At 70.9% G+C, this 89,335-nt stretch carries 82 protein-coding genes; 47 read left to right on the top strand and 35 right to left on the bottom strand.

What is annotated here, in order from left to right; translation table 11 throughout:
* Positions 1 to 118: 118 nt before the first annotated feature.
* The gene (locus tag M8I34_RS28535; protein WP_250054042.1) at positions 119 to 991 is read left to right on the top strand and encodes an undecaprenyl-diphosphate phosphatase; all 873 of its coding nucleotides are present in this window, start codon (positions 119 to 121) and stop codon (positions 989 to 991) included.
* Between the two features lie 106 nt (positions 992 to 1,097).
* Here M8I34_RS28535 and M8I34_RS28530 read toward each other — a convergent pair whose 3' ends face one another.
* Both M8I34_RS28530 and M8I34_RS28525 read right to left on the bottom strand, forming a co-directional pair.
* Positions 1,098 to 2,036: an SDR family oxidoreductase gene (locus M8I34_RS28530; protein ID WP_250054040.1), complete on the bottom strand. Its 939-nt coding sequence runs from the start codon at positions 2,034 to 2,036 to the stop codon at positions 1,098 to 1,100.
* A 126-nt stretch (positions 2,037 to 2,162) separates the two neighbouring features.
* Positions 2,163 to 3,002 (bottom strand): hypothetical protein, encoded by an 840-nt coding sequence (locus M8I34_RS28525; RefSeq protein WP_250054037.1) that lies wholly within the window; start codon positions 3,000 to 3,002, stop codon positions 2,163 to 2,165.
* A gap of 258 nt (positions 3,003 to 3,260) precedes the next feature.
* Between M8I34_RS28525 and M8I34_RS28520 the strand changes: the two genes are divergently transcribed.
* Positions 3,261 to 4,139: a hypothetical protein gene (locus tag M8I34_RS28520; RefSeq protein WP_250054029.1), complete on the top strand. Its 879-nt coding sequence runs from the start codon at positions 3,261 to 3,263 to the stop codon at positions 4,137 to 4,139.
* On the opposite strand, the gene M8I34_RS28515 is transcribed toward M8I34_RS28520, so the two are convergent.
* On the bottom strand, positions 4,136 to 5,017 hold the full coding sequence (locus M8I34_RS28515) for a hypothetical protein (RefSeq protein WP_250054027.1): 882 nt from the start codon (positions 5,015 to 5,017) through the stop codon (positions 4,136 to 4,138). The genes M8I34_RS28520 and M8I34_RS28515 overlap by 4 nt on opposite strands.
* A 107-nt stretch (positions 5,018 to 5,124) precedes the next feature.
* On the opposite strand from M8I34_RS28515, the gene M8I34_RS28510 reads away from it, so the two are divergent.
* Positions 5,125 to 6,015 (top strand): S41 family peptidase, encoded by an 891-nt coding sequence (locus M8I34_RS28510; protein WP_250054025.1) that lies wholly within the window; start codon positions 5,125 to 5,127, stop codon positions 6,013 to 6,015.
* 120 nt (positions 6,016 to 6,135) lie between these two features.
* Here the strand turns inward: M8I34_RS28510 and M8I34_RS28505 are convergent, their stop codons facing one another.
* From M8I34_RS28505 to M8I34_RS28490, 4 genes are all read right to left on the bottom strand, one after another.
* Positions 6,136 to 6,366: a hypothetical protein gene (locus M8I34_RS28505; RefSeq protein WP_250054023.1), complete on the bottom strand. Its 231-nt coding sequence runs from the start codon at positions 6,364 to 6,366 to the stop codon at positions 6,136 to 6,138.
* A gap of 2 nt (positions 6,367 to 6,368) precedes the next feature.
* A complete protein-coding gene (locus M8I34_RS28500; RefSeq protein ID WP_244417298.1) occupies positions 6,369 to 6,605 on the bottom strand; it encodes a DUF6400 family protein in 237 nt (78 codons plus the stop codon).
* Positions 6,606 to 6,834: 229 nt separating this feature from the next.
* Positions 6,835 to 8,166: a PP2C family protein-serine/threonine phosphatase gene (locus tag M8I34_RS28495; protein WP_250054021.1), complete on the bottom strand. Its 1,332-nt coding sequence runs from the start codon at positions 8,164 to 8,166 to the stop codon at positions 6,835 to 6,837.
* A gap of 46 nt (positions 8,167 to 8,212) precedes the next feature.
* Complete coding sequence (locus tag M8I34_RS28490) at positions 8,213 to 8,917, bottom strand: TetR/AcrR family transcriptional regulator (protein ID WP_250054019.1); 705 nt, start codon at positions 8,915 to 8,917, stop codon at positions 8,213 to 8,215.
* Between the two features lie 289 nt (positions 8,918 to 9,206).
* On the opposite strand from M8I34_RS28490, the gene M8I34_RS28485 reads away from it, so the two are divergent.
* Together M8I34_RS28485 and M8I34_RS28480 are read left to right on the top strand one after the other, a co-directional pair.
* Positions 9,207 to 10,733, top strand: coding sequence for an APC family permease (locus M8I34_RS28485; protein ID WP_250054017.1), 1,527 nt, complete (start codon positions 9,207 to 9,209; stop codon positions 10,731 to 10,733).
* Between the two features lie 116 nt (positions 10,734 to 10,849).
* On the top strand, positions 10,850 to 12,565 hold the full coding sequence (locus M8I34_RS28480) for an amidohydrolase (protein ID WP_250054015.1): 1,716 nt from the start codon (positions 10,850 to 10,852) through the stop codon (positions 12,563 to 12,565).
* A gap of 102 nt (positions 12,566 to 12,667) precedes the next feature.
* Here the strand turns inward: M8I34_RS28480 and M8I34_RS28475 are convergent, their stop codons facing one another.
* A complete protein-coding gene (locus M8I34_RS28475; protein ID WP_250054013.1) occupies positions 12,668 to 13,987 on the bottom strand; it encodes an ROK family transcriptional regulator in 1,320 nt (439 codons plus the stop codon).
* A gap of 152 nt (positions 13,988 to 14,139) precedes the next feature.
* On the opposite strand from M8I34_RS28475, the gene M8I34_RS28470 reads away from it, so the two are divergent.
* Genes M8I34_RS28470 through M8I34_RS28455 form a run of 4 tightly spaced genes read left to right on the top strand, consistent with a single transcriptional unit; the run spans position 14,140 to position 18,647 of the window.
* A complete protein-coding gene (locus M8I34_RS28470; protein ID WP_250054010.1) occupies positions 14,140 to 15,453 on the top strand; it encodes a sugar ABC transporter substrate-binding protein in 1,314 nt (437 codons plus the stop codon).
* The gene (locus tag M8I34_RS28465; protein WP_250054008.1) at positions 15,450 to 16,373 is read left to right on the top strand and encodes a carbohydrate ABC transporter permease; all 924 of its coding nucleotides are present in this window, start codon (positions 15,450 to 15,452) and stop codon (positions 16,371 to 16,373) included. Before M8I34_RS28470 ends, M8I34_RS28465 begins: the two co-directional genes overlap by 4 nt.
* Positions 16,366 to 17,259 (top strand): carbohydrate ABC transporter permease, encoded by an 894-nt coding sequence (locus M8I34_RS28460; RefSeq protein ID WP_250054006.1) that lies wholly within the window; start codon positions 16,366 to 16,368, stop codon positions 17,257 to 17,259. The genes M8I34_RS28465 and M8I34_RS28460 overlap by 8 nt, the downstream gene beginning before the upstream one ends.
* Positions 17,256 to 18,647 carry a GH1 family beta-glucosidase gene (locus tag M8I34_RS28455; RefSeq protein ID WP_250054003.1) on the top strand — a complete coding sequence of 464 codons (1,392 nt, stop codon included), beginning with the start codon at positions 17,256 to 17,258 and terminating at the stop codon, positions 18,645 to 18,647. The genes M8I34_RS28460 and M8I34_RS28455 overlap by 4 nt, the downstream gene beginning before the upstream one ends.
* A gap of 69 nt (positions 18,648 to 18,716) precedes the next feature.
* On the opposite strand, the gene M8I34_RS28450 is transcribed toward M8I34_RS28455, so the two are convergent.
* The gene (locus M8I34_RS28450; protein ID WP_030083791.1) at positions 18,717 to 19,127 is read right to left on the bottom strand and encodes an organic hydroperoxide resistance protein; all 411 of its coding nucleotides are present in this window, start codon (positions 19,125 to 19,127) and stop codon (positions 18,717 to 18,719) included.
* A 129-nt stretch (positions 19,128 to 19,256) separates the two neighbouring features.
* On the opposite strand from M8I34_RS28450, the gene M8I34_RS28445 reads away from it, so the two are divergent.
* The 7 genes from M8I34_RS28445 to M8I34_RS28415 all read left to right on the top strand — a co-directional run bounded on the left by M8I34_RS28445 (position 19,257) and on the right by M8I34_RS28415 (position 24,780).
* A complete protein-coding gene (locus tag M8I34_RS28445) occupies positions 19,257 to 19,718 on the top strand; it encodes a MarR family winged helix-turn-helix transcriptional regulator (RefSeq protein WP_030083789.1) in 462 nt (153 codons plus the stop codon).
* 271 nt (positions 19,719 to 19,989) lie between these two features.
* Positions 19,990 to 20,223 carry an acyl carrier protein gene (locus M8I34_RS28440; protein WP_030083787.1) on the top strand — a complete coding sequence of 78 codons (234 nt, stop codon included), beginning with the start codon at positions 19,990 to 19,992 and terminating at the stop codon, positions 20,221 to 20,223.
* The gene (locus M8I34_RS28435) at positions 20,220 to 21,458 is read left to right on the top strand and encodes a beta-ketoacyl synthase (protein WP_244417310.1); all 1,239 of its coding nucleotides are present in this window, start codon (positions 20,220 to 20,222) and stop codon (positions 21,456 to 21,458) included. The genes M8I34_RS28440 and M8I34_RS28435 overlap by 4 nt, the downstream gene beginning before the upstream one ends.
* Before the next feature lie 54 nt (positions 21,459 to 21,512).
* Positions 21,513 to 22,412, top strand: coding sequence for an alpha/beta fold hydrolase (locus M8I34_RS28430; RefSeq protein ID WP_250054001.1), 900 nt, complete (start codon positions 21,513 to 21,515; stop codon positions 22,410 to 22,412).
* Positions 22,413 to 22,471: 59 nt separating this feature from the next.
* Complete coding sequence (locus M8I34_RS28425; protein WP_244417312.1) at positions 22,472 to 22,789, top strand: helix-turn-helix transcriptional regulator; 318 nt, start codon at positions 22,472 to 22,474, stop codon at positions 22,787 to 22,789.
* Positions 22,786 to 23,634, top strand: a complete 849-nt coding sequence (locus M8I34_RS28420; protein WP_250053999.1) for an SRPBCC family protein — start codon at positions 22,786 to 22,788, stop codon at positions 23,632 to 23,634. The genes M8I34_RS28425 and M8I34_RS28420 overlap by 4 nt, the downstream gene beginning before the upstream one ends.
* 462 nt (positions 23,635 to 24,096) lie before the next feature.
* Positions 24,097 to 24,780, top strand: coding sequence for a transglycosylase SLT domain-containing protein (locus tag M8I34_RS28415; protein ID WP_250053997.1), 684 nt, complete (start codon positions 24,097 to 24,099; stop codon positions 24,778 to 24,780).
* 210 nt (positions 24,781 to 24,990) lie between these two features.
* Here M8I34_RS28415 and M8I34_RS28410 read toward each other — a convergent pair whose 3' ends face one another.
* Positions 24,991 to 25,206, bottom strand: a complete 216-nt coding sequence (locus M8I34_RS28410) for a hypothetical protein (protein WP_244417316.1) — start codon at positions 25,204 to 25,206, stop codon at positions 24,991 to 24,993.
* A 714-nt stretch (positions 25,207 to 25,920) separates the two neighbouring features.
* On the opposite strand from M8I34_RS28410, the gene M8I34_RS28405 reads away from it, so the two are divergent.
* The 3 genes from M8I34_RS28405 to M8I34_RS28395 all read left to right on the top strand — a co-directional run bounded on the left by M8I34_RS28405 (position 25,921) and on the right by M8I34_RS28395 (position 28,458).
* A complete protein-coding gene (locus M8I34_RS28405) occupies positions 25,921 to 26,565 on the top strand; it encodes a transglycosylase SLT domain-containing protein (protein WP_250053995.1) in 645 nt (214 codons plus the stop codon).
* 388 nt (positions 26,566 to 26,953) lie between these two features.
* A complete protein-coding gene (locus M8I34_RS28400) occupies positions 26,954 to 27,823 on the top strand; it encodes a lysozyme (protein WP_250053986.1) in 870 nt (289 codons plus the stop codon).
* Between the two features lie 188 nt (positions 27,824 to 28,011).
* Positions 28,012 to 28,458 carry a hypothetical protein gene (locus M8I34_RS28395; RefSeq protein ID WP_030985018.1) on the top strand — a complete coding sequence of 149 codons (447 nt, stop codon included), beginning with the start codon at positions 28,012 to 28,014 and terminating at the stop codon, positions 28,456 to 28,458.
* Positions 28,459 to 28,560: 102 nt separating this feature from the next.
* On the opposite strand, the gene M8I34_RS28390 is transcribed toward M8I34_RS28395, so the two are convergent.
* On the bottom strand, positions 28,561 to 30,093 hold the full coding sequence (locus M8I34_RS28390; protein WP_250053984.1) for an SDR family oxidoreductase: 1,533 nt from the start codon (positions 30,091 to 30,093) through the stop codon (positions 28,561 to 28,563).
* 136 nt (positions 30,094 to 30,229) lie between these two features.
* Complete coding sequence (locus tag M8I34_RS28385) at positions 30,230 to 31,360, bottom strand: LacI family DNA-binding transcriptional regulator (RefSeq protein ID WP_250053982.1); 1,131 nt, start codon at positions 31,358 to 31,360, stop codon at positions 30,230 to 30,232.
* 318 nt (positions 31,361 to 31,678) lie between these two features.
* Between M8I34_RS28385 and M8I34_RS28380 the strand changes: the two genes are divergently transcribed.
* From M8I34_RS28380 to M8I34_RS28355, 6 genes are all read left to right on the top strand, one after another.
* Entirely contained in the window at positions 31,679 to 32,971 is a 1,293-nt protein-coding gene (locus M8I34_RS28380; RefSeq protein ID WP_250053980.1) for an ABC transporter substrate-binding protein, read from the top strand.
* A 50-nt stretch (positions 32,972 to 33,021) separates the two neighbouring features.
* A complete protein-coding gene (locus tag M8I34_RS28375) occupies positions 33,022 to 33,957 on the top strand; it encodes a carbohydrate ABC transporter permease (RefSeq protein WP_250053978.1) in 936 nt (311 codons plus the stop codon).
* Complete coding sequence (locus M8I34_RS28370; RefSeq protein WP_250053976.1) at positions 33,954 to 34,850, top strand: carbohydrate ABC transporter permease; 897 nt, start codon at positions 33,954 to 33,956, stop codon at positions 34,848 to 34,850. Before M8I34_RS28375 ends, M8I34_RS28370 begins: the two co-directional genes overlap by 4 nt.
* A gap of 60 nt (positions 34,851 to 34,910) precedes the next feature.
* Positions 34,911 to 36,266, top strand: coding sequence for a glycosyl hydrolase (locus M8I34_RS28365; protein ID WP_374211004.1), 1,356 nt, complete (start codon positions 34,911 to 34,913; stop codon positions 36,264 to 36,266).
* The gene (locus tag M8I34_RS28360) at positions 36,263 to 38,353 is read left to right on the top strand and encodes an endo-beta-N-acetylglucosaminidase (RefSeq protein WP_250053974.1); all 2,091 of its coding nucleotides are present in this window, start codon (positions 36,263 to 36,265) and stop codon (positions 38,351 to 38,353) included. The genes M8I34_RS28365 and M8I34_RS28360 overlap by 4 nt, the downstream gene beginning before the upstream one ends.
* A 64-nt stretch (positions 38,354 to 38,417) precedes the next feature.
* Complete coding sequence (locus M8I34_RS28355; RefSeq protein ID WP_250053972.1) at positions 38,418 to 41,498, top strand: glycoside hydrolase family 38 C-terminal domain-containing protein; 3,081 nt, start codon at positions 38,418 to 38,420, stop codon at positions 41,496 to 41,498.
* A gap of 38 nt (positions 41,499 to 41,536) precedes the next feature.
* On the opposite strand, the gene M8I34_RS28350 is transcribed toward M8I34_RS28355, so the two are convergent.
* A complete protein-coding gene (locus tag M8I34_RS28350; RefSeq protein ID WP_244417325.1) occupies positions 41,537 to 41,836 on the bottom strand; it encodes a hypothetical protein in 300 nt (99 codons plus the stop codon).
* 197 nt (positions 41,837 to 42,033) lie between these two features.
* Between M8I34_RS28350 and M8I34_RS28345 the strand changes: the two genes are divergently transcribed.
* Positions 42,034 to 43,059 carry an esterase family protein gene (locus tag M8I34_RS28345; protein WP_250053970.1) on the top strand — a complete coding sequence of 342 codons (1,026 nt, stop codon included), beginning with the start codon at positions 42,034 to 42,036 and terminating at the stop codon, positions 43,057 to 43,059.
* 116 nt (positions 43,060 to 43,175) lie between these two features.
* Positions 43,176 to 43,370: an antitoxin gene (locus M8I34_RS28340; protein WP_030984996.1), complete on the top strand. Its 195-nt coding sequence runs from the start codon at positions 43,176 to 43,178 to the stop codon at positions 43,368 to 43,370.
* Positions 43,371 to 43,524: 154 nt separating this feature from the next.
* Here the strand turns inward: M8I34_RS28340 and M8I34_RS28335 are convergent, their stop codons facing one another.
* The 3 genes from M8I34_RS28335 to M8I34_RS28325 all read right to left on the bottom strand — a co-directional run bounded on the left by M8I34_RS28335 (position 43,525) and on the right by M8I34_RS28325 (position 46,271).
* Positions 43,525 to 43,728 carry a cold-shock protein gene (locus M8I34_RS28335; protein WP_006601696.1) on the bottom strand — a complete coding sequence of 68 codons (204 nt, stop codon included), beginning with the start codon at positions 43,726 to 43,728 and terminating at the stop codon, positions 43,525 to 43,527.
* A 291-nt stretch (positions 43,729 to 44,019) separates the two neighbouring features.
* Entirely contained in the window at positions 44,020 to 45,267 is a 1,248-nt protein-coding gene (locus M8I34_RS28330; protein WP_374211003.1) for a D-alanyl-D-alanine carboxypeptidase family protein, read from the bottom strand.
* Between the two features lie 137 nt (positions 45,268 to 45,404).
* A complete protein-coding gene (locus M8I34_RS28325) occupies positions 45,405 to 46,271 on the bottom strand; it encodes an endonuclease I family protein (RefSeq protein WP_250053968.1) in 867 nt (288 codons plus the stop codon).
* 481 nt (positions 46,272 to 46,752) lie between these two features.
* Between M8I34_RS28325 and M8I34_RS28320 the strand changes: the two genes are divergently transcribed.
* A complete protein-coding gene (locus M8I34_RS28320) occupies positions 46,753 to 47,184 on the top strand; it encodes a hypothetical protein (RefSeq protein ID WP_250053966.1) in 432 nt (143 codons plus the stop codon).
* 18 nt (positions 47,185 to 47,202) lie between these two features.
* Here M8I34_RS28320 and murJ read toward each other — a convergent pair whose 3' ends face one another.
* Together murJ and ligD are read right to left on the bottom strand one after the other, a co-directional pair.
* The gene (murJ, locus tag M8I34_RS28315; protein WP_250054048.1) at positions 47,203 to 48,771 is read right to left on the bottom strand and encodes a murein biosynthesis integral membrane protein MurJ; all 1,569 of its coding nucleotides are present in this window, start codon (positions 48,769 to 48,771) and stop codon (positions 47,203 to 47,205) included.
* Positions 48,772 to 49,011: 240 nt separating this feature from the next.
* Complete coding sequence (gene ligD, locus M8I34_RS28310) at positions 49,012 to 49,959, bottom strand: non-homologous end-joining DNA ligase (protein ID WP_250053964.1); 948 nt, start codon at positions 49,957 to 49,959, stop codon at positions 49,012 to 49,014.
* A 30-nt stretch (positions 49,960 to 49,989) separates the two neighbouring features.
* Here ligD and M8I34_RS28305 point away from each other — a divergent pair, with 30 nt between their 5' ends.
* The 3 genes from M8I34_RS28305 to M8I34_RS28295 all read left to right on the top strand — a co-directional run bounded on the left by M8I34_RS28305 (position 49,990) and on the right by M8I34_RS28295 (position 52,627).
* Complete coding sequence (locus M8I34_RS28305; RefSeq protein ID WP_250053962.1) at positions 49,990 to 51,099, top strand: Ku protein; 1,110 nt, start codon at positions 49,990 to 49,992, stop codon at positions 51,097 to 51,099.
* A gap of 82 nt (positions 51,100 to 51,181) precedes the next feature.
* On the top strand, positions 51,182 to 51,580 hold the full coding sequence (locus tag M8I34_RS28300) for an RNA-binding S4 domain-containing protein (RefSeq protein ID WP_244417332.1): 399 nt from the start codon (positions 51,182 to 51,184) through the stop codon (positions 51,578 to 51,580).
* Positions 51,581 to 51,811: 231 nt separating this feature from the next.
* Positions 51,812 to 52,627 (top strand): DUF899 domain-containing protein, encoded by an 816-nt coding sequence (locus M8I34_RS28295; protein ID WP_250053960.1) that lies wholly within the window; start codon positions 51,812 to 51,814, stop codon positions 52,625 to 52,627.
* A gap of 34 nt (positions 52,628 to 52,661) precedes the next feature.
* Here M8I34_RS28295 and M8I34_RS28290 read toward each other — a convergent pair whose 3' ends face one another.
* Positions 52,662 to 53,093 carry a YchJ family protein gene (locus tag M8I34_RS28290; protein WP_250054046.1) on the bottom strand — a complete coding sequence of 144 codons (432 nt, stop codon included), beginning with the start codon at positions 53,091 to 53,093 and terminating at the stop codon, positions 52,662 to 52,664.
* A 240-nt stretch (positions 53,094 to 53,333) separates the two neighbouring features.
* Between M8I34_RS28290 and M8I34_RS28285 the strand changes: the two genes are divergently transcribed.
* A complete protein-coding gene (locus M8I34_RS28285) occupies positions 53,334 to 53,528 on the top strand; it encodes a hypothetical protein (RefSeq protein ID WP_018092434.1) in 195 nt (64 codons plus the stop codon).
* 177 nt (positions 53,529 to 53,705) lie between these two features.
* Entirely contained in the window at positions 53,706 to 55,625 is a 1,920-nt protein-coding gene (locus M8I34_RS28280; protein ID WP_250053958.1) for a hypothetical protein, read from the top strand.
* Positions 55,626 to 55,680: 55 nt separating this feature from the next.
* Here M8I34_RS28280 and M8I34_RS28275 read toward each other — a convergent pair whose 3' ends face one another.
* A complete protein-coding gene (locus M8I34_RS28275; RefSeq protein WP_250053955.1) occupies positions 55,681 to 57,186 on the bottom strand; it encodes a PLP-dependent aminotransferase family protein in 1,506 nt (501 codons plus the stop codon).
* Positions 57,187 to 57,293: 107 nt separating this feature from the next.
* Between M8I34_RS28275 and M8I34_RS28270 the strand changes: the two genes are divergently transcribed.
* The 4 genes from M8I34_RS28270 (at position 57,294) to M8I34_RS28255 (ending at position 60,890) form a co-directional block, all read left to right on the top strand.
* Positions 57,294 to 57,971, top strand: a complete 678-nt coding sequence (locus M8I34_RS28270; protein WP_250053953.1) for a YitT family protein — start codon at positions 57,294 to 57,296, stop codon at positions 57,969 to 57,971.
* The gene (locus M8I34_RS28265; protein ID WP_374211002.1) at positions 57,968 to 58,768 is read left to right on the top strand and encodes a glycerophosphodiester phosphodiesterase family protein; all 801 of its coding nucleotides are present in this window, start codon (positions 57,968 to 57,970) and stop codon (positions 58,766 to 58,768) included. The genes M8I34_RS28270 and M8I34_RS28265 overlap by 4 nt, the downstream gene beginning before the upstream one ends.
* A 61-nt stretch (positions 58,769 to 58,829) precedes the next feature.
* Positions 58,830 to 60,200, top strand: a complete 1,371-nt coding sequence (locus M8I34_RS28260) for an MFS transporter (protein WP_250053951.1) — start codon at positions 58,830 to 58,832, stop codon at positions 60,198 to 60,200.
* Between the two features lie 312 nt (positions 60,201 to 60,512).
* Positions 60,513 to 60,890: an RNA polymerase-binding protein RbpA gene (locus tag M8I34_RS28255; protein ID WP_030080286.1), complete on the top strand. Its 378-nt coding sequence runs from the start codon at positions 60,513 to 60,515 to the stop codon at positions 60,888 to 60,890.
* Between the two features lie 105 nt (positions 60,891 to 60,995).
* Here the strand turns inward: M8I34_RS28255 and fxsA are convergent, their stop codons facing one another.
* The 5 genes from fxsA to M8I34_RS28230 all read right to left on the bottom strand — a co-directional run bounded on the left by fxsA (position 60,996) and on the right by M8I34_RS28230 (position 66,892).
* A complete protein-coding gene (gene fxsA, locus M8I34_RS28250; RefSeq protein WP_250053949.1) occupies positions 60,996 to 61,649 on the bottom strand; it encodes an FxsA family membrane protein in 654 nt (217 codons plus the stop codon).
* Positions 61,650 to 61,740: 91 nt separating this feature from the next.
* Entirely contained in the window at positions 61,741 to 62,496 is a 756-nt protein-coding gene (locus M8I34_RS28245; RefSeq protein WP_250053947.1) for a polyprenol monophosphomannose synthase, read from the bottom strand.
* The gene (lnt, locus tag M8I34_RS28240) at positions 62,493 to 64,166 is read right to left on the bottom strand and encodes an apolipoprotein N-acyltransferase (protein ID WP_250053945.1); all 1,674 of its coding nucleotides are present in this window, start codon (positions 64,164 to 64,166) and stop codon (positions 62,493 to 62,495) included. Before lnt ends, M8I34_RS28245 begins: the two co-directional genes overlap by 4 nt.
* Positions 64,167 to 64,729: 563 nt before the next feature.
* The gene (locus tag M8I34_RS28235) at positions 64,730 to 66,394 is read right to left on the bottom strand and encodes an amidohydrolase (RefSeq protein ID WP_250053943.1); all 1,665 of its coding nucleotides are present in this window, start codon (positions 66,392 to 66,394) and stop codon (positions 64,730 to 64,732) included.
* A 57-nt stretch (positions 66,395 to 66,451) separates the two neighbouring features.
* Complete coding sequence (locus M8I34_RS28230; RefSeq protein WP_026170119.1) at positions 66,452 to 66,892, bottom strand: Lrp/AsnC family transcriptional regulator; 441 nt, start codon at positions 66,890 to 66,892, stop codon at positions 66,452 to 66,454.
* A gap of 209 nt (positions 66,893 to 67,101) precedes the next feature.
* Between M8I34_RS28230 and M8I34_RS28225 the strand changes: the two genes are divergently transcribed.
* A complete protein-coding gene (locus tag M8I34_RS28225) occupies positions 67,102 to 67,527 on the top strand; it encodes a hypothetical protein (protein WP_250053941.1) in 426 nt (141 codons plus the stop codon).
* 531 nt (positions 67,528 to 68,058) lie between these two features.
* On the top strand, positions 68,059 to 69,216 hold the full coding sequence (locus tag M8I34_RS28220; protein WP_250053939.1) for a pyridoxal-phosphate dependent enzyme: 1,158 nt from the start codon (positions 68,059 to 68,061) through the stop codon (positions 69,214 to 69,216).
* Between the two features lie 107 nt (positions 69,217 to 69,323).
* Here the strand turns inward: M8I34_RS28220 and M8I34_RS28215 are convergent, their stop codons facing one another.
* Positions 69,324 to 70,496, bottom strand: coding sequence for an acyl-CoA dehydrogenase family protein (locus tag M8I34_RS28215; RefSeq protein WP_250053937.1), 1,173 nt, complete (start codon positions 70,494 to 70,496; stop codon positions 69,324 to 69,326).
* A gap of 337 nt (positions 70,497 to 70,833) precedes the next feature.
* On the opposite strand from M8I34_RS28215, the gene M8I34_RS28210 reads away from it, so the two are divergent.
* The 3 genes from M8I34_RS28210 (at position 70,834) to M8I34_RS28200 (ending at position 75,344) form a co-directional block, all read left to right on the top strand.
* On the top strand, positions 70,834 to 72,108 hold the full coding sequence (locus M8I34_RS28210) for a glycoside hydrolase family 18 protein (RefSeq protein WP_250053935.1): 1,275 nt from the start codon (positions 70,834 to 70,836) through the stop codon (positions 72,106 to 72,108).
* A gap of 322 nt (positions 72,109 to 72,430) precedes the next feature.
* Positions 72,431 to 73,753 carry a helix-turn-helix domain-containing protein gene (locus M8I34_RS28205; RefSeq protein WP_250053933.1) on the top strand — a complete coding sequence of 441 codons (1,323 nt, stop codon included), beginning with the start codon at positions 72,431 to 72,433 and terminating at the stop codon, positions 73,751 to 73,753.
* A 67-nt stretch (positions 73,754 to 73,820) separates the two neighbouring features.
* Positions 73,821 to 75,344, top strand: coding sequence for an aldehyde dehydrogenase family protein (locus M8I34_RS28200; RefSeq protein WP_250053931.1), 1,524 nt, complete (start codon positions 73,821 to 73,823; stop codon positions 75,342 to 75,344).
* Between the two features lie 318 nt (positions 75,345 to 75,662).
* Here the strand turns inward: M8I34_RS28200 and M8I34_RS28195 are convergent, their stop codons facing one another.
* On the bottom strand, positions 75,663 to 76,085 hold the full coding sequence (locus tag M8I34_RS28195; RefSeq protein WP_250053929.1) for a MarR family winged helix-turn-helix transcriptional regulator: 423 nt from the start codon (positions 76,083 to 76,085) through the stop codon (positions 75,663 to 75,665).
* 163 nt (positions 76,086 to 76,248) lie between these two features.
* On the opposite strand from M8I34_RS28195, the gene eno reads away from it, so the two are divergent.
* Together eno and M8I34_RS28185 are read left to right on the top strand one after the other, a co-directional pair.
* Positions 76,249 to 77,565: a phosphopyruvate hydratase gene (eno, locus tag M8I34_RS28190; protein WP_250053927.1), complete on the top strand. Its 1,317-nt coding sequence runs from the start codon at positions 76,249 to 76,251 to the stop codon at positions 77,563 to 77,565.
* Positions 77,566 to 77,883: 318 nt separating this feature from the next.
* A complete protein-coding gene (locus tag M8I34_RS28185) occupies positions 77,884 to 78,318 on the top strand; it encodes a VOC family protein (RefSeq protein WP_250053925.1) in 435 nt (144 codons plus the stop codon).
* 108 nt (positions 78,319 to 78,426) lie between these two features.
* Here the strand turns inward: M8I34_RS28185 and M8I34_RS28180 are convergent, their stop codons facing one another.
* Positions 78,427 to 78,735, bottom strand: coding sequence for a hypothetical protein (locus M8I34_RS28180; RefSeq protein WP_250053923.1), 309 nt, complete (start codon positions 78,733 to 78,735; stop codon positions 78,427 to 78,429).
* 295 nt (positions 78,736 to 79,030) lie between these two features.
* A complete protein-coding gene (locus M8I34_RS28175) occupies positions 79,031 to 79,723 on the bottom strand; it encodes a nitroreductase (protein WP_250053921.1) in 693 nt (230 codons plus the stop codon).
* Positions 79,724 to 79,834: 111 nt separating this feature from the next.
* On the opposite strand from M8I34_RS28175, the gene M8I34_RS28170 reads away from it, so the two are divergent.
* Positions 79,835 to 80,428 (top strand): TetR/AcrR family transcriptional regulator, encoded by a 594-nt coding sequence (locus tag M8I34_RS28170; RefSeq protein WP_250053919.1) that lies wholly within the window; start codon positions 79,835 to 79,837, stop codon positions 80,426 to 80,428.
* A 189-nt stretch (positions 80,429 to 80,617) separates the two neighbouring features.
* On the opposite strand, the gene M8I34_RS28165 is transcribed toward M8I34_RS28170, so the two are convergent.
* Positions 80,618 to 82,972 carry a LuxR C-terminal-related transcriptional regulator gene (locus tag M8I34_RS28165; RefSeq protein ID WP_250053917.1) on the bottom strand — a complete coding sequence of 785 codons (2,355 nt, stop codon included), beginning with the start codon at positions 82,970 to 82,972 and terminating at the stop codon, positions 80,618 to 80,620.
* Positions 82,973 to 83,065: 93 nt separating this feature from the next.
* Complete coding sequence (locus tag M8I34_RS28160; RefSeq protein WP_250053915.1) at positions 83,066 to 83,581, bottom strand: ATP-binding protein; 516 nt, start codon at positions 83,579 to 83,581, stop codon at positions 83,066 to 83,068.
* A gap of 497 nt (positions 83,582 to 84,078) precedes the next feature.
* Between M8I34_RS28160 and M8I34_RS28155 the strand changes: the two genes are divergently transcribed.
* Together M8I34_RS28155 and M8I34_RS28150 are read left to right on the top strand one after the other, a co-directional pair.
* The gene (locus M8I34_RS28155) at positions 84,079 to 84,297 is read left to right on the top strand and encodes a hypothetical protein (RefSeq protein ID WP_250053913.1); all 219 of its coding nucleotides are present in this window, start codon (positions 84,079 to 84,081) and stop codon (positions 84,295 to 84,297) included.
* 16 nt (positions 84,298 to 84,313) lie between these two features.
* A complete protein-coding gene (locus M8I34_RS28150; RefSeq protein ID WP_250053911.1) occupies positions 84,314 to 84,742 on the top strand; it encodes a hypothetical protein in 429 nt (142 codons plus the stop codon).
* A gap of 176 nt (positions 84,743 to 84,918) precedes the next feature.
* Here the strand turns inward: M8I34_RS28150 and M8I34_RS41710 are convergent, their stop codons facing one another.
* The 4 genes from M8I34_RS41710 to M8I34_RS28130 all read right to left on the bottom strand — a co-directional run bounded on the left by M8I34_RS41710 (position 84,919) and on the right by M8I34_RS28130 (position 89,294).
* Positions 84,919 to 86,580, bottom strand: a complete 1,662-nt coding sequence (locus tag M8I34_RS41710; RefSeq protein WP_250053909.1) for a LuxR family transcriptional regulator — start codon at positions 86,578 to 86,580, stop codon at positions 84,919 to 84,921.
* A 523-nt stretch (positions 86,581 to 87,103) separates the two neighbouring features.
* Positions 87,104 to 87,898: an alpha/beta fold hydrolase gene (locus M8I34_RS28140; protein WP_250053907.1), complete on the bottom strand. Its 795-nt coding sequence runs from the start codon at positions 87,896 to 87,898 to the stop codon at positions 87,104 to 87,106.
* Between the two features lie 31 nt (positions 87,899 to 87,929).
* A complete protein-coding gene (locus tag M8I34_RS28135) occupies positions 87,930 to 88,256 on the bottom strand; it encodes a helix-turn-helix domain-containing protein (RefSeq protein WP_250053905.1) in 327 nt (108 codons plus the stop codon).
* 132 nt (positions 88,257 to 88,388) lie between these two features.
* A complete protein-coding gene (locus M8I34_RS28130; RefSeq protein WP_250053903.1) occupies positions 88,389 to 89,294 on the bottom strand; it encodes an NADP-dependent oxidoreductase in 906 nt (301 codons plus the stop codon).
* Between the last annotated feature and the right edge of the window lie 41 nt (positions 89,295 to 89,335).

Below are 89,335 nucleotides of genomic sequence, written 5' to 3'. Positions count from 1 at the left end.
TACACCTCCGGACGTTACGCTGCCCCCTGTCGGCGATGATCCGCATCCGCCGCCACCGTCCGCTTTCTCCCATCTTGCGCAGGTCAGCGCTTGATCACCCTTGGATAGCGTGTTTTCCATGTCTTGGTTTGAATCTTTCGTCCTCGGACTCGTCCAAGGGTTGACCGAGTTTCTGCCGATCTCGTCCAGTGCGCACCTTCGTCTGACCGCGGCGTTCGCCGGCTGGCAGGACCCCGGTGCGGCGTTCACCGCCATCACACAGATCGGCACCGAAGCGGCCGTCATCATCTACTTCCGCAAGGACATCGGGCGGATCATCTCGGCGTGGGCCCGCTCCCTCTTCAACCGGGAGCTGCGGCACGATCACGACGCCCAGATGGGCTGGCTGGTGATCGTCGGCTCGATCCCGATCGGTGTGCTGGGCATCACGCTCAAGGACGCCATCGAGGGCCCGTTCCGCGATCTGCGGCTGATCGCCACCACCCTCATCGTGATGGGCGTGGTCCTCGGCATCGCCGACCGGCTGGCCGCCCGCGACGAGACCGGCGGCCGGCACCGCGCCGCGAAGCAGCGCAAGAGCCTCACCGACCTCAGTGTCAAGGACGGCCTGCTGTACGGCGTCTGCCAGGCCATGGCGCTCATCCCCGGCGTCTCCCGCTCGGGCGCCACGATCAGCGGCGGCCTCCTCATGGGCTACACCCGCGAATCCGCGGCCCGCTACTCGTTCCTGCTCGCCATCCCGGCGGTCCTGGCCTCCGGCGTCTTCGAGCTCAAGGACGCCGGCCAGGGCCATGTCGCCTGGGGCCCCACCGTCTTCGCCACGGTCATCGCCTTCGTCGTCGGCTATGCCGTGATCGCATGGTTCATGAAGTTCATCTCCCACAAGAGCTTCATGCCCTTCGTCATCTACCGCATCCTGCTGGGCATAGTCCTGTTCGCCCTGGTCGCGGCAGGAACGCTGTCACCGCATGCGGGCGAGACGGCGGGCTAGAGAGCTCATCCGGGGCTCCGGCGGAAGGGTTCCCGCACCCCCTTCAGGGCCCGGAACAGGCACTCCACCCGCCAGGGCCGCGTGGCCTTCCCGTGACGAACGGCCGTCAGCGATAGCCGGTGTCGTCGGCCGGGAGGCCCCGGTCCTGGACCTCGACGACGTAGCGCCAGCAGTCCGGCCGGGTGCCGTCGGTGTCGGTGAATCCGTAGAGGGGCGCGAGTTGCCCGCTGGAGACGACCGTGCCCGTCCAGCGCGCGACGTCCGGGTCCGCGGCGAGGGCGACGACCGCCCGCGCGACATAGACCGGGGATTCGGCGATGCAGAAGTGCGGCACGTTCACCGTCGCCTCCCGCCAGTTGTCCTCGGTCACACCGAAGGCCTCGAGCATCTTCTCCGAGCGCAGCCAGCCGGGGGTCACGGCGACGGCGGAGCCGTGGTGCGGGGCGAGTTCATGGCTCTGGGCCAGGGTCATCCGCTGCACGGCGGCCTTGACCAGGTCGTAGAAGAAGCCCTCGTGGTGCCGGTAGGCGGCGTTGTACTCCGCGGTGCCGTCGGTCATCTCGATCACCAGCCCGCCGGGGCGGCGGATGAGCAGTGGCAGCGCGTGGTGGCTGGTGATCGCATGGGTGTCGATGCCCATGCGCAGCATCCGCAGGCCCCCGGTGAGATCGTGCTCCCAGAGGGTGGTGCCGAACTGGGCGTAGGCATCGCCGCCGAAGATGTCGTTGACGAGGATGTCGAGGCGGCCGTGGTCCCGGTCGATGCGCTGGACGAGAGCGCGGACCTGGTCGCTGTCGAGGTGGTCCACCCGCAGGGCCGTACCGGTGCCCCCGGCCTCGGCGATCAGTTCACCGGTCTTCTCGATCGTCTCCGGCCGGTTGATCTCCGAGCGGCCTGCGGTCCGGCTGCTGCGCCCGGTGGCGTACACCACGGTGCCCGCGCGGGCGAGTTCCACCGCGATCGCCCGCCCGGCGCCTCGCGTCGCGCCGGCGACCAGCGCGACCTTTCCGTCCAGCGCACCGGCCCGCGCTTCCTCCGTCGCCATGGCCTCGGCCTCCTCCTCTCGTCGTCCCCGCTCAGGAATCCGGGCGGGGACGTGTCGTCCGCGGCAGGGCCGGTGACGGCCTGCGGGGGCGGGGTACGTACGTATTGCCAGGGAATCGTGCCGGTGTCAGGAACTGAGGTGGTATTGGGCCCAGGGCTGATGGGCCGGTGCGGAATCCTCGTGCGAGGGCGCGAGGGTCCCCCACGGAGCAAGGGCGTTGTCCCATTCCGAGGCAAGTGCGGCCATGTCCGGGACGGAATCCGCGGACGGCATCGTGCCGGTGTGCCAGGCCGATGCCATCTGGTATCCGGAGGGCGCGGCGTTCCAGGCGGCCGTCTGCTGTGCGGGGATGGTGTATTCGGTCTCGTGCACCTCGCCGGGGCCGCGCCGGTGGCGTCCTGCATGGTTCTCGGCCGGGCCCGGATAGAACCGCCCCTGGGCGGACAGCTGTTGGGCGCGGGTGACCAGGCGGGTGAGGTCGAGCCCGAATTCGGCGGCAAGTTCACGCAAATCCACGCCGGTCTGCCAACTGCCGATGAGGACCGCGTCCATCGCCGGGGACCAGTTCTGTTCCGGGGCGCCTGTGCCGCCGGCACCTTCGCGGGGCGAGCCGGCGGGACGCGTTCCGGCAGTCGGGTTCTGGTGGGAATATTCGGCAGCGGGATCGGGCGCCGGCGAGGCCTCGTCGGGCTCCCGCACCGGCGCGGCGGGAGTGGAGGCCGCCAGCAGCTCTTCGGCCACGGCGCGGGCGTCGTCCTTGCCCACCGTGCGCCGGGCGATCCGCACTTCACGCTCGTTCAAACCGAACAGACCGGCCACCGCGCCGGTACTGCCCACCGTTACCGCAAACGCCGCCAAAACCCGTGACCGGTCGGCCTGGGCCTCGTCAAGCCTGGCCTGCGCCTCACGCACCCGCTCATCGCCCAGACAAAACGCTTCTGCCAGCACGGCGTTGCGGTCCCACAACTCTCTAGGATCCATACTCATTCAACGCCTCTTGGGCAGAGGTGTCCCGATCTGGCTCAGCAAAGCACCCCAAAGCACCCATCGAACCACCAGATGAAAATCACCCCGGTGCGCGGCCCTCGATCGCGCTTCGACGTGGTCCGGATGTCATATTCCCTGGTCACGTGGCTGCGTAAATACGCAACGCGGATTGTCAGTGTCGTGGGCTAGTGTCGTGATCGACGACATTTTTATCGTTCCATGTGCTCATGGGGGGCCATGACTCACTTTTCCCGTACCTCGTCCCGCGTCGTGGGGACGCTGCTCACCGGAGCCGTCCTGTGCGGCACGGCGGCATGCACGGCGTCCGGCGGCGCGTCCGACGACCGCGGAGCCGCGTCGGGCAACATCAACGCCGTGCCGGTCGCCGCGGTGCAGAAGGCCGTCGACAAGGGCGCCAAGCTCAACTCCGTGTCGTATCGCCTCTCCGGCAAGGTCCCGGGCCAGGGGACCGTCGAGGGCAAGGTGTCGTTCAGCCTCCGCCCGCGCGCCATCGATATGCGGATGAAGGCCTCCGGGGGCAAGGAGGAGGGCGAGTTCTCGGTGCGGCTCGTCGGGGACGCGGTGTATCTCGGCGGGGGCCGGCAGGCGGCGGCCGCGATGGACGGGAAGCACTGGCTCAAGTTCGCCATGAAGGGCAAGAAGGGCGCGGGGGCCGGCGGCCTCGGGGGGATGGAGCGGCAGGCCGACCAGGACCCGGCGGCGCAGGCGTCGTTGCTCCCCCAGTCGGACAACGTCAAGAAGGTCGGCGAGGAGACTGTCGACGGGGTGCGGACGACGCACTACGCCGGTGTGGTCGATGTGACGGATCTGCTGACCAAGCGGGCCGCCAAGAGCGCACTGGACGCGGAGCGCCGCAAGAGGGTCATCGAGCAGTACAAGCAGCTCGGCGTGACCAAGCTGAGCCTGGACATGTGGGTCGGTCCCGACGACCGCACCGTGAAGTTCCGTGAGCGTGCGCAGGCGGCCCAGGGTCCGCTGGACGTGACCATACGGTTCTTCGACGTCAACAAGCCGGTCACGGTCCAGGCGCCGCCCGCATCCGACACGGTGGATCTCCAGCAGAAGCTCAAGGAGGCTGGAAAGCGGCTGGGTTAGCGGGAGTTGGCGCCGCGCGGCGTGGGCTCGTCGAGGTGCGGCAGACCGATCGGGTTGGGGAAGGGCAGCACGTCCGCGGCCAGGATGCGCCGGACCACGGGTTCCAGCGTGTGCAGCATGCGTTCGGTCTCCGCCTCGGGCAGTGGATACAGCAGTCGGCCGGCCAGCCGGTCGGTCGCCGCCTCGATGCGCTCCCGTTCCTGCCGGCCGTGTTCGGTTGCGTCGCCCTGTGCGTCCACGAGGCCACGGGAGCGTAGCCGGTCGGCCGCCGCGGACCACTCCTCCTCGCTCCAGCCGCGGTCCTGCCGCATGGTGTCCCGGGGAACACGGCCCGATGCGGCGGCCAGGACGAGGGCCTCGCAGCCGTCGAGACCCTCGTCGGCGAGCACGGCGAGATGCGCATCGCCTCGGAACTCCCGCAGGGTGGTGACCAGTTGCCACAACCGCTCGACGGGGTCGGCGTGGTCGCACAGTACGCGGTTGGCGGCGAACAGGGGGCGGGCGGTGGCCGGTGCCGCGTCGACGATCGTCTGGAGCGGGGGCAGCATGTCGGCTGCTGCGTGCTCCAGCTCGGGGGCGATCCCGCGCAGTGCGTGGGCCGCCCGGCTGCCGCGCTCGTCGAGGATGTGCGCCGGGCTGGTGACGCTCCAGGCCGCCGGCAGCGCACGGGCCACCATCCCCGGGGCGAACACCCCGAGCACGGCCGTGGCCGCCGCGGGTTCCACTGCCCCCAAGGGCGCCGTGCGGGAGGCGAAGTACCCCATCCAGAAGCCCTTGAGGCCGAGATCCTTGCCCAGGTCACGGCACTTGTCGTCGAAGTAGCACACCGCATGCAGCGGCTCGGTCAACAGCCAAAGCGATCGCGCGCGCAGCTCCATGAACCGCACGCTACCGCCGCCGGCCGGCCGCCGCACCGCACCGAAGCGCGACGGCCGCCCGCCCCGGCGGCCTCGGCACACCCGACCCGAATCGAGGATCACTGGCAATGCCCGGCAACACAGAGATCATCCACAGCGCCCTCGACCGCATCATGGCGGGCTATGTCTTCCCCCGGCGCGCCGCGGAGGCCGACCGGGCGGTCCGCGCCCGGCTGGCAGCCGGTGAGTACGACTCACTGAGCGGTGCCGCGCTGTGCGAGGCGGTGACCGCGCATCTCCAGGAGGCCTGCCCGGACAGACACCTCAGGCTGTTGTGGGAGGACGAGCCCCGGTCCACCGGACCCGGAGACGACGATGGGGGCCGGGCAGCCTTCCTCGCGTTGATGCGGACCGAAAACCAGGGCATCCACCGCTGTGAACAGCTCGACGGCAATATCGGCTGTCTGGACATCCGATGGATAGCGGACGCCGGGGAGGGCGCCCGCGCGATCGGTGCGGCCATGGAGCTGGTGGCGCACACCCGTGCACTCCTTCTCGATCTGCGGGAGTGCCGCGGCGGCTCACCCGCGGGCGCCGCGATGTGGTGCAGCTATTTCTTCCCCGACGACGAGGTGCACCTCAACGACTTCTACGAGCGCTCCACCGACTCCACCCGGCAGTATTGGACCCTCCCGTATCTGCCCGCGCCGCGCTATCTCGGTCGTCCGGTGTACGTACTCACCAGCGCGACGACCTTCTCGGGCGGCGAGGACGTGGCGTACACCCTCCAGGCTCACGGCCGTGCCGAGGTGGTCGGCGAGACGACGAGAGGCGGTGCGCACCCGACCGCCCGGCATCCGGTGACGGAGCACATCACGGTCGCCGTGCCGACGGCCCGGACCATCAACGCCGTCACGGGCACCAACTGGGAGGGCGTCGGGGTGCAGCCGGATCGTGCCGTACCGGCCGAGAAGGCACTCGAGACCGCGCACGGGGAGGCGAGGCAGCGGCTGATGTAGGACGCGCCGACGGGCGGGGGCGGTGGCGGTAGGCGGTGCGCGGGGCGAGGGATACCCGGCGGCCGTCCCGTGCTCGTCGGCGTCCGGGGGCGCGGCCGTCGGCCTGATGGCGGTCCGGCGTCAGCCGCCGGAGCGGCCGCCCGCTCCGAAGCCCGACTGCCAGGCCCACAGGTGGGTGCAGTTGGGGCACTGGAGGTGCAGGACGCTGCCCTTGTTCGACAGGAGGTAGCGCCAGTGGTCACCGCAGGTGCGGCCGTCGCGGCAGGTGCCGCAGCCCTGGTGGTCCTGGCAGCGGGGGCACGGGACCCAGGCGCGGCGGCCGATATCGGCGGTCGGGTCGAGCGGCAGCATGCTCAGGCCTGCCCGGGGCCCGGCAGCACCTCGGCGGCGACCAGCATGTCGTAGGTGGCCTGCTGCTCCGCGTCCAGGCCCGAGTAGAGGAGCCGGTACGCGTCGTTCTCGCCCTCCATCACCGCGACGGGGTCCCAGGTGTCACCCAGCGCCGCGAGGACTTCGGCTCGTCGACGGGCTTCGTGCGCGGCGAGGTCGAGCTCGAATATCTGGTGGTCAGAGGTGTTGCGGTCGGTCATGGTGCGCGTCCTGTACCACTTGCGGATGATGCGGACGTGTCTATCAAGTGGGGCGGCACTGAGGAAGCGTCAGGCGGAGAGCAGCGGACCGGAGGGGCGGCGGAGGGGAAAGGTCGGTAGCACAGGGTGATGCCATGAAATGGGTTATGTAGCAGCAAAAGAGAATTTCCGGAGAGGATTTTGTTTGCGGCATGCCCGATATATTGCGGAATCTAGAGGGTGATGGAATTCATCCCTGCGATGCCGGATCGTCCGCCCCGGCCCTCGTCGAGGAAACGCCCGGCCCCGCGGCAGGCGGCGGGGCGGGCATGCGTCGTAGCGCGACCGCGGCGGCGTCATCGCCGAGCCGGCCGTTCGTGTGCGCCAGCAGGTCCGCGCGCAGTCGGCGCAGCACCTGCTGAGGACCGCTCTCGCTCCAGGCTCCGGCGCGCTCGGCAAGGGGGTAGAAGGTGCCCTTGCCGTCACGGGCCTCGCTCACCCCGTCCGTGTAGAGCAGCAGCAGATCTCCCGGTGCGAAGGGGAAGGTCTCGACCTCGTAGTCCGGGGCGCCGGCCAGCCCGCCGAGGCCGATGGGCAGCGCGGGCCGCTCCGCGGACAGCGGGGTGGCCCGCCCGTCGCGCAGCAGCAGTGGGGGCGGGTGGCCGCAGCTGATGAGGCGGAGGACGTGCCAGCGGTCGGGGATGTCCAGCAGCGCGACGGTCGCGAAGGTCTCATCGGTGTCGAGGACGGGGGCGGGGTCGGTGTTGGGGGCGGGGTCAGTACCGGGGGCGGAGTCGGTGTCGGGGACGGGGTCGGGAACCGGAGTGGCGGCGGGGAGGAAGCCGGCGCCCGTGCCGGGGTCGGCGCCGATCACGGCTTCCGGCCCGCTCTCGACGCCCCGCGCGTTGTCCCACTGGCTGCTGTCCCAGCGGACGGCTCCGTCGAGGTGGACGGCCAGTCTGGGCAGGGTGGCCTGGCGGTGGGCGGCGGCCCGGAAGGCACCCAGGAGGAGGGCGGCGTGACTGTAGGCGGGCAGCCCCTTGCCCCGGACGTCGCCGATGATCAGCCGGGTGCTGGTGGTGGTGCGCGCCGCCGCGAACAGATCACCGCCCATCTCCGCTTCCTCCTCGGCCGCCTGATAGAAGGAGGCGATCTCCAGGGCGCCACTGCGGGCGGGCAGCGGCCGGAGCAGGACCTGCTGCGCGACGGTGGCCACCGAGCGGCTCTGTGTGAGCCGGCGTTCGTTGCGCTCCCGTACGACGGTGAAGAGCACGACCAGCCCGGAGACGACCACCAGCGAGGCGATCTGGGCCTGGAGGTTCCCGGTGAACAGCACCTGGCGCGCGATGCCGATGGACACCTGGGCGGCCACCGCCAGCGCACCGATCGCCGCCGTCAGTCGTGGCCCGGCGAAGGCCGCGGTGATCGCGGGAGCCGCGACGAGCAGCGGCCCCAGATGGATGTCGGGCGGCGCGAGAACATCGATCACGCAGACCGCCACGATCAGCCCGATCGGGAGCAGCACCAGGACGTGGCTCAGTTCCCGTCGTCCGCGCAGAGGCATCCGCCGTGGAAGGGGCATGCCTCATGTTTGCACCCGGGGGAGCGAAATGCCCGGATGGTCCCCGTCATCCCTCCCGTTCCGCCGCCTCTCGCCGCAGGGCCCCGATGAGCAGGTCGAGCGCGGGCTCGACGGCCGAGCCCGCCATGAGCGGGAGGTGCTCCCGTACGCGGTGCAGGCTGGGGAAGTCCTCCGCGGGCAGCCCGGCGTACGCGTCCTGCCAGGCCTGCTCGTCCGCCGCGCGCTGGGCGGGCGCCAGTCGCAGGACGCCGGCGTCCAGGGCCGCATGGCCGAGGGCGGTGTCGACGAGTGCGTGGTAGTGGCGGACGGCGCCGGCCTCGTCGAACCCGGCCTGGAGCAGCAGACCGATCCCCGTGTCGACCGCGTGCTGCTCATGCGGCCGGCCCGTGACCCGGACGGTGCTGAACGCGGCGATCTGCGGGTGGCGCAGCGCGGAGCGGTAGGCCCGCAGGCCGAAGTCGCGCAGGTCGGCGGCCCAGTCGCCACTGGGCGCGAAGCCGGTCATGGACTCGCCGATGAGGCGGTCGGCCAGCGCCAGCAGCAGATCCTCGGTGTTGCGGAAGTAGCGGTAGACCGCGGACGGGTCGGCGCCGAGCGCCGCGCCGAGTTTGCGCACCGTGAAGGCCTGCGCCCCCTGGGCGTCGATGAGTTCGCATGCGGCGTCGACGATGAGGTCGGCCGACAGGACCACGCCTGAACTGGTCGGCCGGCGCCGCTTGCGCTCGACCGGGACGCGCTCGCTCTCCGCCACGCCGCAACCCTCCGCTTCACTCCGCCCCGGCCCCCGGGCCCTCGCGGAGCCAGTTAATCACCAGGTTACGTCAACACCGTTGACACAAGGGTGAAGGGGCTGTTTCATCGGCGGACATACACGGATCACCGCGGTGCCACATCCCGCACCACCCCCCTTCCGTACGACGCGACCGGACCCCGATCCAGGGCCCGGCCCGCGCCGCCCCGCCCCGCCGCCCCACCCGCACCTCCGCGTCCCCCTGGCCGGCCGAGACCGGTCCCGGCCCGCCGTCCTAGGAGTGAGTGCCATGCCTTCCGCAGTGCAGCAGGATCCCGGCCCGGCGAGAATGCGCCGCTCGCTGGGGGTGAAGGACGGGGTGGCGATCGCCGCGTCGAGCACCGCCGCGACCACCAGCATCGGCATCGGAATGGGCACCCTGGCCGCGTACACCGGCCGGCAGACGCCCGCGCTGTTGCTGCTGGCCTTTCTGCCCATCCTCGGTATCGCGCTGTCGTACGCCCGGCTCAACCGCACCGAACCGAACTGCGGCAGCGGCTACACCTGGGTGGGCCGGTCCATCGGCCCCTGGCCCGGATTCCTGACCGGGTGGGTGGTGCTGGTCGGCAACGTGATCTTCATGGCGTACACGGGCGCGGTGACCGGCTCCGTCGTGCTCCAGTTCCTCAACAAGCTGGGCCTGCACAGCATTTGGGGGCTCCCGCTGGATCCGGCGTCGACCGGTATCAGCACCGCCGTCGGTCTGGTCGCGCTGGTCATCGTCACGGTCACCGCCATTACGGGCGTGCACGCCGCGACCCGGCTTCAGATGTGGCTGCTGGTCTTCGAGTACACAGTTCTGCTGCTCTTCTGCGGCTACGCCCTGTTCACCGGCGATCAGCCGTTCTCGCTGTCCTGGCTCAACCCCTTCGAGATCTCCTCACCCCAGGCGCTGGCCCAGGGGATGGTGCTGGCGGTGTTCTTCTACTGGGGCTGGGACGCCGCGTTCAGTGTCAACGAGGAGACCCGCAGCGCCACCGACGCGGCACGCGGCGGACTGATCGCCCTGGTGGCGATGCTGGGGCTGTTCCTGATCGGTGCGCTCGCCTTCCAGCGGGTGATGAGCACCGGCGAACTCATCCACAACGGGCCGCAGGCACTCACCTTCCTCGGCAGCCAACTGGCACCGGAACCCTGGGCCTCGCTGCCCCTGGCCGCCCTGATGTGCTCGGCCTTCGCCTCGCTCCAGTCGAGCGTCATCCCCACCGCCCGCGGCGCGCTGGCGATGGCCCGCGACCGGACGCTGGGCCCGGTGTGGCAGCGGGTGCACCCGCGCTACGGCTCCCCCGCCGTGGGCACCGTGCTGATCATGGCGCTCGCCGCACTGCTCGCCGTGCTCGCGGTCGGCATACCCAAGCTCAACGACATGATCCTGACGGCCGTCAACTCCATCGGCCTGACCGTGGCCCTCTACTACGGGCTCACCGCGCTCGCCTGCGCGGTGCGCTTCCGGCACAGTGTGCGCGACGGAGCGGTGCGCGCGCTGCGGGACGTGGTCGTCCCGGCGGTGAGCGCGCTGGCGCTCTTCGGGCTCGGCGGCTATCTCGTCTGGGACTACGCCACCATGAGCGACCACTTCGAGGCGAGCCCGGACAACGGCTGGTTCATGCTGCTGCTGCCCGCGCTGTTCATCGCGCTGGGCCTGGCCACCGCCGCCTGGGCCAAGTGGGTACGCCGTGCCCCGTACTTCCGCACCGGGCAAGGGACGGACGCCGAGTCGGTCAGTCTGCCGATGGACGCGAACGCCGCTCCGCTCCCCACCCCCTCGGAGGGCTGACCGCGCGCCCGGCCCGCCGCCCGCCCCAGCCCCTGAGCCCCTGAGCCCCTGAGCCCCTGAAGACCACCCCCCTCGCCGCTCACCCAAACACCCAACACACCTGGAGCAGCACCCACATGGATCTCCGCACCACCGTGGCCCCGGAGCCGAACCCGGACACCTCCGGCCCCGGCGCCACCGGCAACGGCCCCGCCGACCTCGTCTTCCTCTCCGGCCCCGTGCACACCGTCGACCCCGCACGCACCCGGGCGAGCGCGGTGGCGGTGCGCGGGGACCGCATCATCGCCGTCGGGCACGACGCGGAGGTCCGTGACCTGATCGGGCCCGCCACGGAGGTCGTCGATCTGCACGGGAAGCTGCTCATCCCCGGTTTCCAGGACGCCCATGTCCATCCGGTCGGCGGCGGACTGGAGCTGGCGCTGTGCGATCTGAGCGCGGCCGACACCTCCGAGGCGTACCGCGAGCTGATCAGTGCCTATGCGGCAGCGCATCCGGAGGCACCGTGGATCACGGGGGGCGGCTGGTCCCTGGAGGCGTTCCCCGGCGGCATGCCGACGAGGGGGTTCCTGGACGCCCTCGTGCCCGACCGCCCGGTGTTCCTCCTCAACCGCGATCATCACGGCGGCTGGGCCAACTCCCGTGCCCTGGAGCGGGCCGGAGTCACCTCCCGTACGCCGGACCCGGCCGACGGGCGGATCGAGCGGGACGCCGAAGGCCACCCGACCGGCATGCTCCAGGAGGGCGCCATGCAGCTGGTGGCCGATCTGATCCCGGAAGCGACACTCGCCGAACAGACCGCCGGACTGCTCAGGGCGCAGCGTCTCCTCCACGGGTACGGAGTCACCGCATGGCAGGACGCGATGCTGGGCCGCGGTCCCGGCGGGGCCGACGTCACCCCCGCGTACGTGGCCGCCCGGCGCGACGGCAAGCTCACCGCGCGGGTGACGGGGGCGCTGTGGTGGGACCGGTCCCGCGGGGCGGAGCAGATCCCCGAACTCATCGCCCGCCGGGAGGAGTTGACCGGCGGACGACTCCGGGCGACCAGTGTCAAGATCATGCAGGACGGGATCGCCGAGAACCACACGGCCGCCCTGCTCAGCCCCTACCTCACCGCCTGCGGCTGCGCCTCCGACAACAGCGGCATCTCCTTCATCGACCCCGAGGACCTGCAAAAGTACGTCACCCAGCTGGACGCGGAGGGCTTCCAGGTGCACTTCCACGCCCTGGGCGACCGGGCCGTGCGCGAGGCGCTGGACGCGGTCGAGGCGGCCCGGCGGACGAACGGACTGCGTGACACCCGGCCGCACCTCGCCCATCTCCAGGTGGTCCATCCCGACGACGTCCCGCGCTTCCGCAGGCTCGGCGCGACGGCGAACATCCAGGCACTCTGGGCGGCCCACGAGCCGCAGATGGACGAGCTGACCATCCCCTTCCTGGGACCCGAACGGGCCGCCTGGCAGTACCCGTTCGGGGATCTGCTGCGCTCGGGCGCCACCCTCGCGGCGGGCAGCGACTGGCCGGTCAGCTCCCCCGACCCGATCGCCGCCCTGCATGTCGCGGTCAACCGCCGCACGCCGGACGGCCCGTCCTCGGCACCCGTCTTCCTGCCCGAGCAGCGCATCGACCTGGGCTCGGCGCTCGCCGCGTACACGGCCGGCAGCGCCTACGCCAACCACCTCGACGACACCGGCACCATCCAGCCGGGAAAGCTGGCCGACCTGGTCGTCCTCGACCGGGACCCCTTCGACGGCGCCGACGAGGAGATCGCCGCGACCCGGGTGCTCCAGACGTTCGTCGGGGGGCAGCGGGTCTACGCGGCCGAGGACGCCTGAGGACGCGGCGCAGGCGGCTCACCCGTCGGCGGAGCGGCCGGCCGCCGCACGGTCGCCGTCCGACGGGCCCGGGCCTCCCGCGCCGCGCCACTGCGGCGCTGTTCACCCGCCCCGCGGCCGCCCCGCCGGTGCGCGGCGCCCTGCCGGCACGGTCACCCGCTCCCCCGGTGTCCGGGCCGGCGCGCCGCGTCGCCCCCCGTTGGCGAAGAAGTCCGCCAGCGGCAGTGTCGCCGCGCCGACCGTGACGGCGTCCGGGCCGAGGCTGCCGAGGTCGATGGTGACGCGGCCGGCGGGGTGGGCGAGGGAGTAGGCGGTGGCGTAGGCGCGCACGGCGGGGAGGAGGTACGGGCCGAGCTGGAGGCCGGCCCAGCCGCCGATGAGGACCCGTTCGGGGCTGAAGAGGTTGACGAGGTCGGAGATCCCGGCGCCGAGGTACTCCGCGGTCTCGTCCAGGACAGAGCGTGCGACCGGGTCGGCGGCCGTACCGTCGTCCGGTGGGCAGGCGGCGGCGAGCAGGGCCGTGACCCCCGCCTCCTCGCCGGCGTCCGCCGGCAGCCGGCCGCCCGCCTCCTGCCAGCGCTGTAGCAGCGCCTCGGCCCCGGTGTACGCCTCCAGGCAGCCGCGGGCACCGCAGCGGCAGCGCCGGCCGCGGACGCTGACCGTCAGATGCCCCCACTCACCGGCACTGTCACACGCGCCGCCGTCGATGACGCCGTCGGTGACGATGCAGGCGCCGACACCGGATCCGAGGAGCACGATGGCCGCGTCCTGGGCGCCGCGGCCGCCGCCGAACCACATCTCGGCCTGGCCCAGCGCCTTGGCGCCGTTGCTGAGGAAGAAGCCCACACCGTCGGGGAGTTCGACGGCCTCGCACAGCAGCGCCTCCAGCGGTACGGCGTCCCAGCCGATGGTCTGACCGTGGACGACCGCGCCGCCGGGCCCGCCCCGGTCGAGGATGCCGGGCACGCCGACGCCGACGCCGAGCAGGCTCCCGGGGGCCACCGCGCTCTCCCGTAGCACGGTGGCGATGCCGTCGGCGATATGGCGGACGATGAGGTTCACGTCGTAGCCGTGGTGCGTCAACGGGAGTTCCGAACGGGCGAGTTCGGTCATGGCGAGGTCGAAGAGTTCGACCCTGACCCGGGTCTCGCCGACGTCCACACCGATCAGAGCGCCGCTCGCCGGGGCCACCCGGAGCAGGGTGCGCGGCCGGCCGCCGTCGGATTCGACCACACCGGCCTCCTCCAGCAGTCCGTCGTCGGCGAGTTCGGTGACCACGTTGCTGACGGAGCCTGAACTGAGGCCCGTTGCGGGACCGAGCTCCTGGCGGCTCATGGGCCCGTCGGAATACAGCCGTTGCAGGACCGCCCTGCGATTGGCCCTCCGCAGGTCACGCACGGTGCGTTGGGATCGCTCGACCATCTTGTTCCCTTCCGGCCCGCGACCTGGCGGTGTCCGCTCTCTTGACGCACCCTCCTCTCGGGCCTTAACTCACGTCCTAAGTTAAGCCATGAGGCCGTTCAGGAAGTGAACACGGTCTCCCTCCGGACTCCTCAGAGAGAGGCGTATCCGTCATGCGCATACTCCGAGCCGCGATCGTCACCGCCACCGCCACCGCGCTCGCCGCCGTGGCATCCGGATGCGGCGGCGGGACGAGCCCCGGAGGGACCGGCGACGACTCCCCCACGACGCTGACGTACTGGGCTTCCAACCAGGGGCCGAACGTCGAGGCGGACAAGAAGATCCTCGGTCCCGAGCTGAAGAAGTTCGAGCGGCAGACCGGGATCAAGGTGAAGCTGGAGGTGATCCCCTGGCCCGATCTGCTCAACCGGATCCTCACCGCCACCACGTCGGGTCAGGGGCCCGATGTCCTCAACATCGGCAACACCTGGTCCGCTTCGCTTCAGGCCACCGGCGCTCTGCTCCCCTGGGACGAGGAGAACCTGGACGCGATCGGCGGACGCGACCGCTTCCTTGCCCCCGCGCTGGACGCCACGGGCGTGGCCGGCAAGGCACCGGCCGCGATCCCGCTGTACTCGCTGGCCTACGCGCTCTACTACAACAAGCAGATGTTCAAGGACGCCGGGATCAGCAAACCCCCTGCCACCTGGGCCGAGTTGGTCGCGGACGGCAAGCGGATCGCCAAGGACGGCAAGTGGGGTCTGGGCGCCGAGGGCGGTCAGCTGACCAACAACATCCATCAGGCCTTCGCCCTCGGCAAGCAGCACGGCGCCGACTTCTTCGACCGCTCCGGCAGGCCCACCTTCACCTCGGACGGCGCGGTCGCGGCGGTCAAGCAGTACATCGACTTCATGGCCAAGGACAAGATCATCGCCCCGGGCAACGCGGAGTACGGGCAGAACCAGTCGCTGCGGGACTTCGCCACGGGCCGGACCGCGATGGTGCTGTGGCAGGCCGCGGCCACCACCTTCGCGGCAGACGGGATGAAGCCGGACGAGTGGGGCGTCGCTCCCGTGCCCGTCCCGTCCGGTACCCCGGGCACCGGCCGGCAGACCAACTCCATGCTCGCCGGCATCAATATCGCCGTCTTCAAGAACACCCACAATCTCAACGGCGCGCGGAAGTTCGTGAAGTTCATGACGAGCGACGGCGAACAGCGGCTGCTCAACAAGACCTACGGCTCCATACCGCCCGTCACGGCCGCCCAGCAGGACCCGGCGTTCAACCGCCAGGACACCAAGGTGCTGCGCGAAACGCTCGCCAGGAGTGCCACGCCGCTCCCCCAGATCGCCGAGGAGTCCCAGTTCGAGACGTCCGTCGGCACCGCCATCAAGGACCTGTTCGCCGACGCGGCGGCCGGCCACCCGGTGACGACCGCCTCCGTCAAGGCGCGGCTGGGCAAGGCCGAGCAGCAGATGACGAAATGAGGGCCGTTGCCAGGCTGCGCCGCACCGGCCTGCCCTACCTGCTGCTGCTCCCCGCGCTGCTGCTGGAACTGCTGGTCCACCTCGTCCCGATGGTCATCGGCATCGTGATGAGCTTCAAGGACCTGACCCAGCTCTTCCTCGGCAACTGGGGCGCCGCCCCGTGGAAGGGGCTGGGCAACTACCGCGTCACCGTGGATTTCGACGCCCCGGTGGGTGCCACGCTGCTGCACTCCTTCTTCGTCACCTGTGCGTTCAGCGTGCTGACGGTCGGCCTGTGCTGGCTCCTGGGGACCGCGGCCGCGCTCTTCCTCCAGGAGAACTTCCGGGGCCGCGGTCTGCTGCGGGCCGTCTTCCTCACGCCGTACGCGCTGCCCGTCTACGCCGCGGTGATCACCTGGGCCTTTATGTTCCAAAGGGACAACGGCCTGGTCAACCATGTCCTGCACGACCAACTGCACCTCACCGACGGCCGGCCCTTCTGGCTGCTCGGCGACAACAGCTTCCTCGCGCTGCTCGTGGTCGCCGTCTGGAAGACCTGGCCGTTCGCCTTCCTCGTGGTGATGGCCGCGCTCCAGAACATCCCCAAGGACCTCTACGAGGCGGCGGCGCTCGACGGAGCGGGCATGGTCCGGCAGATCCGCCGGATCACCCTGCCCTCCTTACGGCCCATCAACCAGGTGCTGGTGCTGGTGCTGTTCCTGTGGTCGTTCAACGACTTCAACACGCCGTATGTGCTGTTCGGGAAGGCCGCTCCGGAGGCCGCCGACCTCCTCTCCATCCACATCTACCAGTCCTCGTTCGTCACCTGGAACTTTGGTACCGGCTCGGCCATGTCCGTCCTGCTGCTGCTCTTCCTGCTGGTGGTGACGGCCGGCTATCTCCTGGCCACCTCGCGCGGAAGGAGGCATGCCGATGCCTAGCGACACCGCCCGCGCGCCCCGTACAGCCGGCCGCCGGCGCTCCCCCACCGCTCCGCCCCGCTCGTTCCTCTGGACCCGCCGGATCGTCCTCACCGCACTGGCCGGCTTCGTGCTGCTCCCCGTGTACGTCATGCTCAGCAGCTCGCTCAAACCGCTGGAGGATGTCTCGGGTGCCTTCCGCTGGCTGCCGAGCGAGCTGACGGTCCGCCCCTACCTCGACATCTGGCACACCGTTCCGCTCTCCCGGTACTTCACCAACTCACTGATCGTGGCGGGCTCGGCCACCGTCTGCTCGGTGACCGTCGCGGTCTTCGCCGCCTACGCGGTCAGCCGCTATCAGTTCCGCGGCAAGCGGGTCTTCACCGTCACGGTCCTGTCCACGCAGATGTTCCCGGGCATCCTCTTCCTGCTCCCGCTCTTCCTGATCTACGTCAACATCGGGAACTCCACCGGTATCGCCCTCTACGGCTCCCGCGGCGGCCTGATCCTGACCTATCTGACGTTCTCCCTCCCGTTCTCCATCTGGATGCTCACCGGGTACTTCGCGTCGGTGCCGCGCGAGCTGGACGAGGCCGCGTACGTGGACGGCTGCGGCCCGCTCGGTGCGCTCTTCCGGGTCGTGGTGCCGGCCGCGCTCCCCGGGATCATCGCGGTCGCCGTGTACGCCTTCATGACCGCCTGGGGCGAGGTGCTGTTCGCCTCGGTGATGACCAACGACACCACCCGCACCCTCTCGGTCGGGCTCCAGGGCTACGCCACCCAGAACGACGTCTACTGGAATCAGGTCATGGCCGCGTCCTTGGTCGTCAGCGTCCCGGTGGTCGCCGGGTTTCTGCTGCTCCAGCGCTATCTGGTCGCCGGGCTCACCGCCGGGGCCGTCAAATGACGCACGCCGAAAGGAACTCCGTGACCGACCGGATCGACTTCGCCGCCCTGCCGGACGACTTCGCCTGGGGCGTGGCCACCTCGGCGTACCAGATCGAGGGAGCGGTGGCCGAGGACGGCCGCGCCCCCTCCATCTGGGACACCTACGCGCACACGCCAGGAAGGACCGACAACGGCGACACCGGAGACCGGGCCTGCGAGCACTACCACCGCTGGCGCGAGGACATCGCGCTGATGCGCCAACTGGGCGTCGGCGCCTACCGGTTCTCGGTGGCCTGGCCGCGGGTCGTGCCGGACGGCGACGGCCGGGTCAACGCCGCGGGCCTGGCCTTCTACGACCGGCTCGTCGACGGCCTCCTGGAAGCGGGCATCACCCCGTACGCCACGCTCTACCACTGGGACCTGCCGCAGGCGCTCCAGGACCGCGGCGGCTGGCCCGTACGGGAGACCGCCGAGCATTTCGCGGCGTACGCCTCGGTGGTCGCCGCGAAGCTCGGCGACCGGGTCCCGCACTGGGCCACACTCAACGAGCCGCTGTGTGCGGCCTGGATCGGCCATCTCGAAGGCCGGATGGCGCCCGGTCTCACGGATCTTCCGGCTGCCGTGCGTGCCTCGTACCACCTGCTGCTCGGTCACGGCCTGGCCGTACAGGCGATCCGGGCCGCGGCCGCGGACGCCGGGATCGGCATCGTCAACAATCTGAGCACCGTCGAGCCCGCCACCGGGTCCGAGGCCGACGCCGCGGCGGCACGGCGGATGGACGGGCACACCAACCGCTGGTGGCTCGACCCGGTGCACGGCCGCGGCTTCCCCGCGGACATGCGCGAGGTGTACGGCGTCGAGCTGCCGGAGCGCGCCGGTGATCTCAAGACCATGGCGGAGCCGCTGGACTGGCTGGGGCTGAACTACTACTTCCCGGCCGTGGTCGCGGCCGAGCCGGCCGGTCCGCCGCCCTTCGCCCGTCCGGTGCGCCGGCTGCACGTGCCCCGTACGGGCATGGACTGGGAGATCGACGCGGGCGGCATCGAGACGCTGCTGCTGCGGCTGACCCGGGAGTACGCGGCACAGAGGATCTATGTCACCGAGAACGGCTCCGCCTACCCGGACGTGGTCGGCCCCGGGGGCACCGTCGAGGACCCCGAGCGCACCGCGTATCTGCACCGGCATGTGGCGGCATGCGCCCGCGCGGTCCGGCGGGGCGCACCGCTCGCCGGGTATTTCGCCTGGTCGCTGATGGACAACTTCGAGTGGGCCTACGGCTACGACAAGCGCTTCGGCCTGTTCCATGTCGACTTCGCGACCCAGGCCCGCACCCTCAAGGACAGCGGCCGGCACTACGCGGAGCTGATCCGCGGCCACCGGCGCCGCGGGACCCCGCACGCGCACTGATCCGTACATGCGGGGCGGACCGGGCACCGCGAGTTCGCCGGGGCCCGGTCCGCCCGGCACGCCGCGTGCCTACTCGATGACGAGCTCGACGTCGATGTTGCCGCGGGTGGCCTTGGAGTACGGGCAGTACGCGTGCGTCGCCTCGACCAGCTGCCGCCCGGTCTCGCCCGCCAGGGCGTCCGGCAGCTCCACCCGCATGACGACGCCCAGGCCGAAGCCGGTGTCGTCCTTGCCGATGGACACCTCGGCGGTGACCGACACGTCCTTGGTGTCGAGCTTCATCTGGCGGCCGACATTGCTCATCGCGCTGGCGAAGCAGGCCGCGTAGCCGGCGGCGAAGAGCTGCTCCGGGTTGGTGCCGGCGCCGTTGCCCCCCAGTGCCGGGGGCATGGCCAGGGCCAGGTCGATCTGGCCGTCGGAGCTGACCGCCCGGCCCTCGCGGCCGTTGGCGGTGGCGACAGCGGTGTACAGCGCGTCCATCTCAGTTCCCCTTCGGTAGCGCGGCGGCCGTTCCCCGGCCGCCCGATGACCTCACAGTGGCACACATTTAAATTGCACGCAACTAAGTTGCACACAACTAAATGGCTTACGGGGAGCTAACCTGGACCCATGACCCCGACGACCAGGCCCCCGGTCCCCGACGCCGAACTGCTCCGCCTCGACCACCAGGTCTGCTTCTCGCTGCACGCCGCCTCGCGGGCCTTCGGCGGCGTCTACCGGGATGCCCTCAAGGACCTGGGCCTGACCTACCCCCAGTACCTGGTCATGCTGGTCCTGTGGGAGCACGGCTCCCAGCCGGTCAAGGCCATCGGCGAACAGCTCCGCCTGGACTCCGGCACCCTCTCCCCGCTCCTCAAACGCCTGGAGTCGGCCGGCCTGGTACGCCGCGAACGGAGCAGCGAGGACGAGCGGTCGGTCACCATCCACCTCACCCCCGCCGGCGACGACCTGCGCGAGGCGGCCCTGCCGGTCCCCCGCAGGATGCTGGCCGCGACCGGCCTCACGATCGAGGAACTGCGCACGCTCCAGGGCCTGTTGGGGCGCGTGACAAGCGCCCTCGACGAAGCCTGACACCGGAGGATTCCGCAGTCCGCCGGCCTCCGGCCCGTGCCTCTCGCCCCTCCGCGGCGTTACGTACGTAGGTGCTTTCCACGGCGTCCGCAAGGCGAGGCACCCACGCCCTGTCCACCCCGGTGCGCTCATCACCCCATTGAGCTACCAAGGTTGGGGAGTCATCAGGACAAAGGCGTATAAAGAGGGGTCAAACCAGCCGGAGCCGCCGGTGAAATCCCGCCCACGACGCGGTTGGCAGCATCGCCTACGACAAGCGGAGGAGCGCCACGTGAAAGCGGCAGAAGTTGTCAACACCTTGCTGGTCCAACGATTCGGGGTCTCCTCGGTCGACATCGCCGACGAGACTCCGCTGCGCAGCCTGCGCCTCGACTCCCTGGCGCTGGAGGAACTCCGCGTCCTCATCGAGGAACGACTGGACATCGACCTCGACGAGGTCTCGCTGACCCCGCGGAACACCGTGGGCCAGCTGGTATCGGCCGTCGACGGCAAAGTCCCGGCATGACGGCCCGCCAGGAGCCGTTCTCCGCGGCCGTAACAGGACTGGGACTGGTGACCGCGGCGGGCGTGGGAGCGAAGGCCACCTGGCACTCCGTCACCCAGGAAACGGTGCCCGGCGGAGTGACCCATCAGGAAGAACTCGCCGATCTGCCCTGCGACTTCATGTACACCATCGCCGACCTGGACACCACCGAGCTGCTCGGGGTGGCCACCCAGCGGCTGATGGACCGCTTCGCCCAGCTCGCGGTGATCGCCGCCCGGGAGGCCGTCTCCGATGCCGGACTCGACCCGGAGTCCTGGGACAGCAGCCGCGTCGCGGTGGTCATCGGCTCCGCTCACGGCGGACTGCCGTTCTACGACCAGCAGCATGTCGCCATGGCCGGGCGCGGCGCCCGCCGGGTCTCCCCCAAGCTCGCCCCGCTGACCGTCGTCAACAGCGCCGCCAGCAGCGTCTGCATGGACGTCGGCGCACAGGGCCCCAGCCTGGGCGTGGCCACGGCCTGCTCCTCCGGCACCGTCGCCCTGGGCACCGCGCACCAGCTGCTGCGTGCCGGGGTCTGCGACATCGCCATCGCCGGCGGGGCCGAGTCGGTCCTCTCCCGGCTGCTGATCGCCAGCGCCTGCCAGATGAAGGCGGTCTCCACCCGCCGGGACGATCCGGCCACCGCCTGCCGCCCCTTCGACGCGGGCCGGGACGGCTTCGTGGTCGGCGAGGGCGCCGGGCTCCTCGTACTGGAGCGGCCCGAGCACGCCAGGGCCCGCCGGGCGCCCGTCCGCGCGCACATCCGCGGATACGGCGCCTCCAGCGATGCCTACTCGGCCGTGGCCCCGGAGCCCGAGGGCAGGGGCATCGAGCGGGCACTGCGCAGCGCGCTGGCCGACGCGGGAGTACAGGCCGGCGATATCGGCCATGTCAACGCGCACGGCACCTCGACGGTCGCCAATGACCACATCGAGGCGGCCGTGCTCCAGCGGGTCCTCGGCGATCACCCCCTGGTCACCTCGACCAAGGGGATGACCGGGCACGCACTGGGCGCCGCCGGCGGGATCGAGGCCGCGCTGACCGTGCTCGCCCTGGAGCAGCAGCTGGTGCCACCGACCGCCAACCTCGAGGTACTGGATCCGCGGATCCCGATCGACATCGTGCACAAGGAAGCCCGGCAGGCGGCGTTCGACTGCGCGGTCAAGACGTCGCTCGGCTTCGGCGGGCACAACGCCGCACTGGTCCTGACCCGCTAGCCCCCGCGCCGCGTCGTCGCGCCCGCTCCCGCCGTGCCCCGAGAAGGAATCTGAATGTCCGAGGAAACGATCCGCTCCTTGTCGGTGCACGGGGTGTCCTATTCCTACCGGCGGCTGCGACAGCCGCGGCGGATCACCGAGCCCGTGCTGGTGCTGGGCGGCGCGCTGCAAGGAATGTTCGGCTGGCCGCAGATGGAAGATCATCTGGGTCCGCTGGCGGACGTGGTCACCGCCGATCTGCCGGGCATGGGGAGCGCCGACCCGCTTCCGCCGGGGCCGAGCATCGATGTCGTGTGCGCGGCGATCGAGGGCATCATCGACGATCTGGACGTCCCGCGGATCAATCTCTTCGGCTTCTCCTACGGGGCGGGCCTGGCCTACGGATGCGCCCGGCGGTTCCCCAAGCGCATCGCGCGGCTCGCCCTGGGCGGCGTTCCGGCGCACATCAGCGAAGCGCAGATGGAGCTGTGGCGACGGGCCTCCGACCATCTCTCGCACGGCGACACCGAGGCCTTCGCGACCCTGGTCACCGAGGGTCTGATGTGCCTCGACGACCGTCGGCACGTCGCCCACCGGAAGCTGGCGTACCGCTATGTCAGGCGCTCCATGCTGCATGCGGCCCGGAGCTCCCGGCACGCCGTCGACTCGCTGCGCCGCGGGATCTCGGACCGTCCGGACTTCTCCGGCGGACTGACCGGTGTCCCCACGCTCGTCTTCAGCGGCGAGCACGACACGGTGACCTCCCCGGCCCGGCAGCGGGACTTCGCGGCCACCATCCCGGGCAGCCGCTTTCTGATGATTCCCGACGCCGATCACTGGGTGGTGCTCGAACGGCCGCAAGAGGTCGCGGACTTGGCGGCCCGGTTCTTCACCGATGGGCCGCTGAGCTCGGCGCCCTGTCTCGCGCCGGTGGTGCGCGAGGAGACGTCGGCGGCCGATCCGGCGTGTGTGTGATCCGCCGGGGGCAATTGCATTCCCTTGCAGTTATATAACCTCAGCGGCATACTAGGGATATGCCCCTACCGTTCGAGGTACTCGCGGAGCCGAGCCGGCGAAAGATTCTCGACCTGCTCCTGGAGCGCCCACGGCTGGTCGGCGAGCTCACGGAGCAGCTCGGACTGAGCCAGCCCGGCACCTCCAAGCATCTGCGGGTGCTGCGCGAGGCCGGGCTGGTCCAGGTCCGGCAGGATGGCCGGCGCCGCTGGTACGCGCTCCGGTCCGAGCCCCTGGCGGAGCTGGACGCCTGGCTCGCGCACTACCGGCATCTGTGGACCGGGAGCCTTGACGCCCTGGAACGGCATCTCGACGCCATGGAGGACGACCCCCGATGAACCCGCACTCCGACCGCCTCACCACCGGCGACGGCCGCAACGCACTCCGTATGGAGCGCAGGCTCGCCCATCCGCCCGCGAAGGTCTGGGCGGCGATCACCGACCCGGCGCAGATCGGGCGGTGGTTCCCCTCCGAGGTCACCGTGGAACTCCGGCCCGGCGGCGCGATGACCTTCTCCATGCCCGGTGTGACCGGTGTCGCCATGACCGGTGCGGTCACCGATGCCGAGGAGCCCCGGCTGTTCGCCTTCACCTGGGGCGAGGACCATCTGCGCTGGGAGATCACACCGGACGGCGACGGCTCGCTGCTGACCTTGGTGCACACCTTCGGCGACCGGTTCGGCGGCGCGAGCTTCGCCTCCGGCTGGCATCTGTGCCTCACCGCACTGTCCCAGCTGCTCGACGGCGAGCCGACGGCCGTGCCGCGCGACACCGGAGAGCTGCACGAGGCGTATGTCGAGCAGTTCGATCTCGGAGAGGGGGTGATCGAGGACACCCCGGAGGGACCGCGGGTCCGCTTCGAGCGCCAGCTCGTACGGCCCGCCGAGACCGTCTGGGCGGCGCTGACCTCGGAAAACGACCCTGCGGTAGGTGCGCCCGCGCCGGAAGGCTTCACCGCGGGGAAGGCCCCGGCCGGGCCCGTCACCGAGGCGGCGGCCCCCACGGTGCTCGCCTACCGCTGGCACCCGGAAGGCACGGTCCGCTGGGAGCTGGGCCGGGGCACCGGCCATGGCGCCCGGCTCGTCCTCACCCAGACCGGCCCGCGGGGCTTTGACGCCGACGCCGCACGGAATGCGTGGCACGAACGCATCGAGCACCTTGCGGCACGACTGCTGGAGAACTGAAAAGCCGCGGCCCCCGCTGCCGCATCCGCGCGCCCCCTATGGACTCCATAGGGGGCGCAGCGTTTCAAGGGCCTGACTTCGAAGTCCCGCCTGCGGAATTGCGCTTCCCCCGGTGTGAGCCAGGCAACTTTGCGGTGCCGCGGAGGGGCTTCGGACGGCGGTGCCGGGTGATGCCCGGCACGAGACGTACGTCACGTACGAGCATGCCTAGTCGATGCCCTTCCCCGCGCTGAGCGCAATGCACGGCATTTACAACGGACATCTCGCCCTATCTCACGAAGATAGGTAGTACAAGGCATCTTTGCCACCATCCAGGGCGCTCGCTAACCATGTTCGGCGTAACACCGGGAACGAGCCTGCGACCTCAGCCAGCACGGCGAACGCGGCCATTCCCCTCGGTCTCACGCGCCAACCGAAGGCCGCTCTCCCCCGCCACCAAGCCCTGGAAGAGGTCACATTCACATGCCCAACTTCACCCTGCCCCGCCCCGTCCGTATCAGCCGCGGCCAGAAGGTCTCCGCGGCGCTGGTGGCCACCGCGAGCTGCGCCGCCGCCCTGGCGTTCACCGCGGCGCCCAGCAACGCCCAGACCACCGCCGCGGACGCACCGGCAGCGGTGAAGCCGGTCAGCGCCAACGGCCTTCCGCTTACCGCGAAGGACCGCGCCGACGACGGCAAGAAGGCCCAGGCGGCCGCCTCGTCCGTCACCGCCGGCCACCTCAAGGTCACCGCGGTCGAGAAGCAGGGGCACGCCGCCGAGCAGGCCGCCAACCGGTCCGTCGAGCGCAAGGCCATAGCCAAGCCGAAGGCGGCCCCCAAGCGCTACGCGAACAACCTCGACGGCTGGATCCGTGAGTCGCTGGCCATCATGAAGGACAAGGGCATCCCCGGCTCCTACGAGGGCCTGCACCGCAACATCATCCGGGAGTCCGCCGGTGACCCCAACGCCGTCAACGACTGGGACATCAACGCCATCAACGGCGTGCCCTCCAAGGGCCTGCTCCAGGTGATCCAGCCCACCTTCGACACCTACCACGTCGCCGGCACCCCCAAGAAGCTCACCGACCCGATCGCCAACATCACCGCGGCCGCCAACTACGCGGCCCACCGGTACGGCTCGATCGACAACGTCAACTCGGCCTACTGAGCCGGAGGGACGCGACCGTGAGGACGGTCGGAGCAGACTGAATACGGGTGCCGCAGTGCGGCCCCAGGCATGGCAACGGCAGTGGCCCTGCCCGCATCTCGCGGGTGGGGCCATTGCCGTTGCCCTTTGCCGTTCGGCGCTCGTGCCAGGCGTCGGCAAGGGCGCAGGACGTCGGTGCCCGCACCGGACGCCGACGCCCGGCGCCGCGCGTCAGTAGCGGTCGCGCCCCGCCAGGCCGCCGCCGAAGAGGATGTCGAGAACCTGGCCCGCGAAGCGAAGTCCCTCTCGCTCCTTGAGCGTGAGGTGGTGCCGGCGGTACGAGCCGTCCTGCTGGTGGCCATCGGCCGGTGCCGCGGCGGCGACGCCCGTCGCCAGGAGGCCCGTGGCGAGAAGCCCGGTGAGAACTACGGCGATACGACGGATCATGAGCACGTCCCTACGGTGAGTGATGACTGTCTGCGTGTCACCTTCGGGGAGCGGAGGGCCCGTAGTCATGCGACAGCTCCGGGCGCTGCTGCGAACGGACCAGCAGCACCGCCGTATCGCCGTATCGGGACCGCACCTGCGGCCCGTCCGGCACGCTCCCTTCCGCGATACCGCGCACCCGCGAAACCTGCCGCTGTCCCGATCGTGAATCAGGGCACAATTGCCGCCCTATTCGGCCCCGGACTCGGTGTCCCGCAGCACATTTGGGGATTCTCGGCGCTCCACACGGGGTCGCCGGCCGCACAAATGGGCTGCCCTCCGTGCCGGAATCAGTGCCGGAGAACCGTAATTCCGGTGTGAGCCAGGCAACTTATGCACACCGGCCGAGCGGCCTTTGAAGGCGCTCTCGGGTGACTCGGGGCACGCGACGTACGTCACTTACGAGCCCGCTTAGTCGATGGCTATGCCGCCATTCCGGGCCAACGCCGCCAGGAACGCTTATCACTTCTGGAATCCGGGTTTATCTCACGAAGATGAGTAGTACCGAGCACCATTGCCTCGATTCGGGACCGGCGTTAACCATGGATTCCGACGCACCGAGAGCGAGCTTGCGACTCACGCCCCAAGGCGATCGCAGCAAAGACCTCCCGTGCGGAACGCGCCGCCAAAAAAGGCCGCCTCCCCGTCCCCAGTACCTGGAAGAGGTCAATCTGCATGCCCAGCTTTACCCTGCCCCGCGCTGCCCGCATCACCCGCACCCACAAGATCGCCGTGGCCGTTCTGGCCGCCGCGGGTGCCACCTCGGGCCTGGCCCTCACCTCGGCGCCGGACACCGCTCAGGCCGCTTCTGAGCACGCCCCGGCCGCGGTCAAGCACGTCGATGCGAAGGGCCAGCCGGCCAAGGCGGACGACGCCAAGACCGGCCGCGCGGTGACCGCCTCGGTCGCCGACCACGTCAAGGTCGACTCCGTCGCCAAGCAGCACAGCGCCAAGCAGGCCGCCAGCCGCTCCGCCGAGCGCCCGGCCGTGAAGGACTACCCGAACAACCTGGACGGCTGGATCCGTGAGTCGCTGTCCATCATGAAGGACAAGGGCATCCCCGGCTCCTACGAGGGCCTGCACCGCAACATCATGCGGGAGTCCGCCGGTGACCCGAACGCCGTCAACGGCTGGGACGTCAACGCCGTCAACGGCACGCCCTCCAAGGGCCTGCTCCAGGTGATCCAGCCCACCTTCGACAGCTACCACGTCGAGGGCACCCCCAATAAGCTCACCGACCCGATCGCCAACATCACGGCTGCCGCCAACTACGCGGCCGACCGGTACGGCTCGATCGACAACGTCGACTCGGCCTACTGAGCCGACGAGCCGAAGAACCGTCGCCGGCCCTCCGAGCCGGCCCGGCCCGACGAGGCCACGGGAATGACGGACCATAAAAGCGAGCCGGCAGGCTCGGCACAGAGCAGCTTGCGAAGCGGCGGAATGGCGCGTTCGCCGCTGCGCGGTGGAGCGGGTCCCGGCAGTGCCGGGGCCCGCTTCGCTCTGTCGTACGGCACGACGGCGCGGGCCGGCGGGGGCGCGGGTGACCGAGTCCGGCCGCCAGACGGGTGAGATGCGGGGCCGGTCGGCGGACGAACGGCCTGTTGGGTCATAGAGTCAGGCGGTTCTGCGTATAAGTCTCTTATCGGCAGGATTCTGCTCAAAAGCTGCCGAACCTGACTCAACCGAAGGCCTTCGGAGGCATGCGATGCCCTTGCGCAGATCCGGTCCGGCCCGCCGTACAGTCCCCATTGCGGCCGGAACTCTCTTCTCTCTTCTCTCCGTGCTCGCTCTGCCCCTCGCGCTGCCCGGCTCCGCCACGGCGTCGGATGCCGAGAAGAGACCCGCCCACCCCGAACAGGACTGGATGGGTTCCACCATCGCGGCCCATGAGGGCACCATCCGGGCAGGTGCAGGCGGTATCGAGCCGCAGTCCTCGTCCAGAAGGGCCGTGTCCGGCGTCGATGTCTCCAGCCACAACGGCAAGGTCCGCTGGAAGTCGCTGCGCAAGTCCGGGGTGCGTTTCGCGTACGTCAAGGCCAGCGAGGGGACCAGCTACACGAACCCGTACTTCGCGCAGCAGTACAGAGGCTCGTACGCCTCCGGCATGATCCACGGCGCGTACCACTTCGCGCTGCCCGACCACTCCAGCGGCGGTTCCCAGGCGCGGTACTTCGCCGACCACGGCGGTAGCTGGTCGCCTGACGGCAAGACCCTGCCCGGCGCGCTCGACATGGAGTACAACCCTTACGGCGCGACCTGCTACGGCAAGAGCCACAAGTCGATGGTCAGCTGGATCCACGACTTCGTGCGCACCTACCGTGAGGAGACCGGCCGCGACGCGGTCATCTACACCTCCACCAACTGGTGGAAGCGGTGCACCGGCAACTCCGGCAAGTTCGGCAGGACCAACCCGCTGTGGATTCCGCGCTACGGCTCCTCCGTGGGCAAGCTGCCGGCCGGCTGGCGGTTCCACAGCATCTGGCAGCACACCTCCTCGGGCCACCCGGTCGGCGACCGCAACCGCTTCAACGGCACATTCACCCGTCTCAAGGTCCTTGCGAACGGCGACGACTGATCCTCTTCCCCGCACCCGCACCCGGCCGGTCCCATCCACCGTCTGAGCGGCCCGAGTCGGGTGCTTTTTTCGACAACCCGGTTCGAACAACGGGGAATTCACTTCCGCGGTACAACCATCCACCGCCGACCGCTGTCCAACACTGCGAAACGACCACGCGACGCACTCCACCCGACGGGGGTATTCCGATGAAGCGTTCACGTGCCATCGCAGGATCCGCAGTGCTGGCCGTGGCGAGTATCGCCACGATGACAGCGGCCACCACCGCGACCGCGGCCACGAAGGCCGCGTACAACGGAGCCTGTGGCAGCGGCTACAGCGTAGTGAATTCCGTACCGGTCACCGGAAAGGGGACCGTGTACCTGACGTACAGCGCAAAGACCGGAAAAAACTGTGCCGTGACGGTGCGCAACAGCCCCGGTAAGCCCGTGTACATGTACACGTATCTCACGGCCACCGACGGCAGTTCCGATTGGGTTTACGACAACGGGCAGTACACCTCCTACGCCGGTCCCGTCTATCTGCCCGCGAAGGGCATTTGTGTGGACTGGGGTGGCTCGATCGAGTCGGTCAGCGTCAGCGTTTCCGGCTCCAACTGCGGCCGGATGGCTGCCGGCGTCGTGAAGCACCACTGAGTCGGCCGTGACGGCGGGTTCCCGGGCAGCGCCCGCCCGGGGACCCGCCGTTGGCGTGTCGTACGCCGAAAGCGGCGGGCGGCCGGGGTGGGGAGGGGCGGCTCACGCCGGACGGGCGTGGTGCTCGGCCGCGGCGGCGGCCGCGATGTTGCGGGCCATACCGCCGAACACCGCGGCGTGGAACGGCGAGATGGACCACCAGTACGCATGGCCGGTCAGTCCGTGCGGATGGAACAGGGCCCGCTGGCCGTAGAGCGTGCGGCCCTGGGCGTCATGGCCGACCGTCAGTTCCAGCCAGGCCAGGCCGGGGAGCCGCATCTCGGCGCGCAGCCGCAGCAGCCGGCCCGGCACGACCTCCTCGACGCGCCAGAAGTCGAGCGAGTCACCGACCCGGAGCCGCCCCGCGTCCCGTCGGCCGCGGCGCAGCCCCACCCCGCCGACCAGCCGGTCCAGCCAGCCGCGCACCGCCCAGGCGAGCGGGAGGGAGTACCAGCCGTTGTCGCCGCCGATGCCTTCGACCACCCGCCAGAGCACCTCGGGCGGGGCGTCCACGGTCCGCTCCCGCCGGTCGGTGTAGAGACTGCCGCCGGCCCAGTCGGGGTCGGTGGGGAGCGGATCGCTCGGTGCACCGGGCACCGCGGCATTGGACCAGCGGGTGGTGACCTCGGCGTCGCGTACCCGGCGCAGCGCCAGTTCCAGCGCGTCGTCGAAGGCGATGGGGTGGCCCGGCGGGTCCGGGTCGGGGACGTAGCGGGCGATGTCGTGCTCGTGGCAGACGACCTCGTGGCGCAGTGATTCGGCCAGCGGACGGGCCAGGCCCGGCGGCACGGGGGTCACCAGGCCGATCCAGAGGCTGGACAGACGGGGGGTGAGCATCGGCACGGCGAGGATCAGCCGTTCGGGCAGCCCGGCGACCTGGGCGTAGCGCTGCATCATGTCGCGGTAGGTGAGGATGTCGGGCCCGCCGATGTCGAAGGTCCGGCTGACGTCGTCGGGGAGGCGGGCGCAGCCGACGAGGTAGCGCAGCACATCGCGGACGGCGATCGGCTGGATGCGGGTGCGCACCCAGCTGGGGGTGACCATGACCGGCAGCCGCTCGGTGAGATAGCGCAGCATCTCGAACGAGGCCGAGCCGGAACCGATGATGACGGCGGCGCGCAGTACGGCGGTGGGGACACCGGATGCCAGCAGGATGCCGGCGACCTCGGCACGGGAGCGGAGGTGGGGCGACAAGTCCCGCTCGGGGATGCCCTCGGGGCTGAGTCCGCCGAGGTAGACGATCCGGCGCACTCCGGCGGCGCGGGCCTGGCGGGCGAAGATCTCCGCGGCCCGGCGGTCGGCGTCCTCGAACCCCCGCCCGCTGCCCAGGGCATGCACGAGGTAGTAGGCGACATCGACGCCGTCCATGGCGGTGCGGACGGAGTCGGCGTCGGTGACATCGCCGCGCAGCACCTCCGTCCGGTCGGCCCAGGGGTGGTCGCGCAGCTTCTCCGGTGTCCTGGCGAGCGCCCGTACGGCGTATCCGGCTTGGAGCAGCTCGGGGATCAGACGGCCGCCGATATAGCCGGTGGCGCCGGTGACCAGGGCACGGGCGCGCGGCGCGGGCGGCACCGGGGCCTCGCCGTTGTCGGCCATGTGCACGGCCTCCTCCGGCTGGCGGCAGCACGATGAACCTGCCCGCCAAGTGTGGCACCGGCGCGGGCGCGGAGCATTACGGCGCGGGCCCGGACGGATGGCGCCGGGCCGCCTGCCGGCGGGTGCGGGACAGCCCTTACGGCGTGCCGGGCGCCCCGGTGCTCTCCCGTGCCTCCAGGTGCGGCAGTTCGCCCTGTACGGTCCGCAGCGGCCCGCCGTCGAGGACGGCGAGGAGTTCCCGGGCGGCGAGCCTGCCGAAGCCGGGGGTGTCGCGGACGAGTGCGGTGAGCCGGGGGTGGGTGACCCGGCACAGCGCCGAGTCGTCCCAGGCCACGATCGACAGCGCGCCCGGTACGGCGATGCCACGCCCGGCGGCGACCGAGGCGCCGGCCACGGCCATCACATCGTTGTCGTAGATGATCGCCGTGGGCGGCTCTGCGGCGTCGAGGAGGCGGCGGGTGGCCTCGGCTCCCTCGGCGTCGGAGTAGTCGGTGGTCACCGAGTGGACGTGCCGGTGGTCGAGGCCCCGCAGGTCCGCTTCGGTGCGCAGGGAGCGGATCCGGCGCTCGGTGTGGGCGAGGCCGGGCAGCCCCGCGATATGCACGATGCGGCGGTGTCCGAGGCCGTAGAGGTGATCGAGGACCCGGGCCATGGCCTTGGAGTCATCGGCCCAGACGGTGGAGAGCAACGGGTGGGGCGGGGTGCCGGCCGGTACGGACGCGGCGGGGCCGGAGGTGCCGGGCGCGGGGGCGTCCGGCTCGCGCGTGGCCGGGCCGCCGACAACCACGGCGGGCAGGCCGAGCGAGGCGAGCAGTTCCGGCCGTGGGTCCTCGGTGCGCGGGTCGACCACGAGGACGCCGTCCACCCGGCGCTCGGCCCACCAGCGGCGGTAGAGCGCGCATTCGGCATCGAGATCCTCCACGACCTGGAAGAGGAGGGCGATCTTCCGTGCGGAGAGCACTTCCTGGATGCCGGAGACGAGCTGGAGGAAGAAGGACTCCACGCCCAGAGTCTGCGCGGGCCGGGCGAGCACCAGTCCCATGGCGCCGGAGCGTTCGCCGGACAGGGCGCGGGCGGCGCTGTTGGCCTGCCAGCCCAGTTCCTCCGCGACGCGGCGCACCCGGGCGCGGGTGTCCTGGGAGACGCCGGGCCGGTCGTTGAGCGCGAAGGAGACGGCGCTCTCCGACACCCCGGCCCGGCGCGCGATGTCCTTGATCGTCGGTCGGCGGGCCGGCTTGGGCCGGGCCGCCTCACCGGGCGCTGTCATGGCGGGATCCCCCTCGTACTGAACCGCATTAGTGCGCCTCAGTCTGATCAGCACCCAGGGGCCTGTCAAACGCCGTACGAACGGGTGGAGCGGGGCCGCTTTCCCGCCTCCTCCGGCGAAGCCCGCTACCGGGGTATTGACACCTACTAAAACGCATTAGTAGCGTCTGCCGCGTCGTCGCCCGAGGTCTCGTTGAATAGCCCTCAAAGCGTCCGGGATACCCGCCGCATTCTTTACTGCTGCCATAAATCAAGGGGAATTACCGGCCCCTCGCGGCCATCCCGTCCGTGTCTGGTCCGAGCAAAGGAGCCACCAGCCATGCGTATATCCCGTCGAGCAGCCGCCGCGACCGCGGTCCTGGTCACCTCGGCGCTCGCCTTGACCGCATGCGGGCCCTCGGGGGGATCCGGCGGTTCGGACAGCGCCTCAGGCAAGGTCGAGGGCCAGATCACCTTCCAGACCTGGAATCTCAAGGCAAATTTCAAAAAATACTTCGACGGGGTCATCGCGGACTTCGAGAAGAAATATCCGGACGCCAAGGTGAAATGGGTGGACCAGCCCGCCGAGGGATATCCGCAGAAGCTGAGCGCGGACGCCGCGGGCGGCACGCTGCCCGATGTCGTCAATGTGTCGCCGGATCTCGCCTATCCGCTGGCCAAGGCCGGGCTCGCGCTGGATCTGGAAAAGGCGGCCGGAAAATACCGCGGCGAGTATCTCGACGGGGCGTGGCGCAGCCACCGGATGCCGGGGATGCCGGGTGTCTATGCCTTCCCCTGGTATCTGAACACCGGGCCGATGTTCTACAACAAGGAGCTCTTCGCCAAGGCCGGGCTCGATCCGGAGAAGCCACCGACGTCCTACGACCAGCTGTTCAAGGACGCGGTGTCGATGGCGCGGAAGAGCGGCCGAAGGATAGCGATGCTCGCGGGCACCCCGTCGACCGAGGACTTCGGGCGCTATGGCGTGCGGCTGATGAACACGCAGGGAACGGAGTTCACCTTCAACGAGCCCAAGGGCGTCGAGCTGTTGCGGCACTACAAGGAGCTCTATGCGGCCGGGGCGCTGGACTCACAGGCGCTCACCGCGCAGGCCGAGTCCGCCGGGCGGAAGTTCCAGCAGCAGTCCGTGGCCATGAATCCGGGAAGCGCGCTCGATCTGGAGAACTTCAAGAAGGAGGCGCCGAGCCTCTACCGGCACATCGGCATCACGGACGCGGCCAACAACACCGGCAAGGCCAATATGTACGTCCAGGGCCTGATGGTGAATGCGCAGAGCAAGGTCAAGCCGGCGGCCGTCGCGTTCGCGCACTTCGTCACCGACAAGAAGAACCAGATGGCCTTCGCCCAGCAGGTCACCATCTTCCCCAGCACCAAGGGCTCGCTGGACGACCCGTACTTCACCAAGGAGGACGGCACCGATGCGACCCGGGTGCGAGTGGCCTCCGCCAAATCGCTGAAGACCGCGGTGAATTACACCCCGGTGCTGCTCAGCGACCAGATGAAAACCGTGCTGCGCAATGCGGTCGCCAAGGCCGTACAGGGCAAGCAGTCTCCCGAGGCGGCGCTGGACGGCGCGGTCGCCGAGTGCAATCGCCTGCTCAAGACCGGCTGAGACCGAGGCGCTTCGTGAAGACCGGAACGAAACCACCCGGCCGGGATGCCATGGCTGTCCTTTCACCGGCCTCCGCTCCCCCGCAACACCCCGCACCGCGGCGCTCCCCTCACGGCATCCGTACGCATCTGCCGTTCGGTCCCTGGCTGTTTCTGGCTCCCGGGCTGCTGATCGTCGCCGCATTCAGTCTGTATCCGTTCCTGAGCACGGTGGCCCATTCCTTCACCGACGCGCGCACCCTCACCGCGGGGCAGTTCGTCGGCGGCGCCAATTACCGGGAACTGATCCATGACGCCATGTTCTGGACGGGGCTGCGCAACAGCCTGCTGTACGTCCTCGGGGTCGTACCGCTCCTGGTGCTCCTGCCGCTGCTGCTGGCGATGCTGGTACAGCGGCAGATCCCCGGGATCACCTTCTTCCGGGCCGCGTTCTACACCCCGGTGGTCGCTTCCGTCGTGGTCGTCGGTCTGATCTGGGTGTGGCTGCTGGACGACCGGGGGCTGATCAACGCGCTGCTGGAGGCGCTGGGCTTCGGCAGGGTCGGCTTCCTCAGCGATCCGTGGCTGCTGCTGCTCAGCGCGATGGCGGTCACGGTCTGGAAGGGCCTCGGCTACTACATGATCATTTATCTGGCGGCGCTGGCCAACGTCCCCAGGGAGCTGCACGAGGCGTGCGCGGTCGACGGTGCGGGGGCGGTGCGCCGCTTCCTGACCGTCACGGTGCCCGCGGTGCGCTCCACGATGGTGCTGGTGGCCGCGCTCTCCTCGGTGGGGGCGTTCAAGGTGTTCTCCGAGGTCTATCTGATGGCCGGTCCGACGGGCGGACCCGGCGGCGAGGACACCACGTTGGTGATGCTCGTCCAGCAGGCCGGCACCGGCCTCAGCGGACGGGTCGGCTATGCCTCCGCGCTGTCCGTCGTGGTCTTCGTCCTCACGCTCGGACTGATGCTGCTGGTGCTGCGCGCCAACCGCAAGGAGGAGCGATGAGCGCCCTCGGCCGGCAGGAGGACCGCCGGGAGCCGGACCGCCGGGCCGGTTGGGAGCGTGCCGAGCGGCGGATTCCGCGGTGGCAGCTGCTGCTCCGCTATCTGCTGCTGCTCGCCGTGCTGGCACTGACCGTAGGACCGTTCCTGTGGCAGCTGTCCACCTCCCTCAAGGGCGCCGGCGAGGACATCTACCGCTATCCGCCGAGCCTGATCCCGCACGAGGCCACGCTCGGCAACTACGCCGGGGTCGCAAAGATCATCCCCGTCTGGGACTTCGCGCTGAACTCCCTCCAGGTCGCCGTCGCCAATGTGCTCACCAACTGCGCGGGCGCGGCCCTCGCGGGCTACGCACTGGCCCGGATGCGCTTCAAGGGCCGGAAGGCCGCACTGGTCGTCTTCATCATGGCGATGCTGGTGCCGGTCGAGAGCATCATGATCGCTCAGTTTGTGACGATGCGGGAGCTTCAGCTCAACAACACCCTGCTCGGGGTGGTGCTGCCCGGCTGCATCGGGGCGATGAACGTGCTGCTGATGCGCAATGCCTTCGCCGGTCTGCCGTACGAGGTCGAGGAGGCCGCGTATGTCGACGGCGCCAACGCCTGGCAGCGTTTCGTGCGGATCGCGCTGCCCTCGGTCAGGGGCACCCTCGCGGTGGTCGCGATCTTCGCCTTCATGGGGGCCTGGGACGACTTCCTGTGGCCGCTGATCGTGCTGAGCGACCAGTCGAAGTTCACCCTGACCATCGGCCTGAACTTTCTGCACGGCACCTTCGCCGACAACCAGCGGCTGGTCGCGGCCGGCACCGTCATCGCCGTGCTCCCGCTGATCGTGCTGTTCGCCTGTCTGCAACGCTCCTTCTTCCGCGGCGTCGGCGAGGGCGCCGTCAAGGGCTGAACCGTCGACCGGCCCCGCATACGCCCTTTCCCGCTCCCCCTCACAGGAAGCTCCCTGCCCGTGCCGCACACCACCCGCAGCCCGGCGCGCTTCCGCGCCGGCACCACGCCCGGCCAGGGCTCCCCGCCCCGCTTCGGCGCCAACTACACGCCCACCCACGGCTGGTTCCACCACTGGCTGGACTTCGACCTGGATTCCGTACGCGCCGACCTCGACTCCCTCGCCGCCCTCGGCCTGGACCACATCCGGGTCTTCCCGCTGTGGCCGCTGTTCCAGCCCAACCGCACCCTGATCCGGCCGCGCGCCGTGGAACAGCTGGTGCAGCTGGCGGACGCCGCGGCCGAGCGCGGCCTCGACGTCAATGTCGACGGGCTACAGGGACATCTGTCGAGCTTCGACTTCCTGCCCGCCTGGACCCGGACCTGGCACCGCCGCAACCTCTTCACCGACCCCGAGGTGTGCGCCGGCCAGGAGGAGTACCTGCGGACCCTGGCGGCCGCGCTCGCCGACCGGCCCCACTTCCTCGGGATGACGCTCGGCAACGAGATCAACCAGTTCTCGGACCGCCCGCACCCGGACCCCGACCGGATCACCGACGCGCAGGCCACGGCCTGGCTGGAGCGGATGCTCGCGGCCTGCGAGCGCGGCGCGCCCGGACGGATGCATCTGCACGCCGCGTACGACGCCGCCTGGTACCAGGACGGCCATCCCTTCACCCCCGCCCAGGCGGCCCGGCTGGGCGCCGTCACGGCCGTGCACTCCTGGGTGTTCAACGGCACCGCACAGCGGCACGGCCCCACCGGCACCGCCACCGAGCAGCACGCCGCCTATCTCATCGAGCTGTCCAAGGCCTGGGCGAGGGACCCGCACCGCCCCGTGTGGCTCCAGGAGGTCGGCGCGCCCGCACCGCACATCCCCGAGGCGGGGGCGGCACGGTTCACCGAGGCCACCGTCGTCAACGCGCTGGACTGCCCGGACGTCTGGGGCGTCACCTGGTGGTGTTCACACGATGTGTCGCGGTCGCTGGCGGACTTCCCCGAGCTGGAGTACGGGCTGGGACTGCTCGACAGCGACCGCAGGGTCAAGCCCGCGGGGCGGGCGATCGCGGCGCTGGTCGCGGACCGGCGCGGCCGTACGCACCGTCCGCCGGTACGCACCACCGCGCTGGCCGTCGACGTCGGCGGGGGCGACGCCGCGCCCCGCCGCTCGGTGTGCGCGCCCGGCGGCCCGGTCTTCGAGGCCTGGGCCGAACTCACGGCCCAAGGCGTCCGCCCGGCTCTCGTACTGGCCGAACTCGCCTCCGACAGCGCACATTTGACGTCCCGCGGCATCACCGAGGTCTGCACACCCGACGAGGTCGTCCGGTCGCCGCGCCGGCCGTCGTCATCCTTCCCCCACCGGAGGAGCACCTCATGAACCGGTACCCCTCTCCCGTGTCCCGCCGCCGGGTACTGCTGGCCGGGGCGGGCTCCGCGGCCGCCCTGCTCGGTCCCTCCCTCGGGGGCGGCACCGCGGCGGCGGCCGGCCGGCCCCGGGCCGGCGCCGCGGACTCCCTGCAACCGTATGCCTCGTACTGGTTCCCCGACTCGCTGCCGTCGGGCACGCCCGGGGACGGCATCACCTGGCGCAGCCTCAAGGCCTGGACTCCGGGGAACGACCGGGATCTGGCGTTCAACACGGCGACCGTGCCGCTGGCCGAGCGCTTCACCCCGGTTCCGGCGAACGCCACGGCCCGCGCGAGCCAGGCCCGGATCAGCGCGCTCGCGGCCTTCGACCACACCGCGGGCAACCCGTCGCAGGGCTCGTCGACCGCGGACTACTACGCGCCCACCCACTGGGCCTACCTCGATGAGCTGGTCTTCTGGGGCGGCTCGTCCGGCGAGGGCCTGATCCTGGCGCCGAACGCACCGGTCGTCGATGCCGCACACCGTCACGGCGTCCCGGTGCTGGGCACGGTCTTCCTGCCGCCGGTCGCCTACGGCGGACAGCTGCGCTGGACCCGAGACCTGGTGCAGAAGGACGCGGCCGGGCACTTCCCGCTCGCCGCGAAGCTGGTGCAGGTCGCGACGGCGTACGGCTTCGACGGCTGGTTCCTCAACGCGGAGACCGGTGGCGGTGACGCCGCACTGGCCGCCGATATGCAGGCCTTCCTGCGAGCACTGCGCGCCGCGGGCTCCGGGCACGGTCTGCGGATCACCTGGTACGACGCGATGAACAGGACCGGCCAGGTCGGCTGGCAGGGTGCGCTCGACGAGCTGAACCAGCCGTTCTTCCAGGACGGTGCCGGTCCGGTCGCCGACTCGATGTTCGTGGACTTCCGGTGGAGCGCCGGGCGGTTGGCGGACTCGGGGCGGCTGGCGGAGCAACTGGGGCGCAGCCGCTACGAGTTGTGGGCCGGGGTGGATGTCGAGTCGGCGGGGTGGGACAGCGGCACGGACTGGGACGCGATCATCCCCGGCGGGCGCGATCATGTCGTCTCGTACGGCTTCTACCGTCCCGAGTGGACCCTTCACCATCTGCCTGCGGAGCGCACACCCGGACAGTTCCACGCCGCGGACGACCGGTTCTGGTCCGGTGAGGGCCTGGATCCGACCCGGCCCGGCGGCACCGGCGGCTGGCGCGCACCGGCCGCCGCCGTCGCGGACCGCTCGACGCTCACCGCACTGCCCTTCGCCACCACCTTCAACACCGGTCATGGTCTGCGCTGGTACGAGGGCGGTGCGGTCACCTCCGCCAGCTCCTGGAACCACCTAGGCCTCCAGGACCGGCTGCCGCCGAGGCGCTGGGCGGTGCGGGCCGCGGGGCAACGCCCGGAGGTGTCCCTGGACTTCGCCGACGCGTGGCGCGGTGGCAGCAGCCTGCTGGTGCGGGGCGCCCTCGACGCGCCCGCCACGCTGGAGCTGTTCCCGGCACGGCTGCCGGCCGGCCCCGCCACCGTGCTGGACCTCACCCACCGCCTCGACCCGGCCTCGGGGCCGGTGACCGTCGAGGTGGCCGTGGCACTGCGGGACGCGCCGTCGCCGGGCGAACCCGCCCCGTACTCCTTCCTGCCGGCCGGGACCCTCGCACCGGGCAGCGGCTGGCGCACCACCTCCCTGCGTCTCGGCTCCCTCGGCCCGGGGACCCTTCATGCCCTCGGGGTGCGGCTGACCGGCCGCGGGGGCGCCGCGGCGGCCTGGCGGCTGGGGGCGCTCGCGATCCGCGACGCCACCGGGTCCCCGGCCGCGCCCACCGGGCTGAAGGTCACGGGTACCGCCACCGCGGACGGGGCGACCGCGGTGCGGCTGAACTGGCGCCGCGCCCCGGGCCCGGTGCGCCACTACGAGCTGTACCGCCGCTTCCCGGACGGGACACGGGAGTTCCTCGGCGGCACCTGCGGTACGGCCTTCTACGTACCGGGCCTGCGGCGGGCCCGGAACGAGCCGGCCGCCCGGCTCGAAGTACGCGCCGTGCACGAACTGTTCACCGTCTCGCAGCCGTCGAGGACCCAACTCCCCTGGTAAGTACCGACGGCCACCGGATTTCCTTGCCGCCGTCACCACCCCTCAACGCTACGGAGCCCCCTCCATGCATGACGATCGCGCACTGATCGAAGCCCGCCTCAAGCGCGTCCTGGACGAGCGCATCCGGCCCGCGCTGTATCCGGAATCGGTTCCCCTGGACGTCGCGGCCTGGGTCGCACCGGGAACAGGGGGCTCCGCTGCTCGCACGGAGTCGAGAGCTCGGGGAACGGTGCCGGTGGCCGAGGGACTGGCCGCCGCCCATACGCCGGTGGCGGTGGGTGACGCCTGGGGCGCCCCCTGGGGTACGACATGGTTCAAGGTCCGTGGTGAGGTGCCGCGGGCCTGGGCAGGACGCACCGTGGAGGCGGTGCTCGACCTGGGCTTCGACGAGCGGATGCCGGGCTTCCAGTGCGAGGCGCTGGTCCATCTGCCCGACGGCACCCCGGTCAAGGCGATCAATCCGCGGAACCAGTGGGTGCGGGTGGGCGCGCCGGTGCGCGGCGGGGAACACGTCGAATGGCACCTGGAGGCCGCGTCCAATCCCGTCATCCTCGATGTTCACCCGTTCCGGCCCACGCAGTTGGGCGACCAGGAGACGGCGGGGAGCGAGCCGCAGTACCGGCTCGCGCGGATGGACCTGGCGGTGTTCGACACCGAGGTGTGGGAGCTGATCCAGGATCTTGAGGTGCTGGGTGAGCTCATGGCCGAGCTTGCGGTGGACAGCCCGCGGCGCTGGGAGCTGCTGCGGTCGGTGGGACGGGCGCTGGACGCGGTGGATCTTCAGGATGTGAACGGGACGGCGCGGGCGGCCCGTGCGGAACTGCGTACCGCGCTGGCGGCGCCGGCCGGGGCCTCCGCGCACCGCATCAGCGCGGTGGGGCATGCGCATATCGACTCGGCGTGGCTGTGGCCGCTGCGCGAGACGGTACGGAAGGTGGCCCGTACGGCGTCGAACATGACGGCGCTGCTGGAGGACGAGCCGGAGTTCGTGTTCGCCATGTCGCAGGCGCAGCAGTACGCCTGGATCAAGGAGCACCGGCCCGAGGTCTACGCCAAGGTCAAGAAGGCGGTCGCGGAGGGGCGGTTCGTACCGGCGGGCGGTATGTGGGTGGAGTCGGACACCAATATGCCCGGGTCGGAGGCGATGGCCCGGCAGTTCGTGCACGGCAAGCGGTTCTTCCTGGAGGAGTTCGGCGTCGAGAACGAGGAGGCGTGGCTGCCGGACACCTTCGGTTTCGCCGCGGGACTGCCGCAGATCATCAAGGCGGCGGGGGCGAAATGGCTGCTGACGCAGAAGATCTCCTGGAGCCAGATCAATGCCTTTCCGCACCACACCTTCCGCTGGGAGGGCATCGACGGCACCCGGATCTTCACCCACTTCCCGCCGGTGGACACCTACAACTGCCAGATGGCGGGCAGTGAAATCGCCCATGCGGCACGGAACTTCAAGGACAAGGGGGTGGCGCGGCACTCGCTCGCGCCGACCGGCTGGGGCGACGGGGGTGGCGGCACCACCCGCGAGATGATCGCCAAGGCCCGCAGACTGCGTGATCTGGACGGCTCGGCGACGGTGGAGTGGGAGCGGCCCGCGGACTTCTTCGCGAAGGCGGAGGCGGAGTACCCCCAGGCGCCGGTGTGGGTGGGCGAGCTCTATCTGGAGCTGCATCGCGCGACCCTCACCAGCCAGGCGAAGACCAAACGCGGCAACCGGCGCAGCGAACAGCTGCTGCGGGAGGCCGAACTCTGGTCGGCCACGGCGGCGGTGCTGGCCCAACACCCCTACCCCTACGCGGCGTTGGACCGCCTGTGGAAGACGGTGCTGCTCCACCAGTTCCATGACATCCTGCCCGGTTCCTCCATCGCCTGGGTCCATCGCGAGGCGGCGGAGACCTATGCGGCGGTCGCCGCCGAGCTGGAGGGCATCGTCGCGGCCGCACTGGCGGCGCTGGCCGGCCGGGGGGACGCGGAGCTGGTGGTGAACTCCGCGCCGCACGCCCGCGGCGGGGTCGCGGCCGGGGCCGTGGCCCCCTCGGTGAGCGAGGGGTCCGAGGTGGCGGCCGTGCCGCGCGAGGGCGGCGGATTCACGCTCACCAACGGTCTGCTGCGGATCGAGATCGACGACCGCGGTCTGGTGGTGTCCGCCTACGACCGGGCGGCCGCACGCGAGGCCGTCGCGCCGGGCGGGGCGGCGAATCTGCTCCAGATCCACCCGGACTTCCCCAACATGTGGGACGCCTGGGACGTGGACGCCTTCTACCGCAATGTCGTCACCGATCTGACGGATGCGGACGAGGTCGTGCTCGACGAGGTGTCCGGGGAGGCCGCGACGGTCCGTGTCAGCCGTACCTTCGGCGGCTCCCGCGTGGTGCAGTCGCTGACACTGGCGCGCGGGCAGCGGCGGCTGGACATCGACACCGAGGTCGACTGGCACGAGACCGAGAAGTTCCTCAAGGCCGCGTTCCCACTGGACCTGCACGCCGAACGCTACGCGGCGGAGACCCAGTTCGGGCATCTGTACCGGCCCACCCACACCAACACCAGCTGGGAGGCGGCCAAGTTCGAGGCCTGCGCGCACCGGTTCGTCCAGCTCGAGGAGCCGGGCTGGGGCGTGGCCCTGGTCAATGACGCGACATACGGCCATGACGTCACCCGTACCGTCCGGGAGGACGGCGACCGTGGCACCACCACGACCGTCCGGCTCTCCCTGCTGCGGGCCCCGCGGTTCCCCGACCCGGAAACCGACCAGGGCCTGCACCGCTTCCGCTATGCGCTCGTCCCCGGCGCCACCATCGGCGACGCGGTGCGCGAGGGCCATCGCATCAATCTGCCCGAGCGCCGGATCAGCGGTGCCGCGGCGGTCGCGCCCCTGGTCACGGTCGACAACGACGCCGTGGTGGTCACCGCGGTGAAGCTGGCCGACGATGCGAGCGGCGATGTGGTCGTCCGTCTCCATGAGGCGTACGGCGGGCGGGCCGCCGTCACCTTGACCACGGCCTTCGAGCCGGCCGACGCCCTCGCCACCGACCTGCTGGAGCGCCCGGCCGAGGACGGTCCGGTGCTCGACCGGCAGGGGAACACGATCCGGATGCGGCTCCGCCCCTTCCAGATCGTGACCGTGCGGCTGCCCCGGGCGGGCAGCCGGTAGCGGCCGGACGGGGGACGGCGGGCGGCGCCGGGGCCGGCCTACGCCCCGGGGCCGTCCGAGGGCGACCGGGCGTCGCGGCAGGTGTCCCGGCGCAGCTCGTGCCGCCGCTCGCGCCCGGTGCCGCGCCCGGCCGCCCGGCCTCGGCCGGGCCGATGGCCGTACGGCGCCTCATGGTCCGGATCGCGGCTCGGGTCCAGGCCCAGCATGTCCGTCAACAACGACAGATCGTCCGCGTCGCGCGCATGGCCTGCCAGCGCCTTCCTGGCGAGCCGTCGTTCCTCGTCACACGGCATGCCGCGCGGCGCGGCGTCCTCGGCACTGCGGTGTTCATCGCTCACCGCTGCATTCTCGGCCGGACCGCACGACCGTGCCCGTCGAGCGAGCCACCGGCCGCCCGGCGGAAACCGCCGGCGAGGCGTTGCTCCACACGAGTGAGCGAAGTCCCTCAGGACCGGCTCACGGCAAGGGAACCTCCGACACCGCTTTTACCTCTATATGGGCACTTGCACTTGATCACCCAGTCGCGGAGTCCCCCTTGAAACGCCCTTACGCCGTCGCGCTCGCGGCCACCCTCCTCGCCGCCTGCGCACTGCTCACCGGCTGCTCGGAGACCGGAAACCCGGTCGACTTCAACGCCGGCGCCAAGAATGACGGCGCCGCGCGGGCCAAGCCCGTCGACGACGACACCCTCATGCCGACCGGCCCCAGGAGCGACTTCCGCATCACCCGGACCCTGGACGACGGCACCCATATAGCGCGGGCGACGCTGCACGGCCCGAAATCCGGCGTCACCGGAAGCGTCTGGGTCTGGGCCCCGAAGGAATACCGCGACCCGAAATACGCCAAAAGCGGATTTCCGGTGCTGATAGCCCTGCCGGGTGGCCTGGGCAGCCCGAAGGAGGCCGGCGGGGTCACGAATTACTGGGTCGGCGGCGATATCGAGCTCCAGGAGAACCTCACCCGGTGGACCGCGGAGGGCAAGAGCCTGCCGTTCATCGTGGTGATGCCGATGCTCAACCCGGACACCCGCTATCACGACGCCAGCGACATACCCGGGCAGCAGAAGATGGGGACCTGGCTGACGGAGGACGTGGTCCAGCTGGCCAAGGCCAATTTCCGTACGTTCAAGTCGCGCGACGGCTGGGCCTTCATGGGCTCGTCCTCGGGCGGCTTCGCCGGACTGAAGTCGGTGCTGAAGCACCCGGATAAATTCAAGGCGGCGATAGCCAGCGGCCCGGACATGGCGCCGGATTCGCCGCTGTGGGCGGGGCACCGGGCGGAGCGGGACGCCAACACTCCGGCGAAGCTCGCCCAGCAGCTGCTGCAAAAGGGCGGTCCGGACGTCTACCTCGCCTTCCAGGCCGGCACCAGGGAGTCCACCGCCGTCAAGGCCCCCATACAGCAGTTCCGCCGGACCTACGGCAAGGGCCCGATCCACACCGCCCTCCAGATGATCCCCGACGGCCGGCACAACGCCTGGGACTACCAGAAGGGCATGGCCGCCGGTTCGATCAAGTTCATCAGCGACCGGATGAAGGCACCCGTACCGAGCGCCTCCTGAACCGTGCGCCACGGCCGCCGGGTGCGTCCCGGCGGTGTCCCCGGCGCGCAGATGCAGATCACCTGAGTGGGGGTGATGCTGGACTCGTGGGGGGACCGTGGTGAGGAGGACGACTCATGTCCATGATGGACAAGATCAAGAGCATGCTGAAGGGCCACGAAAGCCAGGCGGACAAGGGCATCGAAAAGACCGGCGACATGGTCGACGACAAGACCCAGGGCAAGTACAAGGGCCAGGTCGACACGGGCCAGGAGAAGATGCGGGACCAGTTCGGCGGCGGACAGGGCCAGGACCGGCCGCCGCAGCCCTGAGCCGGCGGCTCCCCTTCGGCGGAGGCCCGCCCGCCCGCGAGGGCCGGCGGCCCTTTGCCGCCGCCTGCGGCCGTCCGGGTGAGGCGGCGCCCCGGTAACCGCCTCGGCGCCCGCCCCCGGGGCCGGGAACGGACGCCGACCGCGAGTCCGGGACCTACGCCAGCCGGATCTTCTCCGCCTGCGGGCCCTTGTGACCCTGAGTGACCTCGAAGGTCACCTTCTGGCCCTCCTGGAGCTCGCGGAAGCCCGTGGCGTCGATGTTCGAGTAGTGCGCGAAGACGTCGGCGCCGCCGCCGTCCTGTGCGATAAAGCCGAAGCCCTTCTCCGAGTTGAACCACTTCACCGTGCCGGACGCCATTTCCGTCTCCTTCGTTCAAGGGGCTCGAAGCGGCTTGCGCGTGCTGCGGAAGCCGGAGGTGATCGCCCTGGTCCGGAGACGCGCTACACAGCAAGGACGCCCGTGAATGCGACACGGGCGTCCGGCACTTCGGAACCACGACAGCTGATCAGGACGCTACACCGAGCAACGCCCGGCGGGCCGCACAACCGTGACGGACGCGTCGCCCTTCACCGGGCGAGGGCATCGTGCGTCCTCCGTATCCCTGACCGATCGGATGGATGTACGACGCCGGCGATGCGGGGCACGGACTCAGTCGGGCTCCCCGTCCCGGCTTCCGGCCGGTTTGCGACGGCGCCACCACAGACCGGTGCCGAGCCCGGCCAGGGCGATGACCCCGACGGCTCCTGCGGCGTAGAGGAACCACCGGTACCGCGCATGCGCGTCGGCATCCGTCTGCGCCGCGACCGCGGCCCGGTGCAGCGGCGTGACGGGCTGTGACCGGCGGACGACCCGCTGCGGCTCGTCGCCGCTGTCGCCGGGCGCCATGACGGGCAGCATGCCGACCGCCGCGGCCCGCGGAGCCGCCTCGAAGCCCCAGTCCAGCAGGCTGCGCGTCTCCTCGTAGACGGCGTTCCGGCTGCCGGACTGCGGGTTCATGACGGTGACCAGCAGCGTCCGGCCGTCGCGCCGCGCGGCGGCGATCAGCGTGTTGCCGGCGTGGGTCGTGTAGCCGTTCTTCACCCCGATGAGGCCTTTGTACGGTCTGACGCCGTGTGAGCCGACCAGCAGCCGGTTGGTGTTCTGGATCCCGAACGCGTCCGAGCCGCCGTCCTCCGGCAGCTCCGCCTGTTTCGTCGAGGCGAAGTAGGCGAAGTCGGGGTCGGTCAGGCCGGCCCGCCCGAAGAGCGTCAGGTCGTACGCGGACGAGAACTGACCCGGTGTGTCGAACCCGTCGGCGGACGCCACCGTGGTGTCCCGGGCGCCGAGGCGGCGCGCCGTCGCCTGCATGTCGTCGATGGTCTTGTCCCAGCCGCCGTTCATGCCGGCCAGGGTGTGCACCGCATCGCTGCCCGAGCGGAGGAAGACGCCGTGCCATAGATCCGCGACGCGATAGGGGAGGTCCTCCTTGAGGCCGGCGAGCGAGCTGCCCGCCTCGATACCGGCCAGGTCCCGGAGCGAGACGGTGTGTACCTCCTCCTGGGAGAACCTCGGCAGCACCGTCACGGCGAACAGCGCCTTGAGGGTGCTGGCGGGCGGCAGCGGCCGGTGGGCGTCCTTGGCCGCCAGGACCTTCCCGCTCGCCATGTCCGTCACCATCCAGGACAGCGCGGTGACATCCGGTGGCTCCGGCACGTCCCGCCGAGGCAGGAACTGCACTCCACGCCCGTCCAGCCGGCTGTTGGCATCGCCCTGATCGGCCACGTGCGCGCCGGGCCGCAGGTCGTCGACGCCATGGGGGCCATCGGCGGCTGCCGGGCCGGGAACGGCCAGCAGGCTCACGGCACAAACGGTGGCTGCGGTAACGACTCTGACGGAGGCCCAACTCGCGCTCGACATGTGGCCCACGCTAAAAACGACCTCGGCCGGGCGCTGGTTGGCCTACGCCATCCGATGCGCGGGCGCCCCACTGCTGCCCGCGCCACGCCGGGGCCGACGGAACACCGCCGGCCCCGGCCCGGCCGGGCGGACGCGGTCTACCAGATCGCGTCGACCCACTCCGGGTGGTCGATGAACGGGTTCCGGTTGTGCTGGTACTTGTCGAAGATCACCTGGTTGCGGTGCTGCTCGAAGGCGTTGGGCGGGTCCTCCTTGCTCCACTGCTTCAGGACGGAGAGCCGTCCGATGTGCGGCTGGGAGCCGTTGCCGACCTGGTCATTGGGCTCCAGGTCGGGGAAGCCGTCGCCACCGTCGTAGCGGACGGCCATATAGAGGATCATGCGGGCGACATCGCCCTTGACCTCGTCACGGGGCTCGAAGGAGTCGTCGTCGGTGTAGTTGCCCGGCGCCTCGCCGACCTCCGTACCGCCGTTGTCGAAGTCCTTGTTGCCGCGGGTGCTGTTGACGGACACATCCGCCGGGCGCAGATGGTGGATGTCGGTGCCGGGACCGGTGTCGGTACCGAAATCGCCGTGGGACTTCGCCCAGACGTGCTCGCGATTCCACTCGTCGGGATTGCTTCCGTTGGCGGTCTTGCTCTGCGAACGGCCGGTGTACAGCAGAATGACGTTCGCGCTGTTGGCCGGGTCCTGGTCGGTGTCCTTGAGGGCGTCCCAGACCTGGGAATACGTCAGCTTTCCGGTCTGGGTGCTGCTGATGATCCGGTGCAGCGAATCCTTGAGCGCCTGGCCGGTCTTGCCCTCGGCGTCTTTGTAGTACGTGTCGTCATATGCGCCGACGGATATGGAGGAATGCCGGTTGATGGACGCGGCAGTGGCACCGTGGTGTGCGGCCGGCGTGGCCGTTGCCTGTGCCGGGATCTGAACCGCTACTGCCGTCAATGCCGTTCCGGCGGCGATGGCCAGCGCGGTACGGGCGCGACGCGTCACGCGTATGTGGTCCACGAAGGGTGTCCTCTCCCCGAATTGTGGCGCCGAGTCGCGAAAATGTGGGGCACGACCGGCACCGGCCGTTGGGAATACGGCCGCAGGCAGCTTTCCACCGCGGTAATCACCACCGTGTGAACATCAGGGAAGAGTTATGTGTCCACCCCGTGGCAATCACCGAATTCCCCCGAAAACGCCGCACCGCTATGGCTCGTCGATACCTCGTCAGAAGTGCTGCGTCCGCGTCGCTTTCGGCTCGCGCGCCCGGGAGAACAGCCGCTCACGGATGCGGTGGGGCCCCTACCGGCGAAGAGCGCCACAGCGGATGGCGGCGGAAGCGACGCCCCGGCAACGCCGGCGAGCGCGCCGATGCCCTTTGGGCCCATCGGGTGAACCCATGCCTCACCCGCAACCGAACGGGCACCGTACGGCTTCCGAAGCAGTGACACAGTCTTCGCCGAATTCCTGAACCCTTCGGACCGCGAGTTGTGGAGGCCCCATGTCGGCTTACCGCCCCACTCCCCCGCCGTACGGTGCGACGCCGGAATATGCGCTCGCTCCCCCGCGCCCCGAGGAGCGCCTCGGCGCGCCCGCACACCCGCAGGAACCGCCGCACCCGTCCGCCTGCCCCGCCCACCCCTTCCTCCCGCCGCCCCGCCCGGAGGACCGGCTGCTCTTCGAGCCGCCGCGGCCGTCCCACCTGCCCGCTCCCCCGCGTCCCGAGGAGCAGCGGCAGGGGCCGGTGGCGATGCCCGATCGCCGGTGGCTGGACCTCCAGGCCGCCTTGGCCGCGGCAGGAGTCGCTCCGGCGGACGGGGAGCTGGCCGCCCTTGCGGAGATCGCGAGTCTGGGCGAGACCACGGTGGGTGCCGTCATCGGCTGGCTCACGGCCGCCGCACAGGCGTCCTGGCCCCGCTCGCGCGCCGTGTGAGGGAGTCCGCCTGCCCGGTCACCGCAGACCGGGCAGGCTGCGCAGCTCACCGATCTTCAGGGCGCGGGCCAGGCCCAGGAAGATCAGGGCCATGCTGAGGCCGCCGGCGACCAGCGCCAGGGTGGGGCTCCAGCCCGCGGCGACGGGCACATCGGAAGAGGCTCGGGCCGCGAGCCAGCCGACCGCTGCGGCCGCGGCGGCGGATGCGGCCAGCTTGCCGTAGGTGCGGCACAGGCGTCGGCCGTCGAGGCGTCCGGAAAGGCGCCGGCGCAGCAGCAGCGCGGTGATCAGCAGCCCGATGCCGTAGGCGACGGCGTAGGCGGCGGCCATTCCGGTGACGGCCCACCGGGCGGGCAGCAGCAGATGGCATGCGGTGGCCAGGGCGATGTTGACGGCGGCGATCCAGACGGCCACCCAGAACGGCGTACGGGTGTCCTCGAAGGCGTAGAAGCCGCGCAGCAGCAGGTACTGGGCGGAGTACGGGATCAGGCCGAGCCCGAAGGCCTGGAGCATGTGCCCGGTGGGCGCGGCCGAGGCGGCGTCCACGGCGCCGTGCGCCAACAGGAGCTGGGCGGTCTGCGGGCCGAGGGCCAGGAAGAAGAAGGCGGCCGGGACGATGACGACGCCGCTGATGCGCAGCGCACCGGAGAGGTCACCGCGCAGCTCGTCCAGACGGTGACCGGCGACCGCGCGGCTCATCCGGGGCAGCAGCGCCGTCACCAGCGAGACAGTGATGATCGACTGCGGCAGCGTCCAGATGAGCTGGGCGAAGCCGTAGGCGGTGACTCCGACGCCCGCGGTGGGGAGTTGCTGGTCGGCCGCGCCGGCGTAGTGCGTGACGACGACCATCGCGGCCAGGTTGGCGAGCACGAACAGCAGGGTCCAGCGGGCGGCCGAGAGGCTCTTGCGCAGCCCGGTGCCGCGCCAGTCGAAGCGCGGCCGGAAGCGGAAACCGGCGGCGCGGACGAAGGGGATCAGGGCGAGGCCCTGCACGGCGATGCCACCGGTGGTGACAAAGCCCAGGAGGTCGATCTGGCCGGGGGTGATGTCCTCGACGCGGTCGGGCCCGGCCAGCAGTCCGAGGTAGATCCCGAACATCGTGATCAGCACGATGTTGTTGAGGACCGGCGTCCACATCATCGCGCCGAACTTGCCGCGGGCGTTGAGGACTTGGCCGAGGACGAAGAACAGGCCGTAGAAGAAGATCTGCGGCAGCAGGAAGCGGGCGAAGACCACGGTGAGCTCGAAGGCGGCGTGGTGGCCTGGCGTGTCCGGTGTGTAGAGGGCGACGATCTGCGGCGCGGCCCAGACGGAGAGCACCGTGCCCACCGCCAGCACGCTCAGTACGAGGGTGACCAGGCGCTGTTCGTGGGCCCGGCCGCCGTCCGCGTGCTCGCTCCTGGCACGTACCAGCTGCGGCACCAGCACCGAGTTCAGCGCGCCGCCGATCAGCAGGGTGTAGATGCTCATCGGGACCATGTTGGCGGTGTTGTACGTCGTGGCGAGCAGGCCGGTGCCGAGCGCGGCCGCCTGGAGCACCTGCCGGATCAGCCCCGTGGCGCGGGAGACCATGGTCCCCAGCGCCATCAGGAGCGAGGAGCGTTGCAGTCCCCCGCCCTTGCCTCCCCCGTCGCCCCCACCCTCGCCGCCCCGTTTACCCGCGGCGTGCCGGCGCCGCCCTCCGTGGGGCGTGGAGCCGCCCCGTTCCCCCTCGCCGCCGGGCGCCGGCCCGTCGTCGGCTATCTCACCGTCCGGCCACCGGTCCGGCAGACGGAGCGGCAGTGTGTCGTGTGGTGTGTGCGGTGTCCCCTCCAGCATTCCGTCAATCTACGTCGAACCCCGGGTGGACCTGGGCCGATTGGGCGCCCCGGGCGCACGGGAGGGCTTCGCAGGGGGCAGCGGACGGGCCCGGTCGGGATCGAGGAGCGGGGCGAGCAGGTCTCCGTGGTGGGCGCAGCGGGGTGCGATCTCGCTGAAGAGGAAGGTGAGTTGAGAGGGGTCACGGCACTCGGCGATCTCGTCCCAGGTGACCGGGGCCGAGACGGTGGGGGTGGGGCGGGCGCGCAGGGTGTAGGCGGCGGCGGTGGTCTTGGCGGCGGCGTTCTGGGAGAAGTCGATGAAGACCTTGCCGGGGCGCAGGGCCTTGGTCATCTTGTGCACGACGAGGTCGGGGAGGGCCGCCGCGGCCTCGACGGCGAGGGTCCTGGCGTAGGCGGTGGTCCGCTCGGAGGAGGTGGGTTCGACGGCCACGATGAGGTGCAGGCCCTTGGAGCCGCTGGTCTTGGCGTAGACGTCCAGGCCGTCGGCGGCCATCCGGTCGCGCAGCCACCGGGCCGCGGTGCAGCACTCCACGATGGTGGCCGGGGCGCCGGGATCGAGGTCGAGGACGAGGCGGTCGGCGATGCCCGGGGCCCGGCACGTCCACTGGGGGGTGTGCAGTTCGACGACCAGGTTCGCGGCCCAGACCAGCGCGGGCAGGTCCTGGAGCAGGACCTGCCGGGCGGGTCCGGACGTCGAATGGGGGACCTCGCAGGTCTTCACCCAGGAGGGTGTGCCGGGCGGCACGTTCTTGGTGAAGAAGCGCTGGCCGTCCGGTCCGTCGGGGTAGCGCAGGAAGGAGAGCGGCCGGTCGTGGAGGTGGGCGAGCAGCGGGCCGGCGACCGTGGTGCAGTAGTGCAGCACCTCGCCCTTGGTGGTGCCGGTCTCGGCATAGAGGACCTTGTCCAGGTTGGTCAGCGAGAGGCGTCGCCCCTCCACGACAGTGATCGGCGACATACGATGAGAATCCCACACAAGGGATGAAAGATGCGATCTATCTGGAATGGGTCCATATCGTTCGGTCTGGTCACCATCCCCGTGAAGACCTACAGCGCCACCGACCGCACCTCGTCGGTCTCTTTCGTGCGCATCCATGAGAAGGACGGCGCACAGATCCAGTACCGCAAGATCTGCGAGCTGGACGGCAAGGAGGTCCCGAACGAGGAGGTCGGCAAGGGCTATCAGGCGCCGGGCGACGAGACCATCGTGCCGATCACCGACGACGATCTGTCCCAGCTGCCGATGCCGACCGCCAAGACACTGTCGATCCTGTCGTTCGCCGACCCCGGTGAGATCGACCCGCTCCAGCTGGACAAGGCCTACTACCTGGGGCCCAACGGAGCCTCCGCCATCAAGCCGTACACGCTGCTGCGGGAGGCGCTGGAGCACCATCAGAGGGTCGCGGTCGGCAAGGTGGCGATGCGGGGGCGGGAGTCGCTGGCGATGCTGCGGGCGCACGACGGGGCGATCGTGATGCACACGCTGCTGTGGCCGGATCAGATCCGGCCCGCCACCGGTGTGGTGCCCGACGATGTCGAGCTTCGCGAGAACGAGCTGACGCTGGCCGAGACGCTGATGGACTCCCTGGGCGAGCTGGACCCCGAGGAGCTCCACGACGACTACCGCGAGGCCGTCGAGGAGCTGGTCGCCGCCAAACTGGAGGGCGAGGAGCCGGCCGCCCCCTCCGCATCGGGCGCCTCCGGGGCCCGGGTCCTCGATCTGACGGCGGCGCTGGAGAAGAGCCTGCGGGCGGCGCGGGGCGGCGGGGAGGGCGACGCACAGGAGGAGTCGGCGTCCGTGACACCCATACGGGGGCGGAAGACGACGAAGAAGAGCGAGGCGGCGCCGGGCGGCGGCAAGCGGAGCGGCACGGCGACGAAGAAGGCGGCGAAGAAGACCGCCCCGGCGGCCGCGAAGAAGACTGCCGCGAAGAAGACGGCTGCCGCGCCGAAGGCCGCTGCGACGGCGAAGAAGACCACCAGCAGCCGCGGCACGACCGGCGGCACGTCCAAGCAGACGGCGTCCAAGAAGACGGCGTCCAAGAGCACCGCCAAGAAAGCACCGGCAAAGAAGACGGGCCGGCAGTCGTCCGCCTGAGGGTGCCGTCCAGCGGGTCGGCGGACAGGCCCGGAGTCCGTCGGCCCCTCGCGCACCGGGGCGGCCGTTCTAGAGTCTTGGTATGGCTTCAGACGAGGGGACCACCCGCATCGACAGCTGGATCTGGTCCGTGCGGCTCACCAAGACGCGTTCGCTGGCCGCGGCGGCCTGTCGCGCGGGGCACGTACGGGTCAACGGCGAACGGGTGAAGCCGGCCCACGCCGTGCGCAACGGCGACGAGGTGCGGCTGCGGCACGCGGGCCGCGAGCGGATCGTGGTCGTCTCGCGGCTGGTGCGCAAGCGGGTGGGTGCGGCCGTCGCCGCCGAATGCTTCATCGACAACAGCCCGCCGGCCCCGCCGCGCGAGGAGGTTCCGGTGATCGCGCTCCGCGACCGCGGCGCCGGGCGTCCCACCAAGCGCGAGCGCCGCGAGATCGACCAGCTGCGCGGGCACGCGACCGGACCGGACCTGCGCCCCTGAGGATCTGCCGCCGAGCGGACCGGCCCGGGGGCGATCCGGCCCGCCCGCCAGGTACGCCCCCGCCGGCCCGTCTTGGAGCGCGTCCGTGAACTTGTCGGCCCGACCGGGTCCGTGCAGGCTCGGCCGAAAGCGCCGCCTGCCGCGATGAGTTCCGGCCGGGTCGCGAGTCTGTTCCGGTGAGCGTCGCACGTCGTACGACGCCGTCCGGCACGAGACACCACGGAGGACACCATGACGACCACGCCCGGCAGCGCGAGCAGCGACCTCCCCGGCAAGCCGCCCGTCGTCGACCTGGCCACCTGGCAGGCGGCGCGCGAGGAGCTGCTGGTCCGCGAGAAGGCGCACACCCATGAGGGCGACGCGATCGCCGCGGCCCGGCGGCGGCTGCCGATGGTCGAGCTCGACGGCACGGTCGAGGTCACCGGCGCCGACGGGCCGGTCCCGTTCCTCGACCTGTTCCAGGGCCGCGACGAGCTCGTGGTCTATCAGCACATGTGGTACGACGGCGCGCCGCACCAGGGGCAGTGCGAGGGCTGCACCACCACGGCCTGGCACATGAAGGACGCCGTCTACCTCAACGCCCGGGGCGTCTCGTTCGCCGTCCTGACCTCGGGCCCGTGGGACGAGGTGGCTCGCTATGTCGCGTTCATGGGGTACACCCAGCCCTGGTACTCGGTGCGGGGCGTGGCGGCGCCGGTCGGCGGAGAAATGGGGCACCTCGCCTGTTTCCTGCGCGACGGTGACCGCGTGTTCCTCACCTACTCCACGACGGGCCGTGGCAACGAGCCGGTCAACGGGTCCCTCGGCCTGCTCGACATGACGCCCTACGGCCGCGGCGAGGCGTGGGAGGACAATCCCGAGGGCCGGCCCGTGATCGGCGATGTCCGCGAGGGGTACCCGTCCGAGGGCCGCCAGGCCTGCTGGTACTGGCGCTCGGACGCGGACGGGAACGCCACCTGGGGCCCGACCAGCCGGCCCGTGCCCCAGTGGACCCGCCCCGGCGCGACCCCAGTGGAGACCCTCGGCCGCCAGGGCCACCACCACTGACGCGCCTTCGTCGACGGCGTCGGCAAAGGTGCTCTCACACCGACGACAGCGCGTCCAGATAGACCCACTGGCCGTCCTCGCGGACGAAGCGACTGTTCTCGTACTGGCTGTCGGCGTGGCCGTGCACGCGGAAGTGCGCGCGGAATTCCACCGTGCCCTCGGTGTGGAAGGCACTGCCACCGGTGGTGCCGAGGATGTCCAGGCCGGTCCAGCGCTGTGCCGGTTCGAGGTCGAGGCTGCCGGGGCGGGTGGTGGGGTGCCAGGTGCGCAGCAGATAGCCGGTGTCACCGACGGCGAAGGCGCTGTAGCGCGAGCGCATCAGGCGCTCGGCGGTCGGGGCGGCGGCGCGGCCCTGGTGGAAGGCGGCACAGCAGTCGCGGTAGGCCTCGGCGCGTCCGCAGGGACACGGCGAGGCGGGGGTGACCGCAGGTTCCGGGCGGCGGGACGCGTCCTTCGGCCTGCTCAGCTTCTTCGGGTTCTTCGCGTTCTTCGGGCTCTTCGGCTTCGACACCCCACGATTGTGCCGGGTCGGCGGGCCGGGGCCGCGACACGCCGAGCACACGCGGCGGCGGCATGCTCGGGAACTACACCCATTTAGGGAATTTCCACGACAAATCACCCATTTGCAGCTTTCGTGGCTTGATACGTGCTGTGAGGCTGGAAGAACTCATGGTGTCCGTCCCCACCACCCAGGAGAGAACCCCCCATGATTCTGTCCATTTCCGGCGTCGTCCTGCTCGGTGTCATCGTCTTCCTCTTCTTCCGCAAAGACGGCCTGAAGTTGTCGCATGCACTGGTCTCCGCGCTCTTCGGGTTCTATCTCGCCAGCTCCGCCATCGCCCCCAGCATCAAGGCCGGCGGGGCGAGCCTGGCGAGCCTCCTCGGGGGGATCAAGATCTAGGGCCTGTCGTTTGGATCAGGCCCTAGGGCTGTCGGAGCCTCCGGCCCCACTCCGCGGGTCCCGCCCGAACGGACCGCAGCACCTCCCGTCCGGGCGGCTCCGCGTGCAGCACTCTCCCGGCTCGCCGCCCGCACCGAGCCCGCCCCCACGACGACCGCACGAGCAACAGGAGACGATGTGGCCCGGCGCCCCCTGCCCCGCATCCTGACCGACAGCGCACCGCTCGCCCGCATGGCCAACAGCACCTCCCTCGCCCGCAGTCGCGAATTCGCACGCACCGCTGCCGACAGCGCCTCCGACGTGTTCCATCCGCTGATCACCATCGGCCGGGGACTGCGCCGGCTGGGTGCGGCGGGCCGAGGGCGCTGGGTCGAGACGCCCCGTGATCACCGCGGCCCGCTGGCCTTCTTCGTCGGCGCGTGTGTGCTGGTCGTCTGCCTGGTGCCGTACGGGCCGCTGCTCGCCCTGGTCACGGTGATGGGCGCGGGGGCCTGGGCCGGACGGGAGCGTACGCCCGTGGACACCGGGCCCGCTGAGGCCGAGCGGGAGCGGCTGCGGGCGCTCTACGAGGCGCTGGTGCCGTACTTCTCCGTCGACGGCGACCCCAGTCCGCTCTATGCGCACGACGGTGACTGGGAGCGGGTCTTCCCCGAGTACGCCTTCGACGAGGGCGGGCGGATCGAACGGTTGCAGCTGAAGTACCCGGCGTACTTCACCGACGGCGAGGACCAGTCCCGGGTCCGCATCGAGCAGGTGCTGTACGCCAAGGCCGGACGTGGCCGGGAGTACCACTTCGTATGGGACGAGCTGGCCAATCAGCTGACCCTGACCGCGCTCGGCGCACTGCCCACCGATCTCGTCGCGCAGCGCTTCGTCACCTCACCGGGCGAGACCGTGCTCGGGTTCACCGACCCGGACGCCGTCCAGCGGACCCTGCCGGTCACCGCCGGGGAGGAGCGACGGGACGCGCCGCCGGTGCTCTGGCGCACCGGACAGCGCTCCACCGAACCGCATCTGCTCATCCTGGGGCAGCCGGGGACGGGCGCCACGACCCTGCTGCGCTCGATCGCGCTCCAGGCGCTGCAACACGGCGAGGTGCTGGTCATCGACGGCAGCGGCACCGGCGAGTACGGGTGCCTGGTGGGGCGGCAGGGCGTACTGGGGGTGGAGAGCGGTCTCGCGGGGGCACTGGCGACCCTGGAGTGGGCGTCCCACGAGACCGAGCGGCGGCTGATCGCGGCGAACCGGGCGCGACAGGCCGGCCGGTCCGCGCCGGAGGACACCCGGCGGCCGCTGTGGATCCTTGCGGACCGTCCGACGGCGCTGGCCCACATCGCGGTCGCGGAGGGCCGGGAAGATCCCCAGCGGTGGCTTCAGGTGCCGCTGCGGCACGGCCGGGCCGCCCAGGTCACGGTGGTCGTGGCCGATCAGTTCGAGAGCGCCGAGCTGCTGAGCGAGCCGGTGCGGGCGCACACCAAGGCGCGGGTGGTGCTCGGCCCCGCCACGGCGGAAGAGGTACGGGCGGTGCTCGGGGCGCCGCCGCACACCACGCCGGTCGCGAGCGTGCCGCCGGGGCGCGGCTATGCGCGCCTGGGATCCGCTCCCGTCCTGCGGCTCCAGGTGCCGGCCACCCCCGACCCGCTCGACGACGCCACCGGCCAGGCGCACCGGCAGGCCGTCCTGGCACTGCTGCCGGAGCGTACGGTCCCGGCCGACGGGTCGCGACCGGCCGAGCCGGTGACCGGCGGCAGGTCCACGGATGCCGACAAGCCGGTGGACGTCCGGAAGCCGGAGGACGTGAGCAGCTCTGCGGACGCCGGCAGGCCGGTGAGCGTCAGCAAGTCCGCGGGTGCCGCCGTGGTGACACCGGACGGCGGGACCGCGGCGGGCGGTGCGGGCCCTGCGGACGGTGCGGACGGTGCGGGCGGTGCGGGCCCTGCGGACGGTGCGGGCAGTGCGGACGGTGCGGCATCGGATACCGAGCAGGCCGGTTCCTCGGCCGAGCCGGTGGGCGCGGCCTCGCGGGTCCGGTCCGTCCAGCGCGGCGAAACCCGAGTCGTCAACGGGTCGGCGGAGGCCGTCCGCGCCGAGGGGTGAGACTCCCCCGCCGAGGCCGGGCGGTCCGCCGTCCGGCCGCCAGGCTGTCCAGCCCTCAAGCCACGAACGTATGCCGCATCTCCGTATCCACCGGCGCGCCCGTCGCCACCAGTCGCGCGGCGCCGGCCAGCCGGACCGCGGCCTCGTCGGCGACGGCTCCGTTGACCGTGAACGGCAGCCGTACGAAGCCCTCGAAGGCGCCGTCGACACCGAACCGCGGGCCGGAGGGCACCCGCACCCCGAGCCGCTCCCCCGCCTCGGCGATCCGGGAGCCGGAGAGTCCGCCCGTACGCGCCCAGAGGGTGAGACCGCCGCGGGGGACGCTGAACTCCCAGTCGGGGAGGTGCCGGTGCAGCGCCTCGACGATCGCATCGCGGTTCTCGCGGGCCTGCTCGCGGCGGATGCCGACGGCCGCTTCCCAGCCGCCGGTCTCCAGGAGCGAGGCGATGGCGAGCTGTTCGAGGACCGGTGAGCCCAGGTCGGAGTAGGCACGGGCGGCGACCAGACTGCGGATGATGTCGGGGGCGGCGCGCACCCAGCCGATCCGCATCCCGGCCCAGAACGCCTTGCTCGCCGAGCCGACGGTGATCACCGCGCTGCCGGCCGGGTCGAATGCGCAGACCGGGCGGGGCGGTTCGGTGTCGTGGTCCAGCTGGAGTTCGGTCATGGTCTCGTCGACGACGAGCAGGGTGCCTGCCGACCGGGCGGCATCGACAAGGCGACGGCGCTGGTCCTCGGTGGCGAGGGAGCCGGTGGGGTTGTGGAAGTCGGCGACGACATACGCCATACGGGGCGCGGCGTCACGCATCACCTGGCGCCAGACGGGGAGGTCCCAGCCGGCCAGCTTGTCCGCGAGCGCGACCGGGACGAGCCGGGCGCCGGCGTCCCGCATCAGCTGGAGGATGTTGGCGTAGGACGGGGAGTCGACGGCCACCCGCTCGCCGGGGCTCGTACACAGCCGGCAGATCGCGGCCACCGCGCCCATCGCGCCCGTCGTCACCATGATCTGTTCGGGCATGGTGGGGATGCCGCGCGCGGTGTAGCGGTCCGCGAGGGCCTGACGCAGGACGGGCAGACCGGCGGGGTAGTCGCCGTGCGTGTGGGCGTAGAGCGGAAGGTCGGCCATCGCGCCCTGGAAGGCGCGGGTGAGCCAGGGTTCGGGAGCCGGGAGGGCGGCACAGCCGAGGTCGATCATGGAGCCGGCGGCCTCCGGGGGCAGCGGTTCCAGGCCGCGGGTGGGCAGCGGGTTGCCTGCCGGGACGGCGGTCCAACTGCCGGAGCCGCGCCGGGACTCCAGGAACCCCTCGGCGCGCAGCGCTTCGTAGGCGGCGGCCACGGTGGTGCGGCTGACGCCGAAGGCCGCGGCCAGCTCGCGCTCGGCGGGCAGGCGCGCGGCGACCGGTACCCGGCCTTCCAGTACGAGGAGGCGGACGCCGTCGGCGAGGCTGCGGTAGGCGGGCAACCGGCGGCCGGCAGCCGTGAGTTGGGCATCGCGCGGGTCCTGCGACTGGAGCAGCCGGGCAAGTTGGGGCGCACCCACTGCTGAAGTCCACTGAGCCATGAAGATCAGTCCACCTTCCCCAGATTGGCTCTACTTCCCGAGCCCGGACACGCCACATGGTGTCATGCGTCGGTCCAATCCTGCCAGGAGGGGGAAATGTTGTGTCCATGATCGAGGAATCCGGCCGGAGGAGGGGACTGCCCGCACGCCGGCTGGTCCAGCTCTATACGGGACTGACGCTGTACGGCGTGAGCATGGGGCTGATGCTGCGGGCCGAGCTGGGCCTGGAGCCATGGAGCGTGCTGAACCAGGGCATATCCCGCCATACGGGCCTGTCGATCGGCACGGTCACCATCGTGTCCGGCGCGCTGATCCTGCTGCTGTGGATCCCGCTGCGCCAGCGTCCCGGCCTGGGCACGGTGTCCAATGTGGTGATCCTCGGGCTGGTGATGGACGCGACGCTGGCCTGGACGCCGGAGCTGCACTCGCTGGGCGCCCGTATCCCGCTGCTGGCGGGCGCCGTCCTCCTCAACGGCGCCGCGACCGGCCTGTACATCTCCGCCGATTACGGCCCGGGGCCGCGCGACGGGCTGATGACCGGGCTGCATCTGCGGACCGGCCGTCCGGTGCGGCTGGTGCGGACCTGCATCGAGGTGACGGTGCTCGCGGCCGGCTTCCTGCTCGGCGGCTCGGTCGGGGCCGGCACGGTGGTCTATGCGCTGGCCATCGGGCCACTGGCGCAGTTCTTCCTCCGCCGCTTCGCGATCGAGGACCGGCCCGGGAAGCCGTCGCCGGTGGTGGCCCGCGGAGGGGCTTCACCCGAGCACGCGATACTGCCGGAGTGACCTCAGCGATACGCATCCGCCACGCCTATCTCGACCACCCCGTGCCGCTCGCCTTCGCCCACCGGGGCGGGGCGGCCGGGGGCCTGGAGAACACCGCCGCCGCCTTCCGCCGCGCGGTCGGCCTCGGCTACCGCTATCTGGAGACCGATGTGCACGCCACATCGGACGGAAAGCTCGTCGCCTTCCACGACGCGACACTCGACCGCGTCACCGACGCCCGCGGCGCCATCGGGCAGCTCCCCTGGCGCGCGGTGGGCCGGGCCCGGGTCGGCGGGCGGGAGCCGCTGCCGCTCTTCGAGGAGCTGCTGGAGGAGTTCCCCGAGGCCCGCTGGAACGTCGACCTCAAGGCGGAGGCCGCCCTCGCACCACTGCTCGGCCTGCTGCGCCGCACCAACGCCTGGGACCGGGTGTGCGTCGGCTCGTTCTCGGAGGCCCGGGTGGCCCGCGCCCAGCGGCTGGCCGGCCGGCGGATGGCGAGCTCGCTCGGCACCCGCGGCGTGGCCGGCCTGCGGCTGCGGTCGTACGGCCGCGGGGTGCTGCCGCTCGACCGCCTGCTGGGTGCGGCGGTGCGGCGCAGCGCGGTCTGCGTACAGGTCCCCGAGCGGCAGTCCGGTCTCCCCGTCGTCGATCCGCTGTTCCTGCGCGCCGCGCACGCGCTGGGCATGCAGGTCCATGTCTGGACGGTCAATGACGCGGATCGGATGACCGCACTCCTGGACCTCGGCGTGGATGGCATCATGACCGATCACATCGAGACGCTGCGGACGGTGCTGACCGAGCGAGGATGCTGGGGATAGGGCCGGCTCCGTCGAGCCGTCGTCCGACGCCGTGAACGGGGACAGGATGACGGGGGTGGGCATGGAGAGCGCACAGGCCGTGGCCGAGGGCGTGGACGAGGCGGCCGCCCGGCGCCGCGAACAGCGCGGCTGGTACTGGTACGACTGGGCCAACAGCGTCTATTCGACGACCGTCCTGACCGTGTTCCTGGGGCCGTATCTGACCTCGGTGGCGAAGGCCGCTGCGGACGCGGAGGGCTTTGTCCACCCGCTGGGCATCCCGGTCCGGGCGGGCTCCTTCTATGCGTATGCGGTGTCCGCGTCGCTGCTGCTGTCGGTGCTGGCGATGCCGCTCGCCGGGGCGCTGGCCGACCGGAGCGGCCGGAAGAAGCCGCTGCTCGGCGGCTGCGCCTACACGGGCGCCGCGGCGACGACGGGGATGTTCTTCCTGGGCGGCGAGCGCTACCTGCTGGGCGGGGCGCTGCTGGTCGTCGCGAACGTCTCGTTCGTGGTGTCGATGATGCTCTACAACTCCTTCCTGCCGCAGATCGCCCCGCCCGACGAACGGGACGCGGTCTCCTCGCGCGGCTGGGCCTTCGGCTACGCGGGCGGAGCGCTGGTCCTGATCGCCAACCTGGTGCTCTACGGCGCGCACGACTCCTTCGGCCTCTCCTCGGGCACCGCGGTGCGCATCTGCCTGGCGTCGGCGGGACTGTGGTGGGGCGCGTTCTCGGTGATTCCGCTGCGCCGGCTGCGCGACAGACGGGCGGCCGTGACCGAGAAGCCCGCCGGGGCCGGCGCCGCCACGCTCGGCCAGGGGTGGCAGCAGCTCCGGGAGACGCTGCGCGAACTGCGCCGCCACCCCCTCACGCTGTCCTTCCTCCTGGCCTACCTCGTCTACAACGACGGGGTGCAGACAGTGATCACCCAGGCGTCCGTGTACGGGTCCGAGGAGCTCGGCCTGGACCAGACGACGCTGATCGTGGCGGTCCTGCTGGTGCAGGTGCTGGCCGCGGCCGGCGCCCTGCTGATGGGACGCCTCGCCGCACGGTACGGCGCCCAGCGGACGATCCTCGGCTCACTGGTGGCCTGGGTGCTGACGATCGCGGCCGGCTACTTCCTGCCGGCGAAGGCACCGGGGTGGTTCTTCGGGCTGGCCGTCGGCATCGGCCTGGTCCTGGGCGGAAGCCAGGCGTTGTCGCGTTCGCTGTTCTCGCATCTGGTGCCGCGCGGCAAAGAAGCGGAATACTTTTCCGCGTACGAGATGAGCGACCGGGGCGTGAGCTGGCTGGGACCGCTGGTGTTCGGGGTGGCCTATCAGCTCACCGGGAGCTACCGGGATGCCATCGTGTCCCTGGTGGCGTTCTTTGTGATCGGTTTTGTCCTGCTGGCGAGGGTGCCGGTGGGGCGGGCGATCGCGGCGGCCGGAAATCCTGTGCCTGACCGGATTTAGTCCCAGGGGGCGCGGGGCGGTAGTGTACGCCTTTGGCTCACCAGGCGGACCGTTACTGCGCGCTTAACTATGGATGGCGCTGGGTGACATCTGCTGGCAGATGTGACAAACCGGGCGCTGGTGGGTACAACAAGGGGCGGCACGAAGGAAGGCAGCGGCGCACAGCGCCTCCATCATGGGCGGTGGTGGGCGACGGGTGGGCGCATGTCCCGAATTGCGATTTCGGGAATCTTCACCGCCGACCGGACGTTGACCGGATGACGACGACAGCGACACCTGTCCTGTGGGCGACAAGCCCGGGAGGCACGATTCATGAGTGAGCGAGCTCTCCGCGGCACGCGACTCGTGGTGACCAGCTACGAGACCGACCGCGGCATCGACCTGGCCCCGCGCCAGGCGGTGGAGTACGCATGCGAGAACGGACATCGATTCGAGATGCCGTTCTCGGTTGAGGCCGAGATTCCGCCGGAGTGGGAGTGCAAGGTATGTGGTGCACCCTCGCTTCTGGTGGATGGCGATGGCCCTGAGGAAAAGAAGGGTAAGCCCGCGCGTACGCACTGGGACATGCTCATGGAGCGGCGCACCCGCGAGGAGCTCGAGGAGGTGCTGGCCGAAAGGCTGGCCGTCCTGCGCTCCGGCACCATGAACATTGCCGTGCATCCGCGCGACAGCAACCGCAAGTCCGCCTGACAACGGGCCTGCGCCAAGCAGCACGAAGGGCCGGGGCCACTGCGCAGTGCAGTGGCCCCGGCCCTTGCTGTGTCCGCGGTTCGTACACTCCGGACGCCGGAGTGCTCAGCCGGTCAGCGGCGGGTCCTGGCGACGCGGGGAGGAAGGCTCGTCCTCACGGATGACCTCGCCCTGGACGACCTTGCCGTCGGGCCGGTGCATCCGGGCCTGCTCGAAGGCGTCACCGAACGAGCCGGGGGCGTAGCCGTGGCCCGACCGCCGGGTCAGCAGCTTCTCGGCGCGGCGCTGGATCAGCTTCCCGGTCGGCGGGAAGAGGCAGAGCAGCCCCAGCGCGTCGGACACCAGCCCGGGAATCATCAGCAGCAGCCCACCGGCCATCGGGAGCGTATTGCCGCTCCCCGACTTGCCGCTGCCGGACTTGCCGCTCCCCGGCTTGCCGCCGGCGGGCTTGCCGTCAGCGGACTTGGCGTCGTCGGACGACGCGGAGCTGCCGGAGGCCGCCGGGTCGCCGGTGGTCTGCAAGCTCTCGGTGAGGTTGCGCCAGGCGCGACGGCCGGCCCGCTTGACCACATAGCCGCCGAGGATCACCCCGGCGACCAGCAGGAGGAAAACCGTCAGTCCGCTGGTGGCCCCGGCGACCACGGTCAGCAGCCAGATCTCCAGCACCATCCAGGCGGCGATGCCCAAGGGGACGAAGCGGCGGGCGCGCGAGCGCTGGGGCGGGCGGGGACTCGGCGATGGCGTGGCTCCGAACGTCATGCCTCAAGTGTGCCTGGCCCGTCCCCGCACACCCCCTGAGGGTCGCCCGCGAGGGATCGTCTCCGAGCGGGCAGGCGCACCGCACCCGGCGTCAGCGGCCGCGGATCTTGTCCACCCGGGAGCCGACGCCCCAGGCGGTGACCCGCCACAGCGCCTCCACGACGATGTCCCGGCTCATCTTGCTGTCGCCCAGCTCCCGCTCGACGAAGGTGATCGGCACCTCGACGACGTGATAGCCGGCCTGCACGGCACGGCGGGCGAGGTCGACCTGGAAGCAGTAGCCCTGGGAGGCCACGTCGTCCAGGCCCAGCCCCTTGAGGGCCTCCGCGCGGAAGGCACGGTAGCCGCCGGTGATGTCACGCAGCGGCAGGTCCAGCACCAGCCGGGAGTACGTACTGCCCCCGCGGGAGATGAGCTGGCGGTACTTGGGCCAGTTGACGGTGCGGCCGCCGGGCACCCAGCGCGAACCGAGGACGAGATCGGCGCCCTTGAGGGCGGTGAGCAGCCGCGGCAGTTCCTCGGGCTGGTGCGAGCCGTCGGCGTCCATCTCGACCAGCACGTCGTAGCCGTTGTCGATGCCCCACTGGAAGCCGGCGAGGTAGGCGGCGCCGAGGCCTTCCTTGCCCTTGCGGTGCAGGACATGGACGTGCTCGTCGCCGGCGGCCAGTTCATCGGCGAACTTGCCGGTGCCGTCAGGACTGTTGTCGTCCGCGACGAGGACATGGGCCTCGGGGACGGCGGTCCGCACCCGCGAGACGATCGGCTGGATGTTCTCCGCCTCGTTGTACGTCGGAATGATCACCAACGTGGTGCCGAGCGGGCCGTATTGCCGCTGACCGTCTGTCACTGCTGTCCCTTCTCGTCCTTCGTACGCCCGCGCCGGCCGACGACTACCGCGACGGCACAGGACAGAAGCCCCACGATAGCGAGCGCCCACTCCGGAGCAGCACCGACGCGGTCGGCGAGCGTCGATTCGTCCCGCAGCGGGATACGCGCGGAGACCACACCCTGGGTGAACTCGGGGATCTGGTGGGTGATCCTGCCGTCCGGGGCGACCACCGCGCTGATCCCGCTGGTGGCGGCGGTGACCACGGCCCGGCCGTGTTCGACGGCGCGCAGCTTGGACATCGCCAGCTGCTGCTCGGGCTGGCCGGAGCGCCCGTAGGTGGCGTTGTTCGTCTGGATCACCAGGGCGCGGGCACCGGCGTCGACGGTGTCGTGCACGATCTGGTCGTAGGCGACCTCGAAGCAGATGACATCGCCGAGCCGGGCGGGGCCCACGTGGAGGACGCCGGTGTGGTCACCGGGGTAGAAGTCGCGGGGCACCCGCTGGAAACGCGTGATGATCTTGCTGAGCTGCTCCCGGAACGGCACATACTCGCCGAACGGCACCGGATGCTGCTTGGTGTAGGAGGCGCCCGGCCCCTTCTTCGGGTCCCAGACGATGCCCTCGTTGAAGACGTAGCCCTTCTTGGTGGGGTGGTCGACCAGGGCACCGACGAGGACGGGCACACCGATGGCCTTCACGGCCTCGTCGATCCGGTCGTAGGCCTGCGGGTACTGGTACGGGTCCAGGTCGGAGGAGTTCTCCGGCCAGATGACCAGGTCCGGCTTCTTGGCCCGGCCGGCCTTGACGTCGGCGGCCAGCTTCTCGGTGGCGGTGGCGTGATTGTCGGTGATCCTCATCGGGCGGCCCAGGAAGTCCATGCCGGGCTGCTGGACATTGCCCTGGACGACGGCGATATCGACGGTGTCGTCGGCCTTCGTGGGGACGGGCACGGCCAGGCCGGCCAGGGTGACCGCGGCGGCGAGCCCGAACGCTTCCAGGGCCGGGACGGCCCGGCGCAGCGATCCGTTGCCGCGCAGCCCCCAGAGGGTGGCGGCGCAGGCGGCCAACAGGGCACCGGCCAGCGCCACCGCGAAGGTCACCAGCGGGGCGCCGCCGAGCGCGGCGATCGGCGTGAACGGCGAGCCGGTGTTGGCGAAGGCGAGCCGGCCCCACGGGAAGCCGCCGAACGGAAGCCGGTCGCGGGCCCATTCCTCGGCGACCCACAGGCAGGCGGCCCACAGTGGCCCGCCCGGCAGCCGGGAGGTGACGGCGAGCGCCGCGCCCAGCAGCGCCGCGAAGAGCGCCTCGGCCACCGAGAGGCCGAACACCGCGTCCCAGCCCACGACATGCAGCCACTTCAGCAGGACCAGGAAGAACGGCAGCCCGAACGCAAAGCCCGTCCAGGCACCCTGGCGGGCGGTCCGGCCACGGGTCAGCAGCGACAGCGCGGCGACGGCCACCAGGGACAGCGGCCACAGGTCGTACGGCGGGAAGGCCAGACCGAGCGCGATGCCGAAGACGGCCGCAAGGCCGGTGCGCGGCGCCTCCCGGCGGACCAGAGCGGCGAGCCGCCGGGCGCGCCCGGGGCGCGCCGGCACGGCGCTGGAGCCCGTCTCGGCGCAGGGCACCTGGCCGTCGGGCGAGGTGCCGCTGACGGCTTCTTCGGTGGTGTCGGAACCCGATGGCACGGTCGCGGGCCTTCCTTGCAGGTCGTGGTGGTGAGCTGACCGTACATCGGGAGGCCCGGATTGCGGATATGGGGTGCACAAAAGGTGAAGGGGCACCGCCGGAGGGTAGGGGCGGGCCGCGGTGCACTGCGGTTAGGGGCCCGGCGCCCTTCGGGCCGACCTGGGACCCGCTGGCTGCGGGTCGACCGAAAGCCGTTGTCTACTGAGCGTCCGGGCCCCACCCGGGTCGCACCTTCCCCCAGGCTCTCAAGGAGCAGGGAGGGACCCCCATCCGGCCGAAACGCTCCGTTGTCCCGTGCCGCTGGTGCTGGACCTGGCTCCCAGTGGCGGTGTGCCCAAGTGGCGCACCGTCCCATGGCCCAGCTGCGTTCGACGACTGCGCGGAGGTCTCCCGGTCGGACGTCCTGTGGTGGACTCGGCCGAACCTACCGGCCGTCGACCGCCTGCTGTCAACAGGTGCTCCGCCTGCGTCGTTTTCGCGTCGCCCCAGGTCAGCCGCGAGCGCACCCAAGTGCGGCAAGGAGCGGCAAGCGCAGCCCGCGCCGGCACCTGCCCACGCGATGTCACTCGTTCGGCGGCCCGAAGACCGTGCGTCCGCCGACGACCGTGCGCAGGCACACCGGGAGGTCGTTGCCGGGAGTGAGATCGGGCAGGCCGGGGGTGCCGGAGCGGGGGTCGGTGGACCAGCGTTCCACCCGCTCGTCGGGTGCCTGGACGATCAGGTCACCGGTGCGCCAGACCGCGTAGTCGGCGGGGGCGCCGGGCACCAGGACGCCCGCGTCGTCCCGGCCGATGGCGCGCCAGCCGCCGCGGGTGTGGGCGGTGAACGCCGCGCGGGCGGAGATGCCGTGGGCGCGGGTGCGGTGGAAGACGGCGGCGCGCACGGTGCCCCAGGGGTCGAGCGGGGTGACCGGGCTGTCGGACCCGAGCGCGAGCGGGACACCGGCCTTGAGCAGCGCGGCGTACGGGTTGAGGGTGCGGGCCCGGTCGACGCCCAGGCGGGCGGCGTACATGCCGTCCTCGCCGCCCCACGCGGCGTCGAAGGCGGGCTGGACGGACGCGGTCAGGGCCAGGTCGGCGAAGCCGGCGATGGTGTCCTCGGTGAGCATCTCGGCGTGCTCGACGCGGTGCCGGGCGGCGCGGATCCGGTCGAGGCCGATCCGGTCGGCGGCGGCCCGTACGCCGGTGACGACGCTGGTCAGAGCGGCGTCGCCGATGGCGTGGAAGCCCGCCTGGAGCCCGGCCTCGGTGCAGGCGGCGACATGGGCGGCGACGGCCTCGGCGTCGAGCTGCGCGACGCCGGTGTGTCCGGCATCCGCGTACGGGGCGTGCAGATGGGCGGTGTGCGATCCGAGCGAGCCGTCGACGAACAGATCACCCGCGGCACCGATGGCCCCGAGTTCCCTGATCCGGTCCGCGTCCTTTGCGGATGCGATCACCTCGGCCCAGTAGCCGACGACGCGAGGGCCGTTGCCTTCCCCGGCCAGGGCGAGCAGCCCCGTGAAGTCGTCCTCGCCGGAGATGTCCGGGCCCGCGCACTCGTGGATGCTGCCGATGCCGAGCGAGGCGGCACGGGCCAGCGCGGCGGCCTGGGCCTCGGCGCGCTGCGCGGCGGTGACGGTGGCGTACGCGGCCTTGCGCACCGCGTGGTGGGCGGCGCCGGTGAGCGGGGCACCGGCGTGGAACCCGTCCCGCTCGCGGATGCCCGGGACCAGATCCAGCAGCGCCGTCGTCACGACGGCGGAGTGCACATCCACACGGGTGAGATAGAGGGGGCGGCCCCCGGTGGCCTCGTCCAGCTCCGCACGGGACGGCGGGCGTCCCTCCGGCCAGACGCTCGCGTCCCAGCCGTGCCCGAGCAGAATCCGGTCCGCCGGTCGCGCGTCCGCGTACCCGCGGATGCGGGCCAGCGCTTCGGTCAGCGTGCCCACCCCGACCAGATCGAGGCCGGTGAGCGCGAGACCGGTCGCGGTGGTGTGCACATGTGCGTCCGTGAACGCCGGGGTGACGAGCGCACCGTCGAGCTGGACGACCTCGTCCACGCCCCCGGCGAACGAGTCGGCCGCGCCCTCCTCGCCGACCCAGGCGATCCGGCCCCCTTCCACGACCATGGCCGTGGCGAAGGGGTCCGCCGGGCTGTGCACCTCACCGCCGCGCAGCAGGACGGTACGGGGCGGGGCCGGGTGGGAAAGGTGCTGCCGGGCCGGGTCGGGGATGCGCTCGCTCATACCGGACAGTTTGGCCCCTGCGCGGGGACGGACCGCGCGCAGGGGGGCGATCACCGGTCAGATGCGCGGCGGGCGGGCCTCGTAGGGCGTGGAGAGCACGACGGTGGTGCGGGTCGAGACGCCGGCGAGGGTGCGGATGCGGGTGAGCAGATGCTCCAGCTCCAGCGGGGTCGCGACCCGGACCTTGAGGATGTAGTTCTCGTCGCCGGCCACGCTGTGGCAGGCCTCCAGCTCGGGGACCTCGGCGAGGCGGTCGGCGATGTCGTCCGGCGCGCTGGGGTCGAAGGGTTTGACCGAGATGAAGGCGGTGAGCGGCAGGCCCACGGCTTCGGGGTCGACGATGGCGGCATAGCCCCGGATGACACCGCGCTGCTCGAGACGGCGCACGCGTTGGTGCACCGCCGAGGTGGACAGGCCGGTGGCCTTGCCCAGGTCGGTGTAACTCATCCGCCCGTCCTTGACGAGCAGATCCACGATTTGTCGGTCCAACTCCTCCACCCGCTCAACCTACTGTGCGCGGGGGCGTGTGCGCACCGCGCGCCGGATCGTGGACACCCCCGCGCCGGTCCATGTGACCAATGCCACACGTGTGAATCGGTGTCGGTGGGGTGCCGGCGATTATGCATGCGGCATGAAGGGAATTGCTGCTGGTGGCCGGGACCGCCCGTCACAGGAAGTCAGCGGTACGACCGGCCCACCCGAGGGGGATGGACATCATGCGACGCCTTAAGCAGGACTCCGCTGCCGCGCACATCGACGCCCAGGAGGGCGACAGTTTCGGCAGCTCCGGCGACGACGGTGCGGACGACTCTTTCGACACCTATGAGATCTACCGCGTGACCTGCCCCGACTGCCTACAGCCGATCGCGCTGCTGGCGGACGAGGACACACTTCCGGAGCACGCGCTGTGCGCCTCGCCGTGGAACCCGTTCGGCCTGACGGTGTGTCAGGGCTCCGGGCGGACGGCATCCGAAGCACCGGAGACCGCCGACACCCTGGACGCCCAGGAACAGGACGCGGCCATGCTGCTGACGCTTCCGGAGGGCCTGGACTGGCGCCGCCAGCCGTTCTCGCACCTCGGCGGACCCGGCACCCGCCCGGTCCGGGTACCGCGGATGCGCCCGCTCAGCTGAGAGCCTGCCGGGCGCGCACGAACGGCGCCCGGCCGGAATGAACTGACCAGAGGCCAATTCCCCGCCCAGGATGAGTTGATGAGGGCTGCGGGTGGCCGATTTCCAGCCGGGCGCGACAGCCGAATGCACGGCCGGACCCGCAGCCGGACGCGGAGCCGACTCGAAGCTGTCGTAGAGCGGGTATGCCTGCCAATCCCCAGTGACAGTAGGCCCATTGGGTCTCCCGTTGGCGCTGAACCGGCGTCGGCCGTTTCGTTGACGAGGAAGTCGTCAGTATCGAGCGGGCTTGGTCGCCCAACCGGGCCAAGTCGGGTACGCCGGCGCCTTCCAGTGGTCGCACTCGGCGCCGGTGACGCAGCGCGCCCGCCACTCCCCCAGACGCCGACCCACGCTCGACCCCGGCTGAGCAAGTGAATTGACGGTGCATCAGTCGCACTACAGTGCCGTTGGACCTCAAGGCGGTAGGGGGTCAAGCTCACTTTCACCTGTTACCTTCTCAGGGTCGATACCGAACTGATCCCTGGAGCCACGGTGACCCCACGACCTCCTCTGCACTGCCTGCGCTGCACCCGCCCCGCAGAGGGTTTCGACGGCTGCCGGACCTGCGCCGCGGAGGGCATCGGCGTCAATACGATGCCGCCGCTGGCGGATCTGGCCGGTGTGGACCTCGCCGCGTATCCGGGCGGGCCGTGGGGCCTGCCGACGGCGCTGCCCGTGTCCGGTCCGCCGGTGACGCTGGGCGAGGGCAACACCCCGTGCATCCGGCTGCGGATGGACCCGGGCCCATCCCAAGATGGCCATCCCGTCGGGGAGTTGTGGCTGAAATACGAGGGTGGGAATCCGACCGGCTCGCACAAGGACCGGGCGATGGCCGTCGGGGTGGCCGCGGCGGTGGCGGCCGGTGCGGACACCGTGGTCGCCGCTTCCTCCGGCAACGCGGGGGCGGCGGCCGCGGCGTATGCGGCACGGGCCGGGCTGCGCTGTGTGGTGTTCACCAACGAGGCGGTGCCCTCGGGACTGCGGGCCCAGATCGACGCACTGGGCGCCGAGCGGAGGGTCCACCCGGGCACCACCGGCGAACGGAACGCGGCGATGGCCCGAGCGGTCGAGGAGCACCACTGGTACCCGCTGACCAGCTACTCCTCGCCCTCACCGGGTGGGAACCCGTATGCCAACGAGGGGTACAAGTCCGTCGCCTACGAGCTGGCGCGGGACTTCTCCGGGCGACGGCTCGATGCCGTGGTGGTACCCACCAGCCGGGCGGATCTGCTGGCCGGAATCGGTCGCGGATTCCGGGAGTTGGCGGCCGCGGGACTGATGGCGCAGGAGCCCCGGCTGGTGGCCGCGGAGCCGTCCGCCTCGGCGCCGTTCACCGCCGCGCTGCGCCGCCCGGACCGCGCGGAGCAGGAGCGTACGCGAGTGACACACGGGCCGACGGTGGCGTTCTCCCTCGGCGAGGAGCGGCCCTGCTGGCAGGGGCTGGACGCGCTGTGGCGCAGCGCCGGCTCGGCCGTTGCTGCGGACGACGACGCCATCATGGCGGAGCACCGGAGGCTGGCGGCAGAAGGTCTGATCCTGGAGCCGTCCTCCGCCGTCGGGTCCGCCGTGGCACGGGATCTGGCCCGGACGCCCGGCGCGCTGGTGGTCGCGATCGGGACGGCGACGGGGCTCAAGGGGCTGGCGGGCTGAGGTCGGGGGGCCGGCCGGGCAGGAAGCCGGCCAGGCGGGAGGCCGGGCCGGAAGAGTGCAGGGCGGCGGGGCGGACGGGGAGAGCTCTCGGTCCGCCCCGCCCCCGCTCAGCGCGTCTCGGGGCCCGCGAGGTGGCGGGCGATGACCATCCGCTGGATCTGGTTGGTGCCCTCGACGATCTGAAGGACCTTGGCCTCCCGCATATAGCGCTCGGCCGGGAAGTCGAGGGTGTAGCCGTAGCCGCCGAGGAGCTGGACGGCGTCGGTGGTCACCCGCATCGCGGTGTCCGTGCAGAAGAGTTTGGCCATCGCCGCTTCCTTGGAGAACGGCAGACCGGCGTCGCGCAGCCGGGCGGCGGTGAGATAGAGGGCGCGGCCGGCCTCGATCTGGGTGGCCATGTCGGCGAGCATGAAGCGCAGGCCCTGGAAGTCGACGATCGGGCGGCCGAATTGCTGCCGTTCGGAGGTGTACGCGAGCGCCTCGTCCAACGCCGCCTGGGCGACGCCGACGGCGCAGGCCGCGATGCCCAGGCGCCCGGAGTCCAGGGCGGAGAGGGCAATGGCGAAGCCCTGGCCCTCGTCCCCGAGGCGGCGGGAGTCGGGGACGCGGACGGCGTCGAAGTGCAGCTGGGCCGTCGGGGACCCCTTCATCCCCATCTTGCGCTCGGGGGCCGCGGCGCTGAGGCCCTCGGCATCGCCGGGGACCAGGAAGGCGGTGATGCCGTGGGCGCCGCTGCCGCCGGTGCGGGCCAGCACGGTGTAGAAGTCGGCCACGCCGCCGTGGGTGGTCCAGGCCTTGGTGCCCTCCAGCTTCCAGGTGTCGCCCTCCCGGGTCGCCCGGGTGGTCAGGGAGGCGGCGTCGGAGCCCGAGGAGGGCTCGGAGAGGCAGTACGCGCCGATGAGTCCGCCACCGAGCATGTCGGGAAGGTGTTCGGCGCGCTGCTCCTTGGTGCCGTACCCGGCGAGCGCATGGCAGGCGAGGGTGTGCACGCTGACGCCGAGGCCGACGGTGAGCCGGGCGGCGGCGAGCTCCTCCAGAACCTGGAGGTAGACCTCGTAGGGCTGGCCGCCGCCACCGAATTCCTCGTCATAGGGCAGCGAGAGCAGTCCGGATTCCGACAGCAGGGTGAAGGTCTCGCGCGGGAAGTGGCCGGCGTCTTCTTCCTCGCCGGCCGTTGGCCTGATCTCGCGCTCGGCGAGCTCACGTACGAGGGTCAACAGGTCGCGGGCTTCCTCAGTGGGCAGCCTGCGGTCCACCGGCCGGGGGCCGTACTCGGTCATGGCGGCGCTCTCCTCCCTGTCGGGCGCTGCGGCGACACGCGCGGGGTGGGCGGCGGCGCCGGTTTTGTGGTGCCAGGCCGATGATCGCGTTCCGGGTCGCGGAAGGCGATGACCTGCGGCGGTGGCGCTAGGAGTATGCCCGATCGGAGGCCTCGCGTCACGGGTTGATCATCACTGGCTGCGGGAATCCGGCCCCGTACCGACCGGTCACGATATTGGTCCGAACCATTGACGCACTGGTCTAGTCCTTCTAGCTTCTCCTCCAACGTTCAACGCGTTCATGCCAATTCGGAACGCAGGTCAGGCTCCACCCCTCGACCCCCTCCGAGGAGACGACATGCTCAGACCGCACCGGATGCGATCGCCGCGCAGAGTGATCGCCGCCGCCACCGCACTGTGTACCGCGGCACTGGCCGGCACCCTGCTCGCCGGACCGGCATCCGCCGACCCGGTCCGCTCCCCCGCCCCGCAGCATCCCGCCACCACCACGGCGGCGCCGTCCGCGGCGGGCGACAAGGTGGTCGGATACTTCACCAACTGGGGTGTCTACGACCGCAATTACCACGTCAAGAACATCGAGACGTCAGGCTCGGCGGCCAAGCTGACGCACATCAACTACGCCTTCGGCAACGTCCAGGGCGGCAAGTGTGCCATCGGTGACTCCTACGCCGACTACGACAAGGCCTACACCGCCGACCAGAGCGTCGACGGCCAGGCGGACACCTGGGACAACGGCGCGCTGCGCGGCAACTTCAACCAGCTGCGCAAGCTCAAGAAGCTGCACCCGGGCCTCAAGGTGATCTGGTCGTTCGGCGGCTGGACCTGGTCGGGCGGCTTCACCGAGGCCGCCAAGAACCCCGACGCGTTCGCCCAGTCCTGCCTCGACCTGGTCGAGGACAAGCGCTGGGCGGATGTCTTCGACGGCATCGACATCGACTGGGAGTACCCGAACGCCTGCGGCCTGACCTGCGACACCAGCGGTAAGGACGCCTTCACGAAGGTGATGAGGGCACTGCGGTCGAAGTTCGGCCAGAGCAATCTGGTGACCGCGGCGATCACGGCGGACGCCTCGGCCGGCGGCAAGATCGACGCGGCGGACTATGCGGGCGCGGCGCAGTACGTCGACTGGTACAACCCGATGACGTACGACTACTTCGGCGCCTGGGACGCCAAGGGCCCGACGGCGCCGCACTCCCCGCTCACGTCGTACAGCGGCATCCCGAAGGCCGGCTTCAACAGCACCGACACCACCACCAAGCTCAAGGGCCTCGGCATTCCGGCGGGCAAGCTGCTGCTGGGCATCGGCTTCTACGGCCGTGGCTGGTCGGGTGTCACGCAGGACGCACCGGGCGGCAGCGCGACCGGCGCGGCTCCGGGCAAGTACGAGGCCGGTATCGACGACTACAAGGTGCTCAAGAGCCGCTGCCCGGCCACCGGCAAGGTGGGCGGCACCGCCTACGCCAAGTGCGGCGACCAGTGGTGGAGCTATGACACCCCGGAGACCATCGGCACGAAGATGGCCTTCAAGGACGCGCAGGGTCTGGGCGGCACGTTCTTCTGGGAACTGAGCGGTGACACGACCAACGGTGAGCTGATCAAGGCGATCAAGTAGCCGCAGCGGGGCACGGAACCGGAGGGGCGGGGGGCGCGGCGGCCTCCCGCCCCTCCGGCACGCCCTGCACGGAGGCGGCGACGTCTGTTGATGCCCCAGGCAGGCAGACAGACAGGCGGGCGCGGGGCGGCCGGACAGCCCGGCTTCGCTCACCGCCGGCTCCGATGATCGCCGCGGACGCGTTGCGGAGGCGTTGCGGACGGGTACAGGGCGACCACCGGGACGCCTGTGGGTGACCTGGCGCGCCCGCGGGGTTTACTGCCCCGTCCGGTACGAGCACCATCGGCCGTACGGGGCAGGAGCCGCATGGGAGAGGTGACGCGTGGTCAACCCTTGGCTGGCGATGGAGGCCGGTGCCGATCCGGTGGAGCGCACCCGCACGGTGCGCCGGGCGCATGCGGCCTTCCTGGCCGACGGGACCGTGGCGCCACCGGTCCGCCGGGTGGTCGCCGACTCCTGGCGCCGCTCCGCCGACGCCCGGGCCGCGGCGGACGGCGCCGCGCCCATCGATCTGGACGAGGGCGCACTGGACGCCTACCGGGACGGGCATCCACTGGCCCGTGCGATGCCCGTCTTCCGGGAGCTGCTGGGCAGCTTCGCGCAGGACGGCGCGCATCTGCTGGCCGTCTGCGATCCGCAGGGGCGGCTGCTGTGGGTGGAGGGGCACCGCGGGGTGCGGCGCAGTGCCGAGCGGATGAACTTCGTGGTCGGCGCCCGCTGGGACGAACGGCACGCCGGCACCAACGCCCCGGGTACCGCGCTCGCCGCCGATCACGCCGTACAGATCTTCGCCGCGGAGCACTACAACCGTCAGGTGCAGCGCTGGACCTGCGCCGCCGCCCCGCTGCACGATCCGCGGACCGGGCGGCTGCTGGGCGCGGTCGACATCACCGGCGGCGACCATCTGGCGAGCCCGCACAGCCTGGCTCTGGTGCAGGCCACCGCCCGTGCGGCGGAGGGCCATCTCGCCGCGGACGTACCGGAGTTGGGTGTCTGCCTGTCGGCGCTGGGCCGGGACGAGGCGCTGCTGGTGGTGGACGGGGAGCGGCTGCGGCTCGGTCGCCGGCACAGCGAGATCATGGTGCTGCTGGCCCGGCACCCGGAAGGGCTGACGGGTGATCAGCTCTCGGTGCTGCTGTACGGCGAGCGCGATATGCGGCCGGTGACGCTGCGGGCCGAGCTGTCCCGGCTGCGCCACCTCGTCGGCACGCTGCTGCATTCGCGTCCGTACCGGCTCAGCCGGCCCGTCGAGACCGATCTGTGCGTGGTCGAGGAGGCGTTGGCGGCCGGCGAGGCACAGTCCGCACTGGGCGCCTACCGCGGTCCGCTGCTGCCGCTGTCGGAGGCGCCCGGCGTGCAGCGGCTGCGCGGTGCGCTGGAGGACCGGCTACGGCGTGCGCTGCTCGACGCACGCGACCCCGGCCTGCTGCGTGAGTGGTCGCGCAGCCCCTGGGGCGAGGACGATCTGGAGATCTGGGAAGCCCTGGTGGACGCCCTTCCGGAGCGCTCCCCGGCGCGCGGGGCACCGATGGCCACCGCGGACCGGCTGCGTGCGGCGTACGGCCTGACCGGCGGATCCGCCGGTGCCGTGCGCGCCCCGGCGGCCGCGCATGTCGCAACGTTCACGCAACCTCCGCGGCTTTAGCCTGCGCACAACGCCCGTCACACGGGAGTGGCGGGCACCGCGCCGAGAGCGATTGGGAGGCCGCACCATGGCCCGTTACGCCAGCCCGGGTTCCGCCGATGCCGTCATGAGCTATCTGCCCCGCTACGACCACTGGATCGGCGGCGAGTTCGTGGCGCCGGCACTGGGCCGGTACTTCGAGAACCCGACCCCGGTCAACGGGCAGCCGTTCACCGAGGTCGCGCGGGGCACGGCCGAGGACGTCGAACGTGCCCTGGACGCGGCGCACGCGGCCGCGCCCGGCTGGGCCCGCACGGCCGCCGCCGACCGCGCCGGCGTCCTCAACAAGATCGCCGACCGGATGGAACAGAACCTGGAGGCCCTGGCGGTCGCGGAGAGCTGGGAGAACGGCAAGCCCGTACGGGAGTCCCTGGCAGCCGACATCCCCCTGGCCATCGACCACTTCCGCTACTTCGCGGGCGCCATCCGCGCCCAGGAGGGTTCCCTGTCGGAGATCGACGAGGACACCGTCGCGTACCACTTCCACGAGCCGCTCGGAGTGGTCGCCCAGATCATTCCCTGGAACTTCCCGATCCTGATGGCGACCTGGAAGCTCGCCCCGGCACTGGCCGCCGGCAACGCCGTGGTCCTCAAGCCGGCCGAACAGACCCCCGCCTCGATCCATTTCTGGATGAGCCTGATCGCGGACCTGCTGCCGCCGGGCGTCATCAACATCGTCAACGGCTTCGGCGCCGAGGCGGGCAAACCGCTGGCCTCCAGCCCGCGGGTCGCCAAGGTCGCCTTCACCGGTGAGACCACCACCGGCCGCCTGATCATGCAGTACGCGTCCGAGCACCTGCGGCCGGTGACGCTCGAACTGGGCGGCAAGAGCCCCAACATCTTCTTCGACGACGTCTCGTCCGCCGCGGACGACTTCCACGACAAGGCGCTGGAAGGCTTCACCATGTTCGCCCTCAACCAGGGCGAGGTGTGCACCTGCCCGTCCCGGGCGCTCATCCAGCGCGGCCACTACCAGGACTTCCTGGCGGCCGGGGTGGCGCGCACGGAGAAGATCGTCCAGGGGCACCCGCTGGACACCGACACCATGATCGGCGCCCAGGCCTCCAACGACCAGCTGGAGAAGATCCTCTCCTACCTGGACATCGGCCAGAAGGAGGGCGCCCGCATCCTGACCGGCGGCTCCCGGGCCGAGCTCGGCGGCGAACTGGAGGGCGGCTACTACGTCCGTCCGACGGTCTTCGAGGGCAACAACGAGATGCGGGTCTTCCAGGAGGAGATCTTCGGCCCGGTCGTCGCCGTGGCCCCCTTCAGCGACTTCGACGACGCGATCGGCATCGCCAACGACACGCTCTACGGCCTCGGCGCGGGCGTCTGGACCCGCGACGGCTCCACCGCCTACCGCGCCGGCCGCGCCATCCAGGCCGGGCGGGTATGGACCAACTGCTATCACGCCTACCCGGCCCACGCGGCCTTCGGGGGCTACAAGCAGTCCGGGATCGGCCGGGAGACACACAAGATGATGCTGGACCACTACCAGCAGACGAAGAACCTGCTGGTGTCGTACTCGGCCAAGAAGCTCGGCTTCTTCTAAGGGCCTGAGGAAGGGCGCCTGAACCGGGTCTTTACCCGTCAGGCGCCTTTCGCTCGGCCCGCTCGGCCCGCTCGGAGCTCGGCCCGGTTCTGTTGCGTTGTGCCTCTCCGTTCCTCCTGCCGCTGTCCCGCTCCTGACCAGTGGTTCCGGTCCATTTGCGGTCCCGGTCCCGGCTCACCCCGCAGGAGCCGCGCGTCCTCGCCCGCGCCCACGTCGTGCCGTACGCCGAGGCGTCCACATCGTTTCTTGGCGAGAGCCAGTGCCCCCTGGGGGCGCGTGCCGGGCGTCGCGAGGGGGCGAACGTTGCTTGTCGGGGCGCTAGCGTGCGGCGAGCCGCTCCAGCAGGGCGGTGCTCCGTGCCAGCAACGCCCGTTCCTCATCCGTGAGTTCGGCCTCGATGGCCTGCGCGAGCCAGCCGGCCCTGCGGCCGCGCTCCGCTTCGAGCGCGGCCCGGCCCGCGTCCGAGAGCTCGACGAGCGACTTACGGCCGTCCGTGGGGTGCGCCCGACGCGTGATCAGGTTCTGTTCCATGAGCAGCCCCACCGACCGGGCCATCGACTGGGGGCGTACGCGCTGATCGGCGGCGAGGTCGCTGGTGGTCATGGCGCCGTTGCGGTCGAGTGCACCGAGCACGGCGGCCTGGCCCAGCGGGATGCGGTCCTCGTGTTTGACACGTCGGGTGAGCTTGCCCACCGCGGTGCGCAGTTCGGCGGCGATGGCGGCGGCTTCCGAGGTGGGCATAGGGCACTTTACCCCGTTGGCCGGCATTGCTGTGCAGCTGACCTGCACAGCAATGCTGTACAGCAAAACTGAGCAGCATTGCTGTAGGGTTTGGCATTGTCGGGCTCAGCGCCAGCGTTGTCGCAGCCAGGGCCACGGCACACGACAACGGGAAGGAACTCCCATGTCCGCAAAGGCAGTCGAACCCGCCAAAATCACCGACGCCGCCATCGAGACCGTCACCGCCCGCCGGATCATCGACAGCCGCGGCAACCCCACGGTCGAGGTCGACGTCGTCCTGGCGGACGGGTCCCTGGGGCGTGCGGCTGTCCCCTCCGGCGCCTCCACCGGCGCCCGGGAGGCCGTGGAACTGCGCGACGGAGACTCCGCGCGCTGGCACGGCAAGGGCGTCGACCGCGCGGTGGCCCACGTCAACGGGGAGATCGCGGCGTCCGTGCGCGGCCGGGACGCGGCGGACCAGGCGGGCCTCGACGCCGCGCTGATCGCCCTCGACGGCACCGCCACGAAGTCCCGGCTCGGCGCCAACGCGATCCTCGGCGTCTCCCTCGCCACCGCCAAGGCCGCCGCGGCGGCCCACCGCCGGCCCCTCTACCGCTACCTCGGCGGCGCCGACGCCCGCCTCCTGCCGCTGCCGATGATGAACATCGTCAACGGCGGCGCCCACGCCGACAATCCGCTGGATTTCCAGGAGTTCATGATCGCGCCCGTGGGCGCGGACACCTTCGCCGAAGCCGTCCGCATGGGCAGCGAGGTCTTCCACACCCTGCGCCGCGATCTGCTGGCCGCCGGGCACTCCACGGGCGTCGGCGACGAGGGCGGCTTCGCGCCCGCGCTGCGTACCGCTGAGGAGGCGCTCGACTTCGTGATGGCCGCCATCGAGCGCACCGGCTACCGCCCCGGCACGGACATCGGCCTGGTCATGGACCCGGCGTCGTCGGAGTTCTTCCGCGACGGGGTGTACGACTACGCGGGCGAGGGGGTACGCCGCACCCCCTCCGAGAACGCCGACTACCTCGCCAAGCTCATCGACACCTACCCGGTCGTCTCCATCGAGGACCCGATGGCGGAGAACGACCTGGACGGCTGGCGCGAGCTGACCGCCCGCGTCGGCGACCGCTGTCAGCTCACCGGCGACGACGTGTTCTGCACCAACGAGACGCTGCTGCGCGAGGGCATCCGCACCGGCGTCGGCAACTCGGTCCTGGTCAAGGTCAACCAGATCGGGACGCTGACCGAGGCGCTGGCCGCGGTCGCCACGGCCCACCAGGCGGGCTGGACGGCTGTCATGTCGCACCGCTCGGGCGAGACGGAGGACACCACCATCGCGGATCTGGCGGTGGCGACCGGCTGCGGCCAGATCAAGACCGGCTCGCTCTCCCGCTCCGACCGCACGGCGAAGTACAACCAACTGATCCGGATCGAAGAGGAGTTGGGCGACTCGGCGCGCTTCGCGGGCCGCTCCGCACTGCGTGGGGCCTGAACAGCAGGCAGCGGGCCGTCCGCTTCGGCGAGGACCGGTCGGTTCCGCCGGCCCTTGAGGACTCGCACCCGCAGGGCGTTCTCCCACACGAGATGGCCGGTGATTCCGAAGCGGAGGGGTTTTGGGTCCACAGGTGGGCTACGCCGCCAGGGCTGCGCCGTCCGTCCCCTCGGGCCGTCCGGCTTGATGACCTGATGTCCAAGGTCGCCACGGGCCTGGGGGGATTGCGGGTGTGGTGGCGAGCGGGGCCCGCCCTCCCGTCAACATGCCTGTCCACACCGGGAAATGGCACCGGAATCCCTCTGCTATGGTGCGCCGATGTCATCGATCAAGCAGTTCCAAGTCACCTTCGACTGCGCGGAACCTGAGCGTGTCGCTCGTTTCTGGTGCGAGGTGTTGGGGTACGTCGTACCGCCGCCCCCGGAGGGGTTTGCGAACTGGGACGATTTCGATCGCTCGCTGCCGCCTGAGCGTCAGGGTTCAGCGTTTGTCTGTATGGATCCCTCAGGTGTGGGCCCGCGGATGTACTTCCAGCGCGTTCCCGAAGGCAAGGTCGTCAAGAATCGGCTGCATCTTGACGTGCGGGTCGGCACCGGGCTCGTGGGTGAAGAGCGCCTCGCCGCGCTTGAGGCCGAGTGCGCACGACTGATCGCGCTCGGTGCGGTGCGCGTGCAACTACTGCGTGCCGATGGCGTCAATGAGTCGTGCCTCGTGATGCAGGACATCGAGGGCAACGAGTTCTGTCTCGACTGAGCGTCCTCCGAGGCGGCGAACGAGGCTGTCCAGGACGGCTCCGACGCCGTGCCCACACCAGCCACCACAAGATCATCTCACTCGTGACCAGCAGTTACGGGACGACCCTTACTCCACCGCATACAGCAGGTTGTACTCGGCACCATGCGCCCTGAAGCGCAGACTGCGCTCACCAGGCGTATCCGTGATCCACTGCTCCCCGAGCCTGCCGTCGCCGGCGGTTCCGCCGACCTCCCCGAGAGAGACGGCAATCGTTCCCGTGAAGTCGCAGTCGTACTTGACGGTGTACATCCGGTCTCCCAGCACCGTCCCATTCCACACGGTGCCACGATTCTGGAGCACAAGCCTCGGCTCGTCGAAGCCGCTCCAGCCCTCAGTCGTGACGCACTTGAGCTTCTCCAGATAGAGCTTGGCCATACCGTCCCCTGTGCAGGATCCTTCTCGACACTGCACATCCTGCCGAGCCGCAATAAACGATCACTAAACGCATGGACGCGGGATGTGTCGCGGAGGCGACACCCCGCCCGGGGAGGGCGGGGCCGCAGAACCAGGTGGGACCGAGACTCTACTGTGCGCCGTCGACGCGCTTCATGCTCACCGACGTACTGCTGAGGCACAGCACTGGCATGAACGTGCCGCTACAGCTGGACGGTTGACCGCTCTGCCGCTGGGCAGCGCACAGATCAGCCGGCCAGGACCAGGTGCGGAAGCTCTACTGACAGCGAAAGGTCGTGGTCGCGTCGAGGGCGGCCCTGTCGGTCGTGAGGTGATTGACCGGCGCACTCTCGACGGCGTGACCGAAGGAGATCCCTACGAGTAACTTCCCGTGGTCCAGGCCGAGTTCGCCACGAACGGTGTCGGCGTAGAAGCTCAGCAGTCCCTGCGGGCAGCTGTCCAAGCCGTACGCGGTCATGGCCAGCAGCAGCGTCTGGGCGTAGATCCCGACATCCGCGGCCAGTCGTGCCCCGGCGTCTCCGGCCGTGAAGAGGAACGCGACGTGCGGGGCGCCGTAGAAGCGCAGGCTCTCGGCGTCGAAGGCGGCTCGGGCCGCGTGGTCGTTCCGGCCGATGCCCAGCGCGCCGTAGAGCGCCGTGCCGAACGCGGCGCGGCGACGCTGCTGCGCAGTCGAGTACATATCGTCGCGGTAGGGGAAGTCGACCGTGGTGCGCTGCTCGGCGTGGGCCGCCTGAAGCGCGTCGGCGAGACGGTCCCGAAGCGCCCCGCTCACCACCTCGACCTGCCAGGGCTGTGTGTTCGAGCTGGACGGTGCGGCGCCGGCGAGTGCGAAGACCGCGCGCAAGGTCTCCTCGGGCACCGGGTCGGGCCGGAATGCGCGGGTCGCGCGGCGGCCGCGGATCAGCTTCTCCGCGTAGCCACTCAGCTCGGTCGGGTGGGACGGGCTCATGGTGGTACTCCTCCGGCACTCCTCGGACACCTTAGGTAAACGGAAACGTCTACCTAGGCTCGACCGTAATGGCGACTCCGCCTAAAGTAAACGCCTGCGTATACTTGAGCCATGGAGGCAACGACCACGAAGACCCCACGCCGGGGGCGCGGCGGGCGTGAACGGATCCTGGGCGCAGCCGCCCTGCTGTTCGCGAACCAGGGGATCAACGCCACCGGTATGGAGCAGGTAGCGGAGGCGGCGCCGGTGTCCAAACGCACGCTCTACGCACATTTCCCGGCCAAGAGCGACCTGGTGATCGCCCACTTGCGAGAGCTGGCCGCATCCGGACGGACCCTGGAGAGCGTGCTCACCCGCGAGGATCTCGCTCCTCGGGAGCGGATTCTCCGGCTGTTCGACCTCCCGGCGCCGGACGCGTCCCCGGTGCGCGGGTGCCCGTTCATCGATGCCGCGGCCGAGTTCCCCGACCCGCAAAGCGCGATCCACACGTACGCACGTGAGCAGAAGCTGCTGATGGCGCAGCTCGTCACCGAGCTGGCGGCGGAGCTGGGCGCTGCCGGACCCGCCACGCTCGCCGAGCAGTTGGTCACGCTCGCCGACGGCGCGGCCAGCCGCGCGATGGTGCTGAATCAGCCGGACTACGGTCGGCACGCGCGCGCCGCCGCGGAAATCCTGCTCGACCAGGCCCTCATGCCGCTGAGTTGAGAAGACTACGGCCGACCTCGCGACGGACGCATGAACATCCCCCGTCGCCGTTCGGCCGCCTCTCGATCACCGGCTTCTGCCACACCTGTCGTGTGCACAGCGTGTGCGGGTGCAAGAGCCCGATCGCTACGAGAACGCATGCTGGTCCGGCCTCACTGTGGGAGTGGCTGCACAGGAAGGACGTCACCGTCAGTTCGAGGGGATGGACGGTTCCCGGACGTTCTGTCCGCTGACGTACCAGGCGGCAATTTGCGCGCGTGAGCTGAACCCGAGCTTGGTGAGGATGCGTTGAACGTGTCCCTCGGCCGTGCGGGGGGCGATGACCAGGCGCGTGGCGATCTCCTTGCTGGTCAAGCCCTCGGATACCAGCTTGGCGATCTGCCCCTCTCTCGGCGTCAGGTCTGCATCCTCACCGCTCGCTTGCCGTTGCTCACCGGTCGAGGTCACTGTCCCGAGCGCGTAGTCGACTGCTGCCTGTTCGGACAGGTCGCAGCCGCGCTGGAACGCGGTGTGGTAGCGGTCGTCGCCCATGGCCGCGCGGACCATGCCGATGTGCTGGTGGTGCACGACTCCCACCGGGTGAAAATAGTCCGGTGAGGTGCCGACCGTCCGCCACATGGCAGCGGCGGCACCGCTCAGGGTCGCCGCGCGGACATGGCGCGCCTGCCGTTCGCTCACCCAGGCGAGGATCTCGAACGCGAAGGCCATCAAGAACTTGGCGCTCACCCGGCGGCGCAGGTTCAGGGCCTCGCGCGCTGCCGCTTCCGCGTTCGCCAGGTCGTGGTCGAGCTCCACGAAGGAGAGGCTCAGCAGTGCCCAGGAGCGCCAGATCACCTCTCCGCGCCGCACGGTGAGGGCAAGTGCTTCCTCCAGGAGGGCCAGGCCCCGCTCGCGCTGCCCCTTGTACCCGAGGAGGAATCCATGGAGGGACATCGCGAGGAGCTTGCCGCTGAGTTCGTCCCCCGAGCTGAACCCGGACATGGCATCGGCGGTGAGCAGCGCTGCTTTCTCGATGTCTCCCGTGGATGCGGCTTTCACCCCCTCCACGAGCGTCACGTACGCGCTTTCCTTCGTGAGGCCGAGTCTCCTGGCCAGCTCGGCAGCCTCAACAAGCTGCGCCTGTGCGGCGTCGACGTCGCCTTGCAGCAGCGCAACCCAAGCATTTCGACGCAATGCCGAGGTGCGCTCCGGAGAAGGCTCAGAGCTTGCCGCCAGCGCTTGACCGAGCCAATGACGCGTCAGGCTGTTGAAGCCCTGGACACCCAAGTAGGTCCCCAGTTTGTCTGCCATGCGCAGCGCGACGACGGCATCAGCGGGCCGGGTGAGGCAGAAGCCGAGGGCCTCGCGCAAGTTGGCGTGCTCGCGTCTCAGCCGGAGAATCCAGGAATCTTGATCCGGCCCCATCCACTCGGCCTGGAATTGCTCCACCATGCGGACGTACCAGTCGCGATGACGGCAGCGGATGGCAACATCCTCGCCGGCCGCCACAAGCCGCGCCTCGCCGTACTCCCGTATGGTCTCCAGCATCCGATAGCGCACGCAGCCCTCACGCTCGTCGCGTATCAGGATGGATTTGTCGACGAGGGAGAGAACGATATTCCGTATCTCCTCCGACGCGATCCCCTCACCGGCGCCGACATATTCGATGCCGTCCAGGTCGAAGCTCCCGGAGAATGCTGAGGCGCGGGCCCACAGCTGTTGCTCGGGCTGCGCGCACAGGTCGTAGCTCCAGTCGATCAGCGCTTGCAGCGTGCGTTGCCGTGTGGGTGCGTTCCGTGGGCCGACGGTGAGCAGGCGATAGCGTTCGGACAGGCGCTCCTCGATCTGGCGGAGCGACAGTGCGCGCAGCCACACCGTGGCCAGCTCGATGGCCAGCGGGATCCCGTCGAGCGCGCGACACAGTCGCGCGATCGCTGCGCAGTCCTGGCTGCGGAGATTGAACCCGGGCAGAACGGCGCCGGCACGATCGACGAAAAGCTTCACCGAGTCGTACTGCGTCAGCGCGTCCGGCGAGGGCACTGCTTCCGGGCTGGGTACCGGCAGCGGAGGAACCACCAATGTCGTCTCGCCGTACACGCCCAGCGACTGCCGACTCGTCGCCAGGATCTGCACCTGCGGACACGCTCGAATGACGCCATCGATGAACAGCGCGCAGTCGTCAATCAGATGCTCACAGTTATCGAGTATCAGGAGCACCTCGCGGGAGCTGAGGTATTCGATGACCATGTCGATGGTGGTGCACGAGGGCTGGTCGTGCAGGCCGAGTTGCGCCGCCACTGTGTGCGCGAACAGCGAGGAATCGCGCAATTCAGCCAGCTCGATGGAGCGCACGCCGTCCCGGAAACTCCGCCGCATGGCCGCGGCAACGTGCAGGGCAAGACGAGTCTTTCCCACCCCTCCGGGGCCGGTGAGCGTCAAAAGCCTTGAGGTTGCCAGTAGCCGTTTCGCATCAGTCACCTGCTGCCGCCGGCCGACGAAACTGGTGACGTCAACCGGAAGGGTCTCGACACCCTCCAGGACGCTGGGCCGAGCCACAGGAGTCATACTTCCGGAGATTAATCGACCCTCGAACGGGATAAAAATCTACTAGTAAGTAGTTTGTGACAGGGAGTTTGCACCCGGGCTCACGGGCCATGGTCAGCGAGCCCCCTGCACCACGGGCAATCGGGCCCAGTGCGTGGTTCCACCCGCGTGGCTGTCGGCGCCGTGAGCGGCGGCCAGGGCTTCGATGATGGTCAGGCCGCGCCCGTGTTCGTCGTGGGCGCAGGACGACGTCCAGGCCCCGGCCCGTGCCGACGGGCCGCCGTCGGTGAGGCCCACCCACACCCGAAGGCCCGTGTTCTCGCGGTACAGGTGCAGGGCAAGCGGCGGCTGAGCGTGCTCCACGGCGTTCGTGACCAGCTCGGACACCACGAGCAGTACCGAATGGGCGGCATCGTCGTCGATACCCCAGGCGTCGAGCACCGACTGGGCGATGCGACGAGCGTGGCCGACCGCTTCCGGCCGGTGCGCAAGCCGACGCGACGTGTGAGCGACGAGGAGGGGATCGCGTCCGATGAGGGCTGCGTCCCGGCCTCTGCCGCAAGGGCCGTCGCCGGCGGTGGTGCGCACCGGCGCCGGTATCGCATGTGAGAGGTCTTCCGAGGTTTCCATCGCCCTTACCAAACGTTGAACGGCGCAGCGGTCGAACACTTCACACCATGCGCAGCTCCCCGTGCGGCGACAAGGCGGAAACTACGCAAGCGGCTACGCAATCACTACCTGCTCATCCACCGTCTCTACCGCGCCAGGGTGCACATCTGCACGCTCCTGGCCGGTGATACCGGCCCTCCTGGGCGGCGGTGCCCTGCCGAAGAGCCGCCTCGGCGCGACGCCCTGGACGGCATGGGCTCGCGATGTGTGACGGTGACGGCGCTCTGAGTAGAGACCCTGATCACCCCGTCCGGCGGGCCGAAGACGGTGTTCCTGCCGTGACCGAGACACGCCAGCCGGGAGTGGGCCGCGTTCTCACGGAAACTCCGTGATCCACGACGGCATCCGACTCGGCAGCCTTGTCTCTCGTGAGGACAGCCCCTCCTCCTTCACCCGCCTCCGAGGTGAGGAGAGCGGGGCCGCCCGGATACGAAAACCGGATACGAGAAGAGGAATCGATGGCTGTGGCAGAAGTGGTGTTGGTACGCGGGTTGTTGTGGTCCGACGGGTCCAGTCGGAGCGAGGTCAGCCCGTTCCCGTATGACGCCGGAGACCGAGTCACGGCCGAGCCCAGGGGGGCGATGGTCACCCCGGTGGCGTCCGGTCACTCCTCGCCGCTGTCGCACGCCGAAGAGGTCGCAGACCTCATCACCCGCGCCGCCGTCAGCACGGCCTGAAGGAGACGAACCAAAAATGGTGGAGGAAAAAGCCGGCCGTCTCCGCGCGGTGGGATCGGCCTCGAACGACGCCCTGTTGCGCTTCTCCCTGAAGCTGGACGGCACGGTGTCCGGAGTCGTCGCAGCCTTCAGCCTGCTGGGAGCCAGAACGCTGGACTCGCTGCTCGGCCTGCCGGTATGGCTGCACTGGACCCAGGGTGCGTTCCTCGCGGTCTACGCCGCCGGCCTGTGGTACGGGGCCACCCATCCGGCGGTCACCCGGCCCGTCGCCGTCGCAGCCGTCGTGCTCAACGCCGTGTGGGCGGTGGGCTGCGCGGCCATACTCGCCGCCGGAACATCGTGGTTCCCGCTCACCCCTCTCGGTGGCGGCTACGCGGGCTTCATAGGTATCGCCGTGGTGGTGTTCGGCTCGATGCAGTACGCGGGACTGCGGCGGGCCGGGTAGCCGGGAGCACGCTGCGCAGCACGCGGGGTCACCTCCGCGGCGCCGGGCGGCGGGTCCGTGTCCCGTGTTCCAGGGCACCGGCCCGCCGCCCGGCCACGGCCACCCGGACACCCTGGACCCGCGTGCCGAGGCTGCGCCCACCGAGAGGGAATGCCCGCGGAGATGTGCCGTTCGCGTCACGACGGTTCGTCGCCCAGCAAAGGCACCAACTCGCGTCTGCCAGTGATGCCGAGTTTCCGGAATCCACTGGTCAAGTGGTTCTCCACGGTCCGTCGCGTGATGAACAGGGTGTCGGCGATCTCCCGGTTGGTCCGCCCGCGGGCCGCGAGCACCGCAACGCGGCGTTCTTGGCCGGTCAGTGCCGATGCCCCGACTGCCCCGACCGTGTGTGCTCGGCGGGGCCGCGCGCCCCACGCGTGCAGGCGCTCGCGGGCCAGGTCGGCGAGGCCGACGGCCCCGCACTGCCGGGCGAGGTCCAGCCCGCGACGCGCCGTATCCCTGCCCAGCCGGACATGCCCGGCCTCGCAACGCAATGTGCCGTACTCGACGAGCGAACGGGCCTGTTCGAGCGTGGCTCCGGCTTCTTCCAGCAAGCCGACGGACGCCTCCAGTTGTTTCAGACCCTGCCGGCCGCGCACGGTCACGGCGACGGTGCGCAGGCTGATGCCGAGCGTACGAGGGGCGCCCCAGGCCTGGGCCTGCTCCAGTTCCTGCTGCGCCAGGCGCGCGGCCTGACCGGAACGGCCCAGGGCACGGTGAGCGAGGGCGGCGAGGGATCTCCACGGAAGGATGGCGGGGTTGTCCTGCTGCCAGGCGATCTGGCGGCGTCCGCACTCCAACAGATCCTCCAGGGCGTCGGCGAAATCGCCGTCGGCCAGGCGCATGCGCGCCCGCGCCTCCAGCAGGTGCGTCCACTGCCAGACGTCGCCGTACCGCTCGTGCTCGGCAAGGAGGAGCAGCGGCTCGGCTTCCTCGCGTCGTCCCGTCTCCAGCAGCACCCGCAGAACACCGGCGAGGGCGAGCGGGACCATGGGGTTTCCACGGGAGGCCGAGGCCAGGTCGAGCCAGCGGCGTCCCGCGTCGAGGGCAACGGGAAGGCAGCCGCTGCGGTAGGCCACCTCGCACCGGCCCATCGCGAGCAGCGTCTGTGCGGCAGCGGCGTCGTACCCCTGCGTCTGCTCGGACAGGCGGTCGAGAATCTGCGCCGTCTCCCCCAGTTGGTCGCACCAGACCAGGGCCAGGGCACCCAGTGCGATCGCGCGGGTGAGGACGTCGTCCTGCGGCAGCGGTCCGTCCAGCGCGTCACGGGCGTACGAAGCCACGCTCACGGCATCGGCGGGGCGGCCTGCTGCGAGAGCCGACTGGAGTGCCGCGGCTGCCCGTTCACGGGTGCGGTCATCGCCGGCCGACAGCCCGGCCGGTCCCCCGCCCCTCCACGGCCGCTTGTCCAGGTCCGCCAGCTCGATCAGCACACGCTGGAGACGCAGGCCGAACACGGCGTCGTCGCATGGCCGGCCGCTCGCGATCAGCAAACGGGCCTCACGGTCGAGGAGTTCGGCTGCCTGACAGCCACGCCGGCTTCGCTCCAGGGCGTCGGCCAGGACGGGCACCACCTCCAGCCGCGCCGGGGCGGTGGTGAGCGCGTTCAGCGACGCGGACAAGTGCCGGACTGCTGCTGCCGGGTGAGCCGGCGCCTCGGCGCGGCCGAGTTCGGCCAGCAGGACCTCCTGCCCGGACGAAGGGGGTTCGCGCAGCGCACGCCGCAAGTAGGCCACCGCCCTCTCGGAGTCGCCGCGTGCGGCAGCCAGGCGTGCGGCGGCACGCAATGCGCCGACCACCCAGTCCCTGCCGTCGGGCCTGGCGGCGAGCAGATGCCCGGCGACCTCTTCCAGCGGGCGGTCCTGGTCGTGCAGCTGCCGGGCGGTCAGGTAGTGCGTGCATGATCCGTCGCGCGGACCGGACGTGTTGATGGCTTCCCCCTCGGATGGGCGGGCGGCCGCGTCGGACGCGAGCCATTCGACGGCCCCGAGCGGCGATGTCCGCTCGCCGGCACTCCCCGACCGCGCTGCGGCGTATTGCCGACGAGGTCGGCGATGTCAAGGCGGACCACCGCGACCGCCCCGTGGCAGCGCGGCCCAGGATGCGGCCTTCGCCGAGCCCGGAGTACTAAGGGCGGCAGTCGCGGCGTCCAGGGCGCACGCCGGCACGGCCCGGGCGGGCCTCCGGTCAGCAGTCCGCCCTCGCCCGGCAGAGCGGCTCCAGAAGCCTGCCACCTCACGCACTCCCACGATCTTTCAGACATGCCTGTCACCGCTGGTGGGGGCGCCTCGTCCTCGGCGTGGCCCCCATCAGCGGTGAGTCTCAGGCGCGGTGCCGGTCGAGGAAGTCGGTGATGAGCTGCTGCCATTCCTCGGGGCGTTCGACCATGGGCAGGTGGCCGGTGGGGATCTCCACGAGCTGGGCGCCGGGGATGGTGTCGGCGAGCTGGTGGTGCAGGCGGGTGGAGGTGAACCGGTCCTGGGTGGTGGAGATGACCAGGGTGGGTGCCTTGATGTGCGGCAGGTCGTCGCGGACGTCGGCCCGCGGGGCCAGCTCGGCGTGCTCGGGGGTGCCGTCGGCGACGCTTGCGGCGGTGAATCCGATCGCCTGCTGGAGCTGCTCGTCCGGCATCGCCTCCAGCGCGTCGGCTCCGAGGGCCATCATCGTGAGGTACTCGGCCAGCAGTTCACGGTCCCCCGACTCGGCCAGCTTGCGCCAGACGGGCAGGGCGAGCACGAGCCGGTTGTCCCGGTGGGGGAAGGTCGCGGTCAGCACGAGGGCGGTGATGCGCTCGGGGTGGCGGGCGGCCGCGCGGATGGCAACCGGGCCGCCGAGGGAGTAACCGGACAGGGCGAAGGTGTCCAGGCCCTCGGCTATGGCCGCGGCGACGAGCTGGTCGGCCAGGTCGTCCAGCTGCAACGGCTCGGCGGAGCGGGGGGTGTTGCCGCTGCCGGGGTAGTCGACACCGACCACGGTATGGCGGGCGGCCAGGCCGTCCAGGATCGGGCCGTAGGTGCCGACCACGCTGCTGCCGGCGCCGTGGGCGAGCGCGAGGCCGGGGCCGGAGCCCACGACGGTGCGGGCGAAGGTCGCTTCGGGCAGAGTCCGTGCGGACATGGTGCGTTCCATTCTTCGAGGAGTAGCGGGATCAAGTGGTTCTTCTGCGCTGCGACCAGGAGCGGATCCACTCCAGGGCGGGCAGCAGCGCCCGGCCGTCGGCGGTGAGGGTGTAGGTGGCGGGCCCGGGTGGGAGCCGGCCGTGGGTGATGAGCCCGGCCTCGACGAGTGCGCGCATCCGGTCGGCGAGCATCTTCATGCTGATGCGGTCGATGGCGGTGCACAGTTCGCCGTAGCGGGCGGGGCGGGTGGCCAGGGTGTGGAGGATGATGCCGTTCCACTTCTGGCCGAGGACCTCGAACGCGGCGATGAGGTCCGCGTCGGCTGTCAGCGGCGCGGGGGTGGTGCGGGCTGCCATCGGTTCTCGGTCCTCGTCCTCACGGGTGGTGCGGTATGCGGTGGGTGGGCCGCAGCCGGCCGGGGGATCACCGGCTGCGGCCCCAGGTGCCGCCTCGCTCCTCCCGGCAACGCGAGGCGGCGGAATCGGGAATCAGGGCAGCAGGACGGCCTTGCCGTGGTTGCGGCGGGCTTCCAGGTCGGCGTGCGCCCGCGCCGCTTCCGCCAGGGGGTAGGTGCGCCAGATCGGCACCGTGAGCCTGCCGTCGGCGGCCCTCTGCACCAGCTCCGGCAGGGAGTCCCCGGCCTGGTCGGCACCGCCCGCGCTGAAGCGGACGCCGTGCTGCGTGGCGGACATGTCGGCGATGGTGATGACGCGTGCGCCGTCGCCGGTCAGGGCGACGGAGTCGGCGAGCACGCCGGCGCCGGAGGCGTCGAGGACGAAGTCGACTCCCTGGGGAGCCGCGGCCCGCACGCGCTCCGCCCAGCCGTCGCCGTAGCGGACCGCGGTGGCTCCGAGCACGGTGAGGCGTTCGACGTCGTGTGCGCCGACCGTTCCGATGACGGTGATGCCGCGGGCGACGGCCAGTTGCACCGCGATGGTGCCCACGCTGCCGGCGGCGCCGTGGACGAGCAGGGTCTGCCCGGCCTGCGCACCCAGCTGCCCAAGGACACGGGACGCGGTCTCGCCGACCGTGACCAGCGAGGCGGCGACCTCCCACGACAGCGCCGCGGGCTTGGCCAATGCCCGGTCGAGCAGGGCGTATTCGCTGTAGCTGCCGCCGGCCGTGGCACCGAGGACCTCGTCCCCGACGGCCGCCTCGGCGCCCTCGCCGACCGAGTCGACGACACCGGCCGCGTCCAGGCCGGGGACCACGGGAAAGTGCGCGGAGACCTTGCCGGCCATCAAGCCGGACCGGATCTTCATGTCGAGAGGGTTCACGGAGGCTGCCCGTACCCGGATCCGGACCTGGCCCGGACCCGGCTCCGGCGTGGCGACCGCTGACAGTTGCAGCACGTCGGGGGCACCGTATGCGGAGAAGGTGATTGCTTTGGACATCAGAACTCCCGAAGGGGCGGGGAACCCGGACAGGGTCCCGG

It is taken from the genome of Streptomyces sp. MCA2, from assembly GCF_023544705.1.
GTDB classification, from domain to species: Bacteria; Actinomycetota; Actinomycetes; order Streptomycetales; family Streptomycetaceae; genus Streptomyces; species Streptomyces decoyicus.
Note: the sequence above shows the minus strand (reverse complement) of the source record. Positions and strands in the feature narration are given on the sequence as shown.

Bases quoted from the DNA above. Each gene is read 5' to 3' on its own strand.
- M8I34_RS28480 (WP_250054015.1), top strand. From the start codon at position 10,850: ATGGATCTCCGCACCACCGTGGCCCCGGAGCCGAACCCGGACACCTCC.
- M8I34_RS28225 (WP_250053941.1), top strand. From the start codon at position 67,102: ATGGACATCATGCGACGCCTTAAGCAGGACTCCGCTGCCGCGCACATC.
- M8I34_RS28435 (WP_244417310.1), top strand. From the start codon at position 20,220: ATGACGGCCCGCCAGGAGCCGTTCTCCGCGGCCGTAACAGGACTGGGA.
- M8I34_RS28335 (WP_006601696.1), bottom strand. From the start codon at position 43,728: ATGGCGTCCGGCACGGTGAAGTGGTTCAACTCGGAGAAGGGCTTCGGC.
- M8I34_RS28375 (WP_250053978.1), top strand. From the start codon at position 33,022: ATGGCTGTCCTTTCACCGGCCTCCGCTCCCCCGCAACACCCCGCACCG.
- M8I34_RS28360 (WP_250053974.1), top strand. From the start codon at position 36,263: ATGAACCGGTACCCCTCTCCCGTGTCCCGCCGCCGGGTACTGCTGGCC.
- M8I34_RS28160 (WP_250053915.1), bottom strand. From the start codon at position 83,581: ATGGAAACCTCGGAAGACCTCTCACATGCGATACCGGCGCCGGTGCGC.
- M8I34_RS28505 (WP_250054023.1), bottom strand. From the start codon at position 6,366: ATGCTGCCGCTCGACCCGACCGCCGATATCGGCCGCCGCGCCTGGGTC.
- M8I34_RS28340 (WP_030984996.1), top strand. From the start codon at position 43,176: ATGTCCATGATGGACAAGATCAAGAGCATGCTGAAGGGCCACGAAAGC.
- ligD (WP_250053964.1), bottom strand. From the start codon at position 49,959: ATGTCGCCGATCACTGTCGTGGAGGGGCGACGCCTCTCGCTGACCAAC.
- M8I34_RS28275 (WP_250053955.1), bottom strand. From the start codon at position 57,186: ATGGCTCAGTGGACTTCAGCAGTGGGTGCGCCCCAACTTGCCCGGCTG.
- M8I34_RS28320 (WP_250053966.1), top strand. From the start codon at position 46,753: ATGTCGGCTTACCGCCCCACTCCCCCGCCGTACGGTGCGACGCCGGAA.
- M8I34_RS28295 (WP_250053960.1), top strand. From the start codon at position 51,812: ATGACGACCACGCCCGGCAGCGCGAGCAGCGACCTCCCCGGCAAGCCG.
- M8I34_RS28130 (WP_250053903.1), bottom strand. From the start codon at position 89,294: ATGTCCAAAGCAATCACCTTCTCCGCATACGGTGCCCCCGACGTGCTG.
- M8I34_RS28150 (WP_250053911.1), top strand. From the start codon at position 84,314: ATGGTGGAGGAAAAAGCCGGCCGTCTCCGCGCGGTGGGATCGGCCTCG.
- M8I34_RS28185 (WP_250053925.1), top strand. From the start codon at position 77,884: ATGTCATCGATCAAGCAGTTCCAAGTCACCTTCGACTGCGCGGAACCT.
- M8I34_RS28285 (WP_018092434.1), top strand. From the start codon at position 53,334: ATGATTCTGTCCATTTCCGGCGTCGTCCTGCTCGGTGTCATCGTCTTC.
- M8I34_RS28235 (WP_250053943.1), bottom strand. From the start codon at position 66,394: ATGAGCGAGCGCATCCCCGACCCGGCCCGGCAGCACCTTTCCCACCCG.
- M8I34_RS28410 (WP_244417316.1), bottom strand. From the start codon at position 25,206: ATGATCCGTCGTATCGCCGTAGTTCTCACCGGGCTTCTCGCCACGGGC.
- M8I34_RS28485 (WP_250054017.1), top strand. From the start codon at position 9,207: ATGCCTTCCGCAGTGCAGCAGGATCCCGGCCCGGCGAGAATGCGCCGC.
- M8I34_RS28405 (WP_250053995.1), top strand. From the start codon at position 25,921: ATGCCCAGCTTTACCCTGCCCCGCGCTGCCCGCATCACCCGCACCCAC.
- M8I34_RS28370 (WP_250053976.1), top strand. From the start codon at position 33,954: ATGAGCGCCCTCGGCCGGCAGGAGGACCGCCGGGAGCCGGACCGCCGG.
- M8I34_RS28515 (WP_250054027.1), bottom strand. From the start codon at position 5,017: ATGGAGCTGCGCGCGCGATCGCTTTGGCTGTTGACCGAGCCGCTGCAT.
- M8I34_RS28475 (WP_250054013.1), bottom strand. From the start codon at position 13,987: ATGGTCGAGCGATCCCAACGCACCGTGCGTGACCTGCGGAGGGCCAAT.
- M8I34_RS28195 (WP_250053929.1), bottom strand. From the start codon at position 76,085: ATGCCCACCTCGGAAGCCGCCGCCATCGCCGCCGAACTGCGCACCGCG.
- M8I34_RS28270 (WP_250053953.1), top strand. From the start codon at position 57,294: ATGATCGAGGAATCCGGCCGGAGGAGGGGACTGCCCGCACGCCGGCTG.
- M8I34_RS28430 (WP_250054001.1), top strand. From the start codon at position 21,513: ATGTCCGAGGAAACGATCCGCTCCTTGTCGGTGCACGGGGTGTCCTAT.
- M8I34_RS28445 (WP_030083789.1), top strand. From the start codon at position 19,257: ATGACCCCGACGACCAGGCCCCCGGTCCCCGACGCCGAACTGCTCCGC.
- M8I34_RS28355 (WP_250053972.1), top strand. From the start codon at position 38,418: ATGCATGACGATCGCGCACTGATCGAAGCCCGCCTCAAGCGCGTCCTG.
- M8I34_RS28260 (WP_250053951.1), top strand. From the start codon at position 58,830: ATGGAGAGCGCACAGGCCGTGGCCGAGGGCGTGGACGAGGCGGCCGCC.
- M8I34_RS28450 (WP_030083791.1), bottom strand. From the start codon at position 19,127: ATGGACGCGCTGTACACCGCTGTCGCCACCGCCAACGGCCGCGAGGGC.
- M8I34_RS28210 (WP_250053935.1), top strand. From the start codon at position 70,834: ATGCTCAGACCGCACCGGATGCGATCGCCGCGCAGAGTGATCGCCGCC.
- M8I34_RS28180 (WP_250053923.1), bottom strand. From the start codon at position 78,735: ATGGCCAAGCTCTATCTGGAGAAGCTCAAGTGCGTCACGACTGAGGGC.
- M8I34_RS28420 (WP_250053999.1), top strand. From the start codon at position 22,786: ATGAACCCGCACTCCGACCGCCTCACCACCGGCGACGGCCGCAACGCA.
- M8I34_RS28380 (WP_250053980.1), top strand. From the start codon at position 31,679: ATGCGTATATCCCGTCGAGCAGCCGCCGCGACCGCGGTCCTGGTCACC.
- eno (WP_250053927.1), top strand. From the start codon at position 76,249: ATGTCCGCAAAGGCAGTCGAACCCGCCAAAATCACCGACGCCGCCATC.
- M8I34_RS28535 (WP_250054042.1), top strand. From the start codon at position 119: ATGTCTTGGTTTGAATCTTTCGTCCTCGGACTCGTCCAAGGGTTGACC.
- M8I34_RS28385 (WP_250053982.1), bottom strand. From the start codon at position 31,360: ATGACAGCGCCCGGTGAGGCGGCCCGGCCCAAGCCGGCCCGCCGACCG.
- M8I34_RS28520 (WP_250054029.1), top strand. From the start codon at position 3,261: ATGACTCACTTTTCCCGTACCTCGTCCCGCGTCGTGGGGACGCTGCTC.
- M8I34_RS28330 (WP_374211003.1), bottom strand. From the start codon at position 45,267: ATGTCGAGCGCGAGTTGGGCCTCCGTCAGAGTCGTTACCGCAGCCACC.
- fxsA (WP_250053949.1), bottom strand. From the start codon at position 61,649: ATGACGTTCGGAGCCACGCCATCGCCGAGTCCCCGCCCGCCCCAGCGC.
- M8I34_RS28510 (WP_250054025.1), top strand. From the start codon at position 5,125: ATGCCCGGCAACACAGAGATCATCCACAGCGCCCTCGACCGCATCATG.
- M8I34_RS28390 (WP_250053984.1), bottom strand. From the start codon at position 30,093: ATGGCCGACAACGGCGAGGCCCCGGTGCCGCCCGCGCCGCGCGCCCGT.
- M8I34_RS28395 (WP_030985018.1), top strand. From the start codon at position 28,012: ATGAAGCGTTCACGTGCCATCGCAGGATCCGCAGTGCTGGCCGTGGCG.
- M8I34_RS28465 (WP_250054008.1), top strand. From the start codon at position 15,450: ATGAGGGCCGTTGCCAGGCTGCGCCGCACCGGCCTGCCCTACCTGCTG.
- M8I34_RS28255 (WP_030080286.1), top strand. From the start codon at position 60,513: ATGAGTGAGCGAGCTCTCCGCGGCACGCGACTCGTGGTGACCAGCTAC.
- M8I34_RS28470 (WP_250054010.1), top strand. From the start codon at position 14,140: ATGCGCATACTCCGAGCCGCGATCGTCACCGCCACCGCCACCGCGCTC.
- M8I34_RS28305 (WP_250053962.1), top strand. From the start codon at position 49,990: ATGCGATCTATCTGGAATGGGTCCATATCGTTCGGTCTGGTCACCATC.
- M8I34_RS28300 (WP_244417332.1), top strand. From the start codon at position 51,182: ATGGCTTCAGACGAGGGGACCACCCGCATCGACAGCTGGATCTGGTCC.
- M8I34_RS28415 (WP_250053997.1), top strand. From the start codon at position 24,097: ATGCCCAACTTCACCCTGCCCCGCCCCGTCCGTATCAGCCGCGGCCAG.
- M8I34_RS28460 (WP_250054006.1), top strand. From the start codon at position 16,366: ATGCCTAGCGACACCGCCCGCGCGCCCCGTACAGCCGGCCGCCGGCGC.
- M8I34_RS28215 (WP_250053937.1), bottom strand. From the start codon at position 70,496: ATGACCGAGTACGGCCCCCGGCCGGTGGACCGCAGGCTGCCCACTGAG.
- M8I34_RS28170 (WP_250053919.1), top strand. From the start codon at position 79,835: ATGGAGGCAACGACCACGAAGACCCCACGCCGGGGGCGCGGCGGGCGT.
- M8I34_RS28140 (WP_250053907.1), bottom strand. From the start codon at position 87,898: ATGTCCGCACGGACTCTGCCCGAAGCGACCTTCGCCCGCACCGTCGTG.
- M8I34_RS28425 (WP_244417312.1), top strand. From the start codon at position 22,472: ATGCCCCTACCGTTCGAGGTACTCGCGGAGCCGAGCCGGCGAAAGATT.
- M8I34_RS28175 (WP_250053921.1), bottom strand. From the start codon at position 79,723: ATGAGCCCGTCCCACCCGACCGAGCTGAGTGGCTACGCGGAGAAGCTG.
- M8I34_RS28135 (WP_250053905.1), bottom strand. From the start codon at position 88,256: ATGGCAGCCCGCACCACCCCCGCGCCGCTGACAGCCGACGCGGACCTC.
- M8I34_RS28200 (WP_250053931.1), top strand. From the start codon at position 73,821: ATGGCCCGTTACGCCAGCCCGGGTTCCGCCGATGCCGTCATGAGCTAT.
- M8I34_RS28155 (WP_250053913.1), top strand. From the start codon at position 84,079: ATGGCTGTGGCAGAAGTGGTGTTGGTACGCGGGTTGTTGTGGTCCGAC.
- M8I34_RS28455 (WP_250054003.1), top strand. From the start codon at position 17,256: ATGACGCACGCCGAAAGGAACTCCGTGACCGACCGGATCGACTTCGCC.
- M8I34_RS28495 (WP_250054021.1), bottom strand. From the start codon at position 8,166: ATGCCCCTTCCACGGCGGATGCCTCTGCGCGGACGACGGGAACTGAGC.
- M8I34_RS28400 (WP_250053986.1), top strand. From the start codon at position 26,954: ATGCCCTTGCGCAGATCCGGTCCGGCCCGCCGTACAGTCCCCATTGCG.
- murJ (WP_250054048.1), bottom strand. From the start codon at position 48,771: ATGGCGCTGGGGACCATGGTCTCCCGCGCCACGGGGCTGATCCGGCAG.
- M8I34_RS28500 (WP_244417298.1), bottom strand. From the start codon at position 6,605: ATGACCGACCGCAACACCTCTGACCACCAGATATTCGAGCTCGACCTC.
- M8I34_RS28165 (WP_250053917.1), bottom strand. From the start codon at position 82,972: ATGACTCCTGTGGCTCGGCCCAGCGTCCTGGAGGGTGTCGAGACCCTT.
- M8I34_RS28530 (WP_250054040.1), bottom strand. From the start codon at position 2,036: ATGGCGACGGAGGAAGCGCGGGCCGGTGCGCTGGACGGAAAGGTCGCG.